A 115,343-nucleotide genomic window follows, 5' to 3' on the forward strand; every position below is an offset into this window, starting at 1 on the left:
CGTGTAGGCGTGTGCTCCAGGCAAATCCGGTGCACTTTAACGCTGAGGCGTGATGACGAGCCACTACGGTGGTGAAGTAACTGATGCCCTGCTTCCAGGAAAAGCCTCTAAGCTCCAGGTAACACGAAATCGTACCCCAAACCGACACAGGTGGTCAGGTAGAGAATACCAAGGCGCTTGAGAGAACTCGGGTGAAGGAACTAGGCAAAATGGTGCCGTAACTTCGGGAGAAGGCACGCTGGCGCGTAGGTGAAGGGACTTGCTCCCGGAGCTGAAGCCAGTCGAAGATACCAGCTGGCTGCAACTGTTTATTAAAAACACAGCACTGTGCAAACACGAAAGTGGACGTATACGGTGTGACGCCTGCCCGGTGCCGGAAGGTTAATTGATGGGGTTATCCGTAAGGAGAAGCTCTTGATCGAAGCCCCGGTAAACGGCGGCCGTAACTATAACGGTCCTAAGGTAGCGAAATTCCTTGTCGGGTAAGTTCCGACCTGCACGAATGGCGTAATGATGGCCAGGCTGTCTCCACCCGAGACTCAGTGAAATTGAAATCGCTGTGAAGATGCAGTGTACCCGCGGCAAGACGGAAAGACCCCGTGAACCTTTACTATAGCTTGACACTGAACATTGAGCCTTGATGTGTAGGATAGGTGGGAGGCTTTGAAGCGTGGACGCCAGTCTGCGTGGAGCCAACCTTGAAATACCACCCTTTAATGTTTGATGTTCTAACGTAGGCCCGTAATCCGGGCTGCGGACAGTGTCTGGTGGGTAGTTTGACTGGGGCGGTCTCCTCCCAAAGCGTAACGGAGGAGCACGAAGGTTGGCTAATCCTGGTCGGACATCAGGAGGTTAGTGCAATGGCATAAGCCAGCTTGACTGCGAGAGTGACGGCTCGAGCAGGTGCGAAAGCAGGTCATAGTGATCCGGTGGTTCTGAATGGAAGGGCCATCGCTCAACGGATAAAAGGTACTCCGGGGATAACAGGCTGATACCGCCCAAGAGTTCATATCGACGGCGGTGTTTGGCACCTCGATGTCGGCTCATCACATCCTGGGGCTGAAGTAGGTCCCAAGGGTACGGCTGTTCGCCGTTTAAAGTGGTACGCGAGCTGGGTTTAGAACGTCGTGAGACAGTTCGGTCCCTATCTGCCGTGGGCGCTGGAGAATTGAGGGGGGTTGCTCCTAGTACGAGAGGACCGGAGTGAACGCACCACTGGTGTTCGGGTTGTCATGCCAATGGCATTGCCCGGTAGCTAAGTGCGGAAGAGATAAGTGCTGAAAGCATCTAAGCACGAAACTTGCCCCGAGATGAGTTCTCCCTGACTCCTTGAGAGTCCTGAAGGGACGTTGAAGACGACGACGTTGATAGGCCGGATGTGTAAGTGCAGCGATGCATTGAGCTAACCGGTACTAATGACCCGTGAGGCTTAACCTTACAACGCCAGAGGCGTTTTGGTTGAGAGACCAGAGAATTTTCAGCTTAGTTCAAACGGATTGGTTCGCATGGCCTGAGAGGGCGGTGCGGATAAACAGAATTTGCCTGGCGGCTGTAGCGCGGTGGTCCCACCTGACCCCATGCCGAACTCAGAAGTGAAACGCCGTAGCGCCGATGGTAGTGTGGGGTCTCCCCATGCGAGAGTAGGGAACTGCCAGGCATCAATTAAGTGAAAAAGCCCTGAACGAAAGTTCAGGGCTTTTTTACGTCCGCAGATCGGCAAATGTACAAAAAAACCGCCCCATTTTTATATCGGGACGGTTTCGATCGTATCTGAAAACAATAAGTTAGAACGTCAGGCTCGCTGTAATCCCGGCAACGAAAGCATTTTTCACTTCGCTGTAGGCGCCAGGGGCGACAACATATTGCAGATTAGGACGCAGTGAGAGCCACTGGCTAACGTTGTAAGCATAGTAAAGCTCATAATCATACTCTGAGCCTCGGATGACCGGCAGGTAAGTCTCATCATCCTCACTTGTTGCTCCATTCTCATCATTCTGCTGTTCCAGCATACGACTATAGGCTGAATTCACATGCAGACGCGCCATACCCAGGCCGATCTCATCCTGAGTTCGTGCGTCAAAAGGCCCTTTCCAGGCCAGCGCAACGGTCTGGGTATAATCGAGTTTTGACGTGCGTTTATCGTGCATTACCTGGCTAAGCGTCAGAGAGAGTCCACGATGATTATCATGCTGCTGCGCGAATAACTGCTGCTGAACAATAGCGTAAGCACCATAGCCATGAGCCGTATCGCCGTAAGAGCCGTGTTGCCAGGTATGATAAACATCCCCCTGAGCCGACGAATAATAAGCGCCTAAACGATAATTCCCGGCTAAGCCATCTGCGCCCAGATGCGGTTGCCAGCCAATCTCTACCGGCACCAGATTGCCGTCGGAGTGATTAACGGAGAAGTGGAAACCGCTGCCACGATTATCGTTATCCTCGTTTTGGTTATAAAAACCAACCTTAACATACACTTCCGGCGTCAGATTCAGTTGCAGGCGTCCCATCCACTGGGAAACTGGCCAGTTCATCCAGCGATCGCTGCGTGATTTGCCGGGAATGCCCGGCCCCAATGCCAGGTTCTGAAAGTGCGACTCGATGGTGCCAAAGTCCTCACCTACCGTCGCGCGGCCCAGCTTGAGGTTGAGGCGGTCATCGCTAAAACCGGTACGTAACCAAAACTGGGTCAGACGCCATGTTTGCCCGCGGCCATATACCTCCTGCACGGATGAAAGCATAGGCGCTTTAGGATGAGCTATCTGCTCAGAAAGGTTTTGCCCGTCACGATTAGTCACCGTCGCCTGAAAATCGGTATCCTGCCAGCCGAGCAGTTTTTGCAGATCGAGATGGCTGCTGAACAGCCATTGATCGGTATAACGCGCTGTCGTGGCAGTGTGATAGCCCCCGTCTAAATTCGTCGCGCTCTCCATGACATAATTGACATTAAAATCAACGCCTTGATTTTTTAGTGCCGTACGCTGCCCACCCCAGTCACCCAGCATCCACGGTGAGTCGAGAGTAAAAGGGGCTGCGTCAGCGAGTGCGTTCGGCGCTGCCATCGCCAGCAGGATGCCTGGTAAAATCAGACGGGTGATTTTTAGTTGATACATAGTAAAAACCCTTACAGATATAAATCCTGTGCCAAAAAATAAATGAAACAACCTTCCCTCTGGAGGTTGATTTTTTTGTCTTTCTTTATGACGAGTGACTTATACCGCAGGGAGGAATTTAATATTAGAAATATATATTTTCCTTATTTGATTGAAAGCAATAAAGTTTTTAACTAAATGAATCTTATGGTTTTATTTATTGTTTTTATGTTTAATTATTAATAATCCTCTGAAATTAAATTAAATATTTAATAACCGAAATGGTTTGGCTTTCAAACCAAATAAATATAGGTTGTCGATTATTTATCGGTCACAGGCGTTCAGGTGCAATAATTAAATACGCCGCCACAATCTGCTATGCAGCTACATTCACCCTTATGACGATTAAGCTGAAACATTTTCATAAACCGTATGAAGACTCGACATTGACGGTGTGCCAGGCTAACCTCAGGCATCTGGATGTCTAAACGTTTATACGGTTGTAAGAGGTAAGCAGGCTATGCCAATCAGGGTTCCCGACGAATTACCGGCAGTCAATTTTCTGCGTAATGAGAATGTGTTTGTCATGACCTCATCGCGCGCCAGTGTTCAGGAGATCCGTCCGTTGAAAGTGCTGGTGCTCAATCTGATGCCGAAAAAAATTGAGACCGAAAACCAGTTCCTGCGCCTGCTATCCAACTCGCCGTTGCAGATTGATATTCAGCTGCTGCGCATTGATAGCCGTGAATCGCGCAATACGCCGACTGAGCACCTGAACAATTTCTACTGTAATTTCGATGATATTCAACATGATAACTATGACGGCCTGATCGTTACCGGTGCGCCGCTGGGTCTGGTGGATTTCAACGATGTGGCTTACTGGCCGCAGATCCAGCGCGTGCTGCACTGGGCGAAAGAGCACGTTACCTCAACGCTGTTTGTCTGCTGGGCGGTACAGGCCGCGCTGAATATTCTGTACGGCATTCCCAAACAGACGCGTCAGAACAAGCTGTCAGGCGTCTATGAACATCAGATCCTGCATCCACATGCCTTACTGACGCGCGGTTTTGATGACAACTTCCTCGCGCCGCACTCGCGCTATGCCGATTTCCCCAGCCAGCTGATTCGTGACTACACCGATCTTGAGCTGTTTGCCGAATCGGAAGCCACCGGCGCTTACCTGATGGCGAGCAAAGACAAACGGCTGGCGTTTGTGACCGGCCACCCGGAGTACGATGCACTCACTCTGTCGGGTGAATACCATCGTGATTACGATGCCGGGCTGCATCCCGAAGTGCCGTATAACTACTTCCCGCAGGACAACCCGGAGTTGCCCCCGCGCGCCACCTGGCGCAGCCATGGCAACCTGTTGTTCTCCAACTGGCTGAACTACTACGTGTATCAGATCACGCCGTTTGATCTGCGCCGGATGAATCCTACCCTCGAATAATACATCTATCTCGCTTGAACTTGCCGTGGCAGCTGCGTGTTGCCACGGCATTTTTTTATCTGTCTCTTTCTGTGGAAGTTATTGCCTTTATTTCGTGACTTTAAATTACATATAAATCAATGCAATAAATCGATTTAAAACTAAAAATGGAAATAGTTTTTGAAAATAAGATAAAAATCATTATGCTCTGATCTTGCAGGTCAAAAAACACCCTACAGCCGGATCCCGCCAGAGAACGCGGGATCAACACAGGAGGCAGCCCGCATGACAGACTCGGTTATCAGCAGTACGTTATTCTTTAGCCAGCCCTTTACCCACGCGGAAAAGCAGCTGCTTACCCCGGAAGCGATCGACTTCCTGCATACGTTGGTGGTGCGTTTTGCCCCCGAGCGCGAGCGCCTGTTAAAAGCGCGTCAGCAACGGCAGCAACGTTACGATCAGGGCGCATTGCCCGGCTTTGATTCGGAAACGGCTTCCATTCGGGAAAATGCGTGGCAGGTACGGCCGATTCCGCCCCTGTTGCAGGATCGTCGCGTGGAGATCACCGGCCCACCAGATCGCAAAATGGTGATCAACGCCCTGAATGCGAACGTTAAAGTTTTCATGGCGGATTTTGAGGACTCGCTGGCACCGACCTGGCAAAAACTGATCGATGGCCAGCTGGCGCTGCGCGATGCGGTCAATGGCACGCTGAGCTTCACCAGCGAAACCGGCAAAATCTACCAGTTACGATCCGATCCGGCGCTGCTGATGTGCCGGGTGCGCGGTCTGCATCTGGATGAGAAACATGTGGAATGGCGCGATCGTGCCATCCCCGGCGGGCTGTTCGATTTCGCGTTGTATCTGTTCCACAACGCCGACGCGTTGCTGGAGAAGGGCCACGGGCCGTGGTTCTATCTGCCGAAAACCGAACATGCGTCGGAAGTGGCGTGGTGGCGTGAGATCTTCCGCTTCAGCGAAGATCGCTTCGGATTGCCGCGTGGCACCATCAAAGCCACGGTACTGATCGAAACCTTACCGGCGGTATTCCAGATGGATGAGATCCTGTGGGAGCTGCGCGATCACGTAGTGGGTCTTAACTGTGGTCGCTGGGATTACATCTTTAGCTATATCAAAACGCTGGGCCAGCATGGCGAGCGCATCCTGCCGGATCGGCAGCAGATCAGCATGGATCAGCCATTCCTGGATGCCTATTCGCGCCTGCTGATTAAGACCTGCCACCGCCGTGGCGCACTGGCGATGGGCGGAATGTCGGCGCTGATCCCGAGCAAGGATCAGGAACGCAACGCCTGGGTCACGCAGAAGGTGCGGGAAGACAAAGCGCGCGAAGCCGCGAATGGTCACGACGGCACCTGGGTGGCGCATCCCGGCCTGGCCGATATCGCGATGGCGGAGTTTGATTGTCAGCTGGGCGATCGCCCCAATCAGCTGCATGTCAGTCGCGAGCAGGATTCACCGGTCACCGCCGAACGCCTGCTGCTGCCTTGTCGCGGCAAGCGTACCGAAGTGGGGATGCGCGCCAACATTCGCGTGGCGCTGCAATACCTTGAATCCTGGATCAGCGGCAACGGCTGCGTACCGATTGATGGCCTGATGGAAGATGCCGCCACGGCGGAAATTGCCCGCACCTCAATCTGGCAATGGATTCACCACAAGCAAATTCTTAGCGATGGCCGGCTGGTAACGGCGGACCTGTTCGAACGCCTGCTGGCGGAAGAGTTAGCGGCGCTGCGGCACAGCCTTGGCGAAGAACGCTTCCGCAGTGGACGTTTTGACACTGCCGCCGCGCTAATGGCGCAAATCACCACCGATGATGAACTGGTTCCTTTCCTCACTCTGCCAGGCTATCGCCTGCTGCCCTGACCCTGGAGAAATTGCTATGTCCACTCGTAAGCAACAGATCGAACAACTGGAAACTACCTGGCGCGCTGCCCGCTGGCAGGGGATTACCCGTCCATATAGCGCACAGGATGTGGTGAACTTACGTGGTTCAGTCAATCCGGCCTGCACGCTGGCGGAACGGGGCGCGCACAAGCTGTGGTCGCTGCTGAACGGTGAATCGCAGAAAGGCTATATCAACAGCCTCGGCGCATTAACCGGCGGCCAGGCGCTGCAACAGGCGAAAGCCGGTATCGAAGCCATTTATCTCTCCGGCTGGCAGGTGGCGGCGGACGCCAACCTCGCCGGGCAGATGTACCCGGATCAGTCGCTGTACCCGGTGAACTCGGTCCCGGAGGTGGTGGAGCGGATTAACCAGAGTTTCCAGCGCGCCGATCAGATCCAGTGGGCCAGCGGGTTGTCACCGCAGGATGAAGGCTTTATCGATTACTTCCTGCCAATTGTGGCGGATGCCGAAGCGGGCTTTGGTGGCGTGCTCAATGCCTTCGAGCTGATGAAGTCGATGATTCAGGCCGGTGCGGCCGCGGTGCACTTTGAGGATCAGCTGGCAGCGGTGAAGAAATGTGGCCATATGGGCGGCAAAGTGCTGGTGCCAACCCAGGAAGCGATTCAGAAACTGGTGGCCGCGCGTCTGGCGGCAGACGTCCTGGGCGTGCCGACGGTGCTGCTGGCGCGTACCGATGCGGATGCCGCCGATCTCATCACCTCGGATTGCGATGAATACGATCGTGCCTTTATCACCGGCGAGCGGACCGCAGAAGGCTTCTTCCGGACTCACGCCGGGATTGAGCAGGCGATCAGCCGTGGTCTGGCCTACGCGCCCTATGCCGATGTGTTGTGGTGCGAAACCTCGACGCCGGATCTGGCGCTGGCGCAGCGCTTTGCCGATGCCATTCATGCGAAGTATCCGGGCAAACTGCTGGCCTACAACTGTTCGCCATCCTTCAACTGGAAGAAAAACCTCGACGATCGCACCATCGCCCGTTTCCAGCAGGCGCTGAGCGAGATGGGCTACCGCTTCCAGTTCATCACGCTGGCGGGGATCCACAGCATGTGGTTCAACATGTTCGACCTGGCGCACGCCTATGCGCAGGGCGAGGGGATGCGCCACTACGTGGAGAAAGTGCAGCAGCCGGAGTTCGCCGCGCGTGAGAAAGGCTACACCTTCTCGTCGCATCAGCAGGAGGTTGGCACCGGCTATTTCGACCGCGTTACCACGGTGATCCAGGGGGGGAAATCGTCAGTCACCGCGCTGACCGGTTCCACGGAAGCTGAGCAGTTCTGAGTTGAGACGCTGGCCCACGGAGGGGCCATATTGCCGGGAGAGATGCCGATGCCGCCCAGAGAATCCCTCATTGCTCATACCATCCTGCAAGGTTTTGACGCGCAGTATGGCCGCTTTCTTGATATCACCGCCGGGGCGCAACAGCGCTTTGAGCAGGCCGAATGGCATGCGGTGCAGCAGGCGATGAAAGCGCGTATCCACCTTTATGATCATCATGTGGGGCTGGTGGCGAATCAGCTGCGCATCCTCAACAGCGCCTCCGACTGGGACGAAGCCTTCTGGCTGCGGGTGAAAAGCCACTACGAAACCTTGTTGCCGGGCTATCCGCGTCATGAGATTGCCGAGAGTTTCTTTAACTCGGTCTATTGCCGCTTGCAGGGCCACAGCCACCTGTCGCCCGATCGCTTATTTATCTTCCCTTCACAGCCGTTTGCCCCGGCGCCGGTGTCACCGCGCCCGCTGTCCCGCCTGTATCGGCCGCAGCAGAGCTGGCAGGAGACGCTGCGCCAGCTGCTCAACGATATCCCGCTGCGCCTGCCGTGGCAGGACCAGGCACGGGATATCAACTGGATCGTGCGCCATCTGCACGAACAATTCAGCCCGACGCAGCTCGCCCATGCCACGCTGGATGTGGCCAGCGAGCTGTTTTACCGCAACAAAACAGCGTGGGTGGTGGCGCGTTTGCAACTGGAGGATGACACGCTGCCGTGCCTGTTACCGATTCAGCGTGATGAGGCGGGGCGTCTGTGGATCGACACCTGCCTGACCGACCGCAACGACGCCAGCGTGGTGTTCGGTTTCGCCCGTGCCTACTTTATGGTTTATGCGCCGGTGCCTGCGGCGCTGGTGGCCTGGCTGCAACCGATTTTGCCGGGAAAAACCACGGCCGAACGTTATATGGCGATTGGCTGTCAGAAGCACGGCAAAACCGAGTGCTACCGCGAATATCTTCACTATCTGGCGCACAGCAAGGAGGCGTTCGCCATTGCTCCCGGCGTGCGCGGCATGGTGATGCTGGTGTTCACGCTGCCGGGATTTGATCGGGTATTTAAGGTCATCAAAGACCGTTTCGCGCCGCAGAAAGAGGTGACCGAGGCGCAGGTACGTGATTGCTATCAGCTGGTGAAGGAGCACGATCGCGTCGGCCGTATGGCCGATACCCAGGAGTTCGAACATTTCTCACTGCCGCGGGCGCGCATTCCGGCGGCGCTGCTGGCTGAGTTCGAACGCGATATCCCGGAAAAGCTGCGCATTGAAGAGGATGTGGTGATCATCCGTCATCTGTGGCTGGAGCGGCGTATGCAGCCGCTCAATCTGTGGCTGGCGCAGGCAGATCCGTCTCAGCGCCGCCACGCCGTGGAGGAGTACGGCGACGCCATCCGCCAGCTGGCGGCGGCCAATATCTTCCCTGGCGACATGCTATTCAAAAACTTCGGCATGACGCGCCACGGTCGGGTTGTGTTTTATGATTACGATGAAATCCGCCCGATGACCGAGTTGCAGTTCCGCGATGTCCCGGCGGCGCGTTACGAAGAGGATGAACTTCAGGCCGAGCCGTGGTACAGCGTCGGGCCGGACGATGTGTTCCCGGAAACCTTCCGCTACGCGCTGTGCAGCGAACCGGCCACCGGGAAATTGCTGCTGGCCCTGCACCCGGAATTGTTCGATGCCAGCTGGTGGCGCGCGCAGCAGACGCGCATTCGTCAGGGCCACATTGAAGAAGTGATGGCCTGGCGGACGGCACAGCGCTTTAGCGTGCGCTATGCCACGGTGGCGGCTTAACGTCCGGCGTACGCCTGGGTCACCTGTTTCGCCGCGCGGATCACCAGCGCGCCGAGTTCGGTGACGCGGTCGTCCGTCATACGCGCAATCGGGCCGGAAATGGAGATCGCGGCGAAAGGGTCGCCGTGTTCGTCGTAAATCGGTGCGGCGACGCAGCGCAGGCCCAGCGCGTGTTCTTCGTCATCATGCGAGAAGCCCACTTTACGAATCAGCGCCAGATTCTCTTTCAGGCTGTGCGGCGACATCAGCGTTTTCGGCGTGTAGTAATGCAACCCTTTCTGATGCAGCAGCGCGGTAACCTGCTCGTCGTTCAGATGCGCCAGAAAGGCTTTGCCTGCCCCGGAAGCGTGCATCGGCAGCTTGCCGCCAATCGGCGCGGACATACGCATCAGCTGGGTGCACTGCACCTGGTCGATAATCACCGCCTGGTAATCGCTGAGATCCAGCACCGCGAGGTTGACGGTTTCCCCGGCATCTTCCATCAGCGTGCGCAGAATTGGATGCACAATCGCCAGCAGGTTGCGGCTTTGCAGGAAGCTGCTGCCGACCACAAAGGCATGAGAACCAATCGCCCAGAAGCCGAGATCGCCCACCTGATGGACAAAGCCCTGCTGCTGCATGGTGGTCAGCAGACGATGGGTGGTGGAGTTGGGCAGGCCAGCCTGCTGGGCCAGCTCGGTCAGCGCTACGCTGCCGTTCGATTCTGCAATCAGTTCCAGCAAACGCAGGCCGCGCGTCAGGGATTGTACCTGGCCGCCAGCAGGCGCGGCGCTGGCCACAGTGGCACGAGGTTTTTTGCCGCGTTTCGCGGGCGCAGGGGTAGCCATGACTTCTCCAGGATTGCTTCAGATATGGAAACCATTTTCGTTTTTCACCTGCTGAATGCAAACGATGGCTTACTGGTCGGATCTGTATCGGTTACACCCTGAAAATGTCTCAACTGTCATAACTTTTACCCTCTTTAAAGTTGTGCCAGTATGTCAGGCTGGCATTTCAGCCAACGTAATGACGTGGACGGGGCAAGAGTGAGCAACAGAATAGCAGCACTGCATCAGCAGCTGGCACAACGCATCATGATTCTGGACGGTGGTATGGGTACCATGATCCAGAGTTACAAACTGGATGAGCAGGATTTCCGTGGCAGCCGCTTTGCCGACTGGCCGTGCGATCTGAAGGGCAACAACGACCTGCTGGTGCTATCCAAACCTGAAGTTATCCGTGAGATCCATAACGCTTATCTCGCGGCGGGTGCCGATATTCTGGAAACCAACACCTTCAACGCCACCACCATTGCGATGGCGGATTACGAGATGGAAGCGCTGTCGGCAGAAATTAACCTTGAGGCTGCCAGACTGGCGCGCGCCTGCGCCGACGAATGGAGTGCGAAAACGCCCGATCGTCCGCGCTACGTCGCCGGGGTGCTTGGCCCGACCAACCGCACCTGCTCCATCTCACCGGACGTCAACGATCCGGCTTACCGTAACGTCACTTTTAATCAGCTGGTGGCAGCCTACCGTGAATCGACCCATGCGCTGATCGCGGGCGGCTCCGACCTGATCATGATCGAAACGGTGTTCGATACCCTGAACGCCAAAGCCGCCATTTACGCGGTGCAGGTTGAGATGGAGGCGATGGGCGTGAAGCTGCCGCTGATGATCTCCGGCACCATCACCGATGCCTCAGGCCGTACTCTCTCCGGCCAGACCACGGAAGCCTTTTATAACTCGCTGCGCCATGCCGAACCGCTGTCGTTTGGCCTGAACTGCGCCCTTGGCCCGGATGAACTGCGTCAATACGTCGCCGAGCTGTCGCGCATTGCCGAAGGCTACGTGACCGCGCACCCGAACGCCGGGCTGCCGAATGCCTTTGGCGAGTACGATCTCGATGCTGCCACCATGGCGGAGCAGATTGGCGAATGGGCGCGCTCGGGCTTTCTGAATATTATCGGTGGCTGCTGCGGCACCACGCCGGAACATATCGCGGCGATGGCGGCGGCGGTGAACGGCGTTGCGCCGCGCACGCTGCCGCAGCTGCCCGTCGCCTGTCGTTTGTCCGGGCTGGAACCGCTGACAATCAGCGCCGAATCGCTGTTTGTTAACGTCGGGGAACGTACCAACGTCACCGGCTCGGCGAAATTTAAGCGTCTGATCAAAGAAGAGAAATACAACGAAGCGCTGGATGTGGCGCGTCAGCAGGTGGAAAGCGGCGCGCAGATTATCGATATCAACATGGATGAAGGGATGCTGGATGCGGAAGCGGCGATGGTGCGCTTCCTCAACCTGATTGCCGGGGAGCCGGATATCGCGCGCGTGCCGATCATGATCGACTCCTCAAAATGGGAGGTGATCGAGAAAGGGCTGCAATGCATCCAGGGCAAAGGCATCGTCAACTCGATCTCGATGAAAGAGGGTATTGAACCCTTTATCGATCACGCACGTAAAGTGCGTCGTTACGGTGCGGCGATGGTGGTGATGGCGTTTGATGAAGTCGGTCAGGCGGATACCCGCGCACGCAAAATCGAGATCTGCCGCCGCGCCTACCAGATCCTCACCGAAGAGGTGGGCTTCCCGCCGGAAGACATCATTTTTGACCCGAACATTTTTGCCGTCGCCACCGGTATTGAAGAACACAACAACTACGCGATGGACTTTATCGGCGCCTGTGAAGACATCAAGCGCGAGCTGCCACATGCAATGATCTCCGGCGGCGTGTCCAACGTATCCTTCTCGTTCCGGGGTAACGAACCGGTGCGTGAAGCGATTCACGCGGTGTTCCTCTACTACGCGATCCGCAACGGCATGGATATGGGTATCGTCAACGCCGGTCAGCTGGCGATTTATGACGACCTGCCGGCGGAACTGCGTGATGCGGTGGAAGATGTGATCCTCAACCGCCGCGATGATGGCACCGAGCGTCTGCTGGAGCTGGCGGAGAAGTATCGCGGCGCCAAAGGCGATGGCGAGCAGGAAAAACAGCAGGCGGAATGGCGCAGCTGGGATGTGGTCAAGCGCCTCGAATATTCGCTGGTGAAAGGCATCACCGAATTTATCGAGCTGGACACCGAAGAGGCGCGCCAGGCGTCAGCCCGTCCCATCGAGGTGATTGAAGGGCCGCTGATGTCGGGCATGAACGTGGTGGGCGACCTGTTTGGCGAAGGGAAGATGTTCCTGCCGCAGGTGGTGAAATCCGCGCGCGTCATGAAACAGGCGGTGGCCTACCTCGAACCTTACATCCAGGCCAGCAAAGAAGCGGGGCGCAGCAACGGCAAAATCGTGCTGGCAACGGTGAAGGGCGACGTCCACGACATCGGTAAAAATATCGTGGGCGTGGTGCTGCAATGTAACAACTACGAAATTATCGACCTTGGCGTTATGGTGCCGAGCGACAAAATCCTGAAAACGGCGATTGAGCAGAAGGCGGACATTATCGGTCTGTCCGGGCTGATTACGCCGTCGCTGGATGAGATGGTCAACGTGGCGAAAGAGATGGAGCGTCAGGGCTTCAGCATCCCGCTGCTGATTGGCGGCGCCACCACGTCAAAAGCGCACACCGCCGTGAAAATCGAGCAGAACTACAGCGGCCCGACGGTTTACGTGCAAAACGCCTCCCGTACCGTTGGCGTGGTGTCATCGCTGCTGTCGGACACGCTGAAAGAAGACTTTGTGGCGCGCACGCGCAAAGAATACGACACGGTGCGCATTCAGCACGCGCGCAAAAAGCCGCGCACGCCGCCGGTCAGCCTGCAAACCGCGCGTGACAACGATTTCTCTTTCGACTGGGCAAGCTACACGCCGCCGGTGGCGCATCGCCTCGGCGTCAGCCCGGTGGAGGCCAGCATCGAAACGCTGCGCAACTACATCGACTGGACGCCATTCTTTATGACCTGGTCGCTGGCGGGGAAATATCCGCGCATTTTGCAGGATGAGGTGGTGGGCGAAGAGGCGCAGCGCCTGTTCCATGACGCCAACGCCTTGCTGGATATGCTGAGCCAGACCGGTACGCTCAATCCGCGTGGCGTGGTGGGGATTTTCCCTGCCAACCGCGTCGGAGACGACATCGAAATCTATAGCGATGAAAAGCGCGACCGGGTGTTGTGCGTCAGCCATCACTTACGCCAGCAGACGGAGAAAACCGATTTCGCCAACTACTGTCTGGCGGATTTTGTGGCGCCGAAGTCGAGCGGCAAAGCGGACTATCTCGGTGCCTTCGCGGTGACCGGCGGGCTGGAAGAGGATGCGCTGGCCGAGGCTTATGATCAGCAGCACGATGATTACAACAAAATCATGGTCAAAGCGGTGGCGGATCGTCTGGCGGAAGCCTTCGCCGAGTATCTGCACGAACGGGTGCGTAAGGTGATCTGGGGCTTTGGTGCCAATGAGAACCTCAGCAATGAAGAGCTGATCCGTGAGAATTATCAGGGCATCCGCCCGGCGCCGGGTTATCCGGCCTGCCCGGAACATACCGAAAAAGCGCAGATCTGGCAGCTGCTGGATGTAGAAACCCACACCGGCATGAAGCTGACCGAATCCTTCGCCATGTGGCCGGGAGCGGCGGTTTCCGGCTGGTACTTCAGCCATCCCGACAGCCGCTATTTTGCCGTGGCGCAGATTCAGCGCGATCAGGTGGAAGATTACGCGGCACGTAAAGGGATGAGTATCAGTGACGTCGAGCGCTGGCTGGCGCCGAACCTGGGTTATGACGCCGACTGATTCAGGTTAAGGTGCGCATCAATGCGCACCCTACGGGAAGCGTGTGGGGTGGCCATTAATGGCCACCCTATTTATTAACGCGGGATATCAATTAAACCGCGCATCGCGATCTGACGTCAGATCATACAGCTGGTATTTACGGCCCAGCATCTGACCACCATCACGCGTCAACGGCACCCAGTTCACCTGCGCACGGCCACGGGTCGGCGTGACGGTGAACAGATCCATCGGAATCGAAATGTAGAAGCCTTTGGTAAAGCTGCCTTCGCCATACTCCTGCGCCGAAACGTTGGTTTTGGTGGCGTAGAAGCCAACGATGACGCCGCTGTCGAACTGCTTCGACATATCCAGCGTCACACCCTTATCCTTCGCCAGATACTGACCGACGCTGGCTTTCACCAGCACATTGTCCATAAACCACGGACGCCAGTAAGCCGTCAGGTTGCCGGTTGGCGCTTTGTAGTCGGTGAACCGCATCATGTCGTCCCAGTCACGCTGCTTGACGTAGTTGGCATCGACGCCAAACGCCCAGTTGCTGTCGACCGGACGATACAACACTTCGCCGCCCACGCCGCCGTACATGGTTTCCAGATAACCGCCATACACCTGACCATAGAAGCCATTGCCAAGGTAATCCATGTAGTTAGCTTGCAGGTCGTTAATGTAGACGTTGTTTTCTACGTACTGACGAATATGGGTACGGACGCGTGGCAGGCCGTTGCTGGCGGATAAGCCATTGTAATTAAACTTATCGTAGTTGTTGGCGATGTTGCCAAACAGGCTGCCGCCAACCAGCAGATGATCCGTCAGCCAGTAATCGACGTTACCCATCACGCCAACCTGGTACATATAGAAACTTTCCGGTCCGCCGACGGACTGGTTAAGCACCGGAGACAGGCTGTAGTTCAGGCGTTCTTTACGGATGAAATAGCCCTGCTCGGTGTCACCCGGATCGACCGGATTTTCACGCGTCTGTTGCAGCGGTTGCTCATGACCCAGCGGATATCCGGCGAGATCGTTATGCAGACTGGCGACGTCGGTGCGGGTGGTGACCTGCGGCATATTGAAGCGCGACTCCGTCACGTCAATGGTATCAATGCCGTCCGGCAGGTTATTCATGATGATGCGGTTGGCGCGATCCACGCCTTCACGCGTGTCACGGTATTTGGTCTGCTCGCCTGAGACATACAGCGTGCTGCCTTTGGTCTGAATACGCGGACCATTCAGGCCGGCGTTGTATTTCAGGTCGGTCAGCTGGTTCGCCACCACCGTTGGCTGCAACAAATTACCCTGCGGTTGCGGATTGTAAGCCGGTTTGGCGCTGTCGATATGCGACTGGTGCAGATCGTTAAAGTTGGTGCGCAGGGTGAAGCCAAACATAAAGGTATTGCCGCGTTCATAGCTGGCGTTGATATCCGCCCAGTCGGTGACGCGATAAATGGCGCCGACGTTAACCTTGCTGTTCTGCTCAAGGCGACCGGCGAAATCATCCTGATAGTTGTTGCCTTCATATTCGACTTTCAGGCGCAGCGGCTGCCACGGCGTCTGATATTCGATACCGCCAAACAGCGCGGCCGGGCCGTGGAACATCTGCGAACCGTTAATCGAACCGGTTTCGCCGCCGCCGCTGCGGGTACAGAAACTTTCGCTGTAGGAACAGAACGGGTTTTTGATGGTGCCGCTATTGCCGAGATAACCCCAGCCAATACCAAAGGTGAAATCAAACGGTCCCCAGGCTTTGGTGCCCACCAGATATTCGCTGTCGAACAGCCCGGTGCCGCCTAAGTCGCGCGTGCCGAATGACACTTCCGGCAGCCAGTAGCTCTCCTGCCACAGGCGCAGCTTCAGGTCGAAGGCTTTGTCTTTGTAGCTCTGGGTGCCGCTGAACGCATCAACGGCGCTGTAGCGGCGGGTACGCACGTCGGTATAACGCACGGTACTTTCCAGCCACGGGAACAGCTGCAACGAGGCGGAATAGTAGCGGTACTGATTGTTATTACGATAGTTAAGGCTGAACTCGCCATCACGCGACATACGCGCAGTGGGCACCTGTAGCAGGCCAACGCCGCCAAAGTCAGATTGTGACGGGCCAACCGGATCTTCATAGCTTGCCGCCTGCGCATTACAGGCAGCGGAAACAGCAACAGCCAGCAGGCTGAGAAGTAATTGTTTTTTCATCAGTCTGGGATCCGGTGAGTCAGAACAGAAATCATGCGGTCATTGAGGTCGCTTTGACCCCACGGCAGGCTCCATGACGAGAAACCGAGCCAGATAATGCTGCCGGGTTCCACTTCTATGTGGCGATGATTCCAGTACGCAATCGGTACCTGTTGAGTCTGGCCGGAGGGGGCAATCACCGTGGCGACACTGCGTTCGGCACCGGAAAGGCGATCGTATTCGGCAAGGTAGCTGCGCACGCTGCGGCCCGGCTGCCAGCTGGCTTTGCCGGGATGCGCCAGCACGCCAAGGATCAGCACCTGCGACGGCTCTGCCAGGGTGTAGAGGTCATAGTTGCCTTGCAAGGTGCGATTGGCTTCCGCGTGCAGACGCACCCAGTCGGGATCGAGCGGCGTGAACTGGCGGCCGGTAACCTGGATTGCGCTGAGCTGGTGGATAACCGCGCCAATGGCGGCCGCACGGTCACCGCTGTTATCCGCCTGCCAGGCACGTAAATCGGCCAGCAGTTGTTGCTGCTGCTGTTGCGCCACGGCGGTGGCACCGCGTTCCGCGATGACCGTACCGGGCCACCAGCTGTGAAGCGCCGGGTTGGTGACCAGCTGACTCAGTTTCTGTGCATGGTCGATTTGTAATGTTGCGCGATTCTGCCCATCGTGAACGATGACCTGGCTATCGGCCAGCGCGTTGCCCGCAGTGAACAGCGCCAGTCCGGCCAGCAAAGACGTTATTTTTTTCATGATTTCGCCGGTTTCAGAATGGTGGTATCAATCGGGAACTCGCCAGCGCCCAGCATCTGGCGGGCCTGCATGACCGTGCCGTCGCTGTTGGCAATCCAGAAGGTGTTCTGCCATGTGCGACCGAGGCTATCGATGCGAACGGTCTCGTGCCAGACGCGGCAGGGCACGCGTTCACCGGCAATATTCAGCACCTCATCATCGCCGCGCTGGAACTGCGATACCGCAGTAGCGGCACGCACCTTCGCCTGCTCGCGCCACTGCACCACGCGTGTCCAGCTGGCGCCGTTGTGCAGATGCAGCGCATCGGCCAGCGGGTCCTGTGCCAGATTGCTTACCTGATCGAGGTTATCGGGCAGGCCCAGGGTCTTCACCAGACGGCCATGCTGGGTGACCAGCATCGCTTTATCCTGGGTTATCCATTTCTGCTGACCGTTTTCGTTGTAACCCAGCACCACAAAGATGCGCGGGCCATCGTTAACGCGGGCATAGAGGCTGGCATAAGGCAGGTCGGCCACCTGCGTATCCGTCACCGTGACATCATCCGGTCCGCTGATGGCGAGCATGACGGTTTGTTCCAGCCCTTTTTGCGTTTGTGTGCAGGCCTGCAGCAGCAGGCAGAGAAGCAGCAAAGGAAGTCGGCGCACTGTGTGTCCCTGATAAATCGAATCAAAGCAAAAAATAACCACACGGGTGTGTGGTTATGTTTAAAGGTGCTACATCAACGGGTGGTGCCCGTTGTGGTCGTGGTTGTTGTACCGGTATTTGCACCGTCACCACCGCCAGAAGCGGCAATGCCGAGACCTACCAACGCACCGAGCGCGCCGATACCAACAGCGGTTGACGCACCGGCGGACATTGCTCCCGCCTGCGCGCCTGCTGCTGCACCAGCTTCTTCCGGAGCGGCAAACGCAGAGGAAGAGACGGCAACGTAAAGTAAGGCTGCACCGGCAACCATGAGTTTTTTCATAACAACAGGTCCTGCATTATTTAAATGAATGAAGGATGTACCCGAAACGGGCGGGTTCAGTATAGGGCAACAAATTACCAGAGTTCAGCGCGAGAAAAAGAGAGCGGAAAGGCGACAGTATTCTGGTGATAAATAAGGCGATTCAGCCGTAGCTGCTTTTTTTAATTGCGCTTTTTATTTGTTCTGGAATAACTGCATGGCTTCGCTTTCTGCGGCAGGATTTTTCACTTTTGCATTAAAAATTGGTACGGAATCGGAATATTCAGAATTTCCTGAAGATGCATAAACAAAAAGAATTGATTATTCATGAGGATAGATGGCTTTCTGGTGATAAATAGATCCATTTATAACCCGACTGCTCTGTGTGGGATCGTTAAAACTTCCGATTTTCCTTAGACCATTTTAAGAATTTTCTAACCGGCCTCCGCCCGTTAAATAACAAAGCTGCGGCGTTTATTGCATATTTGACATAAAAAAGGCGGCAATATTGCCGCCTTATTACTGCACCCGGAGAGATTAACGCCAGGATTTGTAGCGATTAATTAAGCCATTGGTGGAGCTGTCATGGCTGGCAATTTTCGCGTCATTTTCCAGTTCCGGCAGAATACGGTTCGCCAGCTGTTTGCCCAGTTCAACGCCCCACTGGTCAAAGGTGAAGATGTTGAGGATGGCGCCCTGGGTGAAGATTTTGTGTTCATACAGCGCAATCAGCGAGCCGAGGCTGAACGGGGTGATCTCACGCAGCAGGATCGAGTTGGTCGGGCGGTTGCCTTCGAACACCTTGAACGGCACGATATGCGCCACTGACTCTGCGGATTTACCGGCATCGGTAAACTCTTTCTCCACCACGTCGCGGGATTTACCAAACGCCAGCGCTTCAGTCTGCGCGAAGAAGTTCGACAGCAGTTTCTGATGATGATCGGCAAGGGCGTTGTGCGTCTGCGCCGGGGCGATAAAGTCGCACGGGATCAGTTTGGTGCCCTGGTGAATCAGCTGATAGAACGCGTGCTGGCCGTTGGTGCCCGGCTCGCCCCAGATGATGGGGCCAGTCTGGTAATCCACGGCGTGGCCGTCGCGATCGACATACTTGCCGTTGGATTCCATGTTGCCCTGCTGGAAGTAGGCAGCAAAGCGATGCATGTACTGATCGTACGGCAGAATCGCTTCGGTTTCGGCACCGAAGAAGTTGTTGTACCAGATACCGATCAGCGCCAGCAGCACCGGCAGGTTCTGCTCGGCAGGCGTGGTGGAGAAGTGTTTGTCCATCGCGTGCGCGCCGCTCAGCAGCTGCTCGAAGTTTTCGAAGCCGATAGACAGGATGATTGACAGGCCAATCGCCGACCACAGGGAATAACGTCCGCCGACCCAGTCCCAGAACTCAAACATGTTGGCGGTATCAATACCGAACTCGCCTACCGCTTTGCCGTTAGTCGAGAGCGCAGCAAAGTGTTTTGCCACATGTTGCTGGTCGCCAGCGGTTTTCAGGAACCAGTCGCGCGCGCTGTGGGCGTTGGTCATGGTTTCCTGGGTGGTGAAGGTTTTCGAGGCCACGAGGAACAGCGTGGTTTCCGGGCTGAGATCCTTCAGCGTTTCGGCGATATGCGTGCCATCCACGTTGGAGACGAAGTGCATATTCAGATGGTTTTTGTACGGACGCAGCGCTTCGGTGACCATAAACGGACCGAGGTCAGAACCGCCGATGCCGATGTTGACCACGTCGGTGATGGCTTTGCCGGTATAGCCTTTCCACTCACCGCTGATGATGCGCTCTGAGAAGCCTTTCATCTTCGCCAGCACCGCGTTCACTTCCGGCATCACATCTTTGCCATCCACCACAATCGGGGTGTTGCTGCGGTTACGCAGTGCGACGTGCAGCACGGCACGATCTTCCGTGCGGTTGATCTTCTCACCGGAGAACATCGATGTGATCGCGCCTGACAGATCGGTCTCTTTTGCCAGCGCCTGAAGTTTGTCGAGGGTTTCCTGGGTAATACGGTTTTTTGAGAAATCCACCAGCATCTGATCGTCAAAGGTGGCAGAGAATTTCGCAAAACGATCGGCATCCTGAGCGAACAGGTCGGCGATCTGCACCGATTTCATCTGGTCAAAATGCTGCTGCAGCGCTTTCCAGGCTGCGGTTTGTGTCGGATTGATATTTTTCATGGCAACACTCTTGTTGATATAAGAACCGTCATTCCATCCGGGCGCATCCAGCTGGCCCGGCTTGCTTAGCATTCTGGCGGTGTAGAGCTACCGCGACGCGTTTCAGTATGACCACAGTTGCTACGTAAAGGAAAAAAATTGTGACCCTGCTCGCTGCTTTTCAGCCAGCCGCAGCGGTCAGCACGGCGCAGGCTTTCGCGCATTTTCAGTAAAATCCGCCGCTGATTGTCAGCGGATGCGCAGCAAAATTCCCTGTGCCGCATCAGAAAAAGGCTGGGTTTGTTGCAACCAGAGACTACTTTAGGCGGGAGTTCGGCGCGTCGTTTGTTCTGCGATGCGCACGTCAGACGGCGAAAGTGAAAAATCCTCAAACATCAGGCGTTGACAGCGACACAATTACCCGATATTTATGTGCGCGCTACTTGCACCTCCGGGTGCAAGCCAGAAGAGGCGCGTCGCCCAGGCAGTGTGTTGGAGGAACCGTATCCGGGGAAAACACATCATGGGGTGCGACGCCGAGATGGAGCAACACGCGGTGTGTTGGTCTGTCGGCTGCAGGGGCTGAATCCTCTGGGTTGTCACCAGAAACGTCCACAGTCGGACATTTCGCAAGGTGAAGTGCTTCTGGGTGACTCGTCTCCTGATCTTGTCTGCCCAATTCTGCTCTTCTCTTGTGCCAAGGCTGATAGAATGTCTTCCGTCCCAATAAAGCGGGAGAAAGATAACCTGACACGAGGTTCGTTACATGTCTCAAACTCTGATCGTGGCGAAATTTGGCGGCACCAGCGTTGCCGATTTTGATGCCATGAACCGCAGCGCCAACGTGGTGCTGTCCGATGCCAATACCCGTCTGGTGGTCCTTTCCGCCTCTGCCGGTGTCACCAATTTGCTGGTATCCCTTGCTGAAGGCAAAGAAGCGGCGCAACGTGCGCAGCTGCTGGATGATATCCGTCGTATTCAATATGCCATCATCGATCGTCTGCAATCGCCGGATGTGATCCGCGAAGAGATTGATCGGATGCTGGAAAACATCACCATGCTGTCAGAAGCGGCGGAACTGGCGACGTCCAATGCGCTGACCGACGAGCTGGTGAGCCACGGTGAACTGATGTCGACGCTGCTGTTCGTCGAAATCCTGCGCGAGCGTCAGGTCAATGCCGAGTGGTTTGATGTGCGTAAAGTGATGCGCACCAGCGATCGCTTTGGCCGTGCTGAGCCCGATCTGGCGGTACTGAAAGAACAATCGGCTGCGCTGCTGCAACCGCGTATCGCACAGGCGCTGGTGGTCACTCAGGGCTTTATCGGTAGCGAAAGCAAAGGCCGCACCACCACGCTGGGTCGTGGCGGCAGCGACTATACCGCTGCGCTGCTGGGCGAAGCTTTGCTGGCGTCGCGTGTGGATATCTGGACCGATGTGCCCGGAATCTACACCACCGACCCGCGCGTCGTGCCTGCCGCGAAGCGCATTGATGAAATCACCTTTGAAGAAGCGGCTGAAATGGCCACCTTCGGGGCCAAAGTGCTGCATCCGGCCACGCTGCTGCCCGCAGTGCGCTGCGATATTCCGGTGTTCGTCGGCTCCAGTAAAGACCCGGCCGCCGGTGGTACGCGCGTCTGCAACGAAACCCAAAATCCGCCGCTGTTCCGGGCGCTGGCACTGCGCCGCAAGCAAACGCTGCTGACGCTGCACAGCCTTAACATGCTGCACGCGCGTGGTTTCCTTGCCGAGGTGTTCAACATTCTGGCGCGCCACAGTATCTCCGTCGATTTGATCACCACCTCCGAAGTGAGCGTGGCGCTGACGCTGGATACCACTGGCTCCACCTCCACCGGCGACAGCCTGCTGACCCAGGCGCTGCTGACGGAACTCTCTTCCCTGTGCCGGGTTGAAGTAGAGGAGAACCTCGCGCTGGTGGCGATTATCGGCAACAACCTGTCGAAAGCCTGCGGTGTCGGCAAAGAGGTGTTTGGCGCTCTGGAGCCATTCAATCTGCGCATGATTTGCTACGGCGCCAGCAGCTACAACCTGTGCTTCCTGGTTCCGGGCGGCGATGCGGAAGAAGTGGTGCGCGCGCTGCATAAAAATCTTTTTGGCTCGTAAGGCACACCAGGTAGCGGCGCGACAAATTGCGCCGCTACCAACCCTCGCGCGACAAATCCGTGGTGTGATCCACCGTCTTTTAGCGGAAAACGCAGAGTAATTTCTGCTACTTCCCCCGGTTCAGTAGCAGCCGATAGGCATTTTCCCCGCATCCTCACTTCGCGCCTTACGTCACGATAACGAAATGTTATGATCCCGCGTCCGTCGTGGCAGTCGTTCCCTGCACGGCATTTCATCTGTGGCAACACTACGTAATGACATAATAAAACCTGCATAAGGAAGTTCGTCCATGCTCGGCAAAATTACCCGCCTGTTCCCGCTGTGGGCCGTGTTGCTCTCGGTCGCTGCCTATTATTCTCCGTCCACCTTCCTCGGCATTGGCCCGTGGGTGACGTATCTGCTGATGCTGATTATGTTTGGCATGGGCGTGACGCTCAATATTGATGATTTCAAACGCGTGCTGGTGCGTCCGGCTCCGGTTATTGCCGGTACTTTTCTGCATTATCTGGTGATGCCGCTGGCGGCATGGGGCCTGGCGAAGCTGTTCCAGATGCCGCCGGACCTGGCGGCAGGCATGATTCTGGTGGGCAGCGTGGCAAGCGGCACCGCCTCAAACGTGATGATCTATCTGGCGAAGGGCGATGTGGCGCTGTCTGTCACCATCTCCTCGGTTTCGGCGCTGGTGGGCGTGTTTGCCACACCGCTGCTGACGCGCTTCTATGTCGATACCCATATCCAGGTTGATGTGGTCGGGATGCTGCTCAGCATCATCAAAATCGTGTTGATCCCGATTGGTGTTGGCCTGATTGTCCACCATTCAATGAACAGCGTGGTCCGTCGCGTGGAGCCATATCTGCCAGCGTTTTCCATGGTGTGTATTCTGCTGATCATCAGCGCGGTGGTGGCGGGCAGCCAGGGCTTTATCGGCTCGGTGGGGCTGGTGGTGATTGCGGCGGTGATCCTGCACAACGCCATTGGTCTGCTCGGCGGTTACTGGGGTGGCAAGCTGTTTGGCTTCGATGAATCCACCTGCCGTACTCTGGCGCTGGAAGTGGGAATGCAGAACTCCGGTCTGGCGGCAACGCTGGGCAAACTCTACTTCTCGCCGCTGGCGGCACTGCCCGGCGCGCTGTTCTCGGTGTGGCACAACCTGTCAGGTTCGCTGCTGGCGGGTTACTGGTCAGGCAAACCGATCAAGAAGAAGTAAGGTTGCAACGGTGCGAATGAATTCGCACCCTACATGGCCCGGTCGGTATTTATGCCGACCAGGCCATGAACCCTGCGGCGCTACAGCTTAAGGTAGGCGCGGATCCCATCAAGAAACATCTGCGTTGCCAGCATAATCAAAATCAATCCCATCAGGCGCTCCAGCGCGTTCACGCCTTTATCTCCCAGCAGACGTAAAAACAGCCCGGACAGCAGCAAAATCACCACCGTCACGCCCCAGGCGATCAGCAGCGCGCCCACCAGATGCGTCATCTGCTGCGGATACTGATGCGACAACAGCATCAACGTCGCCAGCAATGAAGGGCCAGCCACCAGTGGAATCGCCAGCGGCACCAGAAACGGCTCCTCGCCAGCCGGCAGACCGGTGCTGCTGGTTTCCGCCGAAGGAAAAATCATGCGAATGGCGATCAGGAACAAAATGATGCCGCCGGAGATCGACACCGTTTCGGTGCGCAGATTAAGAAACGCCAGAATGCGCTCACCGGCAAATAAAAACAGCAGCATCAATGCCAGTGCAATCAGCATTTCGCGGATCAGCACCACGCGGCGACGCTTCGGCTCCAGATGCTTCAATACCGACATAAATATCGGCAGGTTGCCCAGCGGGTCCATAATCAGCAGCAATAATATGGTGGCGGAGATCATTTCAGTCATTTGTGTTTACTTATCCCTTTGCCGCGCGCAGCGTCGTTATTAGTTGCGCTGCTGAAAAAGTTAGCGCAATCGAATTAATTCACTTGCCAGAAGTGCAGCATTTTGTAGAGTTGAGGGTCATAGGTAAACCTGATTATTACGCAGACCGGCAGGATAATCCGGCCGGTTTTTCTCTCGCATCAAACCGGGCCTCCTTGTGAGCACCCGAGACGGACAGAAGAATGAAGAATGTAGGTTTTATTGGTTGGCGTGGGATGGTCGGCTCCGTGCTGATGTCCCGCATGAGCGAAGAACGTGATTTTGATGTGATCAATCCGGTCTTCTTCTCCACTTCGCAACTCGGTCAGGCGGCACCGGCATTCGGCAGCAAGTCGACCGGCGCGTTGCAGGATGCTTTTGATATCGATGCGCTGAAGGCGCTCGACATCATCATCACCTGCCAGGGCGGCGATTACACCAGTGAAGTCTACCCGAAGCTGCGCGCCAGCGGCTGGCAGGGTTACTGGATTGACGCGGCCTCAACGCTGCGCATGAAAGATGACGCCATCATTATTCTCGACCCGGTTAACCATCAGGTGATTCGTCAGGGCCTCGACAGCGGCATCAAAACCTTTGTCGGCGGCAACTGCACCGTCAGCCTGATGTTGATGTCACTCGGCGGCCTGTTCGCGAACGATCTGGTGGAGTGGGCGTCCGTTGCCACTTACCAGGCGGCATCCGGCGGCGGTGCGCGTCATATGCGCGAGCTGCTGACCCAGATGGGAATGCTGCACGACCACGTAGCGAAATCGCTGCAAAACCCGGCTTCGGCAATCCTCGACATCGAGCGCAGCGTTACCGATTTCACCCGTTCCGGCACGCTGCCGACCGACAACTTTGGCGTTCCGCTGGCGGGCAGCCTGATTCCGTGGATCGACAAACAGCTGGAAAACGGCCAGAGCCGCGAAGAGTGGAAAGGCCAGGCTGAGACCAACAAAATTCTCAGCACCCGCAACGTGATCCCGGTTGATGGTCTGTGCGTGCGCGTCGGCGCGCTGCGCTGCCACAGCCAGGCGTTTACCCTGAAGCTGAAAAAAGATGTGCCGCTGGCAGAGATCGAACAACTGCTGGCTGCGCACAACGCGTGGGTCAAAGTGGTGCCGAACGATCGCGAGATCACCATGCGTGAACTGACGCCAGCGGCGGTCACCGGTACGCTGACCACCCCGGTGGGACGTCTGCGCAAACTGAATATGGGGCCGGAGTATCTCTCGGCCTTCACCGTGGGCGACCAGCTGCTGTGGGGTGCGGCAGAGCCGCTGCGCCGTATGCTGCGCCTGCTGGTGGACTAAGCGTAACGAGAAAATACAGGCCGGGATTTCCCGGCCTTTTTTGCATTTCAGGCTGCAACTCTTAACCCAAATTTCGCCTGACCAGTGATCGGCTTCCCCTTTTTGCTCTCCCGAAAATAATTTTTTGCGATCCTCCCTGGCTTCTGCCAGCCCCAAGCTATGATTTAACAATGATGTGCCGGTAGTTGACTGTTTTGCTTTTCGAACTGAATGGTTGTTGTACACGGCAAAGATTTTTAGCCACGGACGGTGGCCTTCCTTGCCGTGTACTCATGGCTCAATGAAGAGCAGCGCATCTGACCAGGTTTTCACACCTGACGCAGTTCGCCTGCCAAATGTCACAGGAAGAAATCATGTCAGAGCTTCCCGATCGCCATGCGATCAATGCCCTGTTTGCGGGTAATTATTCCGATCCCTTTTCCCTGCTGGGGATGCACCAGACCGTTGACGGTCTGGAGGTGCGAGCCTTGTTGCCCGATGCGTCAGAGGTGTGGGTGATTGAAACCAGCACCGGGCGTAAATGCGCGCAGCTCAAATGCCTCGACTCGCGTGGTTTCTTCAGTGGCGTGATCCCGCGTCGTAAAAACCTGTTCCGCTACCAGCTGGCGGTGAACTGGCACGGGCAGCAAAACCTGATTGATGATGCCTACCGCTTTGGCCCGTTGCTGGCCGAGATGGATGCCTGGCTGCTGGCCGAAGGCACCCATCTGCGTCCGTACGAAACCCTCGGCGCGCACGGCACCACCATTGATAGCGTCAGCGGGACGCGCTTTGCCGTCTGGGCGCCGAATGCCCGGCGGGTATCGGTGGTGGGCGAATTTAACTTCTGGGATGGCCGTCGCCATCCGATGCGTTTTCGCCGCGAACTCGGCATCTGGGAGCTGTTTGTTCCCGGCGCGGTAAACGGTCAGCTGTATAAATTCGAGATTATTGATGCCAGCGGGACGATGCGTATCAAAGCCGATCCGTTCGCCTTTGAGGCGCAGATGCGTCCGCAAACCGCGTCGATGATCTGCGGTCTGCCGCCGAAAACAGAGATGAGCCAGCAGCGCAAAGCGGCCAATGCCTTTGACGCGCCCATCTCGATTTACGAAGTCCACCTCGGCTCCTGGCGGCGCCACACCGAAAACAACTTCTGGCTCAGCTACAAGGAGTTGTCGGAGCAGCTAATTCCCTACGTGAAAGAGATGGGGTTTACCCATATCGAGCTGATGCCGATCAATGAGCATCCGTTTGACGGCAGCTGGGGTTATCAGCCGCTCGGCATGTACGCGCCGACGCGCCGTTTTGGTACCCGCGACGAATTCCGCCAGTTTATCGCCAGCGCCCATGCCGCCGGGATTAGCGTGCTGCTGGACTGGGTGCCGGGCCATTTCCCCAGCGATGATTTCGGTCTGGCGAAGTTTGATGGCACTGAACTGTACGAACACAGCGATCCGCGCGAGGGCTACCATCAGGACTGGAATACGCTGATCTACAACTTTGGCCGGCGCGAGGTGAGCAACTATCTCTCCGGTAACGCGCTCTACTGGCTGGAGCGTTTCGGCATTGACGGGCTGCGTGTCGATGCGGTGGCGTCGATGATTTATCGCGACTACAGCCGCGCCGAAGGTGAATGGATCCCCAACCATTATGGCGGGCGCGAAAACCTCGAAGCCATCGCCTTCCTGCGCTACACCAACCGTACGCTGGGCCGCGCCGCGCCCGGCAGCGTCACCGTGGCGGAAGAGTCCACCGATTATCCCGGCGTTTCGCGGCCGCCTGAAGCTGGCGGTCTCGGCTTCTGGTTCAAGTGGAACCTTGGCTGGATGCACGACACGCTGGATTACATGAAACACGACCCGGTGCATCGCCGCTACCATCACGACCTGATGACCTTCGGGATGCTTTACAACTACACCGAGAACTTTGTGCTGCCGCTGTCCCATGACGAAGTGGTGCACGGCAAGCGTTCGATTCTCGATCGTATGCCGGGCGATCCCTGGCAGAAGTTTGCCAACCTGCGCGCCTACTACGGCTGGATGTGGGCGTTCCCTGGCAAGAAACTGCTGTTTATGGGCGGAGAATTTGCTCAGGGCAAAGAGTGGAACCACGATGTCAGCCTCGACTGGCATCTGCTGGAAGGGGCGGATAACTGGCATCACGGCGTGCAGCGCCTGGTACGCGATCTTAACCACAGCTATCGCCACTACACCCCGCTGCACCAGCTTGATTTCGATCCCAACGGTTTTGAGTGGCTGGTGGTGGACGATCACGAGAACTCGGTATTTGCCTTCGCGCGCCGCGACCGCGACGGCAACGAAGTGATTGTCATCAGCAATTTCACCCCGGTGCCGCGTCACCACTATCGCTTCGGCGTGAATCAGGCCGGTAGCTGGCGTGAGGTGCTGAATACCGACCAGCATGACTACCACGGCAGCGATGTGCGTAACCATCTGGTGCATACCGACGACATCCAGAGCCACGGTCGGCCGCAATCCCTCAGTTTGTCCGTGCCGCCGCTGGCGACGGTCTGGCTGGTGCGGGAGGCTGAATAATGCTGGAGAGCGGGCAACCGTCACCGTTGGGCGCGCATTACGATGGTCGCGGCGTCAACTTCACGCTGTTTTCCCGCCATGCGGAAAAAGTCGAGTTGTGCCTGTTTGATCACCACGGTGTCGAGCGCCGCTTTCCGCTGCCGCAACGCAGTGGCGATATCTGGCATGGCTACTTTCCGGCGCTGGAGCCGGGCCAGCGCTACGGCTATCGGGTTTACGGTCCGTGGGCGCCCGCGCAGGGCCATCGGTTTAATCCGGCGAAACTGTTGATCGACCCCTGCGCCAAAGCGGTGGTGGGCGATGTGCCGGACGATCCGCGTTTTTTCAGCGGCGAGACGCTGCCCGATAGCCAGGATAACGCTGCCATCGCGCCGAAATCGCTGGTGGTGGCCGAGGGTTTTGACTGGGAAGAGGACCGGCCGCTGCGTACGCCCTGGGGCAAAACGGTGATTTATGAAGCGCATGTGCGTGGGCTGACAAAGCAACATCCGGAAATTCCGGAAAGGCTGCGCGGGACTTATGCGGCGCTGGGCCATCCTGTTATGGTGAAGTATCTGCGCCATCTTGGCATCACCGCGCTGGAGCTGCTGCCGATTGCCCACTTTGCCAGCGAGCCGCGCCTGCTGCGGCTTGGGCTGAGTAATTACTGGGGCTACAACCCGTTTGCGCTGTGGGCGGTCGATCCGCGCTACGCCTCGGGAGAACATGGCCTGACGCCCTTGCAGGAGTTCCAGCAGGCGGTGAAGGCGCTGCACGCGGCGGGCATCGAGGTGATTCTCGATGTGGTGTTTAACCACACCGCCGAGCTGGAGGAGATCGGTCCGGTGATCTCGCTGCGCGGCGTGGATAACGCCAGCTATTACTGGCTGGACGAGCAGGGCGAGTATCAAAACTGGACCGGTTGCGGCAATACGCTGAACCTCAACCAGCCTCAGGTGATGGCCTGGGCGCTGGAAGCGCTGCGCTACTGGGTGCGCGACTGCCATATCGACGGCTTCCGCTTTGACCTGGCATCAGTGCTTGGCCGCACGCCCGATTTTCATCAGGATGCGCCGCTGTTTGCCGCTATCAAAGCGTGCCCGCTGCTGTCCAAAGTGAAACTTATCGCCGAACCCTGGGATATCGGTCCCGGCGGCTATCAGGTTGGTAACTTTCCACCGCCGTTTGCCGAGTGGAACGATCATTTCCGCGATGCGGCCCGGCGTTACTGGCTGCATGGCGAGTTAAACAACGGTGCGTTTGCCCGTCGTTTTGCCGCCTCCAGCGACGTGTTCCAGCATGAGGCGCGTCTGCCGCACGCCAGTATCAATCTTATCACCGCGCACGACGGCTTTACGCTGCGGGATGTGGTGAGCTTCAACCATAAACACAATCAGGCTAACGGCGAAGACAATCGCGACGGCAGCAACGGCAACTTCAGCCATAACCACGGCAAAGAGGGGCTGTACGTCAATTTCGATATTGTCGAGCGGCGACGACGCAGCGTGCACGCCTTGCTCACCACGCTGCTGCTGGCACAGGGCACGCCGATGCTGCTGGCCGGTGACGAACGGGGTCACAGCCAGCATGGCAACAATAATGCCTACTGTCAGGATAACCCGCTGGCCTGGCTGAACTGGCAACAGGATGATTTTGGACTGGTCGACTTCACTGCCGCGTTAATCCATCTGCGTCAGCGCATTCCCGCGCTCACCGCAGATCGCTGGTGGCAGGAGGGCGATGGCAATGTGCAGTGGTTCAATGCCAGCGGCAAACCACTGGAGAAGGAGGGGTGGGAACAGGAGGTGCATAGAATGCAAATCCTGCTCTCCGGCCGCTGGTTAATAACAATCAACGCCACGGAATCGGTGAGTGACCTCGCCTTACCAGACGGAGAGTGGCGTGCCATTCCTCCTTTCGCCGGGGAAGATAACCCCATTTTGACAACTGTCTGGCACGGTCCCGCACACGGTGTGTGTGTGTTCCAAAAGCAATCATAAGGAGTCAGACATGGTGAAATTAGATAGAACAGATGATCTGATGCTGGCGCGCCAGCTCCCTACACAAACGGTCGCCCTGATCCTCGCCGGAGGACGCGGCACGCGCCTGAAAGATCTCACCGCCAAGCGCGCCAAACCGGCGGTGCACTTCGGCGGTAAGTTCCGCATCATCGACTTTGCGCTCTCCAACTGTCTCAATTCGGGCATTCGGCGCATTGGCGTGATTACGCAATATCAGTCACATACGCTGGTGCAGCATATCCAGCGTGGCTGGTCGTTTTTCAACGAAGAGATGAATGAGTTTGTTGATCTGCTGCCTGCGCAACAGCGCTTCTCTACCGAGCACTGGTATCGCGGCACGGCGGATGCGGTGACGCAAAACCTCGACATCATTCGCCGTTACAACGCCCAGTACGTGGTGATCCTCGCCGGGGATCACATCTATAAAATGGATTACTCGCGGATGCTGCTGGACCACGTCGGACGTGGCGCCAAATGCACTATCGCCTGTCTGCCGGTCCCGCTGGAGGAAGCCACTGCCTTTGGCGTGATGGCGGTGGATGCCGATAACAACGTGATCGATTTTGTGGAAAAACCGCCGAAACCCCCCTCAATGCCGGGCGATGACAGCCGGGCGCTGGCCAGTATGGGGATCTATGTGTTTAACGCGGATTATCTCTACCAGCTGCTGGAAGAAGACCTGCAATTACCAGAGTCCAATCACGATTTCGGCAAAGATCTGTTGCCGAAAATTGTGGCCAGCGGCGACGCCTACGCGCACTCCTTTACGCTCTCCTGCGTGCAGAGCGACGATAGTGCCGAGCCATACTGGCGCGACGTCGGGACGCTTGAAGCCTACTGGCGCGCCAACCTTGATTTGGCTTCCGTCACCCCGGAACTGGACATGTATGACCATACCTGGCCGATCCGCACCCATATGGAGCCGCTTCCTCCGGCGAAATTTGTGCAGGATCGATCCGGCAGCCACGGCATGACGATGAACTCGCTGGTCTCCGGCGGCTGCATTATCTCCGGCTCGGTGGTGGTGAATTCGGTACTTTTCCCGCGCGTACGTGTGAACTCCTTTTGCAACATCGATTCTTCGGTACTGCTGCCCGATGTGGTGGTTGGCCGATCCTGCCGTCTGCGCCGCTGCGTGATCGATCGCGCCTGCGTGTTGCCTGAAGGCATGGTGATTGGCGAAAACCCCGATGAAGACAGCCGTCGATTCTACCGTTCAGAAGAGGGCATCGTGCTGGTGACCCGCGCCATGTTGGGCAAACTTGCTGGCGCCGATCGCTGAGTGACGAACAAGCACACAGGCATTCGCCGCGTGGAGCGCGGGCGATAACACTAAAGGGGTCCAGGATGCAGGTTTTACATGTCTGTTCAGAACTTTTCCCGCTGTTGAAAACTGGCGGGTTGGCTGATGTTGTCGGCGCTTTACCGCAGGCACAAATTGCCGGTGGTACGGATACGCGGGTGCTGCTGCCCGCGTTTCCTGATCTGCGTAAAGGGATTCCGGATACGGAAATTGTGGCGGAGTTGCCAACCTTTGCCGGTTTTGTTCGTTTACTTTTTGGACATTTCAACGGGGTTGGCATTTATTTAATTGATGCGCCGGGATTGTACGATCGCCCCGGCAGTCCGTACCACGATGAGTCACAGTTCGCCTATGTCGATAACTATCTGCGCTTTGCGCTGCTCAGCTGGATGGGCTGCGAAATTGCCTGCGGGCTGGATACCTACTGGCGGCCGGATATCGTCCACGCCCATGACTGGCACGCCGGGCTGACCTGTGCCTATCTGGAAGCGCGCGGCCGACCGGCAAAGTCGGTGTTTACCGTGCACAACCTGGCGTATCAGGGGCTGTTCGCTGCGCAGCATATGGCGCAGATCCAGCTGCCCGCGTCTTTTTTCAATATGCATGGGCTGGAGTTCTACGGTCAGATTTCTTATCTAAAGGCCGGCCTGTTTTATGCCGATCATATAACCGCAGTCAGTCCGACCTATGCTTTGGAGATCACCCGCCCGGAGTTTGGCTACGGCATGGAGTCGCTGCTGGCCCAGCGCCTGCGTGAAGGGCGGCTGAGTGGGGTACTGAATGGCGTCGATCCCGGTATCTGGGACCCGGCGCATGACCTGCTGCTGACCGCGCGTTACAACCGTGACACGCTGGAAAGCAAAGCCGAGAACAAACGTCAGCTGCAAATCGCCATGGGGTTGAAAGTTGATGACAAAGTGCCGGTTTTTGCTGTGATCAGTCGCTTAACGCGGCAAAAAGGTTTAGATCTGGTACTGGAAGCGCTGCCCGGTTTGCTGGCGCAGGGCGGCCAGCTGGTGCTGCTGGGGCAGGGGGATGCCGAGTTGCAGCAGGGCTTTCTGGCGGCAGCGGCGGAACATCCTGGCAGCGTCGGCGTGCAGATTGGCTATCACGAAGCCTTTTCGCACCGCATTGTCGGCGGGGCGGATGTGATTCTGGTGCCGAGCCGCTTCGAGCCGTGCGGCTTAACCCAGCTGTATGGTCTGAAATACGGCACCTTGCCGCTGGTGCGCCGGACCGGCGGGCTGGCGGATACGGTGAGCGATAGCTCGCTGGAAAACCTGGCGGATGGTATCGCCAGCGGCTTTAGCTTCGAAGACAGTAATGCCTGGTCGTTGCTCAGAGCGATAAGGCGCGCTTTTGTTCTGTGGTCACGTCCTTCACTCTGGCGTTATGTTCAGCGTCAGGCGATGGGGATGGATTTTAGTTGGCAGGTGGCTGCACAAGCCTACCGCGATCTTTATCAACGTTTGCTGTAATGATATTGGGATACCGGATATGAACGCACCTTTCACCTATGCCTCACCCACACTGACGGTTGAAGCGCTGAAGCACTCGATAGCCTATAAGCTGATGTTCACCATCGGCAAAGATCCCTCCATCGCCAATAAGCATGAGTGGCTCAACGCCTCGCTGCTGGCGGTCCGCGACCGCATGGTAGAGCGCTGGCTGCGTTCCAGCCGTGCGCAGTTGTCGCAGGATGTGCGCCAGGTTTATTACCTGTCGATGGAGTTCCTGATGGGCCGCACGCTGGGTAACGCGCTGCTGGCGATGGGGATTTATGACGACCTCAATCAGGCGCTGGATGAGATGGGGCTTGATCTCAGCGAACTGATGGAAGAAGAGAACGATCCCGGTCTCGGCAACGGCGGTCTCGGACGCCTTGCCGCCTGCTTCCTCGATTCGCTGGCGACGCTCGGCCTGCCGGGTCGCGGCTACGGTATCCGTTACGATTACGGCATGTTTAAGCAGAATATTGTCGACGGCCAGCAGCGCGAATCGCCGGATTACTGGCTGGAATATGGTAACCCGTGGGAGTTCCAGCGTTTTAACACCCGCTACAAAGTGCGTTTTGGCGGCCGTGTGCAGCATGAAGGCAGCCGACTGCGCTGGATCGAAACCGAAGAGATCCTCGCGATTGCCTATGATCAGATCGTTCCCGGTTTCGACACCGATGCCACCAACACGCTACGGCTGTGGGGCGCGCAGGCCAGTAACGAAATCAACCTCGGTAAATTCAATCAGGGCGACTACTTCGCGGCGGTGGAAGATAAAAACCACTCGGAAAACGTGTCGCGCGTGCTGTATCCCGACGACTCCACCTATTCCGGCCGCGAACTGCGCCTGCGTCAGGAGTATTTCCTTGTCTCCTCGACGGTGCAGGACATCCTCAACCGCCACTGGCAGATGCATCAGACGTGGGACAATCTGGCGGATAAAATCGCCATCCATCTGAACGATACCCATCCGGTGCTGGCGATCCCGGAGCTGATGCGCCTGCTGATCGACGAGCAGAAATTTACCTGGGACGATGCGTTTGAAGTGACCTGCCAGGTGTTCTCCTACACCAACCACACGCTGATGACCGAAGCGCTGGAAACCTGGCCGGTAGATATGATCGGTAAGATCCTGCCGCGTCATCTCAGCATCATCTTTGAAATCAACGACTACTTCCTGAAAACCATTCAGGAATATTACCCGGATGACTGGGATCTGATGTCGCGTATCTCGATCATTGATGAGAACAATGGCCGTCAGGTACGAATGGCGTGGCTGGCGGTGGTGGTGAGCCATAAGGTGAACGGTGTCTCTGAGCTGCACTCCAACCTGATGGTGCAGTCGCTGTTTGCCGATTTCGCCCGATTATTCCCTGGCCGTTTCTGCAATAAAACCAATGGCGTGACGCCGCGCCGCTGGCTGGCGCTGGCCAACCCGGCCCTGTCTGAGGTGCTGGATGAAGCCATTGGCCGCACCTGGCGTACCGATCTCAGCCAGCTCAGCGACTTAACGCCGCAGATTGATTACCCGGCCTTTATCGAACAGATTGCCGATGCCAAATTTGCCAACAAAAAACGCCTCGCGGATTGGGTGGCGAAGAACCTCGACATCGTGCTCGATCCTCACGCGTTGTTTGATGTGCAAATCAAACGTATCCATGAATACAAACGTCAGCTGCTGAACGTGCTGCATGTGATCACCCGCTACAACCGCATCAAGGCCGATCCGAATGCCGATTGGGTGCCGCGCGTGAATATCTTCGCCGGGAAAGCGGCGTCGGCATATTACGTGGCTAAGCACATCATCCATCTGATCAACGATGTGGCGAAGGTGATCAACAACGATCCTGATGTGAAGAACAAACTGAAGGTGGTGTTTATTCCCAACTACGGGGTCAGCCTGGCGCAGATCATTATCCCGGCGGCAGATCTCTCCGAGCAGATCTCCACCGCAGGCACCGAGGCGTCCGGCACCAGTAACATGAAATTCGGTCTGAACGGCGCGTTAACCATTGGTACGCTGGATGGCGCCAACGTAGAAATGCGCGAGCACGTCGGCGCAGAAAATATCTTTATCTTCGGCAACACCACGCCGCAGGTGGAGAAACTGCGTAAGGATGGCTACAACCCACGTAAATACTACGAGGAAGATGCCGAGCTGCATCAGGCGCTGACGCAAATCGCCAGCGGACTGTTCAGCCCACAGGAGCCAGGACGCTACCGCAACCTGTTCGATGCGCTGGTCAACTTTGGCGATCACTACCAGCTGCTGGCGGATTACCGCAGCTACGTTAATACCCAGGACAAAGTGGATAAGCTGTATCGACAGCCGGATGAGTGGCAACGGCGTGCGGCGCTTAATATCGCCAATATGGGGTATTTCTCGGCGGACCGTACCATTCAGGAGTATGCCGATGAGATCTGGCATATTTCGCCGGTGAGGTTGTGACGGCGCGATAAATCGCGCCTGGGATTTGGCGGGTCGGCATGAATGCCTCCCTACAGGACAACGTAGGGTGCGCATTCATACGCATCACTATTTCAGCGTGATGCTTTTAACGATATTGTCTGCATCGCTTTGCGCCTGCTGCTGATTGTCAGCGGGCAGGGTGATTTGCAGGGTCAGCAGTTTGCCGTCCACTTTCGCCAGAATGACGGACGACCAGGAGGTCTGGTGGTTAGCGGAGATCACCGTATCCAGCTGCTGAGCAGGCTGACCATTAAGCGTCACCGCTTTGTTCGCCACGACCTGCAACTGCGGATCGCGGTTGCGCTGCTGCTGCTCCAGACGCTGTGACAGTGAATCCAGCGCTTCATTGGTCGGATCGCCGGCAATCACGATAATCGCGCGCGCGCCGGTCTGATCGGCGTATACGTGCATATTGGTTGATTCTGAACCGAGTTTGCCGCTTTTGTCAGACATACCCGCAGGCAGGGTGAAGCTCAGTTTACCGTCCATCAGATTAATCGTCTGGCTTGACTGGCTGGCGCTGGCGCCATTGTCAGCCGCTGGCGCGTCATCTTTCTTCTGGTCACAAGCCGCGAGGCCAAATACCAACAGGCCAATGCCCGCATATTTCACTAAATTTCGCATTCTTATCCCTTTCACAAGATTCCAGTCAGGCGTTATCAAATCGAAATCGGCGGTCAAAAGCAACCGCCGGTTTGTCAGGAAATCTTAGCGTGCGTGGGACGGATGCTCTACGTGCAATTAGCCGAAATTCATTTGACGCTGGGCGCTACGCTCCGCCATACGCTTCAGCGCAGCGTTGAGCAGCACACCATAGGCTGGCAGGAAGAAAATCATGCAGATCAGCACCTTGAAGCTGTAATCCACCAGCGCGATCTCCACCCAGTGCTGGGCCATAAACGGGTCGGGGCTTTTGTAGAAGGCGATAAAGAAGAAGGCCAGCGTATCGCTGATATTGCCAAGGAACATCGCGGCGGCCGGTGCAATCCACCACTGCGGCAAACGGCGCAGACGGTTAAATACGTGCACATCCAGAATCTGCCCCAGCGCATAGGCCATAAAGCTGGCGCTGGCGATACGTGCGACAAACAGATTCACCTGCTCCAGCGACGCCCAGCCCTGCCATTCGCCCTGATAAAACACGCAGGAGACGATGTAAGAGATAAACAGCGCCGGGATCATCACGGCCAGGATAATGCGGCGTGCCAGCGGCGCGCCAAAAATGCGCACGGTGAGATCGGTAGCGAGGAAAATAAACGGAAAGCTGAACGCGCCCCAGGTGGTGTGGAAGCCAAAAATGGCCACCGGCAACTGCACCAGATAGTTACTGGAGGTGATCACCAGCAGGTGAAAAAGCGACAGCCAAAACAGCGCATACATGCGCTGACGCGGAGAAAAAGCGATCATATTGAGCCTTTTTAATGATGGGGTGAGGGAACCCAGGGCCGCGGTTGGTTGCGACGGTAAACGAAAAATCGGCGGCATATTATCGCGTTGTGCGATTTATGCAATGGTTAATTTTAACGCAATCGTTATCGCCTTGCGCTGGTGAATGAGCGCGCTAGAATGAGCGCCCTCCCTTGTAAAACAGACAGAGAATCATGAGCGATCCCTTTTCCGCGCCGGACCACACCCTCGATGCCCTTGGCTTACGTTGCCCGGAGCCGGTGATGATGGTGCGTAAAACCGTGCGCCAGATGCAGGCCGGTGAAACCCTGCTGATTATCGCCGACGATCCGGCGACCACGCGTGATATTCCCGGCTTTTGCCGCTTTATGGAACATACGCTGCTGGCGCAGCAGACGGAAACCCTGCCGTACCACTATCTGATTCAGAAAGGAACGGATGCCTGAGAGCAGGCATCCGTTCATTCTTCCTTAGCGGGAACGCAGCAAGCGCAGCGCATTGGCGGTCACCAGCGCCGTGGCCCCGGAATCTGCCAGCACCGCCAGCCACAAACCGGTAAAACCAAGCAGGGTCGTCACCAGGAACAACGCCTTCAGCCCGAGCGCCAGCGCGATATTTTGCCGGATGATGCGGCGTGTACGGCGCGCCAGCGCCACGGTACGTGGCAGAATCGCCAGCCGGTTTTGCGTCAGCGCCGCATCGGCGGCCTCCAGCGCCACGTCGGTGCCGCTGCCCATGGCAATCCCCAGCGTGGCGGCCTTCATCGCCGGCGCATCGTTGATACCGTCGCCCACCATCGCCAGCGCCTGTCGGGCGTCAAGCGCGCGTACCGCCTCCACCTTGGCGGCGGGCAGCAGCCCAGCGCGGTAATCAATGTTGAGTTCAGCTGCAATCGCGGCGGCGGCGCGCGGGTTATCGCCGGTCAGCATCAGGCTGCCGATGCCGAGTTTTTGCAGCTCCGCCAGCGCGCTGACGGCCTCGGCACGTAGCCGATCCTGCAACGCCAGCAGGCCGAGCGGGCGACCATCCTGCAATAGCACCACCACGGTTTTGCCCTGCGCTTCATGCTGCGCGATGGCCTGCTGCTGCGCATCGATCAGGTTTTTCACTTCACGCGGGGCCAGCAGCTGATAGCTGACGCCGTCAATCTGCGCCTGGATACCGCTGCCTGCCAGCGTGTGCTGGTTGCTGGCCGCGGGCAGGGCAAGCTGACGGCGGGCGGCTTCCGCCACAATCGCCAGCGCCAGCGGATGGCTGGAACCCTGCTCAACGGCGGCGCTCAGCGCCAGCAGCTGATTTTGCGCGGTGCTGCTGAAGGTCAGCACATCGGTTACCTGCGGCTTGCCCTCGGTCAGCGTGCCGGTTTTATCGAACGCCATCATGCTGACGCGGCTGAGGCGTTCCAGCGCGGCGCCGCCTTTGATCAGCGCGCCCTGGCGTGCGGCCGCGGCCAGCCCGGAGGTGATGGCGGCTGGGGTGGAGATCACCAGCGCACAGGGGCAGCCAATCAGCAGCAGCGTCAGCCCTTTGTAAATCCACGGCAGCCAGTCACCGCCGCCCAGCAGCGGCGGCAGCGTCATTACCAGCAGCGCCAGCAGCATAATGGCCGGGGTGTAGACGCGGCTGAAGCGATCGATAAAGCGTTCGACCGGCGCGCGATGACTTTCGGCTTCCTCAATCAGTTGCAGAATACGGTCAATGGCGCTGTGGCCCGGTTCGGAGATCACCTTCAGGGTGACCAGACGATCAACGCTGGTGGCGCCGGCCATCACCGTATCGCCAGACTGATGCGCCACCGGCACCGATTCACCGGTCAGGGCGCTTTCGTCAAAGCTGGCGGCGGCGGTAAGCAACGCGCCATCGGCGGGCAGACGCCCTCCCGCAGCCACTTCAATCACATCACCGGGCTGCAACGCCGTCAGCGCGACCTGTTCACGCAGCGCGCCACGCAGCCGCGTGGCGTTGTCCGGGCGTAGCGCCATCAGCGCGGTCACGCCACGGCGGGCGCGGGCGGCGGCATAGGCTTCCAGCCGTTCGCCCAGCTGAAACAGCAGCAGCACCATCGCGGCTTCGGCATGTGCGCCAATCACCAGCGCGCCAGCGGCAGCCAGCGTCATCAGGGTTTCGATACTAAAGGGGGAGCCGCTACGCAGCAGACGCCACGCACTCCGCGCGATCGGCAGCAGGCCAATCAGGGTGGTAGCAATAAACAGGCGATCGCCCCAGACCGGAGCAAACTGGCTCAGCAGCCAGCTGGCGAGCATCAGCAGGGTTAGCAGCAGCAAACCGGCGTTTTCTTTCAGCCGTGACGGTGGTGTCTGAGGATCGGTGGAGATCAGGCTGAACCCGGCGTTTTTTACCGCCTGTTCAATGGCCGGACGAATATCTTTTTCAGCGTCAACCACCAGCTTTTCACTGGCAAAGATGACGCGCGCGGTGCGCACCTGCGGCAGCTTTTGTACCGCGTTTTCGATTTTGCGCGCGCAGCTCGGGCAATCCATACCGGCAATTTGCCAGCGGAATTGCTGTGCGCTGGGGCTGGGCCTGTCGCTCTCTTCGTCGGCGTCGCCGCCCGGACTGCCGCTGTCACAGCAGCTGCAACTGCTTTCGGGCGTCACCGGCTGCGCGGCGGAAATCTGTAGCGTCACCGGACGTGCGCTGCTGATGGCGCACAGCGGCTGCGGTTTGCCGTGGCTTTTGCCACAGCGGCAGGCATGAGAATGTTGATGCATGTAACCTCCGGATTCAGGGGCGGGGGAATGACCCGCACCCTGATGCTACACTCTGGAGTGCACTCCAGAGTCAAGCGTTAAGGTTACTTTTTCTTCAGTAGAGCCACAGGGAACGCACGATCATAAAGTGACCGGCGAAGTAGCAGGCAGCCACGATGGCGCTATCGGCGCTGAAACGGCGGCGATAATGCGAGATAAACCAGACGATATTCGCCAGCAACAACAACCCGGCTCCCACCAGCAGCGAGAAGCTGAAATCGGTAGGGCGGAAGAAGTAGTTCTCGGCTGCCATCCAGTTCATCACCAGCGTCATACCGATAAAGGTACAAACCGGCCAGCGCAGCTCCTCCAGCTTCGTCCAGATGATGCCAATCAACAGCAGGCCAATCACCAGCAGCGTCAGCGGAATCGGCCAGAAGAACGACATGGTCATATGCGCGGCGAAGCTGATGGTGTAGAGCAGGTGGGATAAAAAGAACGCTCCCAGCGCGTACAGCATCTGCTGGCGCGGCAACAGCGTCAGCGCATCGCCAACCAGCGTCGCCACCAGACCCGCCAGAATCAGATAGTCGGTGGTGTTGAACGTGGGCGCTTGCCAGGCCCAGGCGACCAGCAGCAATAAGGTGACGGGTTTAAACAGCCAGCGCTGCCATTGCGGGCCGCGGTATGACGCATCGACATAGAGCCAACCGGAAAAAAGTACGGCAAGGAAAGACCAAAGCATGTTTTCTCCCTTTTCTGGACGTTTTGTCCGCCAGTCTGATGAATTTTCCCAAAATCGCGATCCCAGTGTAAGTTACCGGCGGTGAATGTGACAATCGGGCAACTCTGGTTGTATCCTTTATCCTCTTTACCCTTCCGACATTAGCGCAAAGCACGAGAGAAAACATGAGCAAACCACCGCTACTCTTTTTTATCGTTCTGGCGATTATTGCCGTTTTGGCGACCCGTCAGTTTATTAAGCAACGCCGTGAGACCGCGGTGAACGATGCTTCCCCGATCCGCACCCTGAGTGTTGAAGTGAAAACCAAGCGCGAATATCCGTCACCGAATCGCCGCTCGCGTCAGCGGGAAGTGATTGCCGGGGAAGATATGAAGTATGAAGCCTGGTTCCATCCGCTGAATGGGGCGGGAGATTTCAAGCTCATCGTTGATGCGGGCGATTATCACCAGATGGATAAAGGCGTGAAGGGTGAGCTGAAGCTGAAGGGCACGCGGTTTGTGAGTTTTACGCCGGCGCAATAACGTGGCCAGGTCGGCATGAATGCCGACCCTGCGCCGTAGGGTGCGCATTTATGTGCACCCGGCAATTTATCCTTTCGGATAATGTTTCTTCTGCCACGCCAGCAGCTCAAACACACCGAAAAAGAAAATCTTCCATTGGGTGGCGCCCCCCAGTTTCGGCGCGTCCTTAGGCTGAGTGGCGCGCAGCAGCACCAGCTGCAATCCGTGCATAATCACCATAAAGAACAACGCCACGTTCACGAAATAGCGCAGCGGCGCAGGGAACGGGTGGACCAGATTTAACAGCAAAAATGCCCAGACGCAGATCATCAATAAACGTCCCAGATTAAGCCACATTACACATCTCCTTGTTGGCGCTGATATAAACGATAAGCCACTTGTCCGGCAATTTTTTCGCGGTGCAAATCCCAGTTGGCCGGGACCGGCAGCGCGCCATGTTCCACTTCGCTTTCGACGTAAATCAACGCCTCATCCGCCAGCCAGCCATTCTGTTCCAGCAGCGTCAGCGTCTCCTGCAACAATCCCTTACGAAACGGCGGATCGACAAACACCACGTCAAAGGCCTCGCCTGGCTGACTCAGCCATTGCAGCGTATTGGTCTGCACCACCTTGCCGTTGCTGGCGCGCAGCGTTTGCAGGTTTTGCATCAATTGCTGCGCCACCGGGCGTTCCAGCTCCAGCAGCGTGGCGGAGGCGGCAAAACGCGACAGCGCTTCCAGCCCGAGCGCGCCACTGCCCGCAAAGCAATCGAGGCAGCGCGCCTGCTGAATATCTGGCGCCAGCCAGTTAAACAGCGTTTCACGTACGCGATCGGTGGTCGGGCGCAGGCCTGCGCTATCGGGCACCGGTAATTTACGGCCGCGCCATTGTCCGCCAATGATGCGGATCTGACCAGCAGCGCCGCTGCTGCGGGGGGATTTACTCATTTCACTCACAACTCGTCATAATTTGTTGCGTAGTTTAACGGGCGTAGCAGGCAGAAGAAACGTTAAAAAAGGGTGCTGTGGTGCGCTGGCTGGAAAGTGTTAGACTACTGAGTTGGTATAGCGTGCGTAATTCACTGATTTTTACGCGGCTGAAGCCTTCAAATTGAATTTTTTATCCCCTGGGAACAGCGTGCTACCGGGAATAAGCCATCGAGGAGTGTAGTCACACAATGGCAAAAGAGAAAAAACGCGGCTTTTTTTCCTGGCTAGGCTTTGGCAAAGAAGAAGAGACGCAACAGCCTGCGGATGAGCAGCAGCAACCTGCCGACGTGGCGCAGGAGCCAGCCGTTGAAGAGAGCGCGTTAGATCGCGCCGAAGCGCAGGCGGAAGCAACCGTAGCCGTCACCGAACAGGTGGCAGAGCAGCAGGCGGAAGCCGAACCGATCGCCGAAGCTGAACCGATCGCCGAAGTAGAACCGATCGCCGAAGCCGCGCCGGTCACGGCGATTGCTGAAGAGGTGCTGCCGGAAGAGATCGCCCATCCTGAGGTTGCGCCGATTGAAGAAACGCCGCAGCTGGAAGAGCTGGCGCAGGAAGAAGACGATGCCGCGCTGAGCGATGAAGAACTCGAAGCGCTGGCACTGGCGGAAAGCGAGCCGGAAGCGGAGGCTGAAGAGGTGCAGGACACCGTCAGCGATCTGCCGCTGGCAGCCGCACCGATTGTTGCGCAGGAGCAGGAGCGTCCCACCAAAGAGGGCTTCTTTGCCCGTCTGAAACGCAGCCTGGTAAAAACCCGTGAAAATCTCGGTTCCGGATTTATCGGTCTGTTCCGCGGCAAGAAAATCGATGACGATCTGTTCGAGGAGCTTGAGGAGCAGCTGCTGATTGCTGACGTGGGCGTCGAAACGACCCGTCGCATCATCACCAATCTGACTCAGCAGGCGAACCGTAAGCAGCTGCGTGATGCAGAAGCGCTCTACGGCCTGCTGAAAGCCGAAATGGCCGGCATTCTGGAGAAAGTGGATGCACCGCTGAATGTCGCAGGCAAAACGCCGTTCGTCATTCTGATGGTTGGCGTCAACGGCGTGGGTAAAACCACCACCATCGGCAAGCTGGCGCGTCAGTACCAGGCCGAGGGGAAATCGGTGATGCTGGCGGCGGGCGATACCTTCCGCGCCGCGGCGGTTGAACAGCTCCAGGTGTGGGGCCAGCGCAACAACATTCCGGTGGTGGCGCAGCATACCGGCGCGGATTCCGCATCGGTGATTTTTGATGCCATCCAGGCCGCGAAAGCGCGTCAGGTTGATGTACTGATCGCCGATACTGCCGGGCGTTTGCAGAACAAATCGCACCTGATGGAAGAACTGAAAAAGATTACCCGCGTGATGAAGAAGCTGGATGAGGAAGCGCCGCATGAAGTGATGCTGACCCTCGACGCCAGCACCGGGCAGAACGCCATCAGCCAGGCCAAACTGTTCCACGAAGCGGTGGGTCTGACCGGTATCACGCTGACAAAACTGGATGGCACCGCAAAAGGCGGTGTGATCTTCTCGGTTGCCGATCAGTTTGGCATTCCGATTCGTTATATCGGTGTTGGGGAAGGCATCGAGGATTTACGGCCGTTTAAGGCCGCAGACTTTATTGAGGCACTGTTTGCCCGAGAGGACTAATTGGGATGATTCGCTTTGAAGAGGTCAGTAAGGCATATCTGGGCGGACGTCAGGCGCTCCAGGGCGTGGATTTTCATCTGCGCCCCGGCGAAATGGCGTTTCTGACCGGCCATTCTGGCGCGGGGAAAAGTACCTTACTGAAGCTGATTTGTGGCATTGAGCGCCCGAGCGCCGGGCAGATCTGGTTCAGCGGACACGACATCACCCGGCTGCGGAACAGCGAAGTGCCCTTTTTACGTCGTCAGATTGGCATGATCTTCCAGGATCACCATCTGCTGATGGATCGTTCGGTGTATGACAACGTGGCAATCCCGCTGATTATTTCGGGTGCCAGCGGGGAAGATATCCGTCGTCGCGTGTCGGCGGCGCTGGATAAAGTCGGTCTGCTCGACAAAGCGAAAAGTTTCCCGATTCAGCTCTCTGGCGGTGAACAACAACGTGTCGGGATCGCGCGTGCGGTGGTGAATAAACCTGCGGTGCTGCTGGCGGATGAACCTACCGGTAACCTCGACGATGCGCTGTCAGAAGACATTCTGCGGCTGTTTGAAGAGTTCAACCGCGTTGGCGTCACGGTGCTGATGGCAACACATGACATGGGACTGATTTCCCGTCGCAATTACCGCATGATGACGCTCAATCAGGGACGCCTGCACGGAGGCCACGATGGTCAATAAACGCAATAAGCGCGCACCTGCGCCGAAAGCGAAACAGCCTTCGAAAAGCAAAGCGCTGAAGGGCGGCTGGCAGGAACAGTGGCGCTACGCGCTGCGCGGCACCCTTTCCGATATGTGGCGTCAGCCGCTGGCGACGCTGCTGACGGTGATGGTGATTGCTATCTCGCTGACGCTGCCGAGCGTCTGCTACATGGTATGGAAAAACGTCAGCCAGGCGGCGACCCAGTGGTATCCGGCGCCGCAGCTGACGGTGTATCTCTCTAAAACGCTGGATGACAGCGCCGCAGAGAACGTCACCGCGCAGCTCAAGCAGCTCGATGGCGTGGATAACGTCAATTATCTGACGCGCGAAGAGGCGCTCAACGAGTTCCGCAACTGGTCTGGTTTCGGCGGCGCGATGGATATGCTGGAGCAGAATCCGTTGCCGGCGGTGGCGATCATCACACCGAAGCTGAATTTCCAGAACTCCAACACCATGGCGGATCTGCGCGATCGCGTGGCGAAGGTGCAGGGCGTCGATGAAGTGCGGATGGATGACAGCTGGTTTGCCCGCCTGGCGGCGCTGACCGGGTTAGTCGGACAGATTGCTTCGATGATTGGCCTGCTGATGGTGATTGCGGTGTTCCTGGTGATTGGCAACAGCGTGCGCCTCAGCATCTTTGCCCGACGCGATACCATCAATGTGCAGAAACTGATTGGCGCGACCGACGGTTTTATCCTGCGGCCGTTCCTGTATGGTGGGGCATTGCTGGGCTTTAGCGGCGCGGTGCTGTCGCTGCTGCTGTCCGAAGTGCTGGTGCTGCGCCTGCAATCGGTGGTGGCAAATGTGGCATCGGTATTCGGTACGACCTTTGTTCTGGAAGGCTTTTCCTGGGACGAAGGGCTGCTGTTGCTGCTGATTGCCGCCATCATCGGCTGGATTGCCGCCTGGCTGGCGACGGTACAACATTTACGTCGATTTACGCCGCAGTAAACGCCTGCAACATTTTTTTGGTATAATGATCCTCTGCTGCCGACATTCGGGCGCAGAGGATTTTTTCTCCGCTTCCCTTCCTGTCATCTGTGTGTAAAATATTCACTGCTATGATTGAACTTGTGGATAACTTTAATCTCTAAGTTCGGTAGCACAGATTGCTTTCGGATTTCCAGCGACGTTGACATACTGTATCGTCTGCTCAGGGAAAGATACGTGCAGCAATTCCACTGATTTTGTGAGGGTTTGAATGACCAAAGAAATGCAAACTTTAGCTATTGCTCCTCTTGGCAACCTGGAATCTTATATTCGGGCTGCTAACGTCTGGCCGATGCTGTCGGCGGAAGAGGAAAAAGCGCTGGCTGAACGGCTGCATTACCAGGGCGATCTGGATGCGGCTAAGACGCTGATCCTGTCTCATCTGCGCTTTGTAGTTCATATCGCTCGTAACTATTCCGGTTACGGCTTGCCACAGGCAGACCTGATTCAGGAAGGTAACATCGGCCTGATGAAGGCGGTGCGTCGCTTCAATCCTGAAGTGGGTGTGCGCCTGGTGTCCTTTGCCGTGCACTGGATTAAAGCTGAGATTCACGAATACGTGCTGCGTAACTGGCGTATCGTGAAGGTCGCCACCACCAAAGCACAGCGTAAGCTGTTCTTTAACCTGCGTAAATCTAAGCAGCGTCTGGGTTGGTTCAACCAGGACGAAGTTGAAATGGTGGCGCGTGAGCTGGGCGTGAGCAGCAAAGACGTGCGTGAAATGGAATCCCGCATGGCGGCACAGGACATGACTTTTGACATGTCGTCTGACGACGAAAATGGCGAAAGCAAAACCATGGCCCCGGTGCTGTATCTGCAGGATAAAACCTCCGACTTTGCCGATGGCATCGAAGAGGACAACTGGGATGCACACGCTGCTGATAAACTCAGTGATGCGATGCAGGGCCTGGACGAGCGTAGCCAGCATATCATCCGCGCACGCTGGTTGGATGAAGAGAACAAAACCACCTTGCAGGAACTGGCCGATCAATACGGCGTTTCCGCAGAGCGTGTACGCCAGCTGGAAAAGAACGCCATGAAGAAACTGCGTATGGCGATTGAAGCCTGATAATCAACGGGCAAAAAAAGGGCGACTTTTACAGTCGCCTTTTTTTATGTCTGTCGTTCAGCGCGTCCAGCCATCGGCCTGCGCGCGAAAGCCGCAGGCCTGCATAAACGCGGCGCGCACGGCCTGATCGTCCGTTCCCTCATCGGCAATCCACCACTCCGCCAGCGCGCTGTTCTGCGCCAGCGTCTCCTCAAGTAGATATTTCCCCACCCCGCGGCGACGGGTGACTTCACGCACCTTGAGATGGGTGATTTTCCCCTGAGTGCCGCTGATGGTCAGCCGCAGGGCCGCCAGCAGACGTTGATTAAAACGCGCGGCATAGACACGCTGCGTTTCACTCAGCTGGGCTTCCAGCTGCGCAATATCCATCTCCGGCCAGACTTTGGTCAGATCGATACGATCCTGCGTCGTCAACGATGTTAAGCGCTGAATAGTGAGCTTCATTACTCCTGCCTGTACTAGTGCAAAGGGCATAGTGTAGCGAATTTAGACAGTCAGAGCGCTGTCACTTTTTTTTGATAAAAATAGGTCAAACGCCAGCCAGTTTGCCAGAATGATGGTGGAACAGGCAGATGGTTGAATAAATAGCCAGCATAATTCGCTGGAAAGTTGGCGAAAATGCGGCCATAACAACCAGATGATTGTGCTGTTTCATCCGGCCATTTCTGAATATGTCAGTTGATTTACAGAAGAAAGTTCCTGTTTAATAACCTGAAAAATAAAGCCTTATTACCAATAAATGCCAGAAAAGTGCGCTAACTCCTTATTCCTGAATCAGTTTTCCTCTTTTACTGGCAGAAAATAAACAAACTCACAACAGACACGACACAACAGATGGGGAAGTTCGTATGAAAATGAGTAAAGGACGCGCATTACTGGCGGGTTGCGTGGCGCTGGCGATGAGCCACGCGGTGCTGGCAAAAGACATCAAAATTGCCATCGTGGGTGCGGCAACCGGCCCGGTCGCCCAGTACGGTGATATGCAATTTACCGGTGCGGCGCAGGCAATTAAGGACATCAATGCGAAAGGCGGTGTCAACGGCGACAAGCTGGTGGGCGTGGAATATGACGACGCCTGCGACCCGAAACAGGCGGTAGCGGTTGCCAACAAGGTGGTGAACGACGGCATCAAATACGTTATCGGCCACCTCTGCTCCTCTTCAACGCAACCGGCTTCTGACATTTATAATGATGAAGGCGTGCTGATGATCACCCCGGCGGCGACCGCACCGGAGCTGACCGCACGCGGTTATGCTGATGTGCTGCGCACCACTGGCCTCGATTCCGACCAGGGTCCGACCGCGGCCAACTACATTCTCAACGAAATCAAACCGAAACGTATCGCTGTGGTGCATGACAAGCAGCAGTACGGTCAGGGTCTGGCGGAATCCGTACAGAAAACCCTGAAAGCGAAGGGCGGCAACGTGGTGCTGTTCGAAGGTATCACCGCCGGTGATAAAGATTTCTCAACCCTGATTGCACGCCTGAAGAAAGAGAACGTCGATTTCGTTTACTACGGTGGCTACTACCCGGAAATGGGTCAGATTCTGCGCCAGGCGAAAGCGGCAGGCCTGAAAGCGGGCTTTATGGGGCCGGAAGGCGTGGGCAACGCCTCACTGTCTAACATCGCCGGTGATGCTTCTGAAGGTATCTACGTGACGCTGCCGAAGCGTTATGACCAGCTGCCGGACAACAAAGCGATTGTCGAGGCGATCAAAGCTAACACCGCGCCAAACCGCAAAGATCCGACCGGTCCGTTCGTCTGGACAACTTACGCGGCGATTCAGTCGCTGGTGGCGGGTATCGAGCGCAGCAAGAGCGACGAGCCAGATGCCATTGCGAAGAACCTGAAAGAGGGCGCGCCAGTGCCGACCGTGATGGGCAACCTGAGCTGGGACCAAAAAGGTGACCTGAAAGGCTTCGAATTCGGCATCTTCAAATGGCATAAAGACGGTTCATCTACCGCCATTAAGTAATTTAACAAACTGTCCCCCTTCCATTTGTGGAAGGGGGGAGGGGGAGGGACAGCGCGCACGGACTCCCGCGCCGCTTCCCCCTCTCCCTGGCCCGCTCCCACCCGTGGGAGCGGGAATTCATGGTATCTGAGTAGGTCCTCATTATGTCCGAGCAGTTCCTCTATTTCCTCCAGCAGATGTTCAACGGTGTGACCCTGGGCAGCACCTATGCGCTGATCGCCATTGGTTACACCATGGTTTACGGCATCATCGGCATGATCAACTTCGCTCACGGCGAGGTGTACATGATCGGTAGCTATGTCTCCTTTATCGTGATTGCCGCGCTGATGATGATGGGCATCGACACCACTTGGCTGATGATTGCCGCCGGGTTTGTCATGGCGATCATTATCTCCAGCGCCTACGGCTGGAGCATTGAGCGCGTGGCGTATAAGCCGGTGCGATCCTCTAAGCGTCTGATCGCGCTGATCTCCGCCATCGGGATGTCGATCTTCCTGCAAAACTACGTCAGCCTGACACAAGGCTCGCGCGATCTCGCGCTGCCGAGCCTGATCACCGGCCAGTGGACGCTGGGCGAAAGCAACGGCTTTGCCGCCACGCTCTCGACCATGCAGCTGATGATCTGGGTAGTGACCTTTATCGCCATGCTGGCGCTGACGCTGTTCATTCGCTATTCGCGCATGGGCCGCGCCTGCCGCGCCTGTGCTGAAGACCTGAAAATGGCCAGCCTGCTGGGCATCAACACCGACCGCGTGATTTCGCTGACTTTCGTCATCGGCGCAGCCATGGCGGCGGTAGCGGGCGTGCTGCTGGGCCAGTTCTACGGCTCCATCAACCCGTTTATCGGTTTTATGGCGGGCATGAAAGCCTTTACCGCCGCGGTGCTGGGTGGCATCGGCAGCATTCCGGGTGCGATGATTGGGGGACTGGTGCTGGGCATTGCCGAAGCTCTGACCTCAGCCTATCTCTCCACCGAATATAAAGACGTGGTCTCGTTTGCCCTGCTGATCGTGGTGTTGCTGGTGATGCCGACCGGTATCCTTGGCCGTCCGGAGGTGGAGAAAGTATGAAGCGCCTCGGTCTGGTTAACGCCGTGATCTCCACGGTGATGTTGCTGGTGCTTGCCACCTTCTTTATGGGGATGCGACTCGATCTCGATGGCACCAAACTGGTGGTGTCGAATGCCGGTACGGTGCGCTGGAACTGGATTTTTGTCGGTTGCGGCGTGGTGTTTTTGTTCCAGCTGCTGCGTCCGCTGTTGCACGGCAAGCTGAAGTTCGGCAGTAGTGGTCTGGTGCTGCCAGGTTTTGATGGTTCCACACCGAAGCAGAAGCTGGTGATGGTGCTGATGATCGTCGCTGCGGTGATCTGGCCGTTCCTGGTATCACGCGGCAGCGTCGATATCGCCACCCTGACGCTGATTTACGTCATGCTCGGCCTCGGCCTGAATGTGGTGGTAGGCCTGTCGGGTCTGCTGGTGCTGGGTTATGGCGGCTTCTACGCCATTGGCGCCTATACCTTTGCCTTGCTCAACCATTATTACGGCTTCGGCTTCTGGCAGAGCCTGCCGCTGGCGGGGCTGGTGGCGGCAGCGTTTGGTCTGCTGCTTGGTTTCCCGGTGCTGCGTCTGCGCGGCGATTACCTGGCGATTGTCACCCTTGGCTTTGGCGAGATTGTGCGCATCCTGCTGCTCAACAACACCGCCATTACCGGGGGGCCGAACGGCATCTCGCAAATCCCTAAACCAACGCTGTTCGGCATGGAATTTGGCCGCAGTGTCAGCGAGGGCGGCTGGGGCACCTTCCATCAGGTGTTTGGCCTGAAATACGATCCCAATGACCGTGTCATTTTCCTCTATCTGGTGGCGCTGCTGCTGGTGGTGCTGACGCTGATCATCATCAACCGTCTGCTGCGTATGCCGCTGGGACGCGCCTGGGAAGCGCTGCGCGAAGATGAAATCGCCTGCCGTTCCCTCGGCCTCAGCCCGACACGTATCAAGCTGACGGCGTTCACCATCAGCGCCGCCTTTGCGGGCTTTGCCGGTACGCTGTTTGCTGCGCGCCAGGGCTTTGTCAGCCCGGAATCCTTCACCTTTGTCGAGTCGGCGTTTGTGCTGGCGATTGTGGTGCTGGGCGGGATGGGGTCGCAGTTTGCGGTGATCCTCGCCGCCGTGCTGCTGGTGGTGTCGCGCGAGCTGATGCGTGATCTGAATGAATACAGTATGTTGGTGCTGGGTGGCTTAATGGTGCTGATGATGATTTGGCGACCGCAGGGTCTGCTGCCAATGAAACGTCCGCATCTGAAACTGAAACAGGGTAAATCGGGAGAGCAGGCATGAGTCAGCCTTTATTAGCCGTCGAAGGCCTGATGATGCGTTTTGGTGGCCTGCTGGCGGTCAACAACGTGGCGCTGGAACTGCGCGAGCAGGAAATTGTGTCGCTGATCGGTCCGAATGGCGCAGGCAAAACCACGGTGTTCAACTGCCTGACGGGTTTCTATAAGCCAACCGGCGGCAGCATCAGGCTGCGCGATCAGCATCTGGCAGGGTTGCCGGGGCAGAAAATTGCGCGCATGGGCATTGTGCGTACCTTCCAGCACGTGCGCCTGTTCCGCGAGATGACGGTGATTGAAAACCTGCTGGTGGCGCAACATCAGCATCTGAAAAGCGGCGTGTTCTCCGGGCTGTTCAAAACCCCGGCGTTCCGCAAAGGGGAGAGCGAAGCGCTGGACCGTGCCGCCACCTGGCTGGAGCGCATCGGGCTGCTGGAGCTGGCTAACCGCCAGGCGGGCAACCTCGCCTATGGTCAGCAGCGTCGGCTGGAGATTGCGCGCTGCATGGTGACGCGCCCGGAGATCCTGATGCTGGACGAACCGGCCGCCGGTCTCAACCCGAAAGAGACTCATGAACTGGACGAGTTGATCGCCGAACTGCGCGGTACGCACAAGGTGTCGGTGCTGTTGATTGAGCATGATATGAAGCTGGTGATGGGCATTTCTGACCGCATCTACGTGGTCAATCAGGGAACGCCGCTGGCCAATGGCACGCCGGAAGAGATTCGTAATAACCCGGATGTGATCCGTGCCTATTTAGGAGAGGCGTAAGATGGCCAACCCGATGTTAACCATTGAAAACGTCAGCGCCCATTACGGCAAAATCCAGGCGCTGCATAACGTCAGCCTGTATATCAATCAGGGCGAAATCGTCACGCTGATTGGCGCTAACGGCGCGGGCAAAACCACGCTGCTCGGCACGCTGTGCGGTGAACCGCGCGCCACTCAGGGCACCATCAGCTTTGATGGCAAGATCATCACCGACTGGCAAACCGCACGCATCATGCGTGAGGCGATCGCCATTGTGCCGGAAGGACGTCGGGTATTTTCGCGCATGACGGTGGAAGAGAACCTGGCGATGGGCGGTTTCTTTGCCAGCCGTTCGCAGTATCAGGAACGCATTGAGCGCGTTTATGAACTGTTCCCGCGTCTCGCCGAGCGTAAAGTGCAGCGTGCCGGCACCATGTCGGGCGGCGAGCAGCAGATGCTGGCGATTGGCCGTGCGCTGATGAGCCAGCCGCGCCTGCTGCTGCTGGATGAGCCGTCGCTCGGTCTGGCGCCGATTATTATTCAGCAGATTTTCGACACCATTGAGCAGCTGCGTAGCGAAGGGATGACCATCTTCCTCGTGGAGCAGAACGCCAATCAGGCGCTGAAACTGGCCGATCGCGGCTACGTGCTGGAGAACGGTCACGTAGTGCTGGAGGACTCGGGCGAAGCGTTGCTGTCCAACGAAGCGGTGCGTAGCGCCTATTTAGGTGCCTGACCCCGTCGCGGCGCGATAAATCGCGCCGCGACGTAATGTGCGGTTGGCAAGACCGCACCAATCTAAACCAGACTCTCCTGTCACACTCCCGTCATTAACCTGTTATTTTTCCGTCATTTTCCCGTGTCATGTTACTTCGCGAACAAAAAAATGCGCGATTTCGCGCGTACCTACCCGCACAGGAAAACATTATGTCCGCTTTTACGCTTCGTCCCCGCCTGATGAGTGCACTGCTTGGTCTGGCGCTCAGCGGTAATGCGCTGGCTGCTACCGAGATCCCTTTCTGGCACTCAATGGAAGGCGAGTTAGGCAAAGAAGTCGATTCTCTGGCACAACGTTTTAACCAGGCTCATCCGGATTACAAAATCGTCCCGGTCTACAAAGGCAACTATGAACAGAGCCTGGCAGCGGGGATTGCCGCGGTCCGTACCGGCAAAGCGCCCGCCATTTTGCAGGTGTATGAAGTCGGCACGGCCACCATGATGGCCTCCAAAGCCATCGTGCCGGTACATCAGGTATTCCAGGACGCGGGTATCGCGTTTGATGAAAAACAGTTCGTCCCCACCGTGGCGGGCTACTACAGCGACTCCAGCGGCCATCTGATTTCCCAGCCGTTCAACAGCTCCACGCCGGTGCTGTACTACAACAAAGACGCCTTCAAAAAAGCCGGTCTGAACCCGGACCAGCCACCGAAAACCTGGCAGGAACTGGCAAAAGACGCCGATGCGCTGCGTAAAGCGGGCCTGACCTGCGGTTACGCCAGCGGCTGGCAGGGCTGGATCCAGATCGAAAACTTCAGCGCCTGGCACGCACTGCCGGTGGCAACCAAAAACAACGGCTTTGACGGCACTGACGCGGTGCTGGAGTTCAACAAGCCGATCCAGGTTCGCCATATCCAGATGCTGGAAGACATGAACAAGAAGGGTGATTTCACCTACTTCGGCCGTAAAGATGAATCCACCGCCAAGTTCTATAACGGCGATTGCGGTATCACCACCGCCTCTTCCGGTTCGCTGGCGGATATCAAACACTACGCCAAATTCAACTTTGGCGTCGGCATGATGCCGTATGACTCCACGGTGCCGAACGCTCCGCAGAATGCCATCATCGGTGGCGCCAGCCTGTGGGTGATGAAAGGCAAAGATGCCAGCACCTACAAAGGCGTTGCCGAGTTTATGCAGTTCCTGGCACAGCCGGAAATCGCCGCGGAATGGCATCAGAAAACCGGCTATCTGCCGATCACCACCGCCGCATATGAGCTGACTAAGCAGCAGGGCTTCTATGACAAGAACCCAGGCGCCGACATCGCTACGCGTCAGATGCTGAACAAAGATCCACTGCCGTTCACCAAAGGGATGCGTCTGGGCAACATGCCGCAGATCCGTACCATCGTGGACGAGGAGCTGGAAGGCGTGTGGACGGGCAAACAGTCACCACAGGCCGCGCTGGATAACTCAGTGAAACGCGGAAACGAACTGCTGCGCCGTTTTCAACAGCAGGTGAAGTAACCGTCACTCCGGGGCTGGCCTCATCGCCAGCCCCGATCTTTTTGTCTGGCCGAGTCTGCTATGTCCTCATCATCACGCCCCGTTTTTCGTTCCCGTTTGCTGCCTTATCTGCTGGTACTGCCACAGCTGGTGATCACCGCCATCTTCTTTCTGTGGCCGGCGGGTGAAGCGCTGTGGTATTCGCTGCAAAGCCTTGATCCGTTTGGTCTCTCCAGCACCTTTGTTGGACTGGATAACTTCAGACGACTGTTCAGCGATGAGTATTACCTGGCGTCCTTCTGGACCACCATTGAGTTCAGCACGCTGGTGACGGTGTGCGGCATGTTGTTTTCGCTGCTGCTGGCCGCGCTGGTGGATTACGTGGTGCGGCTGAAAAAGCTGTATCAGACCCTGCTGCTGCTGCCCTATGCGGTGGCGCCGGTGGTGGCGGCGGTGCTGTGGATGTTTCTGTTTAACCCAGGTCTCGGCCTGTTCAGCCATCTGCTCAATCAGATCGGTTACGACTGGAACTACGCGCAAAACAGCGGTCAGGCGATGTTCCTGATTGTACTGGCGTCGATCTGGCAGCAGATGAGCTACAACTTCCTGTTTTTCTTTGCGGCGCTGCAATCCATCCCCAAATCGCTGGTGGAAGCGGCGGCGATTGACGGTGCCGGACCGGTGCGCCGTTTCTTTAACCTGAGTCTGCCGTTGATCACCCCGGTGAGTTTTTTCCTGCTGGTGGTCAACCTGGTGTATGCCTTCTTCGACACCTTCCCGGTGATCGATGCGGCGACCGGCGGCGGTCCGGTGCAGGCCACCACCACGCTGATCTACAAAATTTATCGCGAAGGCTTTACCGGGCTGGACCTCTCCTCGTCGGCGGCGCAATCGGTGGTACTGATGTTGCTGGTGATTGGCCTGACTATCCTGCAATTCCGCTTTGTCGAGCGTAAGGTGCAATACCAATGATTGAGAACCGACGCGGGCTGGATATCTTCAGCCATACGCTGCTGGTACTGGGCGTGCTGACCATTCTGTTTCCGCTGTATGTCGCCTTCGTTGCCGCGACGCTGGATAACAACGCGGTGTATCAGGTGCCGATGACGCTGATCCCAGGCCACCATTTGTGGGACAACATTTCACGCATCTGGACCCAGGGCGTTAACGGCAGCGGTCCGGCTTTTGGCCTGATGCTGTTCAACAGCCTGGTGATGGCGCTTGGCATCACCGTGGGCAAAATTGCCGTCTCGATGCTGTCGGCGTTTGCGCTGGTGTGGTTCCGTTTTCCGCTGCGTACGCTGTTTTTCTGGCTGATCTTCATCACCCTGATGCTGCCGGTGGAAGTGCGTATTTTCCCGACGGTGGAGGTGATTTCGACGCTGCATATGCTGGACAGCTACAGTGGCCTGACGCTGCCGCTGATGGCATCGGCCACCGCGACCTTCCTGTTCCGTCAATTCTTTATGTCGCTGCCGGACGAGCTGATTGAAGCCGCGCGCATCGACGGTGCCAGCCCGATGCGTTTCTTCTGGGACATCGTGCTGCCGCTGTCGAAAACCAATCTGGCGGCGCTGTTCGTTATCACCTTTATCTACGGCTGGAACCAGTACCTGTGGCCGCTGCTGATTATCAATGATGCCAGCCTTGGCACCGCAGTGGCCGGGGTGAAAAGTATGATCAACACCAGCGGCGGGCCGACGCAGTGGAACGAAGTGATGGCGGCAATGTTATTAACCCTGATCCCACCGGTGGTGGTGGTTTTAGTCATGCAGCGTGCCTTTGTGCGTGGCCTGGTGGAGAGTGAGAAATAAAATGGCAGGCGTAACCCTTCAGACCGTCACCAAGTCCTATGACGGCAAAAATCAGATCATTCAGCCCCTGAACATCACCATCAACGAGGGTGAATTTATGGTGATGGTTGGTCCCTCCGGCTGCGGCAAATCTACGCTGTTGCGTATGGTGGCCGGGCTGGAGCGCGTCAGCTCCGGCGATATCTATATCGACGACAAACGCGTCACCGATCTGGAGCCGAAAGATCGCGGCATCGCTATGGTGTTCCAGAACTACGCGCTCTACCCGCATATGTCGGTGGAAGAGAACATGGCCTATGGCCTGAAAATCCGTGGCATGGGCAAAGAACAGATTCGCCAGCGCGTGCTGGAGGCGGCCCGCAGCCTGGAGCTGGATCATCTGCTGACGCGCCGCCCGCGCGAGCTGTCCGGCGGCCAGCGTCAGCGCGTGGCGATGGGGCGCGCCATCGTGCGTGAACCGGCGGTATTCCTGTTTGATGAACCGCTGTCGAATCTTGATGCGCGTCTGCGCGTGCAGATGCGCCTTGAACTGCAACAGCTGCACCGTCGTCTGCAAACCACCAGCCTGTACGTCACCCACGATCAGGTGGAAGCAATGACGCTGGCGCAGCGCGTGATGGTGATGAACAAAGGTATTGTGGAGCAGGTGGGAACGCCGGTTGAGGTGTACGAACGCCCGGCCAGCCAGTTTGTGGCGTCCTTTATCGGTGCGCCCGCCATGAACCTGCTGCCGGGGCAGATTAACGCCGATGGCACGCGTTTTACGCTGGATGCGTCACATGCGCTGCCGCTCGGCGACAGCAAAGCGAAGTGGGCCAATCGTCCGCTGACGCTCGGCATTCGCCCGGAGCATATCCAGCTTAGCAGCCGCGAGGCGGGCGGTATCCCGCTGCTGGTGGAAACCTTAGAGATGCTGGGTGCCGATAATCTGGCGCATGGTCGTATCGGTAATGCGCGATTGGTGGTACGTTTGCCGCACAGCGAACGCCCGCAGGCGGGCAGCACGCTGTGGCTCCATCTGCCGACGGATGCGTTACACTTTTTTGATTCTACCCATGGAAAGCGTCTGGAATGAGTAAGCACAACTGGCCTTATCCGCCCATCGTCGCCCATCGTGGCGGCGGTAAACTGGCCCCGGAAAACACCCTCGCCGCCATTGATATGGGCGCGCATTATCGCCATCAGATGATCGAGTTTGACGCCAAACTCTCCGACGATCGGCAGATTTTCCTGCTGCATGACGACACTCTCGACCGCACCAGCAACGGCTGGGGCATCGCGGGCGATCTGCCGTGGGACAAACTGGCGCAGCTCGACGCCGGTAGCTGGTTCAGCGGAGATTTTGCAGGCGAACCGCTGGCGCTGCTGAGCGATGTGGCGGCGCGCTGCCGTCAGCATCAGATGATGGCGAATATTGAAATCAAACCGACCACCGGCAAAGAGGTGGAAACCGGGCGCGATGTGGCATTAGCCGCGCGCGATCTGTGGCAGGGACAAACCGCGCCGCTGCTCTCCTCGTTTTCGTTCGAGGCGCTGGAAGCGGCGATGCGGGCCGTTCCAGAGCTGCCGCGTGGGTTGTTGCTCGATAGCTGGCATGAGGACTGGCAGGCGCTGACGTCGCAGCTGGATTGCGTCTCGATCCATCTCAATCACAAGTTGCTGGATGCGCAACGCACCGCGCTGCTGAAGGCGGCGGGGCTGCATATTCTGGTCTACACCGTGAATCAGCCCGCGCGGGCGCGCGAGCTGCTGAGCTGGGGCGTCGATGCCATCTGTACCGATCGCATCGATATCATCGGTCCTGACTTTCGTTAATTGGTGTTCTGCTGGCCCGGCTGCGTGGTGATGACGCGCTGCTGGGCGCTATCGCGATGTTCCTGCATTTTGCGCTGCAACTCCTGTTTCTGCTGCTGCTGATCCTGCTGCAACTTCAGTTTTTCCTGCTGCTGCTGGATTAGCATCTGCGTCTGCATCCGTTGCTGGCTCGGGTTATAGCCCGGCTGGTTCGGATTATTGGTGTTATTCAGCATGTTCGCCATGCCGCTTAGCGGCAGCAGCGCAGCGCAAACAATCAGCCATTTTTTCATGGTCATTCCTCCGTCAAAACCGCCGTGCTGTGTGTCAGTTGCGCCATGCGGGCGCGTAAGCGGCTGTCATAAGTTTATGCGATATTAAAAAGTGCCGTTCCAGGAGTGCGCCGAATTTAACGAAGCTGCTAATCTTTTTTCAGTGTTTGTAAACACTTGCATCAATGATAACAAATGTAAACAACTGAAAAGGATGGTAGCGGCATGAGGATACAAGGTTGTGTGCGCCAGTTGGGCTGGGCGTTGTTGATGAGTTTTACCGTGGTACAGGGCGCGCAGGCGGCGCCCAATAGCGCGCCACCGGTCTCTTACGGTGTGGATAGCGACACCTTCCACCCGGTGAAGGCGAAGCACGGCATGGTGGCATCGGTGGATGCGACGGCGACCGAAGTGGGTGTCGATATTCTGAAGCAGGGCGGCAATGCGGTGGACGCGGCGGTGGCAGTGGGCTTCGCGCTGGCCGTCACCCATCCGCAGGCTGGCAACCTTGGCGGCGGCGGTTTTATGCTGCTGCGCACCGCTTCCGGCCACACCACCGCCATCGACTTCCGCGAAATGGCCCCGGCACAGGCTTCGCGCGATATGTTCCTCGATAAGCAGGGCAATGCCGACAGTAAGTTATCACTCACTTCCCATCTGGCTTCCGGCACGCCGGGCACCGTGGCCGGGTTTGCGCTGGCCGCCCATCAATATGGCACGCTGCCGTTAAGTACCCTGCTGGCACCGGCGATCAAACTGGCGCGCAATGGCATCATCGTTAACGATGCGCTGGCGGACGATCTCGCCACCTACGGCAAAGAGACCCTGATCCACCATGACAATAGCCGCGCCATTTTCTACAAGGCGGATGGTCAGCCGTACCAGAAGGGCGATCGGCTGGTGCAGAAAAACCTCGCGCACAGCCTGCAACTGATTGCTCAACAGGGGCCGGATGCGTTCTATAAAGGCAAAATTGCCGATGAGATCGCGGGCGAGATGGCGCAGCACGGCGGCCTGATTGGCAAAGCGGATCTGGCTGCCTATCACGCCGTGGAGCGTAAACCGGTGAGCGGCACCTATCGTGGTTATGAAGTGTTCTCCATGCCGCCGCCGTCGTCAGGCGGGATCCATATCGTTGAGATCCTCAATATCCTGGAAAACTTCGACCTCGCGAAGATGGGTTTCGGCAGCGCCGATGCGATGCAGGTGATGGCCGAGGCGGAAAAATACGCCTATGCCGACCGTTCGGAATACCTGGGCGATCCGGATTTTATCAAGGTGCCGCAGCAGGCGCTGACCAGCAAAGCCTACGCGAAATCGCTGGCGCAGCAGATTGACGTCAACAAGGCGCGTCCATCGGCAGAGATCAAACCGGGCAAGCTGGCCCCTTACGAAAGCAATCAGACCACCCATTTCTCGGTGGTGGATAAAGACGGCAACGCGGTCGCCGTGACCTACACGCTGAACACCTATTTTGGCAGCGGTATCGTGGCGGGGCAGAGCGGCATCCTGATGAACAACGAGATGGATGACTTCTCCGCCAAGCCGGGTACGCCGAATGTGTACGGTTTAGTCGGCGGTGAGGCCAATGCGGTGCAACCGGCCAAACGCCCGCTGTCGTCCATGTCGCCGACCATTGTGGCGAAAGACGGCAAAACCTGGCTGGTGACCGGCAGCCCAGGCGGCAGCCGCATCATCACCACCGTGTTGCAAATGGTGGTAAACAGCATCGATTTCGGGATGAACGTGGCGGAAGCGACTAATGCGCCACGCTTCCATCATCAATGGCTGCCGGATCAGCTGCGCGTCGAGAAGGGCTTCAGCCCGGACACCCTGCGTTTGCTGGAGAGCAAAGGTCAGCATGTGAAGGTGCTGCCCGCGATGGGCAGCACCCAGAGCATTATGATTGGGCCGGATGGCACGCGTTACGGCGCGTCAGATCCGCGTTCAGTTGATGATTTGAGTGCAGGGTATTAACAGGCGGTTGCCATAAATTGTAGGGTGCGCATCTATGCGCACCTGGGGTTACCCTTTTAGCCGCGCCATATAATGGGTATCCACCATTGCACCGTTACGCATGGCATGGCGGCGTGCGGTGCCTTCGATTTCAAAACCAAAGCGCTGATACAGGCCAATTGCCGCGACATTATCGGTAAATACCGTCAGTTCAATGCGCGTCACCTGCAACCAGTTGTCGCACAGATCCACCATGGCCGCCATCAGCGCTGATCCCACGCCACGGCGATGAAAGGCCGGATCAACCCCCATACCCAGCGTCGCAGTATGACGCCGACGGGCGATCTCGATCACGCTTAGCGTGGCTTGCCCCACCACCTGTCCATCAATGCAGGCCACCAGCCGTTGCTCACCAGGACGCGTATTTTGCAGTCGTTCCTGCCACAGTGACGGTGACTGTAGCGGCAGATGCAGGGTATTTGCCTGGGTCTCTGCATGGCTATACAGCTGGAACAGCGCGGTGGCATCGGCGGGCGTGGTGTGACGGACAGCGATCTGACTCATGGTGCGGCTCCTTATGCAAAATAGAAAAATCCCCTTTAACATCAAGGAATTTAAGCAACAGATCAACAGAAAATAATTCTTAAAAGACCTTTACAGACGCGAATGATAATGATTATTATTGTCATGCGGTCCCGGGACGTCCTCCTGACAAACCGGGAAAGCACGACATTGCTCACATTGCTTCCAGTATTTCTTAGCCAGCTCGGGTGCTGGCTTTTTTTTTGCCCGTTTTTCGACCACGCTATCATCATCCCGCCACTCTACGCCTCGTTTACAATCCGATGACAATTTAATGTTAGACTCAGCGTATCTCTGACCTCAGGCGCTCACGATGAAGAAGAAAAGACCGGTATTACAGGACGTTGCCGATCGCGTCGGCATCACAAAAATGACCGTCAGCCGCTACCTGCGTAACCCTGGGCAGGTCTCCACCGCGCTGGGTGACAAAATCGCTATCGCGCTGGATGAGCTGGGTTACATCCCCAATCGCGCGCCGGACATGCTCTCCAACGCCACCAGCCGTGCCATCGGCGTGCTGCTCCCCTCCCTGACCAACCAGGTCTTTGCCGACGTGCTGCGCGGTATTGAAACCGTCACCGATGAGGCTGGCTATCAAACGCTGGTGGCGCACTTCGGCTACAACCCGCAGAAAGAAGAACTGCAACTGCGCTCGCTGCTGGGCTGGAACATTGATGGCGTGATCCTGACGGAACGCAGCCACACGCCGGGCACCCTGCGGATGCTGGAAGTGGCGGGCATTCCGGTGATTGAAATGATGGACTCGGTCTCGCCCTGCCTTGATATGGCCGTTGGCTTCGATAACGTCGAAGCGGCGCGTCAGATGACCCGTGCTATCCTGAAAAAAGGCCATCGCCACACCGTTTACCTGGGCGCACGCCTTGATGAACGTACTCTCCAGAAACAGCGCGGCTACGAACAGGCGATGCGTGAGGCGGGTTTAACGCCGCACAGCGTGATGATCGAAGATGCTTCGTCTTTCAGTGCCGGTGCGCTGCTGCTGCGTGAGGCGCAACAGCGCCATCCGCAAACCGACAGCCTGTTTTGTACCAACGATGACCTTGCGGTTGGCGCGATGTTTGAGTGCCAGCGTCAGGGATTGCGCGTACCGGAGCAGATGGCGATTGCCGGTTTTCACGGCCACGATATCACTCAGGTGGTGAATCCGCGTCTGGCGACGGTGCTGACCCCGCGTGAACGGATGGGGCGGGAATCGGCGGCGATGTTGCTGGCGCGGATTGGCGGCGATCACTCCGTCTCTCAGCCGCTGGATATCGGGTTTGAAATTGCCGAAGGTGGCAGCATCTGATTTTGGCGGTTTTTTGAGCCAGTTCACACTTTCGTGCTTTTCCTGGTAAAAAGGTTGCCAGCCCGTGAGCGGGTCCCGACAATGTCAATCGAATTTGTTATCGGTAACATTGGCAGGAATAACTGCCGGAGCGCAAAATAATGACAACGCCATCCCCGTCGCACCACGTTTTTATCCTGATGGGTGTGTCCGGCAGCGGAAAGTCTGCCGTCGCTAATCAGGTTTCACACCAACTCAACACCGCGTTTCTTGACGGTGATTTCCTGCATCCACGTAGCAACATCATGAAGATGGCTGATGGTCATCCGCTGGACGATAACGATCGTCAGCCGTGGCTCCAGGCGCTGAACGATGCCGCCTTTGCCATGCAGCGTACTCAGGAAATCTCCATCATCGTCTGCTCAGCGCTGAAGAAGTCCTATCGTGACATTCTGCGTAAGGGCAACCACAACCTGAAATTCATCTATCTGAAAGGCGATTTCGAGACCATCGAATCGCGTCTGAAAGCACGCAAAGGCCACTTCTTCAAACCACAGATGCTGGTGACGCAATTCGCCACGCTGGAAGAACCCGGCGCGAACGAACCCGATGTACTGGTGGTTGATATTAATCATTCACTGGATGAGGTAGTTGCGGCCACGGTTGCGACCATCAAGGGAGCAATCAACAAGGGTTAGTCATGAGTACCGCAACGCTAGTGTTAACCGCAGCAGGCTCTGTCCTGCTGCTGCTGTTTTTGGTGATGAAAGCGCGTATGCACGCCTTTGTCGCCCTGATGTTGGTGTCCATTGGCGCCGGTTTGTTCTCCGGTATGCCGCTCGACAAAATTGCCGACACCATGCAAAAAGGCATGGGTGGTACGCTCGGTTTCCTCGCTATCGTGGTGGCGCTGGGCGCGATGTTCGGCAAAATCCTGCATGAAACCGGCGCGGTCGATCAGATTGCAATCCGTATGCTGAAAACCTTTGGTGAAAGCCGCTCGCACTACGCGATGGGCATTGCCGGGTTGATCTGCGCGCTGCCGCTGTTCTTTGAAGTGGCGGTGGTGTTGTTGATCAGCATCGCCTTTGCCGTGGCGCGTCGTACCGGCGATAACCTGGTGAAGCTGGTGATCCCGCTGTTTGCCGGGGTAGCGGCCTCTGCGGCGTTCCTGCTGCCGGGACCGGCGCCGATGCTGCTGGCATCGCAGATGCACGCCGATTTCGGCTGGATGATCCTGCTGGGTCTTTGCGCGGCAATCCCCGGCATGATTATCGCCGGTCCGCTGTTCGGCAACCTGATCTCCCGGCATGTGACCTTCAGCGCGCCACCGGAAGATCATCAGCCGGATGTGGAAGAGAGCAAGCTGCCGTCGTTTGGCTTCAGTCTGGCGCTGATCCTGTTCCCGCTGCTGCTGGTGGGCCTGAAAACCATCGGCGCACGCTTCACCACGCCGGATACGCGTCTGTATGAGTGGCTGGAATTTATCGGCCATCCGTTCACCGCGATCCTGCTGGCCTGTCTGGTGGCGATTTATGGCCTGGCATACCGTCAGGGCATGGATAAAGAGAAGGTGATGCAGGTATGCGGCAGCGCACTGCAACCGGCGGGGATTATTCTGCTGGTGATCGGTGCGGGCGGCGTGTTCAAGCAGGTGCTGGTGGATTCCGGCGTCGGTCCGGTGCTGGGCCATGCGCTGATTGGCGCAGGTCTGCCGATTGCGCTGGCCTGTTTTATCCTCTCCGGCGCGGTGCGTGTGATTCAGGGTTCGGCGACCGTCGCCTGCCTGACCACTGTCGGGCTGGTGATGCCGGTGATCGAACCGCTGCATTACAGCGGCGCGCAGCTGGCGGCGCTTTCCATCTGTATCGGCGGTGGCTCCATCATTATCAGCCATGTGAATGACGCCGGTTTCTGGCTGTTTGGCCGCTTCACCGGCGCAAGTGAAGGTGAAACCCTGAAGACCTGGACGCTGATGGAAACCATTCTGGGCACCACCGGCGCGATTGTTGGCATGATCGCGTTTACGCTGCTGTCGTAACCACGGTGCGCATGAATGCGCACCCTACAAAACCGCAGGGTCGGCATTAATGCCGACCCGGTGAATAGTGCAGCGCAGGCGAAAAACCCCAGGGTCGGCATTAATGCCGACCTGGTCAATGCCCGCACTTATTTATTCATCATCCCGCTCGTCATCCGGCTGCTCCAGCACCGTATACGCCACGGCGCAGAACAGCGAATTCAGACGCTTCATATCCCCCAGCAGCCCCAGATGCAGCGAACTGGTTTCGATGCTTTGCACGTTGTTGCGGTGCAGACGTTCCACATGCGCGTGGGAAAAGCGGCGGATCAGAATGCGGAAGCGATGCTTGGAACGGCGCAGACGTTTGGCGCTGATAACATCCTGCGACAGAAATACCGACAGACTGAGACGCATATTATTCAGCACCTGTTCCTGCAAGGTATTCAGCTCCTCCAGTCCTTCCGGCGAGAAGGCGCGCCGCGCGGTCAGCGCTTTGTCGGCCACGTCGGCGCTCATCCTTTCGATAATATCGCCCGCCTGCTCCAGGTTCAGCGCCATCTCAATGATCTCGGCCCAGCGGCGTGAATCCGCTTCCGCCAAATCCTCGCGCGGCATCCGCGCCAGATAGAGTTTAATGGCGGTGTAGAGCACATCGACATCGTCATCGAGCCTGCGCACGGCACGCTCCTCGCGCAGTTCCCCGTGCACCACCTTGTTGAAGCCCTCCAGCATCTGCTCAACCACATCGCCGATACGTAGCGTTTCACGCGCAGCATTGGCCAGCGCCAGCGCGGGAGTGTCGAGCGCGCTGCTGTCGAGGTGCTTTGGTTTCAGGCGCGCGTCAATTTCAGCATCATCGCTGATCATCCGGCGGCACAGACGCGCCATCGGATCGGCGAAGGGCACCATCACCAGACAGCGAATCAGGTTGTAGAAAACGTGGAAGAAGATCACCATCTCTTCGTCATTAACCGGCAGCTTTTCCAGCAGATCGGCGACCAGATTGACCAGCGGCAGGATGGCGATACAGCCGATCAGTTTGAACAGCAGACTGCCGAGCGCCACGCGTTTCCCCGCGGCGTTCGATCCGCTGGCGTTGATCATCGCCAGCAGGCCACTGCCGAGGTTGGCGCCAATCACCAGACACAGCGCCACCTTGAAGGAGATCACCCCGGTGGCGGTGAGGGTGGCGGTAATCAGCACCGCCGCGAGGCTGGAGTAGCTGATGATGGCAAACACCGCCCCAATTAAGGCATCCAGCATGATATCGCCGGTCAGGGTGGAGAACAGCACCTGCACGCCAGCGGCCTGAGTGATGGGACGGGCGGCGGCGACAATCAGCTCCAGCGCCAGCAGGATCAGACCGAGGCCGATACTGGCGCGCCCCAGCTGACCGACGCGCGTCTGCTTGCGGCTCAGGAAAAACACCACGCCAAAGAAGATAAACAGCGGCGACAGCCAGGAGAGATCGAAGGTCAGGATACGCGCCATGATGGCGGTACCGACGTCAGCCCCCAGCACCACCACTAAGGCGGGCGTCAGGCTGACAAGGTTTTGCGCCACAAACGAAGTGACCAGCAGCGTGGTGGCGTTACTGCTCTGCACCAGCGCGGTAACGCCAATCCCGGCGAGAAACGCCATCGGTTTTTTTTCAACGCTGCGGCTGAGTACACGGCGTAAATCGGCCCCGTACACGCGCATGATCCCGGTACGAACGATATGGGTGCCCCACACCAGCAGGGCCACGGCAGACAGAAGATTTAGCAGGGTTAACACGTAAACAGGCTCCTCAACCGTCAGGCTTTAATCGCACAGAATGCCAGCCTGACGGAGAGCGCAACCTGTGAAGATTTCGCCGCGCTGCGTTGCCAATTTTTCCTGTAATTTAAGCTACCTGGCGCAGCGTCGACATCTCTAACTGTAGCCCAATCTGCATCCCGGCGGGATGCAAATCTGCCACGCTTCGGTTGAGAACATCGACCGAAAGCTCAACATTGTGCGCCAGCACACGATAGCGGATCACGTTGCCCAGCAGGCTATGGCTGAGGATGGTGGCCGCAATGCCCGCTGCGGGCGCGCAGATCAGAATCGATTCCGGGCGAATTGCCACCTGGCCGCTGAAGGCCTGGCCGGTCAGCTGGGTGGCCTGCTCGGCGCTCAGCAGATTGTAGTTGCCGATAAAGCCTGCGGCAAACAGGTCGGCGGGCTGGGTATATAGCGCCTCGGCATTGCCGTTCTGCACAATTTTTCCACGATTCATCAATACGATACGGTCCGACAGCGTCAGCGCTTCTTCCTGATCGTGGGTGACGAAAATGGTGGTGAGCTTTAGCTCCTGCTGGATATTGCGGATCTGCTCGCGCAGATGGCGACGAATGCGCGCATCGAGCGCCGACAGCGGTTCATCCAGCAGCAGCAGGCGCGGACGCGTCACCAGCGAACGGGCCAGCGCCACGCGCTGACACTGCCCGCCGGACAGCTGATGCGGATAGCGACGGGCGAAATCGGTCAGCTCCACCAGCGCCAATGCTTCCATCACCCGTTTCTGGATCTCGCTGGCAGCCAGCTTCTGCATCTTCAGGCCAAAGGCGACATTCTTCTCCACCGTCATATTCGGGAACAGCGCGTAGCTCTGGAACACCATGCCGATGGTGCGCTTCTGCGGCGGCAGCGGCACGATATCCTGGCCCTGCAACAGAATCTGCCCGCTATCGACCGAGGTCAGTCCGGCGATGCAGCGCAGCAGCGTCGATTTACCGCAGCCGCTCGGGCCGAGCAGGGTGACGAACTCGCCTTCGTCGGCGCTGAAATCAATATTTTCGAAGATGGCGGTCGGGCCATAGCTTTTGTTCAGCTGTTTGACGTTCAGGTAACTCATGATCAGCCTCGTTCAGGATTGAGGGCGTTCGCCAGCCAGGTGACCAGCAGGACGACAACAAAATAGGAGATCACCAGCGCGCTGGTGAAATGGCCGCTGCCGTTACGCATGTTGTAGAGGTAAACCTGCAAGGTTTCATAGCGGGTGCCGACCAGCAGGTTAGCGAATACAAACTCACCTATCAGGAAAGAGAAGGAGAGCAGCACAGCAATAAACACCCCTTTGCGCAGATTTGGCAGCACCACAAACAGTGCCGCCTGCCAGGTGCTGGCGCCGAGCAGGTGCGCGGCATCAATCAACTCTTTCAGGTTGATGGCCTGCATATTGTTGGCGATGGCGCGATAGATAAACGGCAGCGCGATGGTGAAGTAACAGCCCACCAGAATCCACGGCGTGCCGGTCAGCATCAGCGGTGACGAGGAGTAAAGCTGCAACAATCCCACCGACGATACCACCGGCGGCACGGCAAACGGCATCAGGATCAGCACGTTCATCACCGCATCCAGCTTCGGGAAATAGTAAGCGATCACAAACATCGCAGGCAGGACCAGCACTAAGGAGAACAGCAGCGCGCCGAAGCAAATCAGCAGCGAGTGGCCCAGCGCGGTCAGGAAGCGGCTGTCGCTCCACAGTTCAAAGAACCATTTCAGGGTGTAGCCCTGCGGCAGAATGGTGTCGCTCCACTCGGAGGAGAGCGCATATAACAGGGTCGCCAGCAGCGGGGCTGCCAGAATGATCAGCAGCAGCCAGACAATCAGGCGATGGTAGAGTTTTTCTACGCGAGACATGGGCAGCTCCTCAGGACGGTTTGGCGTTGAGATAACTGCGGCGCACCAGATACTGCTGCACCACGGTAATCAGCGCCATCAGCAGCACCAGCAACATCGCCAGCGCGCCGCCGGTGTTCGGATCGAGCGAGATATCGCCCGACACCAGCGCGGCAATACGCACCGGCACCACGTTAAAGTTACCGGTGGTGAGTGCATAAATGGTGGCGTAAGCGCCGAGGGCATTCGCCAGCAGAATCACAAAGGTGCCGAGCAGCGCCGGGAACAGAATCGGCAGCCCGATATGCCACCAGTAGCGCCAGCGGCTGGCGCCCAGCAGCGCGGCGGATTCCTGCCAGTCCTGACGCAGCCCGTCAAAGGCGGGATAGAGCAGCAGAATGCCAAGCGGGATCTGGAACCAGGTGTAAACCAGCACCATGCCGTCGCGTGAAAACAGTTTGAAGGTATCGAGCAGGGCATAATGGCGCAGCAGCAGCGTCAGACAGCCATTCAGGCCAAGCAGAATGACAAACGCAAACGCCAGCGGCACGCCGGCGAAGTTGCTGGTCATATTGGTAAACGACATCATAAAACGCTGAAAACGTCCGCTGCCGAGCTGATGCAGCGAATAACCGGCCACCAGCGCGATCAGCAGACCATAAATGCTCGACCAGATAGAGATATCCAGCGACAGGCGAAACGCCTGCAAATAGAACGGCGAGGTCAGGATATCGGTGTAATTATCCACTCCCCAGGCTTCATTGATGTCGCTCCAGAAGCTGTTGATGGCGATCCACAGTAAGGGGGCGAACTGAAACGCCACCCAGAACAGGGCAAACGGCAGCAACAGTAGCAGCGCGAGGCCTTTACCCTTCATGGACGCGGCTCCGCCAGCAGACCGCGGCACACCGGTTTATCATGCTCAACGCCCAGCAGGGTGCAGACAATGCCGCACAGCTCGGTCTGCTGTGGTTCCAGCTCCGGCTGTTTTGAGAAGCCTTCACCAAACACAAACAGCGGCACCTGGGTCTCTTCCGGCAGAATTCCGCCGTGCGAGCGGTCATCGTTCATACCGTGGTCGGCGGTGACAATCACCTGATAACCCGCGGCCAGCCAGCCCGGCATCCAGTGCGACAGATAGCCATCGGCCATGCGCGCCCGGTTGCGGTACTGCGGCGATGACAGGCTGTGTTTGTGTCCGGCATCATCGATATTCATCGGATGAATTAGCAGAAAATCAGGATCGTGGCGTAAACGCAGGCTTTCCGCGTCTTCAAACAGGTGGGAATCCGGGTAGCCGTCGTCCCAGTAAAAGTGCCCGTACTGAATGGGCAGGTCAGGCGCGACCGTATGCCGGTCGCGCGCTGCGTTGAAGGGGGTCTGATTGTACAGCTCACTCACCCAGTGGTAGGCCGCGGCAGCGGTGGTTAAACCGGCGGCGCGCGCATAGTGGAAAATGCTGCGTTCTTTACTCAAACGGCTGACGCCGTTGTGAATAATGCCGCTGCGCACCGGCGGGATGCCGGTGAGAATGCATTCATACAGCGGGCGCGACAGCGACGGTAGCTCGCAGGTCAGGGTGTAATATTGGCCGTTGCCCTGTGCGCATTCGGCAAACAGATAACCCATCGCATGTTGCGCCACCTGATTGCTTAACCCATCCAGTACCACCAGGATTGTTTTCATCCCCTTCTCCTTACTGCTGCATATTGATGATCACGTTCTCCTGCCACAGACGCGGCAGCATTTTTGAGGTTTTGTCCCAGGCGGCCTGGTCTTTGATCGGACGGGCATGTTTGTACTCAGATTCCGGCAGCAGTTTGGCCTGCACGTCAGCTGGCAGCGTTAGATATTTGGCGCGAATCGGACGCGCATAGCCTTTCGCCAGGTTAGTCTGACCGGCATCAGAGAAGATGTATTCACGCGCCAGTTTGGCGGCGTTCGGGTGTTTGGCGTATTTGTTGATGATGGTGCTGTAGCCCGAGGTCACGGAGCCATCAGACGGGATCACCACTTCATAGCGGCTTTTGTCGATCTGGTCGCGATAGTTCAGACCGTTGAAGTCCCACACTACGGCAACCTGGATTTCGCCTTTTTCGATGTTGGCAATTACCGGATCGGTCACGCCCAGACGACCCTGTTTCGCCAGGTCGGCAAAGAAGCTCAGCGCCGGTTTCATGTTCTTCTCATCACCGCCCATGGCATAGTTGGCGGCCAGCACGCCGTTGGCAGCCTGAGCAGCCACGCCGACGTCACCGATAGTGACCACATACTTACCTTTCTTCAGATCGGCCCAGCTGTGCGGGATATCTTTCACCTGCTGTTTGTCGACCAGGAAGGCGATGGTGCCGGTATAGGCCAGCATCCAGTTACCTTCTTTATCTTTCGCCCAATCCGGAACCTGATCCCAGTGGGTGGGTTTGTACGGCTGTGCCAGACCTTTCGCCACGGCAACCGGGCCAAAAGCGGCGCCCACATCACCGATATCGGCGCTGGCGTTCTCTTTCTCCGCTGCAAACTTCGCCAGCTCCTGCGCCGAGGACATATCGGTATCGCTGTGCTTCAGGCCATATTTGCTGCTGATATCGTTCCAGGTATCTTTCCAGTTAGCCCAGCTATCTGGCATACCGACGCTGTTGATTTGACCTTCGCTGCGCGCGGCTTTTTCCAGCGCGGCGAGATCGTTGTCGGCAGCCTGCGCGGCGGGCAGCGCAAGCAAAACGGCACTGGCTACTACAGAGGCGATTAACGCTTTCATCTCAGTTGCTCCCGGTGTAAGTTGAGGGACATCTTGGTCTAGTCCAGCAAGAACCGAGCCAATGTAGCCTTTGCATATGAAGGTTTTATGACTGCGGCGGGAAAATGTGGAGTGACAAGCAGATCCACATGGGATGCAGCGACGCGGTAATGCCAGGCATAGCTTGTCACCTGACTGTCATCGAACTGTCATAGTGCAGCTTCGCCCCAAAATGAGGCTTTAAAGATGTTGTCGAAAACGGCGGACGTAATCGCAGCCGCGCTGCACAGTCGTATTGATGCAGGGGAGTTCGCCAGCGGGCGCTTACCGGCTGAACGTAGCCTGAGCGAACAATATTCCACCACGCGCATTACCCTGCGTGAAGCGCTGGGATTACTGGAGGCGCAGGGGGTTATCTACCGTGAACTGCGGCGCGGCTGGTTTGTGGCACCGCCACGGCTGGTGTATAACCCGCTGCATCACAGCCATTTCCACGCCATGGCGGCGCAGCAGGGCCGCGTTGCCAGCACCGAGGTGATTGAAGCGCGCAAGGTGCCGGTGCAGCAGTCGGTGGCGCAGCAGCTCCAGCTGGCCGAAGGGGATGATGTCTATTTGATTCGCCGTTTGCGCCGCATTGATGGTCGCGCGGTGTTATATGTGGAGCACTACCTGAATCCCCATTATTTTCCCGGCCTGCTCGAAGAGGATCTCACCCGTTCTCTGACCGATCTCTACGACCAGCGCTACGGCATTCGTTACGGCGGCGCACGTTTTACCATTCTGCCCGCCCCCTTACCGGCGGTGGCGGCACCGGCGCTCAACGTTGCCAGCGGAACGCCAGGGCTGCTGATCACCCGTACCAATCGGGATCAACACAAACGGGTCATCGACTGCGACTGTGAATACTGGCGCTACGACGCGCTGTGCGTGGATGTTGATGTTTGAGCATATTGTGATTTCGATCACACTATCGCATGATAGCGCCAGAGATAACTCGTTTTAACAGGCGCAAAAAATGACAACAAAATCAGCGGCCGGGCAACTGATTGCCAGGGTTCTGCAATGGGTACTGAATATTGGATTGGTGACCCTGGCGATCATTCTGGTGGTGTTTCTGGGTAAAGAAACTATCCATCTGGCCAATGTGCTGTTCAGCACCGGCGAACAGGCATCGTCATATCTGCTGATCGAAGGGATTGTGATCTACTTTCTCTATTTCGAATTTATCGCGCTGATCGTGAAGTATTTCCAGTCGGGCTATCACTTTCCGCTGCGCTATTTCGTCTACATCGGCATTACCGCGATTATCCGCCTGATTATCGTCGATCATAAAAACCCGTTCGATACGCTGTGCTACTCGGCGGCGATCCTGATTCTGGTGGTGACGCTGTGGCTGGCGAACAGCAACCGGCTGAAGCGTGAATAAAACCAATGCGTAGCGGCGCAAGTTATCGCGCCGCTACAAACTTCATTTAGCCCGCAACGTCTGCCACAAAAACTCCTCTACCATCGCGGCATAAAACGCGGTCTGACGATGCTCCGGCGCGCTGCCATGACCGGCTTCGGTCTCTTCATACAACCAGACGTTTTCATGCCCCTGCTGCTGCATCCGCGCCATCATTTTGCGCGCGTGCGCCGGGCTGACGCGATCGTCCTGGGTGCCGGTGGTGAACAGGGTCGGCGGGTAGGTTTTGTCTGCCTGTACCTTGTCGAGCGGCGAATAGTTTTTAAGCCACTGCCACTCTTCGGCATCCTCGGGATCGCCATATTCAGCCATCCAGGACGCGCCAGCCAGCCAGCGATGATAGTTCGCCATATCCAGCAGCGGCACTTCACACACCAGCGCGCCGAAGTGGTCGGGATAGTCAGTCAGCATATTGCCAATCAATAATCCCCCGTTGCTGCCGCCGCGGGCCGCCAGACGAGCCGGGCAGGTGACGTTACGCGTGACGAGGTCAGCCGCCACGGCGGCAAAATCTTCATAGGCACGATGGCGATGCTCTTTTAACGCCGCCTGATGCCACGCCGGACCATACTCGCCGCCGCCGCGAATGTTAGCCAGCACGTAGACCCCGCCTTTTTGCAGCCAGGTGACGCCTTTCGCGCCGAGATAGGAGGGCGTCAGCGATACTTCAAATCCGCCGTAACCATACAGCAGGGTTGGGTGATCGCCGCTCAGCGTCAGCCCTTTGGCGGAGACCTGGAAGTAGGGGATGCGCGTGCCGTCCTTTGACAGCGCAAAATGCTGCGTCACCTCGAACCCACTGGCGTCGAAGCAGGAAGGGGCTTGTTTGGCGTCAACCCGCGTGTGCCGATCAAAGTCGCCATAGCTCAGACGTGAGGATTGCAGGAAGCCGTGGCTGACGACGCCATATCGGTTGGTCTCGTCATCCAGGCCGAAGACGGAAATGTTGGTGGCGTTGGGCAATGCCATCTCTTCCACCCGCTGCCACTCTCCCTCTGCCACTTTCAGGATTGCTACGGTCTCAACCACATCGTGAATCTGATTGAGGATCAGATAATCGCGCGTCGAGTCATAGCCCTGCAACGTGGTGTGCTTATCCGGCGTGAACAGGGTGGTGAAGTTGCGCTGGCCCTGCTGAAAATCGTCAAAATTGATGGCCAGCAACGCGCCGGAGGGATGGCGCTGATCCGCCACCTGCCACGGGCTGTTCAGGGTGACGAGCAGCCATTGCTGGAAAAAGCCCGGCGAGGCATCGTCCGGGATGGCAATCGCGGCGAGCTGGCCCTGTTCCGTCAACACCCAGGTGTGGCTGTGATAAAAATCCAGCGTGCGCTGCACCAGCTCCTTCTCAAAGCCGGGCGTAGTGTCGCGCCACGCTGAAACCGAAAGATCGCTGGCTTCACCGGCATAGATCAGGGTTGCGTCTTCGGGGGCGGTACCGCGCTGCCAGCGGCTGACGCAGCGGGGATAGCCGGAGGTGGTGAGCGTGTCACCGCCCGCATCGTGCGCCAGCAGCAGGGTATTTTCATCGGCCCAGCTGACCCGGCTTTTGCTTTCGGGCAGGAAAAAACCGTCGCGGATAAATGTTTTGCTGACCAGATCAAATTCGCGAATTTCGCAGGCATCGCCGCCGGTCGACAGGTACACGAGGGCGCGGGTATAGGAGGGATACAGCAGGCGCGCGCCGTGGTAGCTCCAGTTGGCGTCCTCCTCCTGATTCAGCTGATCCATATCCAGCACGGTTTCCCAGACAGGATGCGCCGTCAGGTATGAGGTTTCCGAGGTGCGCCGCCAGATGCCGCGCGGATGGTGTTCGTCCTGCCAGAAGTTATAAAGGGTATCGCGATAATGCGTCACCCACGGAATATTCGACTGGTCATTTAACGCCTGTAAAATCGTCTGCTGCGCCTGCTGAAAACGTGTTCCCTGGGCAAATTTTGCGGTGGTGCGGCTATTTTGTTGGGCGACCCACGCCAGCGCGCGATCACCCTGGGGCTGTTCCAGTTCGCTTAACAGGTCCTGATTGGGTGGTTGTGTCATGACGCATCCTTCTTTCATCCTCATCGTTCAGCCATAGTGGCGTGATCGGCAAAGCGAAGGAAAGCAGTTTTGCGCGGATTTCAGCGACAAATCATTTTCCGCATCGCGCGATGATTCGCGCAACGGCGAGGGTACGGTACACTGGGGCACTTTTTATTTGTGGAGGTTTTTATGTCTCAGGATGCGCTGGCGCAATTGCGCGCGCTACGCTGGCTGCCTGCCTCTTCCTCGCTGCTTTCCGCCCCCCTGCTGGACTGGCTGATGGAGGAAGACTCGATGACGCGGCGCTTTGAGCAGCATTGTCAGCAGGTCACCGTCCAGCCGCTACGCGAGGGTTTTATCGATGCCTGTGAGCTGACGGATGAAGGCGAATTGCTGCCCGCTGATGAGCGCTTCTGGCTACGGGAAATTGTTTTGTGCGGTGATGATGTGCCCTGGCTGGTGGGACGCACGCTGGTGCCGGAAAGCACCCTGAATGGCCCGGAGCTGATGCTCCAGCAGCTGGGCACCCGACCGCTCGGACGTTATCTGTTTGCCTCTTCGACCCTGAGCCGCGATTTTATCGACCCCGGTCAGGTGGATGATTTATGGGGGCGTCGCTCCCGCTTACGGCTCTCCGGCAAACCGCTGCTGTTAACGGAACTGTTTTTACCTGCATCACCGCTGTATCGTTCGCTGGATCAAGGATAAGGATTGTGCAAAAGACCCTACCAATGAATAAATTGCAGGCTTACAGCCGCCTGATGCGCATTGATAAGCCGATTGGCACGCTGCTGCTGCTGTGGCCCACCTTATGGGCGCTGTGGCTGTCTGGCATGACCATTCCGCCGCTGTCGGTGCTGCTGGTGTTTGTGCTGGGGGTGATTGTGATGCGCGCCGCAGGTTGCGTGATCAATGACTATGCCGACCGCAAAGTCGATGGGCATGTAAAACGCACGGCAGCCCGTCCGCTGGCCAGCGGGCTGGTGACGGAGAAAGAGGCGAAGCTGCTGTTTGTCGGTCTGGCTCTGCTGGCTTTCCTGCTGGTGCTGACCATGAATCGTATGACGATTATGCTGTCGGTGGTCGGTCTGGCGCTGGCCTGGGTTTATCCGTTTATGAAGCGCTACACCCATCTGCCGCAGGTGGTGCTGGGGGCCGCATTTGGCTGGGCGATTCCGATGGGTTGGGCGGCAGTTAGTGAGTCCTTACCTCTGGTTTGCTGGCTGGTGTTCTTCGCGAACCTGTGCTGGACCGTGGCCTACGATACCCAGTATGCAATGGTGGATCGTGATGATGATTTGCGGATTGGCGTGAAGTCGACGGCGATTCTGTTTGGTCGTTATGACAAGCTGATTATCGGTTTGCTGCAACTGGCCACGCTGGGGCTGATGGCGCTGGTGGGGATGATGCTGAATCTGAATGGCGCGTTTTACTGGTCGTTGCTGCTGGCGGCGGGACTGTTTGTACATCAGCAGAAACTGATTGCGCAGCGCGAGCGCGATGCCTGCTTCCGCGCGTTCCTCAACAACAACTACGTTGGGCTGGTGCTGTTTCTCGGCATCCTGCTGAATACGCTGCCGTTTATTGGGCTGATGTAGTCCACAGGCATACAGGCCGAACAGGAAACAAAAAAGCCGCCACCGGTTAACCGATGACGGCTTTTTTTATGGGGGCGCGTTAATCGTGTGCGACGGCGCTCTCAATGGTCAGACGCACATCGCTGGTGACCAGCTCCGCCAGCATCTGCCACATGATTTGCGTGCGTTCCACATCCGCATCGTCTCTGTCGCTGATGTAGCCTTCATCACGCAGCGTCAGCACCAGCGAAGTGAACACCGCCTTATCGAAGAACTCCGGGGCGTTGATGCCGTGCAACACCGACAGACGCTGCGCCAGCGTGCGGCTCTCTTTCTCCAGCGTGCCACGGTTGATGGTTGGCTTGGCACTGAGGATGGAGAAGGTAATGGCAAAACGCTGGAGCGTTTCACGGATACCTGCCGCCAGCAGTTGCAGCGTACGATAGCGGGCCGGACTCATCTTCAACTGACCATCCTGCATGGTAACCAGACCCTGACGCGCCATCTCGGCACACAACGCCTGCAACACCGCCGGTAGCTGATCGGTGCTCCAGCGCAGGAACAATTCGCTTTTCAGCATCGGGTAAACCAGGCTCACCTGGCGCAGCAACTCAGCCTCACTGATTTCACGGTGCTGCTGCACGATGGCGGCAATCAGCGACGGCATTACCAGCATATGCTGAATGTTGTTGCGGTAGTACGTCATCAGCACCGCCTGCTCGCGCGGCAGGATGATGATGTCGCCGATATTGTCCTGCTCGGTCTCAAACTTGTTCATGCCCATGGCGTGATCAAGCAGCGCCTCGGCGCTCATATTCGGCACTGTCGCTTCAGGAGAATAGGGCACATTACGCAGCAGCTGGGTGTAGCACTCCAATTGCTCAATCAGTTGTTCGCGGGTAAGCGAACGCTGACGGGAGGCCAGCAGGGCGGTCACGCACAGGTTCATGGCGTTCGCGGCACCGGCTTCGTTAATGCGTACCATCAGACGGCTGGCGATATCATTTACCGTCGGCGTCATCCACGCCGGACGCAGCGGTTCGATCGGATCGATCGCGTCACGCCATTCCGGTACGTGTTTGTTCAGGTAGTTCACCAGCGACAGCGGTTCGCCGAAGTTCACGTAACCCTGGCCCAGATTGCGCAGCTTACGCAGCCCCTGCACCATCTGCATGAAACTCTCTTTCTCTTTCGCCGCACCGCGCAGTTCTTTGGCGTAGGTACCCACTTCCATCACATGTTCGTAGCCAATGTAAATCGGTACGAAGGTGATTGGACGGGTACCGCCGCGTAGCATGGCCTGCAACGTCATCGACAGGGTGCCGGTTTTCGGGTCCAGCAAACGGCCGGTACGGGAACGTCCCCCTTCCACGAAGTACTCAACCGAGTAGCCACGCGTAAACAGCTCGCCCAGATATTCACGGAAAACCGTGGAGTAGAGCTTGTTGCCTTTGAAGGTACGGCGAATAAAGAAGGCACCCAGACGACGGAAAATCGGACCGGCAGGCCAGAAGTTCAGGTTGATACCAGCAGCAATGTGCGGCGGCACCAGTCCCTGATGGTAGAGCACGTAGGAGAGCAGCAGATAATCCATATGGCTGCGATGGCAGGGCACGTAGACAATCTCGTGACCATCCTGAGCCAGCTGGCGCACGCGTTCACCGCCATTGACGTTGATGCCCTGATAGAGGCGGCTCCACATCCAGCCCATGACGCGGTCGGTGACGCGGATGGCTTCATAGGAGAAGTCGGCCGCAATCTCTTCCATCATTTCAACGGCGTTCTGCTGTGCTTTCTCGTGCGAAATCTTTTTGCTGCGGGCTTCATCTTCCACAACTTTTTCAATCGCTTTGGATTGCAGCAGCTTGTTGAACAGATCCTGACGGGCTGGCAAACGTGGGCCGACCGCCGCCAGACGCTGACGCGCAAAGTGAATGCGTGCAACGCGTGCCAGTTTCTGAGCAATTGACTTATCGGTACCGTGCTCGGTGGCCATCTCGCGCAGCGAAACCGTTGGCGAGAAACGCACAAAGCTGTCGCGACCATGCCAGAGAATGGCGAAGAACTTCTGCACGCCATTGAGAATCCGCAGGTGAGGCGTTGATTCTCCCTGGATTTCTCGCCCTGGCGCACGGCCAAACATAATCGAGACCGGCAGCATCTGGACATCCAGCTCTGGATTGCTGCGATGCAGATCGAGGTAATCGTGAAAGAGCTTCACCGACTCCAGATTGGGCACGAAGTATGGGAAAACGCGCGGGCCATCATGGATAAACACATGGCGTGGCAGCAATGCCCCGTCAACTTCCAGCGGCGCGAGCGGATCGGGCAGATGCAGCTTCAGGCACTGCGTGCGCAGCGTGAGCAGATCGGCCTTGGAATCGTAAGGCAGCACATACATAATCGGCCGCGTCGAATCCAGCCCATGTTCGGACACCGGATCGGCGGGAATGACCTTACTCTTTACCAAAATGGAGAGTGGTAAATTCAATAATTTATAATAAAGTTTACGCCAACCTGACATAGACAACTTAAAGCCTCTTGTTAGCAAAGCGCGGCAAGCATACCAGAAAGTGCCGCGAAGATCTGTGGCTGTGCCATTACCGGCTGCCCAGACATTGACGTCAAAACGAGCAAAGGGTTCAACGACATGGCAAATAACGTCACCGGTATTCAAAGGATAGTGAAAGCTGCCGGTTATTCCTGGCAGGGATTACGTGCCGCCTGGCAACATGAGGCCGCATTTCGCCAGGAAGCGATCGCCGCACTGGTGGCGATTGTGGTGGCGTGTTGGCTGGATGTTGATGCCGTATCCCGCGTATTAATGATCGGTTCGGTTGTGCTGGTGATCATTATTGAGATCCTGAACAGCGCCATCGAAGCGGTGGTTGACCGCATTGGTCAGGAACGCCATCCGCTGGCCGGTCGTGCTAAGGATATGGGATCGGCCGCAGTGTTACTGGCTATCTTACTGGCTCTGTTTGTCTGGATCGCGCTGCTTTGGTCACATTTGCGATAAGGCTTCCGAATTCATCAACCCGCTGATTTTTCCCTCAGTTTTGGTTTCCATTTCGCCAATACCTGTATATACTCACAGCGACTGTATAAACAACCAGGGGGCGGGATGAAAGCGTTAACCAGCAGGCAGCAACAGGTCTATGACCTGATTCGCGACCATATCAACCAGACGGGCATGCCGCCAACGCGTGCGGAAATTGCTGCGCAACTGGGCTTCCGCTCACCTAATGCGGCCGAAGAACACCTGAAAGCGCTGGCGCGCAAAGGCGTTATCGAAATCGTCTCCGGTGCTTCGCGCGGTATTCGTTTATTAATGGAAGAGGAAGTCAGCGAAGGTTTGCCGCTGATCGGCCGTGTCGCCGCCGGTGAACCCCTGCTGGCGCAGGAACACATCGAAGCGCATTACCAGGTGGATGCCAACCTCTTCAAACCCACCGCAGATTTCCTGCTGCGCGTCAGCGGCATGTCGATGAAAGATATCGGCATCATGGATGGCGATCTGCTGGCGGTACACAAGACTCAGGAAGTGCGTAACGGCCAGGTTGTCGTGGCGCGCATCGATGACGAAGTGACGGTGAAACGCTGGAAAAAGCAGGGTGCTATCGTGCATCTGCTGCCGGAAAACAGCGACTTCCAGCCGATCGTTGTCGATACCCGTGAGCAGTCACTGACTGTTGAAGGTCTGGCCGTGGGCATCGTGCGCAACGGCGAGTGGCTCTGATCGTATCGATTCCCCCCGCTGCGGTAGCGCATCTGCGCTGCCGTAGTCTGATGTTCTTATCCTCTTCAATCTGACAGACGTATCACAGCAGAAACCGGGACGGGCTGATGCAGCTGTTTTCCTCCTCTGACAAAACACTCTGGCGGCTGGCGTTGCCGATGATCCTCTCCAATATCACGGTGCCGTTACTCGGCGTGGTGGATACGGCGGTGATTGGCCATCTCGACAGTCCTGTCTATCTCGGCGGCGTAGCGGTTGGCACCACGGCAACCAGCTTTATTTTTATGCTGCTGCTGTTTCTGCGCATGAGCACCACCGGTCTTACCGCCCAGGCGTTTGGCGCCAGTGATAAAACGGCGCTGGCGCGAGCGCTGACGCAGCCGTTATTAATTGCTCTGGTGGCGGGCGTGCTGTTCATCGCATTGCGTACGCCCGTCAGCAACCTGGCGGCGGCGCTGATGGGCGGCAGCGTTGCTGTCCAGCAGCAGGCGCAACTGTTTATTCAGATCCGCTGGCTTAGCGCGCCCGCCACGCTGGCAAACCTGGTGATTCTTGGCTGGTTGCTGGGCGTGCAGTATGCGCGCGCCCCTGTGGTGCTGCTGGTGGTGGGCAATCTGGTCAATATTCTGCTGGATCTGGCGTTTGTCCTCGGGCTGCACTGGGGCGTAGCTGGGGCGGCTGCCGCCACGGCGCTGGCTGAATACGTCTCCCTTGCTGTCGGGCTGTGGATGGTGGCGCGCGTATTGAAGCTGCGTGGCATCGATTTTTCCCTGCTGAGGAACAGCTGGCGCGGCGATGTGGCCCGCCTGTTCCGCCTGAACCGCGATATCATGCTGCGCTCATTTCTGCTGCAAATCTGTTTTGCTTCGCTGACGATACTCGGCGCGCGTATAGGACCGGATGTGGTGGCGGTTAACGCGGTGCTGCTGATGTTTCTTACCTTCACAGCCTACGCGCTGGATGGCTTCGCCTATGCGGTTGAAGCCTGTTCTGGTGAGGCGGTTGGCGCGCAGGATCGCAGCAGGCTGCTGCTAATCTGGCATGCCGCCTGCCGTCAGGCAGGGGTGGTGGCGCTGCTGTTCGCTTTAATTTATGCGCTGTTTGGCGCGCAAATCGTCGGGTTGCTGACCTCGCTGGAAGCGCTGCGCGAGATGGCCGATCGTTATCTGCTGTGGCAAGTGGTGATGCCGTTAATGGGCGTGTGGTGCTATTTGCTGGATGGCATGTTTATCGGTGCGACGCGCGGGCGGGAGATGCGTAACAGCATGGCGCTGGCGGCGCTGGGTTATGGCCTGTCGCTGCTGACGCTGCCATGGTTGGGAAATCATGGTTTGTGGCTGGCGGTGACGGTATTTCTCGCTTTACGTGGGCTAACGCTGTGGCTGGTGTGGCGCCGGCACTGGCGTCACGACAGCTGGTTTGCCTCCAGCCAACTCTGATGCTATGGATACAGAATAGTCTGTAAGATGCTACCAAACCTCCAATGACTACTATAATTATCCTTAACGGCGCAAATGAGTAGCGCGTTATATGGGTTTTTACCTGCAAGTATTGGGTATTACACCAATATCCCTCAGGATGACATGGAGAATGGTTATGAATAAAGACGAAACGAGCGGCAACTGGAAACAATTCAAAGGGAAAGTGAAGGAAAAATGGGGCAAGCTGACGGATGATGATATGACCGTCATCGAAGGTAAACGCGATCAGCTTGTCGGTAAAATTCAGGAACGCTATGGCTACGCAAAAGATCAGGCCGAGCGTGAAGTTAAAGACTGGGAAGGTCATAACAAGGATCACCGCTGGTAACGGACCCGTTTAAGGACGATGCTCCTACCCGCCGATCGTGATGATCGGGCTGGCACAGGGATGTGCCATCTATCCCTTCCTCACCCGCTTTTTATTCTCAACCTGATGATCGTGATCGCAGCTTTCGTGATGCGTGCAGGCTTCCACTTCTGAACAATTTTCACACAATCCATGCGCTTCAATCACGCTGTGGCGCAGGGTAAATCCCGCCTGTTCTGCCAGATCGGCAATAATCTTTTCGACGCCATGAGCGTGCTTTTCACTGACCGCCGCACAGTGATCACACACCAGCATGACCGAGGTGTGCGCTGGTTCATCAAAATGATGGCAAACCACATAACTGTTATTCGATTCAACGCGATGGATAAATCCCTGCTCCAGCAGAAAGTCCAGCGCGCGATAGATGGTCGGCGGTTTGGCCTGCGGTTCACTGACGCGCAACTGATCCAGCAAATCATAAGCGCTGATCGACCCATTCTGCTCGGCCATCAGGCGCAGCACTTCGGCACGTTGCGTGGTCAGACGCACGCCGCGTTGCAGGCACAGCGTTTCAGCCTGGGTGAGAAGTTGGTCGGGCGACAGATTTGACATAAGCGTTCTCCAGGTTGCGAGTGATGTTATTTTATCACACAAATTTTTACGCTGCTGTTATTGCTTTTTCTTGCTGCTTCCGCCCGGAAAAATTCTATTTATCAGGGTTTTAATAGTGCCATTCTTTCCCTGTCATCTTCCCTGCTGTCATCTGTGTTTCTTTTTGTTAGCGCACTATCAAATTGCTTTCCGGGTTTTGCTTTGCAACTCACCGACTTAGCGTCTAAGGTTCAAAAGGGCTTAAGTAATATCTGGCCTTAATTTAAACATCGTTTAATTTTTTGCATAAATACATGACAGATTGGCGCAATTGCAGCCAATTCTGCGAATAGCAGTGCTATTTCCTTTTAATTCACAGCAATAAATCGTTAGCCCAGGTTCACAATAAGGGCTGGAAAATTGTTACGTCGATGACGTGGTCACGACATTTAAAGGTGATGGCAGGCACATGGTGAAGACATTATTCAGACGCAAAAAGGTTGCTTATCTTGTTGTTTTGAATGCAGTATTTCTTTCCTCGTCCGCTCTGGCAGCTGGGACCTGGTACGACGCGCGTAATGATGCAATGGGAGGCACAGGCGTTGCTTCCTCCACCTGGAGTTCCGCCGTGCTGGCGAACCCGGCATTAATGACCAAAGCAAAACCCGACGATGATGTCAGCATCATTTTCCCTTCAGCGGGTGTGCAGATTACGGATAAAAACAATTTGCAGGACAAGGTTGATGACATCACCAACACGGTGGACCATTACCGCGATGTCATTGATAACTTAACCTTTCAGGATTATCTCAACGGCTATCCGCAGTTAAAGGCCGCCGCTGGTGATATGGCGGATAAGCTACGCGATCTGCGCGGCAATAAGGCCGACGGTAGCGCAGGTGTGGCGCTGGCGGTGACGGTGCCTAATGAAACCTTGCCATTTGCCTTTGTGACTAAAGCCTATGGCACTGCGCATGTGCGAGCCAATGTGGTAGATAGCGACATTACCTATCTGCAAGGCGTGGCGGACGGTACCATCATTCCTTCAGAGGGCGGCGCAGAAAGTTTGCGCTCCAGCGCCAATGGTCTGGCGGCGTTAGTCACCGACTACGGTGTGGCGCTGGCGCATGAGTTCACCATTGCCGGCCACCCGGTCTCTTTTGGTGTGACGCCGAAAGTGCAGAAAACCTGGCTGTATAACTACACCGCCAGCATCTATGAATATGACAAGAGCGACATAAACAACAGCCGCTATCGCAGTTCCGATACAGGCTTCAACATTGATGCCGGACTTGCCACGGACTTTGGTGAACACTGGACCTTCGGCCTCACCGGGCAGAACCTGATTTCGCGCGATATCGATACCAAAGTAGTCAATGACTATCGCGATACCTACCAAATCCGTCCGTTAGTGACCACCGGCCTGGCCTGGAACTACGGTCCGGTGACCCTGACTGGTGATGTCGATTTAACCCAGACCAAGCGCTTTAAATCGGAAGGGAGCAGCCAGTATATCGGCGTGGGCGGTGAGTATCGGGTGCTGGATTGGCTGCAACTGCGTGCCGGTTATCGTGCGGATATGAAGTCAACGGACACCAACGTATTTACCGCCGGTTTCGGTCTGTCGCCGTTTAACAATACGGTACATCTGGATCTGGCCGGTTCGGTCGGCGATGACAACACCTGGGGTGCCATGGTGCAGCTCGGATTTAACTTCTGATCGATCCCCTGCATACCGACGGGCGGCTGTGTCGCCCGTCAATCCTGTGATATCATTGCGCAGTATCTCATCACTTAACCCCGGATTTGCTGCGTTTCATGACCGATACCTTCTCTTCGCAACGTTTTTCTATTGCCCCGATGCTCGACTGGACCGACCGTCACTGTCGCTATTTTCACCGCAAGCTGAGCGGCGATACGCTGCTATACACCGAAATGGTGACGACCGGCGCGATCATTCATGGCAAGGGCGATTATCTGGCCTTCAGCGAGGATGAACATCCGGTGGCGCTGCAACTGGGTGGCAGCGATCCGGCGGCACTGGCGCAGTGCGCCCGGCTGGCGGAAGCGCGTGGCTACGATGAAATCAACCTTAATGTCGGTTGCCCGTCCGATCGCGTGCAGAATGGCCGCTTTGGCGCCTGTCTGATGGGCGAAGCGGCGCTGGTGGCGGATGGCATCAAAGCGATGCGTGATGTGGTCAGCATCCCGGTGACGGTGAAAACCCGTATCGGCATCGACGATCAGGACAGCTACGAATTTCTGTGCGATTTCGTCGGCACCGTGGCGCAGCAGGGCGGGTGCGACACCTTTATCATTCATGCGCGTAAAGCCTGGCTTTCGGGACTCAGCCCGAAAGAGAATCGTGAAATTCCGCCGCTCGACTACCCACGCGTCTATCAGCTGAAGCGTGATTTCCCGCAGCTGACCATGGCCATCAACGGCGGCGTGAAGACGCTGGAAGAGGCAAAAATCCATCTGCAACATATGGATGGCGTGATGATGGGGCGCGAAGCCTACCAGAATCCGGGCATCCTGGCGCAGGTGGATCGCGAGCTGTTTGGCCGCACAACCCCGGCGGCCGATCCGGTGGCGGTGGTGCGCAGCATGTACCCCTATATTGAAGCGGAACTGGCGAAAGGCACTTACCTCGGCCACGTAACACGCCATATGCTTGGCCTGTTCCAGGGCATTCCGGGTGCACGCCAGTGGCGTCGCTACCTGAGCGAGAACGCCCACAAGCCTGGCGCGGATGTCCGTGTGCTGGAAGCGGCGCTGGCGCTGGTGGCAGATAAGATCCCGCAGGAAGCCTGAAACGTTTTTCCCCGGTGCGGGTAAATCCGCACCTCTGGGCAGGGTCGGCATACATGCTGGCCAGGCCATCCCCGCACGGTTTTATTTACGCCACAAGTTAGTGAATCTCATCATTCTATCCACATGCATCTTAAATTCACTTCAATAATTTCAATGCGTTAGCATGAAAACCATTCTGGCACGCATCTTGTAATGTCCTCTCTGTAACCTACACAGGAGAGCCTTCGTGGAAATATTATTTGTTATCGGCTTTTTTCTCATGCTGCTGCTGACCGGCGTGTCGCTGCTGGGCGTGATTGCGGCGCTGATTGTTGCAACGGTGCTGATGTTCCTCGGCGGGCTGTTTGCACTTGTTATTAAATTGTTGCCGTGGCTGATGCTGGCGGTGGTGGCTGTCTGGTTGTATCGCGCCTTTACTACGCCGGAAGGCGATGTGAAGCTGAATCGACTGAAAAGAAAAATCAGTAAGTTAGAGAAAAATAGCTGGCGCTAAATGCGGGTGCGATCACAGAGTTAATCTTTACTTAGTACAAATCCGCAATTAAACATATTTTTTACTTATGTTTTCTGTCAGGATGGTCGGTGTTGAGTCGAAACGTATTCATCGCCGCTGTCCCTACACCAGCGCGAACTATAAAAAAGAAAAAGGGGCTTCCTACGGGAAGCCCCGTTTGCATTCTGGGGTCAGGGAATCAACAGACTCGACCCCTGGGTGGCGCGGCTCTCCAGTACCTGATGCGCGCGTGCCGCATCGCTTAGCGCAAATTTCTGCTGTTCCGGCACGTTGATCTTAATGGCGCGGCTGGCAATCAGTGAGAACAGCTCCGCACTGGCGCTGTCGAGTTCTTCACGATTGGTGATATAACCGAACAGGGAAGGGCGAGTAACAAACAGCGATCCTTTCTTATTCAGAATCCCCAGATCGATGCCGGTCACCGCGCCGGAAGCATTACCAAAGCTCACCATCAACCCGTGCCGGCGCAGGCTATCCAGCGACGCTTCCCAGGTATCCTTACCGACTGAGTCGTATACGACCGCCACTTTCTTTCCGTCCGTCAATTCACTGACGCGCTGAGCAATATTTTCATCGCGATAATTGATGGTGGCCCAGGCTCCGGCATCTTTGGCGATTTTGGCTTTTTCAGCCGAGCCAACGGTGCCAATCAGATGCGCGCCCAGCGCTTTGGCCCACTGACAGGCAATCAGGCCGACACCACCGGCGGCGGCGTGGAACAGGAAAATTTCGTCCGGCTTAACCTTGTAGGTCTGGCGCAGCAGATACTGCACCGTCAGACCTTTGAGAAAAGAGGCTGCGCCCTGCTCGAAACTGATGCTCTCCGGCAGAATCACCAGGCGATCTTCATGAACATTATGCGCCTCGCTGTAAGCTCCCAGCGATGCCTGGCAATACACCACCCGGTCACCCGCCTTAAAGCGCGTTACCGCAGAGCCGACTTTCTTTACCACGCCAGCGGCTTCAGTGCCCAAACCGGACGGCTTATCCGCAACCGGATACAATCCGCTGCGCACGTAAGTATCGATGTAGTTAATGCCGATCGCCCGGTTCTCCACCTGCACTTCATGTTCAGCGGGATCGGCCAGATCAAAATCCACCCATTGCAATACTTCAGGCCCGCCGTGTTCGTTAAACTGAATACGCTTTGCCATTCTGACTCCTGTGATTGTTCTGCCTGTGACGTTATACTTGCGCGTCACTCTAAAGATCGGTAACGCATTTACTATGGCAGGAAATAAACCCACCAACAAATCGAACGAACCCCGCGATCGCCAGCTGGAGGGCGTGAAAATGCCGCCGCATTCCATCGAGGCGGAGCAGTCGGTGCTCGGTGGGTTGATGCTGGATAACGAACGCTGGGACAACGTGTCCGAGCGCGTGGTTGCGGAAGATTTCTTCAACCGCTCGCACCGGCTAATCTTCTCCGAAATGCAGCGTCTGCTGGAAACCGGGCAGCCGATTGACCTGATTACCCTGTCGGAATCGCTGGAAACGCGGGGCGAGCTGGAGATGGCGGGCGGCTTTGCCTATCTCGCCGAATTGGCGAAAAACACCCCAAGTGCGGCGAACATCGGCGCCTATGCGGACATCGTGCGTGAACGTGCGGTGGTGCGCGAAATGATCTCGGTAGCGAATCAGATTGCCGATGCCGGTTACGATCCACAAGGACGCAGCAGCGAAGACCTGCTCGATTTCGCCGAATCCAACGTCTTTAAGATCGCTGAGCAACGCGCTAATAAAGAAGACGGCCCGAAAAATATCGAGCAGATCCTCGAAGCGACGGTATCGCGTATTGAATCGCTGGTCTCCACGCCGCACGATGGCGTCACCGGCGTCGATACCGGCTACCAGGATCTGAATAAAAAAACCGCCGGTTTACAGGGTTCGGACCTGATCATTGTGGCGGCGCGTCCGTCGATGGGTAAAACCACTTTCGCGATGAACCTGTGCGAAAACGCCGCCATGCTGCATGAAAAACCGGTGCTGATTTTCAGTCTCGAAATGCCCAGCGAACAGATCATGATGCGTATGCTGGCCTCGCTGTCGCGCGTTGATCAGACACGCATTCGTACCGGTCAGCTGGAAGATGAGGATTGGGCGCGTATTTCCGCCAGCATGGGCATTCTGCTGGAGAAGAAGAATATGTATATCGATGATTCTTCTGGCCTGACGCCGACCGAAGTACGCTCACGCGCGCGCCGTATCTATCGTGAAAACGATGGCCTGAGCATGATTATGATCGACTACCTGCAATTGATGCGGGTGCCGGCGCTGTCAGATAACCGTACGCTGGAGATCGCCGAGATCTCGCGCTCGCTGAAAGCGCTGGCCAAAGAGCTGAATGTGCCGGTGGTGGCGCTGTCGCAGCTGAACCGCTCGCTGGAGCAGCGTGCCGATAAACGCCCGGTGAACTCGGATCTGCGTGAATCCGGCTCGATCGAACAGGATGCCGACCTGATCATGTTTATCTATCGCGATGAGGTTTATCACGAAAACAGCGATCTGAAAGGCATTGCCGAGATCATCATCGGTAAGCAGCGTAACGGGCCGATCGGCACAGTACGTCTGACTTTTAACGGCCAGTGGTCCCGTTTTGATAACTACGCTGGCCCGCAATACGACGACGAATAACCCTCTTTTCCCCGATGCATGCACGATCTGTGCATGCATTTCACGTCATCAGAAAATAGTGTTGGACAACCCCGCCTTTAATCAGGTTATCTGTAGCTAAGCGCACCCTTTTACGCTGTGGAAGCAGAATGACTCAGGTAGACGATTACGACCTTAAGATACTGACATTATTACAATCTAATGGCCGCCTCACCAATCAGGAACTCAGTGATTTAGTTGGCCTTTCGGCGTCCCAATGTTCACGCCGCCGCATCAATCTGGAGCAGGCAAACCTCATTCTCGGCTATCACGCCCGGCTGTCGCCCGATGCAATCGGCCTTGGCATGGTGGGATTAATTGAGGTTCGGCTGATCAACCATACGCCTGATTATGAAGAGAGTTTTCACCGCATGGTGGAGCAGGAAACGGCCATCGTCGATGCGTTTAAAACCACCGGTGATGCCGATTATTTGCTGAAAGTGGCGGTCGCGGATCTGGCCTCGCTCAGCGCGCTGATCAGCCAGCTGGTGTCGGGTCATCAAAGCGTGGCCCATGTGAAAACCTCCGTGGTATTGAGCCGTTTAAAAGAGAACGGCGTAATGATTTTTCCCGAGCACAAAACGCGCCAAAAAAGTGCGTGATGTGCTAGTCTGGTGCAATTAATGCCATTCAAATGCAAAAAACGCGCACCAGATTCCAGATTTGTGCATAGGTTGCCGGGTTAATTAGCAACTCATGTACAAAAACCTGCAATAAAGCGCCTTAGTTATCAATTGGATAATCACTGGCACCCATCGGCGGCGACAAGACGTCGCCGATGTGGTGCGTTTTTTGCATTTGAACCGCATCAATTGCAATGAGAAAAATCCATGGATAACGTTGTTCAACCTGCCAAAGTCCCCCATTCCCGTATTGAAGATGCCCTGGCGATTGTGCTCGGCACGCTGATGGTCTCCTTTGGCGTGATTATGCTGAAGCAGGCGGGGGCGCTGACCGGCAGCTCTGCCGGGATTGCCTTCTTAATCAGCTATCTGACGCCGCTTTCGTTTGGCAGCGCCTTTTTCCTGATTAACCTGCCGTTTTACTGGCTGGCGGTGCGCCGTATGGGCTGGGAATTTACCCTGAAAACCTTCTGCGCGGTGGGCCTGGTGTCGCTGTTTACCCATCTGCACCCCCTGTTCGTGCATTTTTCCGCATTAAATCCGTTTTATGCGACATTGTTCGGTAACGTGGTGATGGGGATTGGGTTTATAGTGTTGTTTCGTCACAAGGCCAGCCTTGGCGGAGTCAATATTCTGGCGCTCTGGTTACAGGACCGTATTGGCCTGCGCGCCGGGAAACTGCAAATGGCAGTCGATACCTGCGTGGTGCTGGCATCGCTGTTTGTCGTCTCCCGGACCATGCTGCTTGCCTCGATAGCGGGCGCGGTGGTCCTCAACCTAATCATCGCGATGAATCACCGTCCCGGCCGCTATATGGTTTGACGACGCATCATTACCTGACTTTTTTGACCAATCATGGAGATCTGCACCGTGTTTCAAAACGTTGATGCCTATGCTGGCGATCCGATTCTGTCGCTGATGGAAACCTTCAAGCAGGATCCACGCGACAATAAAGTGAATCTGAGCATCGGCCTCTATTACAACGAGCAGGGCATCATTCCTCAGCTGCAGGCCGTTGCCGCAGCGGAAGAACGCCTCCAGGCGGCACCGCATCAGGCTTCGCTCTACCTGCCGATGGAAGGTCTGGGTCCGTATCGTAACGCCATTGCACCGCTGCTGTTTGGGCGCGATCATCCGATGTTGCAGGCGGGCCGCATTGCGTCCATTCAGACGCTGGGCGGTTCTGGCGCGCTGAAAGTGGGTGCGGATTTCCTTAAACGTTACTTCCCGCATTCCAACGTCTGGGTCAGCGATCCGACCTGGGAAAACCACATTGCCATCTTTAACGGTGCTGGCTTTGAGGTGAACACCTATCCCTGGTATGACGACGCAACCAATGGCGTGAAGTTCGATGCCTTTATCGCAGCGCTGAAAACCCTGCCGAAGCAAAGCATCGTGCTGCTGCACCCGTGCTGCCATAACCCGACCGGTGCTGACCTGACTAACGCGCAGTGGGATCAGACTGTTGAGGTGCTGAAAGCGCAGGAGCTGATTCCGTTCCTCGATATCGCTTATCAGGGCTTTGGTGCCGGCATGACGGAAGATGCCTATGCGATCCGCGCCGTTGCCGCTGCGGGTCTGCCTGCACTGGTCAGCAACTCGTTCTCAAAAATCTTCTCGCTGTATGGTGAGCGCGTTGGCGGTCTGTCCATCGTGTGCGACAGCGCGGAAGAGAGCGCGCGCGTACTGGGTCAGCTGAAAGCGACCGTACGTCGTAACTACTCCAGCCCGCCGAACTTCGGTGCTCAGGTAGTTTCCTGCGTACTGAACGATGAAGCGCTGCTGAATAACTGGCTGGCGGAAGTGGAAGCGATGCGTCTGCGTATTATCGAGATGCGTCAGGCGCTGGTGACGGTGCTGAGTGAGAAGCTGCCGGGCAAAAACTTCGATTACCTGCTGAAGCAGCGGGGCATGTTCAGCTACACCGGTCTCAGCGCGCAGCAGGTTGATCGTCTGCGTGACGAGTTCGGCGTGTATCTGATTGCCAGCGGCCGTATGTGCGTAGCCGGCCTGAACAGCCGCAACGTCCATCAGGTAGCTGAAGCCTTTGCTGCCGTGATGTAATCAGCGCCTCAGGCTGAGAGAAAACCGCCATGCCCTCAGGCTGGCGGTTTTTTTATGGTAAATATCAGACCGTTTTTTCCTTTACCTTTCGCCGACATGCTGCACACTTAAACGGTGTGTTTAATTCAGGATTCAGGCATGTGGCATCAACAAACCTTAACGCTTAGCGCCAGACCGCGTGGTTTTCATCTGGTCACCGACGAGATTGTCGGACAACTACGCACGTTGTCGGATGTGCGTATTGGTCAGCTGCACCTGCTGCTTCAGCACACCTCAGCCTCGCTCACCCTCAATGAAAATTGCGATCCCACGGTACGCAGCGACATGGAGCAACATTTCCTGCGCCATGTCCCGGAAAATGCCCCCTATCAACACGATTATGAAGGTGCAGATGATATGCCCGCGCACATTAAGTCATCGCTGCTCGGCGTATCCTTGTTACTTCCGGTCAGCCGGGGACGACTATTGCTGGGTACCTGGCAGGGGATTTATCTCGGCGAGCATCGGGTACATGGCGGTGCAAGGCGGATTGTCGCCACCATACAAGGGGAGTAACCATGAACACTTCGGATTTACTGACTTACTGCATGAACAAGCCGGGCGCGGAGCAGAGCGTGCATAGCGACTGGAAAGCGACGCAGATTAAGAGCGATGGCGTATTGTTTGCCATGGTGCAGGAGATCAAAGGACGCCCGGCGGTATCGCTCAAGGCGACGCCAGCGCTGGCGGATTTAATACGTGAGGAACATAGCGATGTGTTCCCGAGTGAGCATCTGAACAAATCCCACTGGAGTACGCTGTGGCTGGATGGTTCGCTAAAAGATTCGCAGATTTACTATCTGGTGGATGCGTCCTGGCAACAGGCTGACGCCACGCGCGCGGCGGGCGTCAGCCATAACGAGGATTAAGCCGCAGCTTCCTCGCGCAGGGTGTTGATATCAATGACAAAACGGTACTTCACGTCACTTTTCAGCATACGCTCGTAGGCTTCGTTGATTTGATTCATGGCGATCAGCTCGATATCTGACGTGATACCGTGCTTGCCGCAGAAATCCAGCATTTCCTGCGTTTCCGCGATGCCGCCAATCAGCGAGCCAGCGATGCTGCGACGCTTGAAGATCAGGTTAAATACCTGCGGTGCCGGGTGATCGTGCTCCGGCGCGCCCACCAGCGTCATGTTTCCATCGCGTTTCAGCAGGGCAATAAACGGGTTGAGATCGTGCTGTGCCGCCACGGTATTCAGGATGAAGTCAAAGCTGTTCAGGTGTTGTGACATCTGGTCGGCATCTTTCGAAATCACCACTTCGTCAGCGCCCAGGCGTTTGCCATCCTCAATTTTGGACGGAGAGGTGGTGAACAGCACCACATGCGCGCCCATGGCATGGGCCAGTTTCACGCCCATATGACCCAGACCACCCAGACCGACGATACCCACTTTCTGGCCCGGACCGACCTTCCAGTGACGCAGCGGTGAGTAAGTGGTGATACCGGCGCACAGCAGCGGCGCCACGCCAGCCAGGTCGAGGTTTTCCGGCACGCGCAGCACAAAGCTTTCATCCACAACCATGCTGGTGGAGTAGCCGCCAAAGGTGATGGCTTTGGTTTCGCGATCTTCGCCGTTATAGGTGCCGACAAAGCCGTTTTCGCAATACTGTTCCAGCCCTTCCTGGCAGCTCGGACAGCTGCGGCACGAGTCAACCATACAGCCAACTCCCACCAGATCGCCCACTTTGTATTTGTGGGTGTGTGCGCCAACCGCTGTCACGCGGCCAACGATTTCATGGCCCGGCACCACCGGGAAAATGGTGTTTTTCCATTCGTTGCGCGCGGTATGAAGGTCTGAGTGGCAGACGCCGCAGAACAACACTTCAATCTGCACATCATGAGCGCGCAGCTCGCGCGGCTTATAGTCGAACGGGGCGAGTTTGGATTTCGCGTCCTGTGCGGCATAGGCATGCGTAATATTCATGGTGTCTCCAGTTAAGATGTGTCGTGAGTTTTTTTGCGGGATCCCATCCGCGTTGCGGTAGGGACAAAGGCGCGTTGAGTACGCCAAAAAGGAACTGTGTAAGGATAGTCAGCCTGGTGGAAAGCGTATATGCCTGAAGTTGTCTGATTCTTGCCTGTTTCTGCATTTCTCTGCGGAATCTGGCAGTTAAAATCAGGCCCGCAATCGCGGGCCTGAGAGGGAAATTACTTCTTTAACATCGGCTTAAGGAAGCGGGCCGTATGTGATTTTTCACACTGCGCCACGGTCTCTGGCGTACCGGCCACCAGGATTTCGCCGCCGCCGCTGCCGCCTTCCGGGCCGAGATCGACAATCCAGTCCGCCGTTTTGATCACATCGAGGTTGTGTTCAATCACCACAATGGTGTTGCCCTGGTCGCGCAACTGATGCAGTACTTCCAGCAGCTGCTGGATATCGGCAAAGTGCAGGCCGGTGGTCGGTTCGTCGAGAATGTAGAGCGTCTGGCCGGTGCCGCGTTTCGACAGTTCGCGCGCCAGCTTGACGCGCTGCGCCTCACCACCGGACAGCGTGGTGGCGGACTGACCGAGGCGGATATACGACAGGCCTACATCTATCAACGTCTGCAACTTACGCGCCAGCGCAGGCACCGCATCAAAGAAGTCACGCGCTTCTTCGATGGTCATCTCCAGCACTTCATGGATGCTCTTGCCTTTGTATTTGATCTCCAGCGTTTCGCGGTTATAGCGTTTGCCTTTGCACTGATCGCAGGGGACGTAGATATCCGGCAGGAAGTGCATCTCCACCTTGATCACACCGTCGCCCTGGCAGGCTTCACAGCGCCCGCCGCGCACGTTAAAGCTGAAGCGCCCCGGATTGTAACCACGCGAACGCGCTTCCGGCACACCGGCAAACAGCTCGCGCACCGGGGTGAAAATGCCGGTATAGGTCGCCGGGTTGGAACGCGGCGTTCGGCCAATCGGGCTTTGATCGATATCGATGACTTTGTCGAAATGCTCCAGACCGGCAATCTCGCGATACGGCGCCGGTTCACCGCTGGTAGCGCCGTTTAACTGGCGCTGGGCAATCGGGAACAGCGTATCGTTGATCAGCGTAGATTTGCCGGAGCCGGAGACGCCGGTGATACAGGTAAACAGGCCAACCGGCACCGTCAGCGTGACGTCTTTCAGGTTGTTGCCGCGTGCGCCGGTCAGCTTCAGCACTTTGGCCGGATCGCCTTTTACGCGCTCTTTCGGTATGGCGATCTCACGTTTGCCGCTCAGGTACTGGCCGGTTAGTGAATCTTCATGCGCCATGATGGCATTGACGTCACCTTCCGCCACCACCTGACCGCCGTGCACCCCGGCACCCGGACCGATATCGATAATATGGTCGGCGGCACGGATCGCATCTTCATCGTGCTCCACCACAATCACCGTGTTGCCGAGATCGCGCAGATGAATCAGCGTGCTCAGCAGACGTTCGTTATCGCGCTGGTGCAGACCAATCGACGGTTCATCCAGTACGTACATCACGCCCACCAGGCCAGCGCCAATCTGGCTCGCCAGACGGATACGTTGCGCTTCACCGCCGGACAGCGTCTCAGCGGAGCGTGACATGGAGAGATAATTCAACCCGACGTTGACCAGGAAGCTCAGACGATCGCCGATCTCCTTCAGCACTTTCTCGGCGATTTTGGCGCGCTGGCCGCTCAGCTTGAGATCGCGGAAGAAGTCCATGGCGTGGCCGATGCTCATGTCGGAGATGGTCGGCAGATTGGTGTTTTCCACAAACACATGACGCGCTTCGCGACGCAGACGGGTGCCGTCACAGCTGGCGCAGGCGCGGTTGCTGATAAATTTCGCCAGCTCCTCGCGCACCGCGTTGGATTCCGTCTCTTTATAACGGCGCTCCATATTGTGCAGCACGCCTTCAAACGGATGGCGACGCACCGAGGTATCGCCACGATCGTTGATGTATTTGAATTCGATGCTCTCTTTGCCGGAGCCGTAGAGAATCACCTGACGTGCGGTATCGCTCAGGCTGTTGAACGGGGCCTCAACATCAAAATCGAGGTGTTCCGCCAGCGAACGCAGCATCTGGAAATAGTAGAAATTACGGCGATCCCAGCCGCGAATCGCGCCACCGGCCAGCGACAGCTCCGGGTTTTGCACCACGCGGTCGGGATCGAAATATTGTTGCACGCCGAGGCCGTCACAGGTCGGACATGCGCCTGCCGGGTTGTTGAACGAGAACAGACGCGGCTCCAGCTCGCGCATACTGTAACCGCAGATCGGGCAGGCAAAGTTGGCGGAGAACAGCATCTCTTCGGCGCTGCTGTCGTCCATATCGGCGACGATCGCCGTGCCGCCGCTCAGCTCCAGCGCGGTTTCGAACGATTCCGCCAGACGTGTGGCGAGATCTTCGCGCACGCGGAAACGGTCAATGACCACTTCAATGGTGTGCTTCTTCTGCAATTCCAGCTTCGGCGGATCGGAGAGATCGCAGACTTCGCCATCGATACGCGCACGGATATAACCCTGGGTTGCGAGGTTCTCCAGCGTTTTGGTGTGCTCGCCTTTGCGATCTTTCACCACCGGGGCCAGCAGCATCAGACGACGACCTTCTTCCTGCGACAGCACCTGATCCACCATCTGGCTGACGGTCTGCGCCGCCAGCGTGACATCGTGGTCCGGGCAGCGCGGTTCGCCGACACGGGCAAACAGCAGACGCAGGTAATCGTGGATCTCGGTGATGGTACCTACCGTTGAACGCGGGTTATGGGAAGTGGATTTTTGCTCAATGGAGATGGCGGGCGAGAGACCTTCAATATGGTCAACGTCCGGTTTCTCCATCAGAGAAAGAAACTGGCGCGCATAGGCAGAGAGCGACTCCACGTAGCGACGCTGACCTTCCGCGTACAGCGTATCAAACGCCAGTGAGGATTTACCGGAGCCTGACAGGCCGGTAACCACAATGAGTTTGTCGCGAGGGATGATCAGGTTGATGTTTTTCAAATTATGGGTGCGGGCACCACGAACTTCGATCTTATCCATTCACCTTTCCCGGATTAGAAGCACTCACCGCGCCTTGCCGACAGCGGCCAGAAGAAACGCGTATTATGGCACAAAAAATAGACTGAATAAATATCCAGTGTTTTGCTCTTTTTTTGTGTATTCTGGAAGGCAGCTCGAAAGTGGGAACCGCGATCAGGACGTGCTAGAATTGATCGTTTAGAATTGACGCATCAACTCATCGGGAGACAGCAACATGGCCAGTCGTGGCGTTAACAAAGTGATTCTTGTCGGGAATCTGGGTCAGGATCCGGAAGTACGTTATATGCCAAATGGTGGCGCGGTTGCCAACATCACGCTGGCTACGTCAGAAAGCTGGCGCGACAAGCAAACCGGTGAAAACAAAGAGATCACTGAATGGCACCGCGTTGTGCTGTTCGGCAAACTGGCGGAAGTGGCCGGTGAATATCTGCGTAAAGGTTCGCAGGTTTATATCGAAGGCCAGCTGCGTACCCGTAAATGGCAGGATCAGGGCGGCCAGGATCGTTACACCACCGAAATCGTGGTGAACGTGGGTGGCACCATGCAGATGCTGGGTGGACGTCAGCAGGGCGGCGCAAGCGCCGGTGGCGCGCCGATGGGCGGCCAGAGCGGCGGCAACAACAACGGCTGGGGCCAGCCGCAGCAGCCGCAGCCGCAGGGCGGAAACCAGTTCAGCGGCGGCGCACAGCAGCGTCCGCAGCAGCAGAGCGCACCGGCGAACAACGAACCGCCGATGGACTTCGACGACGATATTCCGTTCTAAGCCGTATCCGAACGCCTGTTTGCGAAAACCCCGACTCGTCGGGGTTTTTTGTTTTTAGCGGCGGGAAAACGCGCAACGCTTAACCTTTTGATGCATTGCCCCCTGAGGTGGCACAAAAAGCCGTTCATGCGTCGGGCGGCTTCGCCATGCTGTCAGGCCATATTTATTCGCTAACCGGGGAGCGTGAGTGAACCTCAACCGCCGTACTTTTCTGCTGGCCCTGAGTGCGCTGGGTGTGACGCGCAACGTTCAGGCCTTCACCGCAGAAGATCCTCTGCCGCTGGAGCTGGTGCTCATCTCGCCGTGGATGGCTAATCAGGTGGCACTGACGCGCAACAATTTGTTATTCCTCGGCCTGCCGCGTTATGCCAAAGATAAACCCACCCCGTCGCTGGCGCGGCGTGCCGCCGATGGCAGCCTGCACGCATTTCCGGGCAACAGCTGGAATACATGGCAGCCAGGCCAGGATGGACGCAATGCCTTCGTCTACCTTAACTCGGTGCATATCTTTGCCGACGATACGGTGTGGTGCGTTGATCAGGGCGCGCTCAGCGCAGGCGTATTCTCTGCGCAGGATGCGGTGCCACAACCGGGAGCGCAAAAGCTGGTGCAGCTGGATGCGCACAGCGGTGAAATCCTGCAAATCCTGCGTTTTGACGAGCAGGTCCTGCCGCCGGGCGCGCAAATGAACGACCTGCGTTTCCATGGCAACACGCTGTATATTTCGGATTCCGGTCTGGGCGGCATCATCGTGCACGACATGGTGAGCGGGACTACGCTGCGTCGGCTGTCCGGTACGCGGGTGGTGAAAGCCTCGGACAAAACGCCGCCGACGCTGCTGGCAGGCATTAAAGGCGGCACCACCTTCCATCCGCCCAACAGCGATTTGATCGAAATTACCGCCGACGGCAAATGGCTGTATTGGGCTGCGCCGACCGGGCCGCTGTATCGCCTTGAGACACGCTGGCTGCAACAGGCTGCGTTAAGCGATGATGAACTGATCGCCCACGTTGAGCAGGTGTACGACAACAATTTTTCCGGTGGCTGCTGTATGGATTCGGCGGGAAATGTCTATTTTTCCGAGACGGTGACGCACAACCTGCGGGTGCTGGCCCCTTCCGGCGCAACGCGGGTGATTGCCACCGATACGCGGCTGGTGCGGCCTGACGGCACCTTTATCAGTGCCGACCGGCAACTCTACATTCCGGTTAAACAGCCGCTGGCGACACAACCGGGTGCCGCCGCGCGCTTCGCCATCTATAAGCTGGCGCTGCCGGATCAGTTCCAGGGCATCAGCCTTGGCGGACCGATTACAGGCTAACCGTTTCCGCCTGCCAGGCGCGGAGCAATTCAGCCGTCGGGCGAACCTGTACCGGGTTGCCCGGCAGAATCAGGTCTGCCCAGACTTCGTTATGCTGATTGATTTGTTGTTCGGCCGACGCATAGGTGCGATCGGCGGTGGTGTGCGCATCGGCCGCCACGGTGATGCGATAACCCAGGCTGGCGCCCACCTTGATGGTGGTATCCACGCAATAATCGGTGGCGCAGCCGCACACCACAAACGACGTAATGCCGTGCTGCTCCAGCTGTGCCGCCAGCGTAGTTTGCCAGAAGCTGTCGCAGGCAGTTTTGTTAACGTAGAGGGCGCTGGCGGGTTGTTGCAGCTCAGGCACGATCTGCCAGTCTGCGCTGTTCTGCTCCAGGCCAGGCCCGACGTGCTGGATAAAAATCACCTGGTCGGCGGCGGCAATTAATTGATTGATGCGCGCGCAGCGTCCGGCGCGATCGAAACGCGGCGTTGCCAGCACGCCGTTCTGCATGTCCACCACCATCACCACATTGTTGCTCATCGATGCCTCCTTTATATGCCTGTGCGCCAGTGTGGCGCGGAAACACTTCACGGGCAAAGCAAATCTGTTTTGCATTTCGCCCGCCACACGGGGCATCCTAGTCATCTTCTTCACTCTGGAGGTGTGCCGTGTCTGTGGTTCCTGCAATCTTCCCCTGCGAGCGCGATCGGGCGCAGTTTCAGCAATTCGCGGAACTGCCCGGTATTGAGCTGTACCAGGCGCACATCTCCCGTTATGCCTTTGAACCCCATACCCACGAAGCCTTTGGTATCGGCACCATTGAATCCGGCGCTCAGCGTTTCCGCTATCGCGGCACCCACTACACCGCCCCGGCGCATTCGCTGGTGATGATGAATCCTGATGAACTGCATACCGGTGAATCGGCCTGCGAAGAGGGCTGGCGTTACCGCATGATCTATATCCCGCCGGATGAGATGGATCGGCTGACGGGCGATCGCAACTGGTGGTTCAGCGAGGCACTGCGCACTGACGCGCGTCTGGCGCAGCCCTTTTCGCAACGGCTGGCGGCCTTATGGCAGGCAGAAACCGCGCTGGAGCGGGAAGGGTTGCTGATTGAGCTGCTGGAATTGATGCGTCCGCTGGCGCAGCGCGGGCAGTCACGGCCGGTTGAAGGCACGCATCGGTTTGATCGGGTGAGGGCGTATCTGCGGGAAAATCTCGCGGAGCCTGTCCGGCTGGATGAACTGGCTTCGCTGGCGGCGCTGTCGCCGTGGCATTTTCTGCGCAGCTTCAGGCAGCAATTCCACGTCACGCCGCATCAGATGTTGATGGCATTTCGTCTTTATGACGCCAAGCTGCGGCTGGCGCGCGGTGAAAGCGCGGCATCGGTAGCAGCGGCGGTGGGCTTAACCGACCAGGCACATCTGACCCGCGCCTTCGCGCATCGCTACGGCATCACGCCCGGCCGCTACCAGAAACAGGTGTTCCAGGCGCGCTAACAGCAATCTGCTACAAGCCTTTGCTGCCGCGTTGCGTCACACTGCGGCGGAATGGCTATAAAGGAAGAGATTATGTTAGCTGGAGTTTTATGCGCGCTGGCGGCGGGCTTGATGTGGGGGCTGATCTTCGTCGGGCCGCTACTGGTGCCGGATTACCCCGGTACGCTGCAATCCGCCGGGCGCTATGTCGCCTTTGGTTTGATCGCCTTACCCCTCGCCTGGCTGGATCGCCGCCGTCTGCGTCTATTGGTTCGTAGCGACTGGATCGAAGCATTGAAATTGTCGCTGGTGGGTAATCTGCTGTATTACGCCTGTCTTGCCAGCGCCATCCAGCGCACTGGCGCGCCGGTTGCGACCATGATTATCGGCACCTTACCCGTGGTGATGTCGGTGACTGCCAACCTGTGTTATGGGCACCTTGAGGGGCGTTTACCCTGGCGGCGGCTGACACCGGCGTTGCTGATCATTGGCGTGGGGCTGGTGTGCGTGAATGCCGCCGAATTGCAGGCGCAGGGGGCGACGCTGGACTGGCCGCGCTACCTCACCGGCCTGCTGCTGGCGGTGCTGGCCGTGGGCTGCTGGACCTGGTATCCGTTACGTAATGGACGCTGGCTGCGCAGCCATCCCCAGCATAAACCTGGAACCTGGGCGACGGCGCAGGGACTGGTCACTTTACCCCTGGCGCTGGTGTTTTATCTGCTGGTTTGTGGGCAGATCCACTGGCAGCGGCCAGACTTTGCCTTGCCGTTTGGCCCCCATCCGCAGCGTTTCCTGTGGCTGATGCTGGCGATTGGCCTGTTCTGTTCATGGCTCGGCACGCTGTGCTGGAACGCTGCCAGCCAGCGCCTGCCGACGGTGATCATGGGTCCGCTGATTGTGTTCGAAACTTTATCCGGGCTGTTCTGGACTTTCCTGTGGCGACAGAGCTGGCCGCCGCTGTTAACGGCAGCCGGTATTTGCTGTCTGATTATTGGCGTCATCGCGGCGATGCGTATCAAACCACAGCCCGTGGTCACTGCGCTGAAGATTTAAGCCTAAAACGATGCCAGCGATCTCTGCTGGCATCCTGTGTTACCCGTACTTTTAAGATTATGACCAACCCGAAATCCCCGCTCTTTTGCCCTTTTTGTGACTGGCCCGCACCGCTTTATAACCATTTGTCCTGATATAACTCATGTTTTCATCACGAAATGTCATATGCCGAGACAGGCGATCGCGATGGAGCGGATAAATTTTATGCAGCCGCTGGCCGTTATCAGACCTTCGTCCCCGGCCGGTACGTTGATTCGCCTGAGAAAGCAGGGCGCAGAGGGAGGGAATGGCTGAAGAATATGCACAAAACTGCCTGCCTTAGCCGCTTTGTATTGCAACCTGGCACTGATATTCCCCCGTCGGGAACCATCTTTTCCTTAAGGTGTTGCAAACTTGTTGAGAATCTTCCGTCAGCACTGCGCTGAAAAATGATTAACCATAACGATGAATCGTGACGCGTTATTAACCCTGGCGGCGCAGCAAATTACGTTATTGTTTAGCGATCATAACGTTTTTGTTCAGGATGATTCCTGGTGCTGAATGCGCGAATAGCGTCTATGTCCGGGCTGTAATGAGATCGATAAATGTAAAGACAGGTCCAGATAAAAGAAGAGTATCTGTGAGGGTGGCTGTGGTGCGTTGTTCATCAATGCTAAACAGAATTTTCTGTATTCAGACCAGAAGATTAATATTGATAAAGTAATAATGAAAGCCCCAATCTCATCGAAATGAGATTGGGCAGGGGGTAAATGGCTTGAATAGCGAGACTTTTGCTGATGCGAATCAATTTTACCGCAAAAAAAGAAGCAATTCCGCGATGATATTCATCAGGAAAAAATGGTTCGAATTGTAATGTCCGAAACGCTGAATTAAATGATCTTCATCTCTTCTGGTAAGAACAAATCTCAGCTTTAAGTCAAATAATAACGGCCTTAATGGTGTCAGCGATTTTCGGTACCGGATGGATAGTGATAAACGCTACGGCTAATATCCAGCAAGCGACAGCTGCGACGTGTACCAATGTCGAAGGTGGTTTGCAGGAAGTTAACGGCCTGGCGCTTTTCATTGGTGGTGAAGAAATTTTTCAACACGCTTTGCAGCATCTCCTTATCAGAGCTGAGAGCCTGCAGTTCGCGAGTGAGTGTCAGAAGTTTGTCCTCCAACTCTTTGATTTTGCGTCCCTCTTCAGATGAAAGACCAGAAAACTTTTTCTTCCAGCTATAGAAGGTGGCCTCGGAGATGCCCAGCTCCTCACAAATCTCCCTGACTTTCACTCCTGTTTCAGAAGCTTTAATGGCATTTGTGATTTGCTCTTCGCTATATCGTGACTTTCTCATAAATGCTCTTACCTTTCTTATCAATTAGTGGATGAGAATTACTGTATTAATATCTGGTACTGCAAAAACACTATTAATGCAGTATTAAAGTGCGCGATTAGAATTGCGAGGGTTAAATTAAGTTATTTAGAATAAATATCATCATGGGATAAATCTTATTTTATTCTGAATGCCATTCAACGCCTTCCTGGTGTTAGATTTTTGATATAGATTCATTCCATCCCAAATGCAGAAAAATACTACATTCATTGGAAAAACGGCATAACCTGCTTGCAAAAATCACAGGATATGCCCGTGATTTTTTGCCCGTAATTTAGGCTGAAATCGTTTACATCCACTGAGCTTCGCACCAGATTTAATCGGAATTATCCTGAATTCATTCTCTGAATCCTGATGTGCGTCTCATTTTTCGGACCAGTATGGTTTGAAGTTATTAATTTAAGTCAGGCCCACTGAGCGCTTGTTTAATTCATTCAAGGACGTTGTACCGAAAGCAGTTGCTGTAAGTAATACTAAGGACGAGTCGATGAAATTAAGCGTAATGTCAAATGCCGCCTGGATGATGTCTGAGAAGATCGTCTCGGTGTTCGGCGTCATATTTGTGACCTCCTACGTGGCAAAATCCTTTGGCCCAACGGTGTTTGGTCAAATGGCGTTTTCTACCTCACTTTTCTCCATGGTTCAGGCCGTGGCCATTTTCGGCACTGAGACCATCCTGTTTAAGCACATCAGCAAGAGCGTGCCGAAAGGCGTGCGCCTGATGAACGTGGCGCGCACCCTGCGCCTGGTGTTGCTGTTGCTGACATCGGTGCCGGTGTTGATTTGGGTCTGGTACAACATGCAGCAGAACTTCCTTGCGTTCGCGCTGGCCTCGTTTATCGCTTCGGTGTTTGTTACTCAGGATACCTTCAGCGTTTATAACAACGCGCGCCTTGCCTCGCGGCTGAATACCATTGCCAACTCCATCGGCTTGCTGCTCGGCTTTGCCATGAGTTTTGCCATTGCCTGGTTCCGCCTGAATCCGCTATGGCTGACGCTGTCGATCGTGGCGGTTACGCTGATCCCGTATGCCATCAAGCGTTACAACTTTCACCGTGAAAATCAGCATTTCGCCGCGCCACAGGAGAAGCGGGGCACCTATCTGCGTTATCTGCTGTATGCCGGATTGCCGCTGGCTGTCTCCAGCATCTTTATTCAAATTCAGGTGAAAGCCGCGCAGATGTTCCTGGTCGGCATCGCTTCGGCACGCGATCTCGGGTTGTTCGCGGCCGCCAACACCATTGCGGCCTCGTGGATGTTTATCCCGGTGGCCATCATCACTTCCTGCTTCTCTGAAATTTTCCGGGAACGCGGCGAAACCGCCATGAAGCTTACGGCGCGGCTGAATGGTTATGTCATGGGTGTTTCATTGTTGCTATTGATGGTGATCGCGGCGTTTGGCGAAAAGATCATCATCGTTTTGTATGGTCACGAATACACACAGTCAGGAAGTCTCATTACGTTACTGTCGATAGCAACCTGCTTTTCGGCGATGGGGACCGTAGCGTATCGCTACATGGTCAAGGAAGGGGGATTTGACTATCTGCTGCGGAAGATTGTCTGCCAGATGGTTATCAGCCTGCCGCTTTGCTGGTGGCTGATTCAGGGGTACGGCATCATGGGTGCCGCCTGGAGCGTTTTCCTTTCAGAACTTCTGTCCCTGACCGTAATGAATTACTTCTTTAAAAACGGCGTCATCCAAAAGATTCAGTTTTCCTCACTCAACTACAAAACCTACAAATGAGGTCAGATATGATCAGGTTGAAAGATGAACTCAGAAGAAGTGTGCAATATTTCATCAAAAAAATGCCCTGGGCTTACCAGGACCGGATTTACTACTTCCATAAATTCCGTCGGCTGCCCAATCTGCGTCAGCCCAAAGTGTTTAATGAGAAGGTGTTGTACCGCAAGTTTGTCTTTGGCGACTATCAGAACTATGGTCGCCTGTCGGACAAATTTTCAGTACGCGATTACATCGCCGAGAAGGTCGGCAGCGAATATCTGATTCCGCTGGTGTATGAGACCAGCGATCCTTGTTCGCTGCATACCCTGCCGCGCTGGAAGAACACGGTGATCAAGCCCAATCACGGTTCCAATATGGTGGAGATCCTGCTGGAAGAACCGGATGCGCTGAAGAAGCAACAGATTATCAGCAACTGTCAGCGCTGGCTGAAAACCGACTTTGCCAATGAGGCGCGCGAGATTCACTATCGTTACATCAAACCGCGCATTCTGGTGGAGCAGTACATTGGCGACGGTAAAACCGCGCCGATTGACTACAAGTTCCATATGTTCAACAAGCGCGATGGCAGCTTTGAGTATGTCCTGCAGGTGATCTACAACCGCAGCAACCCCCTGTTGTCGATGAACTTTTATGTGAACAATTTGAATGAGGCGTACCACAAGATTCGTGATACCGGGCTGGATATTTCGCCGCAGATGGCATCATTGCAACACGCGCTCGCCCTGAGCAAAAAACTGGCCAGTGATTTCGATTATGTACGCGTTGACTGGTATATCCACGAGCAGCAGATCTACTTTGGCGAGCTGACATTTACGCCGGGTGCCGGGCTGGTAACCGGACTGGATCGTGGGTTAAATCAGATGATGGGTGATATGTGGATTCAGGACCGTCTCGGTGCGCAGACGCCGGGCGTCACGGTAACGGATGTCAACATCCCGGCCGTATTGAAGAAAATTTGAAATCACACAGCAAAATAAAAAACCCCGCAATGCGGGGTTTTTTATTGGGAAAAAATCAGGGCATTGGCCAGTCAGCAGGGGTCTGGCTCATCACCTGTACAAAGGCGTTTTTGCTGATTTCCATGAAGTTGTTCAGATTTTCCATACTCAGCGTGATGCCCATCAGGCCGGTGACAAACCAGCAGGACATACCCAGGCCGATTCCGCCGCACATCAGCGCCATCACATGGTGGCTGTTCTGACGTAAACGAATTTTCAGGGTGCTGGCGAAAAACATCATTACCGCGCTCAGCAATTCCCAGCGCATCACGATAAGACTGGTGGTTAAAGTAGCCATCTGCAACAAACCTCTATGAATCAGTAACATCCCTGACACTCATCGGACATCACTGGCGGCAGTGAAGGAAGGTCAGGGAGGCCCTTCAGCCGTCGTATAACGCATTATTCTGTGACTTGGGTCACATTATATCATTCGATTTGAAAGTTTGAACAAAATTTATACCTGGTATGGTAGAAAAAAATTTATCGTCAGGATTGTACGATTTTTAATCGCGGCACAGATAACGCGCAAAAGAAGACAGCGACACGAATTATCGCGCGCATGGGGGCAGGGTACGGAAAAGGTGCGCCCGCAGGGGGCGCGCTGAAAAGGTTAGCGGACCGGGCAGCACTCGCCGGTGGTGCGCTGGGTAAAGCTGGCCATATTCTCGCTGCAATCAAAGCTCACCAGACGCGGACGCTGAATCATCGCCTGGCGGCGCATGGTGTGGCGATAAGCCGTCGGGGTTTGCGAGAACTGACGACGAAACACACGCGAGAATGTCTGCTGAGAGTCGTAACCGTATTGCATAGCGATATCAAATACCGGTCGCTGCGTCTGACGCAACGCTTCTGCGGCCAGCGTCAGGCGGCGTTCGCGGATATAACCACCCAACGTCTGTTTCGTCACGGTACGGAACATACGTTGCAGGTGCCATTTTGAATAACCTGATTTGGCCGCCACTTCATCAATCGACAGGGTCTTATCCAGATTCTGATCGATCCAGTTAGTCAGTGAATGAATGATTTCCTCTTGCATCATAACCACCTCCCTCTGAGTAGAGATTCGAAGTTTCAATGGGGAGCGAGTATAATTCCTCAAGTTAACTTGAGGTAAAGGGCCAAATGAAAAAAGAACGCAACTATCCCAAACCGGTGCTGACGCCGGGTGAAGTGGCAAAGCGCAGCGGCGTGGCGGTCTCGGCGCTGCACTTCTACGAGACCAAAGGATTGATCTCCAGCACCCGCAACACCGGCAATCAACGCCGTTACAGCCGTGACGTGCTGCGGCGTGTCGCCATCATCAAAATCGCGCAGCGCATCGGAATTCCGCTTGCCACGGTGAGCGACAGCCTGATGCACATGCCGGCTAACAAACGTATGTCGACGCAGGCGTGGGATGCGCTGACGCAGCACTGGCGCGAGGAGCTGGATAAACGCATCGAAACGCTGACGCGTCTGCGCAACGATCTTGATGGCTGTATCGGCTGTGGCTGTCTGTCGATGCGCGATTGCCCGCTGCGCAACCCCGGCGACCGGTTGGCCGAGCAGGGTTCAGGCGCGGTATTGCTGGATCCGGAACAGGACGAGCAGAAACGCTGACAGGCCTTCATCTATACTTGGCGGGTCAATCCACTGGTCGGGAAGCCATGATGATCACTGTTCACCATCTTGAAAATTCGCGTTCGCATCGGGTGCTGTGGCTGCTGGAAGAGCTGCCGGTGCCTTACCAAATCAAGCGCTATCAGCGGGAAAACACGCTGCTGGCGCCAGACTCATTGAAGAAAGTCCATCCGCTGGGCAAATCCCCGGTGATCACCGATGGCAATCGCGTGGTGGCAGAATCCGGCGCGATCCTCGAATACCTCGAAGCGAAATATGACACCGAATATCGGCTGAAACTGTCGGACGAAGAGGCGCAGATTCAGGCACGTTACTGGCTGCATTACGCCGAGGGTTCGCTGATGCCGCTGCTGGTGATGAAGCTGGTATTCAGCCAGCTGGGGAAAAAGCCGGTGCCCTGGCTGCTGCGTCCGGCCGGTCGGGCGCTGAGCGCCGGGATTCAGAAAGCCTGGCTGAACAAACAGCTGGCGCTGCACGGCAGCGTTATCGAGCAGCATCTTAGTCAGCATCCCTATTTTGCCGGTAATCGCTTCAGCATTGCCGATATCCAGATGAGTTTTCCGCTGCTGGCGATGCAGGCGCGTAGCGGCCTGCGCGAGATGCCTGCCAGCCTGCGCTGGCTGAGTGAAATGCAGCAGCGTGCTGCCTGGCAACGGGCGATTGAGCAGGGTGGGCCAATTAATTTCAGCGGCTAAATCAGCCGGTCAGGTTGCGCAACAGCGGTTTCATCTGGTTGCGCAACGAAAACGGCATCAGAAATGTCTAATCTTTCCAGTCAGTTCCGTCTCATCATCTTCTTCGGTCGGGCAGAGTAACTACGTTGCATTTCTGTTATGCGATGAGGAATATCCTGTGTCTGTGCGGATTAGCAGTTGAAAATCTCAGGACAAAGGCCGGATAATCGTTTGCCTTTTTTCTGCGTCCCCCTTTATGACCAGAGATACGCGGCCACGTAAACGTTTGCTTTTCCTCTCCCTCAGAGAGGTGCGCACCAGGATGGCGGGCAAACGACGGCCGTGCGGCCACTCACAACACAAAAATGCAGAGGATTACTTATGTCTGGCGAATCTCGCCCGGCCAGTGGAAAACTGGACGCCTGGTTCAATATTTCAGCACGCGGCAGCAGCGTGCGTCAGGAAGTGCTGGCGGGGCTAACCACCTTCCTGGCGATGGTTTATTCCGTCATCGTGGTACCGGGGATGCTCGGCAAAGCGGGCTTCTCCCCAACGGCGGTGTTCGTCGCCACCTGCCTGGTGGCAAGTTTCGGTTCGATCATCATGGGCCTGTGGGCCAACCTGCCGATGGCGATTGGTTGTGCGATTTCGCTGACCGCGTTCACGGCATTCAGCCTGGTGCTGGGTCAGCACATCAGCGTCCCGGTGGCGCTGGGTGCGGTGTTCCTGATGGGCCTGCTGTTTTCGTTTATCTCCGTCACCGGCATTCGTGCGTGGATCCTGCGTAACCTGCCGATGGGCGTGGCGCACGGCACCGGTATCGGTATCGGCCTGTTCCTGCTGCTGATTGCGGCCGATGGCATTGGTCTGGTGGTGAAAAACCCGGCTGCCGGTCTGCCGGTGGAACTCGGCCACTTTGCCTCCTTCCCGGTGATCATGTCGCTGGTCGGCCTGGCGGCGATCTTTGGGCTGGAGAAACGCCGCGTGCCGGGTGGCATCCTGCTGACCATTGTGGCGATCTCCATCATCGGCCTGATTTTCGATCCGGCGGTGAGCTACCAGGGGTTGTTTGCCATGCCGAGCCTGAAAGATAGCAGCGGACAGTCGCTGGTGTTCAGCCTCGATATCATGGGGGCGCTGAAACCGGCCGTGCTGCCGAGCGTGCTGGCATTGGTGATGACGGCGGTATTTGACGCCACCGGCACCATCCGCGCGGTGGCCGGTCAGGCCAATCTGCTGGATAAAGACGGCCAGATTATTAACGGCGGTCGCGCGCTGACCACGGATTCGGTGAGCAGCCTGTTTGCGGGTCTGGTCGGTGCTTCACCGGCGGCGGTCTATATCGAATCCGCAGCGGGCACGGCGGCAGGCGGCAAAACCGGTCTGACGGCGATTGTGGTCGGTCTGCTGTTCCTGGTGATCCTGTTTATGTCACCGCTGGCATATCTGGTGCCGACCTACGCGACCGCGCCAGCGCTGATGTACGTCGGTCTGCTGATGCTGAGCAACGTGGCGAAAATCGATTTTAATGATTTTGTTGATGCCATGTCTGGCCTGCTGACCGCGGTATTTATCGTGCTGACCTGCAACATCGTCACCGGCATTATGCTCGGTTTTGCCGCGCTGGTGATTGGTCGCGTGTTCGCCGGTGAATGGCGCAGACTGAACCTGGGCACGGTGGTGATTGCTGTGGCGCTGGTGGCGTTTTACGCCGGTGGCTGGGCCATCTGACCTGAAATTATCCTGAAGTCCGAATTTTTCGCTTTCCTTGCTCTGCCGCACGACGGGCTTTCCCGCCGTGCGGCATTTTGTTTTACACTTTCCAGCGCAACAACATCGCTTTAACGATAACGATTCGCCTAAGGAAAGCATGGAAATCTTCTTTACCATTCTCATTATGACGCTGGTGGTTTCTCTCTCCGGTGTCGCGGCGCGTATTCTGCCGTTTCAGATCCCGCTGCCGCTGGTGCAGATTGCGGCCGGTGCAATGCTCGCTGTGCCAACATTTGGTCTGCATGTTGATTTTGACCCCGAACTGTTTCTGGTGCTGTTCATTCCGCCGCTGCTGTTTGCCGACGGCTGGAAAACACCCATCAACGAATTCCTCCATCACGGGCGCGAGATTATCGGCCTGGCGCTGGTGCTGGTGCTGATCACCGTTGTCGGCATTGGCTATCTGATTTACTGGCTGGTGCCGGGCATTCCGCTGATCCCGGCCTTTGCGCTGGCGGCGGTGCTGTCGCCGACCGATGCGGTGGCGCTCTCCGGCATCGTCGGGGAAGGGCGCATCCCGAAAAAAATCATGTCGATTGTGCAGGGCGAAGCCCTGATGAACGACGCCTCCGGCCTGGTATCGCTGAAATTTGCCGTCGCCGTGGCGATGGGCACCATGGTGTTCAGCTGGGGCGGCGCCAGCGTCGAGTTTCTTAAAGTGGCGATTGGCGGCCTGGTGGCCGGTGTCGCGGTATGCTGGCTGTATGGCCGCTCGCTGCGCCTGCTCAGCCGCTGGAGCGGTGACGATCCGGCAACGCAGACGGTGCTGCTGCTGCTGCTGCCGTTTGCCTCCTATCTGATTGCCGAACACCTCGGCGTCTCCGGCATCCTCGCGGCGGTGGCGGCGGGGATGACCATCACCCGTTCCGGCATTATCCGCCAGGCGCCGCTGGCGATGCGTCTGCGCGCCAACAGTGTCTGGCAGATGCTGGAGTTCGTGTTCAACGGCATGGTGTTCCTGATGCTCGGCCTGCAACTGCCGGATATCCTCGAAACCTCAGTCGCGCAGGCCAATGCCGATCCGAATGTGGAGCTGTGGATGCTGTTCACCGACATCGTGCTGGTGTACGGCGCGCTGATGGTGCTGCGTTTTTGCTGGTTGTGGGTAATGAAACGCATCAGCCAGCGTTTCCTGAAGAAAAAGCCGATGGAATTCTCCAGCTACTCGCTGCGTGAGCTGCTGATTGCCTCCTTCGCCGGGGTGCGCGGCGCGATTACGCTGGCCGGTGTGCTGTCGATCCCGCTGTTCCTCAGCAACGGGGAGCCGTTCCCGGCGCGTTATGAGCTGGTCTTTATCTCCACCGGGGTGATTCTGTTCTCGCTGCTGGTGGGCGTGGTGCTGCTGCCGATGCTGCTGCGCGGCATGGAAAGCACCGAAAAATCCAGCCATCGTCGCGAGTTGCAAAGCGCGCGTGCCGCGATGGCCGGGGTGGCGATCGAGAGCCTGCATAAGATGGAGCAGCGGCTGGAAAATGACAGCGAAGAGAACATCGATCCCGAGCTGTTGAAGGAAGTCAGCCTGCGGGTCATTGGCAACCTGCGTCGCCGCGCCGAGGGGAAAAACGATCTGGAGCACGCGCTGTTTGCGGAAAACCTGGAGCGCCGCTTCCGTCTCACGGCGCTGCGTGCCGAACGCGCCGAGGTTTACCATCTGCGCGCCACCCAGCAAATCTCCAACGAAAGTATGCAGAAACTGCTGCGCGATCTCGACCTGCTGGAAGCGCTGCTGATCGAGAAAGAGGAGTAACCGGCGCGCCGCGGCTTATACCGACAGCCGCGGCGCGTTGTCCGGCCAGTGCTCACGGCAGCAGGCAATCCACGCCTGGGCGCTGCGCGACAAATAGCTGCCTTCACGCCAGATCAAACCCAGGCTCCACTTCAGTTCCGACTCCAGCGGCAGCCACAGCAGCGATTGCTTATCCAGCCGCTGACAAATCGGCTCCGGCAGGATCGCCAGCCCCATCTCCGCCTGCACCATCGCCGCCAGAAAATCCCACTGCCCACTGCGTACCGCGATATTCGGGGTTAAGCCGAGGCGGTGAAACGCCTTCATCAGCTGGCGATTGAGGGAAAACTCTTCGTTGAAAATCAGCAGCGGATGTTCCGCCAGCTCGGCCAGCGCCAGATGGGTACGATTCAGCCACGGTGCGGTGCGCGGCAGCAGCACGCAGAGCGGGTGATGCATCAGTTCCAGCGTGTTGAGGGGCAAATCGGGATCGACCGGCAGCGCGGTCAGCGCGATATCGAGGCTGCCCGCCAGCACCGCCTGCTGCACCGTCAGACCGCCGAACTCGGCAATTTTCAGCTCAACACCGGGATAGCGGCGACGGAACGCGGAAATCGATCCGGCAATCTGCATCCCCACCATCGGCGGAATACCGAGCCGCAGCTCGCCGGTCTTCAGTTGGTTGATATCGCCGATCTCGGCTTCCAGCTGGTGAAACTCCTGCAAAATCGCCAGCCCGCGCTGATACACCGCCTGCCCGCTGTCGGTGAGATGCAGCTTGCGCCCATCGCGCAGCAGCAGGGTACAGCCCAGCTCCTCTTCCAGCTGGCGCAGCATTTTGCTGATGGTGGGCTGGGTGACATAGAGCTTCTGCGCGGCGCGGGTGAAGCTTTGCTGGCGCACCACTTCGGTAAAGTAGCGCAGGGCGCGGACGTCCATAAAAGTATTCCTGATTGGCATAGATTGAATAATATTAATTCATTTTTTTCACACTCTGCCTGCGTTTTATACTGTGCACCTGATTTAATGACGGGGGAGAGGGGAAAATGGCGTTAGCACTGAGTCCGCGCAGAACGGACATCCTGCAACGTGTTTTCGTCCCGCTGCAGCTGGTGCTGTATGTGGGATTGTTTATGGCCTGCGACAAACTGGTGGGCTGGCTGCATTTGCCGCTGCCTGCCAACGTCGTCGGCATGATTTTGTTGTTGCTGCTGATTATGACGCGTGTGATACCGCTGCGCTGGGTCAAAGCGGGCGCCAATTGGCTGCTGGCGGAGATGCTGCTGTTCTTTATCCCGGCCGTGGTGGCGGTGGTGAACTACAGTGATTTGCTGCGCAGCGAAGGCTGGCGTATCTGCGTGGTGATTGCGCTGAGCACCCTGCTGGTGCTGGCTTCCACCGCGCTGGTGGTGGAGCGGGTTTATCGTTTTGAAGTGGCGCGGGCCGCGCGTAAGCAGGCGCAGCATGACTGACCTGATTATCAGCCTGATTTGTCTGGCGCTGACGCTGCTGGTCTATTACCTCAACAAACGCCTCTATCGCCGCTGGCGCACACTGCTGCTGATGCCGCTGGTGATGACGCCGCTGGTGCTGGTGGTGCTGCTGCTTATCACCCATGTGACCTGGCAGGACTACATCGCCGAAAGCCACTGGCTGCTGTGGCTGCTCGGCCCGGCCACCTTAGCCTTTGCGGTGCCGGTGTATGAAAACATTGAGATCATCAAACGTCACTGGTTATCTCTGAGCGCCGGGGTGCTGACGGCTACGCTGGTGTCGGTGTGCAGCTCGGTGTGGCTGGCGCGATTGCTAACCCTGCCGGAATCGATCCAGCGCAGCCTGGCGGTACGCTCCATCACCACGCCGTTTGCTATGGCAGCGGCGAAACCGATTGGGGGACAACCGGATCTGGTGGCGCTGTTTGTGGTGATCACCGGCGTGTTTGGTATGGCGGTGGGGGATGTGCTGTTTCTGCGTCTGTCGATCAAGCAAAGCGTGGCGAAAGGGGCCGGATTTGGCGCCGCGTCTCACGGCGCAGGCACCGCGCGCGCCTATCAGATTGGTCAGCAGGAGGGCGTGGTCTCCAGCCTGGTGATGATGCTGGCTGGGGTGGTCACCGTCATCCTTGCGCCCTTTATTGGTCACCTGATGTGGCAGGCGTAATGGCAAGAAATAACGGCCCGCAAGGGCCGTTTTGCTGTCTGCCGTAACCCATTTTTACGTAAAGCCTGTCAAATAAAGTTGTGTCCTGCCGCCTGGCTGTTTACCCTTTCCGCCGAATTAATTGTCCTTCATGGAGTGGAATTACATGTTAAAGCAACTTGTTACAGGAAGCGTACTGGGTCTGGCCCTGCTGAGCAGCGGCGCACAGGCGATTGAGGGCAGTGTTGACGTGGGTGAACACAGCACCAACCTCAACCTTGGCCTCGGTACCACCTCACCAGGTCTGTTCCTCAACGGCAACTGGCTGCGCAGCGATCACGACGGCAGCACCTACGGCCTGGGTCTGGGTTACAACGTTGATTTCGGCAACCTGCGCCTGGCACCGACCGCGAAAGCGCTGTTTACCCACCCGGAAGATGGTAAAGACGGTTTTGCTGTGGCATTGGGCGCGGGCGCGCAATACAACTTCAACAGCATGTGGGGCCTGTACGGCGGTTACTACTACGCGCCGGAAGCCTTCTCTGATCACCTCGACAACTACCAGGAAATTTCAGGCGGCCTGAGCTTCACGCCGATCTCCCTGCTGAACGTACGCGTGGGTTATCAGCACATCGAGCTGAACAACAAAGGCAGCCGTAAAGACAACGTGCTGGCCGATGGCCCGTACGTGGGCGCGTCTCTGCGTTTCTGATTATCTGCGGTCTGAACCCTCTCCCGCTTGCGGGAGAGGGTTAGGGTATCAGTGCGATTTCCCCTGCTGAATCCCCACGCCGGTCTGTGAACGAATAAACTGCCCACGGAAGCGGCTCCGCTCAATCGCCCCCTGTTCCGAACTGTCGGTGATAGAAAACAGCCAGGTACCGATAAACGCCGCCAGCATCGAGAACAGCGCCGGATACTCATACGGATACACCGGCGTAGCATGTCCCAGCACCTGTACCCAAATGGTCGGGCCGAGGATCATCAGCACCACCGCCGTCAGCAGCCCCAGCCAGCCACCAATCATCGCGCCGCGCGTGGTCAGTTTTGACCAGTACATCGACAGCAAAATAATCGGGAAGTTACAGCTGGCGGCAATCGAGAACGCCAGGCCGACCATAAAGGCGATGTTCTGCTTCTCAAACAAAATCCCCAGTGCGATCGCCACCACACCAAGCACCAGCACGGTGATCTTTGATACGCGCAACTCTTCACGCTCGGTTGCCTGCCCTTTGCGGATCACACTGGCATACAGGTCATGGGATACCGCCGACGCACCGGCCAGCGTCAGGCCCGCCACCACCGCCAGAATGGTGGCGAACGCCACCGCGGAGATAAAGCCCAGGAACAAGCTGCCACCCACCGCATCCGCCAGATGCACCGCCGCCATATTGGTGCCGCCAATCAGCGCGCCGCTGGCATCTTTAAACGCCGGATTGGCCCCCACCAGCAGGATCGCGCCGAAGCCGATAATAAAGGTAAGGAAGTAGAAATAGCCCATAAAACCGGTGGCCCAGAACACGCTTTTACGCGCTTCGCGGGCATCCGCGACGGTGAAGAAGCGCATCAGGATATGCGGCAGGCCCGCCGTGCCAAACATCAGCCCCAGCCCCAGCGACAGCGCCGAGATCGGATCTTTCACCAGTCCGCCGGGCTGCATAATCGCCGCGCCTTTCGGGTGCACCGCCATCGCCTCGGTGAATAGCGTGTTGAAGCTAAAGCCGGTGGCCTTCATCACCATAATCGCCATAAAGCTGGCCCCGAACAGCAACAGCACCGCTTTGATGATTTGCACCCAGGTAGTGGCCAACATGCCGCCAAACAGCACGTACATCACCATCAGGATACCCACCAGCACCACGGCGATATGGTAGTTGAGGCCAAACAGCAGCTGAATCAGCTTACCGGCGCCGACCATCTGCGCAATCAGGTACAGCGCCACCACCACCAGCGAACCGCAGGCGGAGAGGGTGCGAATCGGCTTTTGTTGCAGACGATAGGAGGCGACATCGGCAAAGGTATAGCGGCCAAGATTGCGCAGGCGCTCGGCAATCAAAAACAGAATCATCGGCCAGCCGACGAGGAAGCCGAGTGAGTAAATCAGGCCGTCGTAGCCGGAGGTATACACCAGCGCCGAAATCCCGAGGAACGAGGCGGCGGACATAAAATCGCCCGCCATCGCCAGCCCGTTCTGGAAGCCGGTGATATTGCCGCCTGCGGTGTAGTAATCGCTGCGCGAGCGGGTCCGTTTCGATGCCCAGTAAGTGATGCCCAGCGTAAACGCGACAAACACCACGAACATGATGATGGCTTCATAGTTGGTGGGCTGCTTCTGCACCGCGCCGGTAATGGCATCGGCGGCGAGCGCGCTGAGCGGGGCCGCCGAGAGCAGCAGAGGGAGCAGGCGTTTCATGATTTCACCTCGCTCAGAATCTGTCTGGTCAGGCGGTCAAACTCGCCGTTGGCGCGCCAGACGTAGATACCGGTCAGCAGAAAGGAAATCACGATCAGGCCAACGCCGATGGGAATGCCGCGCGTGACATTGGTGCCCGCATGTAACGGTGTGCCGAGCCAGGCGGGGGCGAAGGCGATCAGCAGGATAAAGCCGACGTACAGTACCAGCATGATCAGGCTGAGCAGCAGCGCAAAGGCCTGGCGTTTATGCACCAGCTCCTGAAAACGCGGATTGCTCTCGATTTGCTGCCAGACAGCTTCCTGTTGGGTAAGGGCTTCGTTCATCACAATATCTCCAGAGGTAAGGCAGGCAGAAATCTCACGGTAAAGTGATTTAACTGCATGAATATTCTAGTTATTTAATAAGTGCGATGTTGAAAAGAGAACGGCGTAGGGAAGGGGCGGCGGTGAGGAGCCTGCACGGACAGGCTGACACTCACCGCCGGGGTGATCGCCATCACGGCATGGTGATGGATTGTTTCTCTTCCAGCAGTTTTTCCACTACGCCAGGATCGGCCAGCGTGGAGGTATCGCCCAGATTGCTGGTATCGCCCGCGGCGATCTTGCGCAGAATGCGGCGCATGATTTTGCCGGAGCGGGTTTTCGGCAGCGAATCGGTCCAGTGCAGCACATCCGGCGTGGCAATCGGGCCAATCTCTTTACGTACCCAGTTGCGCACTTCGGTATACAGCTCTGGCGACGGCTCCTCGCCATGGTTCAGCGTAATGTAAGCATAGATCGCCTGGCCTTTAATGCTGTGAGGAATACCCACCACCGCGGCCTCGGCAATCTTCGGATGCGATACCAGCGCCGATTCAATCTCAGCGGTGCCGAGACGATGGCCGGAGACGTTCAGCACGTCATCGACGCGGCCGGTGATCCAGTAATAACCATCTTCATCACGACGCGCGCCGTCACCGCTGAAGTAGCGATTTTTGAAGGTGGAGAAGTAGGTTTGTTCGAAACGCTCATGGTCGCCAAACAGCGTACGCGCCTGGCCCGGCCACGAATCGACGATCACCAGGTTGCCTTCAGCAGCCCCTTCCTGCGGATTGCCTTCGTTATCGACCAGCGCCGGCTGCACGCCGAAGAAGGGTTTGGTGGCGGAACCGGCTTTCAGCTCGGTAGCGCCCGGCAGCGGGGTGATCATAAAACCACCGGTTTCGGTCTGCCACCAGGTATCGACAATCGGACAGCGGCCATCGCCAATCTTGTTGTAGTACCACTCCCAGGCTTCCGGGTTGATCGGCTCACCCACCGAACCCATGATGCGCAGGCTGCTGCGGTCGGTGCCGGCGATGGCTTTGTCGCCTTCGGCCATCAGCGCACGGATCGCGGTAGGCGCGGTGTACAGCAGCGTCACTTTGTGTTTATCGACCACTTCCGCCATGCGGCTCGGTTTTGGCCAGTTCGGCACGCCTTCAAACATCAGCGTGGTGGCACCACAGGCCAGTGGGCCGTAAAGCAGGTAGCTGTGACCGGTGATCCAGCCGACATCGGCGGTGCACCAGTAGACATCATCCGGGTGATAATCAAAAACATACTTAAAGGTGGTGGCGGCATACACCAGATAACCACCGGTGGTATGCAGCACGCCTTTCGGCTTACCGGTGGAACCGGAGGTGTAGAGAATAAACAGCGGATCTTCCGCGTTGACCGCCACCGGCTGATGTTGATCGCTGGCCTGCGCCATCAGATCGTGCCACCACAGGTCACGGCCCTCGCGCCAGCCGGTATCTTTACCGGTGCGCTTAAACACCACCACGTTCTTCACGCTGGTGACGTTCGGGTTGTTCAGGGCGTCATCGACGTTTTTCTTCAGCGGAATGCCGCGTCCGGCGCGCACGCCTTCATCGG

101 protein-coding genes, 2 rRNA genes and 1 riboswitch (2 of these 104 cut by a window edge) are annotated in these 115,343 nt (G+C 56.9%); of the genes, 65 read left to right on the top strand and 38 right to left on the bottom strand.

The window, feature by feature from the left end; all coding sequences use genetic code 11:
- Both AC6I8V_RS01265 and rrf read left to right on the top strand, forming a co-directional pair.
- Positions 1-1,437 (top strand): 23S ribosomal RNA (locus AC6I8V_RS01265) (it extends 1,468 nt beyond the left edge of the window).
- A gap of 104 nt (positions 1,438-1,541) precedes the next feature.
- Positions 1,542-1,657 (top strand): 5S ribosomal RNA (rrf, locus tag AC6I8V_RS01270).
- A 127-nt stretch (positions 1,658-1,784) separates the two neighbouring features.
- On the opposite strand, the gene AC6I8V_RS01275 is transcribed toward rrf, so the two are convergent.
- Positions 1,785-3,110, bottom strand: a complete 1,326-nt coding sequence (locus AC6I8V_RS01275) for a carbohydrate porin (RefSeq protein WP_497844135.1) — start codon at positions 3,108-3,110, stop codon at positions 1,785-1,787.
- 499 nt (positions 3,111-3,609) lie between these two features.
- On the opposite strand from AC6I8V_RS01275, the gene metA reads away from it, so the two are divergent.
- The 4 genes from metA (at position 3,610) to aceK (ending at position 9,505) form a co-directional block, all read left to right on the top strand.
- Complete coding sequence (gene metA / locus AC6I8V_RS01280; protein WP_497844136.1) at positions 3,610-4,539, top strand: homoserine O-succinyltransferase MetA; 930 nt, start codon at positions 3,610-3,612, stop codon at positions 4,537-4,539.
- 264 nt (positions 4,540-4,803) lie between these two features.
- Complete coding sequence (aceB, locus tag AC6I8V_RS01285) at positions 4,804-6,402, top strand: malate synthase A (protein WP_497844137.1); 1,599 nt, start codon at positions 4,804-4,806, stop codon at positions 6,400-6,402.
- A 16-nt stretch (positions 6,403-6,418) separates the two neighbouring features.
- Entirely contained in the window at positions 6,419-7,723 is a 1,305-nt protein-coding gene (gene aceA / locus AC6I8V_RS01290; RefSeq protein ID WP_497844138.1) for an isocitrate lyase, read from the top strand.
- 48 nt (positions 7,724-7,771) lie between these two features.
- Positions 7,772-9,505, top strand: a complete 1,734-nt coding sequence (gene aceK, locus AC6I8V_RS01295) for a bifunctional isocitrate dehydrogenase kinase/phosphatase (RefSeq protein WP_497844139.1) — start codon at positions 7,772-7,774, stop codon at positions 9,503-9,505.
- Here the strand turns inward: aceK and iclR are convergent.
- The gene (iclR, locus tag AC6I8V_RS01300) at positions 9,502-10,332 is read right to left on the bottom strand and encodes a glyoxylate bypass operon transcriptional repressor IclR (RefSeq protein WP_497844140.1); all 831 of its coding nucleotides are present in this window, start codon (positions 10,330-10,332) and stop codon (positions 9,502-9,504) included. The genes aceK and iclR overlap by 4 nt on opposite strands.
- Before the next feature lie 198 nt (positions 10,333-10,530).
- Here iclR and metH point away from each other — a divergent pair, with 198 nt between their 5' ends.
- Entirely contained in the window at positions 10,531-14,214 is a 3,684-nt protein-coding gene (gene metH, locus AC6I8V_RS01305) for a methionine synthase (RefSeq protein ID WP_497844141.1), read from the top strand.
- Between the two features lie 87 nt (positions 14,215-14,301).
- Here metH and AC6I8V_RS01310 read toward each other — a convergent pair whose 3' ends face one another.
- The 5 genes from AC6I8V_RS01310 to pgi all read right to left on the bottom strand — a co-directional run bounded on the left by AC6I8V_RS01310 (position 14,302) and on the right by pgi (position 20,259).
- Positions 14,302-16,392, bottom strand: coding sequence for a YjbH domain-containing protein (locus AC6I8V_RS01310; RefSeq protein WP_497844142.1), 2,091 nt, complete (start codon positions 16,390-16,392; stop codon positions 14,302-14,304).
- Positions 16,392-17,129 (bottom strand): capsule biosynthesis GfcC D2 domain-containing protein, encoded by a 738-nt coding sequence (locus AC6I8V_RS01315; protein ID WP_497844143.1) that lies wholly within the window; start codon positions 17,127-17,129, stop codon positions 16,392-16,394. The genes AC6I8V_RS01310 and AC6I8V_RS01315 overlap by 1 nt, the downstream gene beginning before the upstream one ends.
- Positions 17,126-17,773, bottom strand: coding sequence for a YjbF family lipoprotein (locus AC6I8V_RS01320; protein ID WP_497844144.1), 648 nt, complete (start codon positions 17,771-17,773; stop codon positions 17,126-17,128). The genes AC6I8V_RS01315 and AC6I8V_RS01320 overlap by 4 nt, the downstream gene beginning before the upstream one ends.
- A 74-nt stretch (positions 17,774-17,847) precedes the next feature.
- A complete protein-coding gene (gene yjbE, locus AC6I8V_RS01325; protein WP_497844145.1) occupies positions 17,848-18,096 on the bottom strand; it encodes an exopolysaccharide production protein YjbE in 249 nt (82 codons plus the stop codon).
- 516 nt (positions 18,097-18,612) lie between these two features.
- Positions 18,613-20,259 carry a glucose-6-phosphate isomerase gene (pgi, locus tag AC6I8V_RS01330; RefSeq protein ID WP_497844146.1) on the bottom strand — a complete coding sequence of 549 codons (1,647 nt, stop codon included), beginning with the start codon at positions 20,257-20,259 and terminating at the stop codon, positions 18,613-18,615.
- 437 nt (positions 20,260-20,696) lie between these two features.
- Positions 20,697-20,891: riboswitch (Lysine riboswitch) on the top strand.
- 113 nt (positions 20,892-21,004) lie between these two features.
- Between pgi and lysC the strand changes: the two genes are divergently transcribed.
- Together lysC and panS are read left to right on the top strand one after the other, a co-directional pair.
- Positions 21,005-22,360 carry a lysine-sensitive aspartokinase 3 gene (lysC, locus tag AC6I8V_RS01335; RefSeq protein ID WP_497844147.1) on the top strand — a complete coding sequence of 452 codons (1,356 nt, stop codon included), beginning with the start codon at positions 21,005-21,007 and terminating at the stop codon, positions 22,358-22,360.
- Between the two features lie 289 nt (positions 22,361-22,649).
- Positions 22,650-23,567, top strand: coding sequence for a ketopantoate/pantoate/pantothenate transporter PanS (gene panS, locus AC6I8V_RS01340; protein ID WP_497844148.1), 918 nt, complete (start codon positions 22,650-22,652; stop codon positions 23,565-23,567).
- Positions 23,568-23,647: 80 nt separating this feature from the next.
- Here the strand turns inward: panS and AC6I8V_RS01345 are convergent, their stop codons facing one another.
- On the bottom strand, positions 23,648-24,241 hold the full coding sequence (locus AC6I8V_RS01345; RefSeq protein WP_497844149.1) for a YhgN family NAAT transporter: 594 nt from the start codon (positions 24,239-24,241) through the stop codon (positions 23,648-23,650).
- A 221-nt stretch (positions 24,242-24,462) separates the two neighbouring features.
- On the opposite strand from AC6I8V_RS01345, the gene asd reads away from it, so the two are divergent.
- From asd to glgP, 6 genes are all read left to right on the top strand, one after another.
- Entirely contained in the window at positions 24,463-25,572 is a 1,110-nt protein-coding gene (gene asd / locus AC6I8V_RS01350) for an aspartate-semialdehyde dehydrogenase (RefSeq protein WP_497844150.1), read from the top strand.
- Positions 25,573-25,925: 353 nt separating this feature from the next.
- Entirely contained in the window at positions 25,926-28,109 is a 2,184-nt protein-coding gene (gene glgB, locus AC6I8V_RS01355) for a 1,4-alpha-glucan branching enzyme (RefSeq protein ID WP_497844151.1), read from the top strand.
- Positions 28,109-30,088: a glycogen debranching protein GlgX gene (glgX, locus tag AC6I8V_RS01360; RefSeq protein WP_497844152.1), complete on the top strand. Its 1,980-nt coding sequence runs from the start codon at positions 28,109-28,111 to the stop codon at positions 30,086-30,088. Before glgB ends, glgX begins: the two co-directional genes overlap by 1 nt.
- A gap of 10 nt (positions 30,089-30,098) precedes the next feature.
- Positions 30,099-31,391 carry a glucose-1-phosphate adenylyltransferase gene (gene glgC, locus AC6I8V_RS01365; protein ID WP_497844153.1) on the top strand — a complete coding sequence of 431 codons (1,293 nt, stop codon included), beginning with the start codon at positions 30,099-30,101 and terminating at the stop codon, positions 31,389-31,391.
- Positions 31,392-31,456: 65 nt separating this feature from the next.
- Positions 31,457-32,890 carry a glycogen synthase GlgA gene (glgA, locus tag AC6I8V_RS01370; RefSeq protein ID WP_497844154.1) on the top strand — a complete coding sequence of 478 codons (1,434 nt, stop codon included), beginning with the start codon at positions 31,457-31,459 and terminating at the stop codon, positions 32,888-32,890.
- A gap of 19 nt (positions 32,891-32,909) precedes the next feature.
- Positions 32,910-35,357, top strand: coding sequence for a glycogen phosphorylase (gene glgP / locus AC6I8V_RS01375; protein WP_497844155.1), 2,448 nt, complete (start codon positions 32,910-32,912; stop codon positions 35,355-35,357).
- Positions 35,358-35,444: 87 nt separating this feature from the next.
- Here the strand turns inward: glgP and AC6I8V_RS01380 are convergent, their stop codons facing one another.
- Positions 35,445-36,002 carry a DcrB family lipoprotein gene (locus AC6I8V_RS01380; RefSeq protein ID WP_497844156.1) on the bottom strand — a complete coding sequence of 186 codons (558 nt, stop codon included), beginning with the start codon at positions 36,000-36,002 and terminating at the stop codon, positions 35,445-35,447.
- Positions 36,003-36,119: 117 nt separating this feature from the next.
- Positions 36,120-36,785, bottom strand: a complete 666-nt coding sequence (locus tag AC6I8V_RS01385; protein WP_497844157.1) for a 7-cyano-7-deazaguanine/7-aminomethyl-7-deazaguanine transporter — start codon at positions 36,783-36,785, stop codon at positions 36,120-36,122.
- A gap of 194 nt (positions 36,786-36,979) precedes the next feature.
- On the opposite strand from AC6I8V_RS01385, the gene tusA reads away from it, so the two are divergent.
- Entirely contained in the window at positions 36,980-37,231 is a 252-nt protein-coding gene (gene tusA / locus AC6I8V_RS01390) for a sulfurtransferase TusA (protein WP_497844158.1), read from the top strand.
- A 24-nt stretch (positions 37,232-37,255) separates the two neighbouring features.
- Here the strand turns inward: tusA and AC6I8V_RS01395 are convergent, their stop codons facing one another.
- Together AC6I8V_RS01395 and AC6I8V_RS01400 are read right to left on the bottom strand one after the other, a co-directional pair.
- The gene (locus AC6I8V_RS01395) at positions 37,256-39,517 is read right to left on the bottom strand and encodes a zinc/cadmium/mercury/lead-transporting ATPase (RefSeq protein WP_497844159.1); all 2,262 of its coding nucleotides are present in this window, start codon (positions 39,515-39,517) and stop codon (positions 37,256-37,258) included.
- A 94-nt stretch (positions 39,518-39,611) separates the two neighbouring features.
- A complete protein-coding gene (locus AC6I8V_RS01400) occupies positions 39,612-40,241 on the bottom strand; it encodes a lysoplasmalogenase (protein WP_497844160.1) in 630 nt (209 codons plus the stop codon).
- 164 nt (positions 40,242-40,405) lie between these two features.
- On the opposite strand from AC6I8V_RS01400, the gene AC6I8V_RS01405 reads away from it, so the two are divergent.
- The gene (locus AC6I8V_RS01405) at positions 40,406-40,762 is read left to right on the top strand and encodes a DUF2500 domain-containing protein (protein ID WP_497844161.1); all 357 of its coding nucleotides are present in this window, start codon (positions 40,406-40,408) and stop codon (positions 40,760-40,762) included.
- Between the two features lie 66 nt (positions 40,763-40,828).
- Here the strand turns inward: AC6I8V_RS01405 and AC6I8V_RS01410 are convergent, their stop codons facing one another.
- Both AC6I8V_RS01410 and rsmD read right to left on the bottom strand, forming a co-directional pair.
- Positions 40,829-41,098, bottom strand: a complete 270-nt coding sequence (locus AC6I8V_RS01410; RefSeq protein WP_497844162.1) for a DUF1145 family protein — start codon at positions 41,096-41,098, stop codon at positions 40,829-40,831.
- Positions 41,098-41,688: a 16S rRNA (guanine(966)-N(2))-methyltransferase gene (gene rsmD, locus AC6I8V_RS01415; RefSeq protein ID WP_497844163.1), complete on the bottom strand. Its 591-nt coding sequence runs from the start codon at positions 41,686-41,688 to the stop codon at positions 41,098-41,100. The genes AC6I8V_RS01410 and rsmD overlap by 1 nt, the downstream gene beginning before the upstream one ends.
- Before the next feature lie 230 nt (positions 41,689-41,918).
- Here rsmD and ftsY point away from each other — a divergent pair, with 230 nt between their 5' ends.
- From ftsY to rpoH, 4 genes are all read left to right on the top strand, one after another.
- On the top strand, positions 41,919-43,358 hold the full coding sequence (ftsY, locus tag AC6I8V_RS01420) for a signal recognition particle-docking protein FtsY (RefSeq protein WP_497844164.1): 1,440 nt from the start codon (positions 41,919-41,921) through the stop codon (positions 43,356-43,358).
- A 5-nt stretch (positions 43,359-43,363) separates the two neighbouring features.
- Positions 43,364-44,032, top strand: a complete 669-nt coding sequence (gene ftsE, locus AC6I8V_RS01425) for a cell division ATP-binding protein FtsE (protein ID WP_497844165.1) — start codon at positions 43,364-43,366, stop codon at positions 44,030-44,032.
- Positions 44,022-45,005 (top strand): permease-like cell division protein FtsX, encoded by a 984-nt coding sequence (ftsX, locus tag AC6I8V_RS01430; RefSeq protein WP_497844166.1) that lies wholly within the window; start codon positions 44,022-44,024, stop codon positions 45,003-45,005. The genes ftsE and ftsX overlap by 11 nt, the downstream gene beginning before the upstream one ends.
- Positions 45,006-45,255: 250 nt before the next feature.
- Positions 45,256-46,113: an RNA polymerase sigma factor RpoH gene (gene rpoH, locus AC6I8V_RS01435; RefSeq protein WP_497844167.1), complete on the top strand. Its 858-nt coding sequence runs from the start codon at positions 45,256-45,258 to the stop codon at positions 46,111-46,113.
- A gap of 57 nt (positions 46,114-46,170) precedes the next feature.
- Here rpoH and panM read toward each other — a convergent pair whose 3' ends face one another.
- Both panM and AC6I8V_RS01445 read right to left on the bottom strand, forming a co-directional pair.
- The gene (gene panM, locus AC6I8V_RS01440) at positions 46,171-46,557 is read right to left on the bottom strand and encodes an aspartate 1-decarboxylase autocleavage activator PanM (RefSeq protein ID WP_497844168.1); all 387 of its coding nucleotides are present in this window, start codon (positions 46,555-46,557) and stop codon (positions 46,171-46,173) included.
- An 85-nt stretch (positions 46,558-46,642) separates the two neighbouring features.
- Positions 46,643-46,768, bottom strand: a complete 126-nt coding sequence (locus tag AC6I8V_RS01445) for a hypothetical protein (protein ID WP_497844169.1) — start codon at positions 46,766-46,768, stop codon at positions 46,643-46,645.
- A gap of 193 nt (positions 46,769-46,961) precedes the next feature.
- Here AC6I8V_RS01445 and AC6I8V_RS01450 point away from each other — a divergent pair, with 193 nt between their 5' ends.
- The 10 genes from AC6I8V_RS01450 to ugpQ all read left to right on the top strand — a co-directional run bounded on the left by AC6I8V_RS01450 (position 46,962) and on the right by ugpQ (position 57,022).
- On the top strand, positions 46,962-48,089 hold the full coding sequence (locus AC6I8V_RS01450) for a branched-chain amino acid ABC transporter substrate-binding protein (protein WP_497844170.1): 1,128 nt from the start codon (positions 46,962-46,964) through the stop codon (positions 48,087-48,089).
- Between the two features lie 143 nt (positions 48,090-48,232).
- Positions 48,233-49,159: a high-affinity branched-chain amino acid ABC transporter permease LivH gene (gene livH / locus AC6I8V_RS01455; RefSeq protein WP_497844171.1), complete on the top strand. Its 927-nt coding sequence runs from the start codon at positions 48,233-48,235 to the stop codon at positions 49,157-49,159.
- A complete protein-coding gene (locus AC6I8V_RS01460; RefSeq protein WP_497844172.1) occupies positions 49,156-50,427 on the top strand; it encodes a high-affinity branched-chain amino acid ABC transporter permease LivM in 1,272 nt (423 codons plus the stop codon). The genes livH and AC6I8V_RS01460 overlap by 4 nt, the downstream gene beginning before the upstream one ends.
- Entirely contained in the window at positions 50,424-51,191 is a 768-nt protein-coding gene (gene livG / locus AC6I8V_RS01465) for a high-affinity branched-chain amino acid ABC transporter ATP-binding protein LivG (protein ID WP_497844173.1), read from the top strand. Before AC6I8V_RS01460 ends, livG begins: the two co-directional genes overlap by 4 nt.
- A 1-nt stretch (position 51,192) precedes the next feature.
- Positions 51,193-51,906: a high-affinity branched-chain amino acid ABC transporter ATP-binding protein LivF gene (gene livF / locus AC6I8V_RS01470; protein WP_497844174.1), complete on the top strand. Its 714-nt coding sequence runs from the start codon at positions 51,193-51,195 to the stop codon at positions 51,904-51,906.
- 191 nt (positions 51,907-52,097) lie between these two features.
- A complete protein-coding gene (gene ugpB, locus AC6I8V_RS01475) occupies positions 52,098-53,414 on the top strand; it encodes a sn-glycerol-3-phosphate ABC transporter substrate-binding protein UgpB (RefSeq protein ID WP_497844175.1) in 1,317 nt (438 codons plus the stop codon).
- Between the two features lie 60 nt (positions 53,415-53,474).
- Positions 53,475-54,365 (top strand): sn-glycerol-3-phosphate ABC transporter permease UgpA, encoded by an 891-nt coding sequence (gene ugpA, locus AC6I8V_RS01480; protein WP_497844176.1) that lies wholly within the window; start codon positions 53,475-53,477, stop codon positions 54,363-54,365.
- The gene (gene ugpE / locus AC6I8V_RS01485; protein WP_497844177.1) at positions 54,362-55,207 is read left to right on the top strand and encodes a sn-glycerol-3-phosphate ABC transporter permease UgpE; all 846 of its coding nucleotides are present in this window, start codon (positions 54,362-54,364) and stop codon (positions 55,205-55,207) included. Before ugpA ends, ugpE begins: the two co-directional genes overlap by 4 nt.
- A 1-nt stretch (position 55,208) precedes the next feature.
- Positions 55,209-56,282, top strand: a complete 1,074-nt coding sequence (locus tag AC6I8V_RS01490) for a sn-glycerol-3-phosphate import ATP-binding protein UgpC (RefSeq protein ID WP_497844178.1) — start codon at positions 55,209-55,211, stop codon at positions 56,280-56,282.
- Positions 56,279-57,022 (top strand): glycerophosphodiester phosphodiesterase, encoded by a 744-nt coding sequence (ugpQ, locus tag AC6I8V_RS01495; protein WP_497844179.1) that lies wholly within the window; start codon positions 56,279-56,281, stop codon positions 57,020-57,022. Before AC6I8V_RS01490 ends, ugpQ begins: the two co-directional genes overlap by 4 nt.
- Here the strand turns inward: ugpQ and AC6I8V_RS01500 are convergent.
- Positions 57,019-57,294, bottom strand: a complete 276-nt coding sequence (locus AC6I8V_RS01500) for a DUF2756 domain-containing protein (RefSeq protein WP_497844180.1) — start codon at positions 57,292-57,294, stop codon at positions 57,019-57,021. The two genes, ugpQ and AC6I8V_RS01500, sit on opposite strands and share 4 nt — an antisense overlap.
- A gap of 204 nt (positions 57,295-57,498) precedes the next feature.
- Here AC6I8V_RS01500 and ggt point away from each other — a divergent pair, with 204 nt between their 5' ends.
- Positions 57,499-59,250, top strand: a complete 1,752-nt coding sequence (ggt, locus tag AC6I8V_RS01505; RefSeq protein WP_497844181.1) for a gamma-glutamyltransferase — start codon at positions 57,499-57,501, stop codon at positions 59,248-59,250.
- A gap of 48 nt (positions 59,251-59,298) precedes the next feature.
- Here the strand turns inward: ggt and AC6I8V_RS01510 are convergent, their stop codons facing one another.
- Positions 59,299-59,793 carry a GNAT family N-acetyltransferase gene (locus tag AC6I8V_RS01510; RefSeq protein ID WP_497844182.1) on the bottom strand — a complete coding sequence of 165 codons (495 nt, stop codon included), beginning with the start codon at positions 59,791-59,793 and terminating at the stop codon, positions 59,299-59,301.
- A 331-nt stretch (positions 59,794-60,124) separates the two neighbouring features.
- Here AC6I8V_RS01510 and gntR point away from each other — a divergent pair, with 331 nt between their 5' ends.
- The 3 genes from gntR (at position 60,125) to gntU (ending at position 63,140) form a co-directional block, all read left to right on the top strand.
- Positions 60,125-61,120 carry a gluconate operon transcriptional repressor GntR gene (gene gntR, locus AC6I8V_RS01515; protein ID WP_497844183.1) on the top strand — a complete coding sequence of 332 codons (996 nt, stop codon included), beginning with the start codon at positions 60,125-60,127 and terminating at the stop codon, positions 61,118-61,120.
- A gap of 140 nt (positions 61,121-61,260) precedes the next feature.
- Entirely contained in the window at positions 61,261-61,797 is a 537-nt protein-coding gene (gene gntK / locus AC6I8V_RS01520; RefSeq protein ID WP_497844184.1) for a gluconokinase, read from the top strand.
- A 2-nt stretch (positions 61,798-61,799) separates the two neighbouring features.
- Positions 61,800-63,140 carry a gluconate transporter gene (gene gntU, locus AC6I8V_RS01525; RefSeq protein ID WP_497844185.1) on the top strand — a complete coding sequence of 447 codons (1,341 nt, stop codon included), beginning with the start codon at positions 61,800-61,802 and terminating at the stop codon, positions 63,138-63,140.
- Positions 63,141-63,272: 132 nt separating this feature from the next.
- Here gntU and AC6I8V_RS01530 read toward each other — a convergent pair whose 3' ends face one another.
- The 6 genes from AC6I8V_RS01530 to AC6I8V_RS01555 form a co-directional block, all read right to left on the bottom strand.
- Entirely contained in the window at positions 63,273-64,898 is a 1,626-nt protein-coding gene (locus AC6I8V_RS01530) for a Na/Pi cotransporter family protein (RefSeq protein WP_497844186.1), read from the bottom strand.
- 109 nt (positions 64,899-65,007) lie between these two features.
- Positions 65,008-66,000: an ABC transporter ATP-binding protein gene (locus tag AC6I8V_RS01535; protein WP_497844187.1), complete on the bottom strand. Its 993-nt coding sequence runs from the start codon at positions 65,998-66,000 to the stop codon at positions 65,008-65,010.
- A gap of 2 nt (positions 66,001-66,002) precedes the next feature.
- Positions 66,003-66,788, bottom strand: coding sequence for an ABC transporter permease (locus tag AC6I8V_RS01540; RefSeq protein ID WP_497844188.1), 786 nt, complete (start codon positions 66,786-66,788; stop codon positions 66,003-66,005).
- 10 nt (positions 66,789-66,798) lie between these two features.
- Positions 66,799-67,644: an ABC transporter permease gene (locus tag AC6I8V_RS01545; RefSeq protein ID WP_497844189.1), complete on the bottom strand. Its 846-nt coding sequence runs from the start codon at positions 67,642-67,644 to the stop codon at positions 66,799-66,801.
- On the bottom strand, positions 67,641-68,453 hold the full coding sequence (locus AC6I8V_RS01550) for an alkaline phosphatase family protein (RefSeq protein WP_497844190.1): 813 nt from the start codon (positions 68,451-68,453) through the stop codon (positions 67,641-67,643). The genes AC6I8V_RS01545 and AC6I8V_RS01550 overlap by 4 nt, the downstream gene beginning before the upstream one ends.
- 10 nt (positions 68,454-68,463) lie before the next feature.
- Positions 68,464-69,525 carry an ABC transporter substrate-binding protein gene (locus AC6I8V_RS01555; RefSeq protein ID WP_497844191.1) on the bottom strand — a complete coding sequence of 354 codons (1,062 nt, stop codon included), beginning with the start codon at positions 69,523-69,525 and terminating at the stop codon, positions 68,464-68,466.
- Between the two features lie 225 nt (positions 69,526-69,750).
- Here AC6I8V_RS01555 and AC6I8V_RS01560 point away from each other — a divergent pair, with 225 nt between their 5' ends.
- Complete coding sequence (locus tag AC6I8V_RS01560; RefSeq protein WP_497844192.1) at positions 69,751-70,449, top strand: UTRA domain-containing protein; 699 nt, start codon at positions 69,751-69,753, stop codon at positions 70,447-70,449.
- Positions 70,450-70,519: 70 nt separating this feature from the next.
- Positions 70,520-70,930 (top strand): phosphate-starvation-inducible protein PsiE, encoded by a 411-nt coding sequence (gene psiE, locus AC6I8V_RS01565; protein WP_497844193.1) that lies wholly within the window; start codon positions 70,520-70,522, stop codon positions 70,928-70,930.
- A 42-nt stretch (positions 70,931-70,972) separates the two neighbouring features.
- Here the strand turns inward: psiE and AC6I8V_RS01570 are convergent, their stop codons facing one another.
- Positions 70,973-73,009, bottom strand: a complete 2,037-nt coding sequence (locus AC6I8V_RS01570) for a prolyl oligopeptidase family serine peptidase (protein ID WP_497844194.1) — start codon at positions 73,007-73,009, stop codon at positions 70,973-70,975.
- Positions 73,010-73,180: 171 nt separating this feature from the next.
- Between AC6I8V_RS01570 and ubiC the strand changes: the two genes are divergently transcribed.
- Entirely contained in the window at positions 73,181-73,699 is a 519-nt protein-coding gene (gene ubiC, locus AC6I8V_RS01575; protein WP_497844195.1) for a chorismate lyase, read from the top strand.
- 23 nt (positions 73,700-73,722) lie between these two features.
- The gene (ubiA, locus tag AC6I8V_RS01580; protein ID WP_497845740.1) at positions 73,723-74,589 is read left to right on the top strand and encodes a 4-hydroxybenzoate octaprenyltransferase; all 867 of its coding nucleotides are present in this window, start codon (positions 73,723-73,725) and stop codon (positions 74,587-74,589) included.
- A gap of 79 nt (positions 74,590-74,668) precedes the next feature.
- Here the strand turns inward: ubiA and plsB are convergent, their stop codons facing one another.
- Entirely contained in the window at positions 74,669-77,092 is a 2,424-nt protein-coding gene (gene plsB / locus AC6I8V_RS01585; RefSeq protein ID WP_497844196.1) for a glycerol-3-phosphate 1-O-acyltransferase PlsB, read from the bottom strand.
- Positions 77,093-77,218: 126 nt separating this feature from the next.
- Here plsB and AC6I8V_RS01590 point away from each other — a divergent pair, with 126 nt between their 5' ends.
- From AC6I8V_RS01590 to AC6I8V_RS01605, 4 genes are all read left to right on the top strand, one after another.
- The gene (locus AC6I8V_RS01590) at positions 77,219-77,587 is read left to right on the top strand and encodes a diacylglycerol kinase (RefSeq protein WP_497844197.1); all 369 of its coding nucleotides are present in this window, start codon (positions 77,219-77,221) and stop codon (positions 77,585-77,587) included.
- A 105-nt stretch (positions 77,588-77,692) separates the two neighbouring features.
- Positions 77,693-78,307 (top strand): transcriptional repressor LexA, encoded by a 615-nt coding sequence (lexA, locus tag AC6I8V_RS01595; RefSeq protein ID WP_497844198.1) that lies wholly within the window; start codon positions 77,693-77,695, stop codon positions 78,305-78,307.
- A 107-nt stretch (positions 78,308-78,414) separates the two neighbouring features.
- Positions 78,415-79,746 (top strand): MATE family efflux transporter DinF, encoded by a 1,332-nt coding sequence (gene dinF / locus AC6I8V_RS01600; protein WP_497844199.1) that lies wholly within the window; start codon positions 78,415-78,417, stop codon positions 79,744-79,746.
- 157 nt (positions 79,747-79,903) lie between these two features.
- Positions 79,904-80,116: a CsbD family protein gene (locus tag AC6I8V_RS01605; protein ID WP_497844200.1), complete on the top strand. Its 213-nt coding sequence runs from the start codon at positions 79,904-79,906 to the stop codon at positions 80,114-80,116.
- Positions 80,117-80,185: 69 nt separating this feature from the next.
- Here the strand turns inward: AC6I8V_RS01605 and zur are convergent, their stop codons facing one another.
- Positions 80,186-80,707 carry a zinc uptake transcriptional repressor Zur gene (zur, locus tag AC6I8V_RS01610; RefSeq protein ID WP_497844201.1) on the bottom strand — a complete coding sequence of 174 codons (522 nt, stop codon included), beginning with the start codon at positions 80,705-80,707 and terminating at the stop codon, positions 80,186-80,188.
- Between the two features lie 448 nt (positions 80,708-81,155).
- Here zur and AC6I8V_RS01615 point away from each other — a divergent pair, with 448 nt between their 5' ends.
- From AC6I8V_RS01615 to pspG, 3 genes are all read left to right on the top strand, one after another.
- Positions 81,156-82,406 carry a conjugal transfer protein TraF gene (locus tag AC6I8V_RS01615; RefSeq protein WP_497844202.1) on the top strand — a complete coding sequence of 417 codons (1,251 nt, stop codon included), beginning with the start codon at positions 81,156-81,158 and terminating at the stop codon, positions 82,404-82,406.
- 98 nt (positions 82,407-82,504) lie between these two features.
- The gene (gene dusA / locus AC6I8V_RS01620; RefSeq protein WP_497844203.1) at positions 82,505-83,500 is read left to right on the top strand and encodes a tRNA dihydrouridine(20/20a) synthase DusA; all 996 of its coding nucleotides are present in this window, start codon (positions 82,505-82,507) and stop codon (positions 83,498-83,500) included.
- Between the two features lie 226 nt (positions 83,501-83,726).
- Positions 83,727-83,993, top strand: coding sequence for an envelope stress response protein PspG (pspG, locus tag AC6I8V_RS01625; RefSeq protein ID WP_497844204.1), 267 nt, complete (start codon positions 83,727-83,729; stop codon positions 83,991-83,993).
- A 191-nt stretch (positions 83,994-84,184) separates the two neighbouring features.
- Here pspG and AC6I8V_RS01630 read toward each other — a convergent pair whose 3' ends face one another.
- Complete coding sequence (locus tag AC6I8V_RS01630) at positions 84,185-85,168, bottom strand: quinone oxidoreductase (RefSeq protein WP_497844205.1); 984 nt, start codon at positions 85,166-85,168, stop codon at positions 84,185-84,187.
- A gap of 73 nt (positions 85,169-85,241) precedes the next feature.
- On the opposite strand from AC6I8V_RS01630, the gene dnaB reads away from it, so the two are divergent.
- From dnaB to AC6I8V_RS01660, 6 genes are all read left to right on the top strand, one after another.
- Positions 85,242-86,648 carry a replicative DNA helicase gene (dnaB, locus tag AC6I8V_RS01635; protein ID WP_497844206.1) on the top strand — a complete coding sequence of 469 codons (1,407 nt, stop codon included), beginning with the start codon at positions 85,242-85,244 and terminating at the stop codon, positions 86,646-86,648.
- Between the two features lie 128 nt (positions 86,649-86,776).
- The gene (locus AC6I8V_RS01640) at positions 86,777-87,268 is read left to right on the top strand and encodes an Lrp/AsnC family transcriptional regulator (protein ID WP_497844207.1); all 492 of its coding nucleotides are present in this window, start codon (positions 86,777-86,779) and stop codon (positions 87,266-87,268) included.
- 228 nt (positions 87,269-87,496) lie between these two features.
- Positions 87,497-88,111 carry a YitT family protein gene (locus AC6I8V_RS01645; protein WP_497844208.1) on the top strand — a complete coding sequence of 205 codons (615 nt, stop codon included), beginning with the start codon at positions 87,497-87,499 and terminating at the stop codon, positions 88,109-88,111.
- A gap of 48 nt (positions 88,112-88,159) precedes the next feature.
- The gene (locus AC6I8V_RS01650; RefSeq protein WP_497844209.1) at positions 88,160-89,353 is read left to right on the top strand and encodes an amino acid aminotransferase; all 1,194 of its coding nucleotides are present in this window, start codon (positions 88,160-88,162) and stop codon (positions 89,351-89,353) included.
- 138 nt (positions 89,354-89,491) lie between these two features.
- Positions 89,492-89,908 (top strand): secondary thiamine-phosphate synthase enzyme YjbQ, encoded by a 417-nt coding sequence (locus AC6I8V_RS01655; RefSeq protein ID WP_497844210.1) that lies wholly within the window; start codon positions 89,492-89,494, stop codon positions 89,906-89,908.
- 2 nt (positions 89,909-89,910) lie between these two features.
- Positions 89,911-90,261: an MmcQ/YjbR family DNA-binding protein gene (locus AC6I8V_RS01660; RefSeq protein WP_497844211.1), complete on the top strand. Its 351-nt coding sequence runs from the start codon at positions 89,911-89,913 to the stop codon at positions 90,259-90,261.
- Here AC6I8V_RS01660 and AC6I8V_RS01665 read toward each other — a convergent pair.
- Positions 90,258-91,322, bottom strand: a complete 1,065-nt coding sequence (locus tag AC6I8V_RS01665; RefSeq protein ID WP_497844212.1) for an NAD(P)-dependent alcohol dehydrogenase — start codon at positions 91,320-91,322, stop codon at positions 90,258-90,260. The two genes, AC6I8V_RS01660 and AC6I8V_RS01665, sit on opposite strands and share 4 nt — an antisense overlap.
- 224 nt (positions 91,323-91,546) lie before the next feature.
- Positions 91,547-94,375, bottom strand: a complete 2,829-nt coding sequence (gene uvrA / locus AC6I8V_RS01670) for an excinuclease ABC subunit UvrA (RefSeq protein ID WP_497844213.1) — start codon at positions 94,373-94,375, stop codon at positions 91,547-91,549.
- Between the two features lie 214 nt (positions 94,376-94,589).
- On the opposite strand from uvrA, the gene ssb1 reads away from it, so the two are divergent.
- The gene (ssb1, locus tag AC6I8V_RS01675; RefSeq protein WP_497844214.1) at positions 94,590-95,138 is read left to right on the top strand and encodes a single-stranded DNA-binding protein SSB1; all 549 of its coding nucleotides are present in this window, start codon (positions 94,590-94,592) and stop codon (positions 95,136-95,138) included.
- Between the two features lie 187 nt (positions 95,139-95,325).
- A complete protein-coding gene (locus tag AC6I8V_RS01680) occupies positions 95,326-96,459 on the top strand; it encodes an L-dopachrome tautomerase-related protein (RefSeq protein ID WP_497844215.1) in 1,134 nt (377 codons plus the stop codon).
- Here the strand turns inward: AC6I8V_RS01680 and AC6I8V_RS01685 are convergent.
- On the bottom strand, positions 96,449-96,988 hold the full coding sequence (locus AC6I8V_RS01685; protein ID WP_497844216.1) for an isochorismatase family protein: 540 nt from the start codon (positions 96,986-96,988) through the stop codon (positions 96,449-96,451). The two genes, AC6I8V_RS01680 and AC6I8V_RS01685, sit on opposite strands and share 11 nt — an antisense overlap.
- 128 nt (positions 96,989-97,116) lie before the next feature.
- Between AC6I8V_RS01685 and AC6I8V_RS01690 the strand changes: the two genes are divergently transcribed.
- On the top strand, positions 97,117-97,947 hold the full coding sequence (locus tag AC6I8V_RS01690) for an AraC family transcriptional regulator (RefSeq protein ID WP_497844217.1): 831 nt from the start codon (positions 97,117-97,119) through the stop codon (positions 97,945-97,947).
- A 72-nt stretch (positions 97,948-98,019) separates the two neighbouring features.
- Positions 98,020-98,979 (top strand): DMT family transporter, encoded by a 960-nt coding sequence (locus tag AC6I8V_RS01695; protein ID WP_497844218.1) that lies wholly within the window; start codon positions 98,020-98,022, stop codon positions 98,977-98,979.
- Between the two features lie 941 nt (positions 98,980-99,920).
- Here AC6I8V_RS01695 and AC6I8V_RS01700 read toward each other — a convergent pair.
- A complete protein-coding gene (locus AC6I8V_RS01700; RefSeq protein ID WP_497844219.1) occupies positions 99,921-100,316 on the bottom strand; it encodes a transposase in 396 nt (131 codons plus the stop codon).
- Between the two features lie 526 nt (positions 100,317-100,842).
- On the opposite strand from AC6I8V_RS01700, the gene AC6I8V_RS01705 reads away from it, so the two are divergent.
- Entirely contained in the window at positions 100,843-102,099 is a 1,257-nt protein-coding gene (locus tag AC6I8V_RS01705) for an MATE family efflux transporter (protein WP_497844220.1), read from the top strand.
- Positions 102,100-102,107: 8 nt separating this feature from the next.
- Entirely contained in the window at positions 102,108-103,058 is a 951-nt protein-coding gene (locus tag AC6I8V_RS01710; RefSeq protein WP_497844221.1) for an ATP-grasp fold amidoligase family protein, read from the top strand.
- Positions 103,059-103,113: 55 nt separating this feature from the next.
- Here AC6I8V_RS01710 and AC6I8V_RS01715 read toward each other — a convergent pair whose 3' ends face one another.
- Positions 103,114-103,395 carry a YjcB family protein gene (locus AC6I8V_RS01715; RefSeq protein ID WP_497844222.1) on the bottom strand — a complete coding sequence of 94 codons (282 nt, stop codon included), beginning with the start codon at positions 103,393-103,395 and terminating at the stop codon, positions 103,114-103,116.
- Between the two features lie 315 nt (positions 103,396-103,710).
- A complete protein-coding gene (soxS, locus tag AC6I8V_RS01720; RefSeq protein ID WP_480367450.1) occupies positions 103,711-104,139 on the bottom strand; it encodes a superoxide response transcriptional regulator SoxS in 429 nt (142 codons plus the stop codon).
- 83 nt (positions 104,140-104,222) lie between these two features.
- On the opposite strand from soxS, the gene soxR reads away from it, so the two are divergent.
- From soxR to AC6I8V_RS01740, 4 genes are all read left to right on the top strand, one after another.
- The gene (gene soxR / locus AC6I8V_RS01725) at positions 104,223-104,699 is read left to right on the top strand and encodes a redox-sensitive transcriptional activator SoxR (protein WP_497844223.1); all 477 of its coding nucleotides are present in this window, start codon (positions 104,223-104,225) and stop codon (positions 104,697-104,699) included.
- Positions 104,700-104,749: 50 nt separating this feature from the next.
- On the top strand, positions 104,750-105,415 hold the full coding sequence (locus AC6I8V_RS01730) for a glutathione S-transferase family protein (protein ID WP_497845741.1): 666 nt from the start codon (positions 104,750-104,752) through the stop codon (positions 105,413-105,415).
- 360 nt (positions 105,416-105,775) lie between these two features.
- Positions 105,776-107,125 (top strand): NCS2 family permease, encoded by a 1,350-nt coding sequence (locus tag AC6I8V_RS01735; protein WP_497844224.1) that lies wholly within the window; start codon positions 105,776-105,778, stop codon positions 107,123-107,125.
- A 139-nt stretch (positions 107,126-107,264) separates the two neighbouring features.
- Positions 107,265-108,914 (top strand): Na+/H+ antiporter, encoded by a 1,650-nt coding sequence (locus tag AC6I8V_RS01740; protein ID WP_497844225.1) that lies wholly within the window; start codon positions 107,265-107,267, stop codon positions 108,912-108,914.
- 15 nt (positions 108,915-108,929) lie between these two features.
- Here AC6I8V_RS01740 and AC6I8V_RS01745 read toward each other — a convergent pair whose 3' ends face one another.
- Positions 108,930-109,832: a LysR family transcriptional regulator gene (locus AC6I8V_RS01745; RefSeq protein ID WP_497844226.1), complete on the bottom strand. Its 903-nt coding sequence runs from the start codon at positions 109,830-109,832 to the stop codon at positions 108,930-108,932.
- A gap of 107 nt (positions 109,833-109,939) precedes the next feature.
- Here AC6I8V_RS01745 and AC6I8V_RS01750 point away from each other — a divergent pair, with 107 nt between their 5' ends.
- The 3 genes from AC6I8V_RS01750 (at position 109,940) to AC6I8V_RS01760 (ending at position 111,744) form a co-directional block, all read left to right on the top strand.
- Positions 109,940-110,365 carry a CidA/LrgA family protein gene (locus AC6I8V_RS01750; RefSeq protein ID WP_497844227.1) on the top strand — a complete coding sequence of 142 codons (426 nt, stop codon included), beginning with the start codon at positions 109,940-109,942 and terminating at the stop codon, positions 110,363-110,365.
- On the top strand, positions 110,358-111,053 hold the full coding sequence (locus tag AC6I8V_RS01755) for an LrgB family protein (protein WP_497844228.1): 696 nt from the start codon (positions 110,358-110,360) through the stop codon (positions 111,051-111,053). Before AC6I8V_RS01750 ends, AC6I8V_RS01755 begins: the two co-directional genes overlap by 8 nt.
- 145 nt (positions 111,054-111,198) lie before the next feature.
- A complete protein-coding gene (locus AC6I8V_RS01760; RefSeq protein WP_497844229.1) occupies positions 111,199-111,744 on the top strand; it encodes a YfaZ family outer membrane protein in 546 nt (181 codons plus the stop codon).
- 48 nt (positions 111,745-111,792) lie between these two features.
- On the opposite strand, the gene actP is transcribed toward AC6I8V_RS01760, so the two are convergent.
- The 3 genes from actP to acs form a co-directional block, all read right to left on the bottom strand.
- Entirely contained in the window at positions 111,793-113,445 is a 1,653-nt protein-coding gene (gene actP, locus AC6I8V_RS01765) for a cation/acetate symporter ActP (protein WP_497844230.1), read from the bottom strand.
- Entirely contained in the window at positions 113,442-113,771 is a 330-nt protein-coding gene (locus AC6I8V_RS01770; protein ID WP_497844231.1) for a DUF485 domain-containing protein, read from the bottom strand. Before AC6I8V_RS01770 ends, actP begins: the two co-directional genes overlap by 4 nt.
- 172 nt (positions 113,772-113,943) lie before the next feature.
- On the bottom strand, positions 113,944-115,343 hold the 3' portion of the coding sequence (gene acs, locus AC6I8V_RS01775) for an acetate--CoA ligase (protein WP_497844232.1). It continues 556 nt past the right edge of the window; only the last 1,400 of its 1,956 coding nucleotides appear in the window; the start codon falls outside the window, past its right edge; the stop codon is at positions 113,944-113,946.

Source organism: Pantoea sp. X-Soil-TKNS-1207, from assembly GCF_059730485.1.

What these genes read in the sequence shown, in the direction of transcription:
- ftsY (WP_497844164.1), top strand. Translation starts at nt 41,919, where the DNA reads ATGGCAAAAGAGAAAAAACGCGGCTTTTTTTCCTGGCTAGGCTTTGGC.
- yjbE (WP_497844145.1), bottom strand. Translation starts at nt 18,096, where the DNA reads ATGAAAAAACTCATGGTTGCCGGTGCAGCCTTACTTTACGTTGCCGTC.
- AC6I8V_RS01630 (WP_497844205.1), bottom strand. Translation starts at nt 85,168, where the DNA reads ATGGCAAAGCGTATTCAGTTTAACGAACACGGCGGGCCTGAAGTATTG.
- AC6I8V_RS01405 (WP_497844161.1), top strand. Translation starts at nt 40,406, where the DNA reads ATGAGCAAACCACCGCTACTCTTTTTTATCGTTCTGGCGATTATTGCC.
- panM (WP_497844168.1), bottom strand. Translation starts at nt 46,557, where the DNA reads ATGAAGCTCACTATTCAGCGCTTAACATCGTTGACGACGCAGGATCGT.
- rsmD (WP_497844163.1), bottom strand. Translation starts at nt 41,688, where the DNA reads ATGAGTAAATCCCCCCGCAGCAGCGGCGCTGCTGGTCAGATCCGCATC.
- AC6I8V_RS01740 (WP_497844225.1), top strand. Translation starts at nt 107,265, where the DNA reads ATGGAAATCTTCTTTACCATTCTCATTATGACGCTGGTGGTTTCTCTC.
- AC6I8V_RS01315 (WP_497844143.1), bottom strand. Translation starts at nt 17,129, where the DNA reads ATGAAAAAAATAACGTCTTTGCTGGCCGGACTGGCGCTGTTCACTGCG.
- metA (WP_497844136.1), top strand. Translation starts at nt 3,610, where the DNA reads ATGCCAATCAGGGTTCCCGACGAATTACCGGCAGTCAATTTTCTGCGT.
- aceK (WP_497844139.1), top strand. Translation starts at nt 7,772, where the DNA reads ATGCCGCCCAGAGAATCCCTCATTGCTCATACCATCCTGCAAGGTTTT.
- AC6I8V_RS01590 (WP_497844197.1), top strand. Translation starts at nt 77,219, where the DNA reads ATGGCAAATAACGTCACCGGTATTCAAAGGATAGTGAAAGCTGCCGGT.
- AC6I8V_RS01545 (WP_497844189.1), bottom strand. Translation starts at nt 67,644, where the DNA reads ATGAAGGGTAAAGGCCTCGCGCTGCTACTGTTGCTGCCGTTTGCCCTG.
- actP (WP_497844230.1), bottom strand. Translation starts at nt 113,445, where the DNA reads ATGAAACGCCTGCTCCCTCTGCTGCTCTCGGCGGCCCCGCTCAGCGCG.
- AC6I8V_RS01500 (WP_497844180.1), bottom strand. Translation starts at nt 57,294, where the DNA reads ATGAAAAAATGGCTGATTGTTTGCGCTGCGCTGCTGCCGCTAAGCGGC.
- dusA (WP_497844203.1), top strand. Translation starts at nt 82,505, where the DNA reads ATGACCGATACCTTCTCTTCGCAACGTTTTTCTATTGCCCCGATGCTC.
- psiE (WP_497844193.1), top strand. Translation starts at nt 70,520, where the DNA reads ATGACAACAAAATCAGCGGCCGGGCAACTGATTGCCAGGGTTCTGCAA.
- AC6I8V_RS01710 (WP_497844221.1), top strand. Translation starts at nt 102,108, where the DNA reads ATGATCAGGTTGAAAGATGAACTCAGAAGAAGTGTGCAATATTTCATC.
- gntR (WP_497844183.1), top strand. Translation starts at nt 60,125, where the DNA reads ATGAAGAAGAAAAGACCGGTATTACAGGACGTTGCCGATCGCGTCGGC.
- ubiA (WP_497845740.1), top strand. Translation starts at nt 73,723, where the DNA reads ATGAATAAATTGCAGGCTTACAGCCGCCTGATGCGCATTGATAAGCCG.
- AC6I8V_RS01450 (WP_497844170.1), top strand. Translation starts at nt 46,962, where the DNA reads ATGAAAATGAGTAAAGGACGCGCATTACTGGCGGGTTGCGTGGCGCTG.
- livH (WP_497844171.1), top strand. Translation starts at nt 48,233, where the DNA reads ATGTCCGAGCAGTTCCTCTATTTCCTCCAGCAGATGTTCAACGGTGTG.
- AC6I8V_RS01275 (WP_497844135.1), bottom strand. Translation starts at nt 3,110, where the DNA reads ATGTATCAACTAAAAATCACCCGTCTGATTTTACCAGGCATCCTGCTG.
- ssb1 (WP_497844214.1), top strand. Translation starts at nt 94,590, where the DNA reads ATGGCCAGTCGTGGCGTTAACAAAGTGATTCTTGTCGGGAATCTGGGT.
- aceA (WP_497844138.1), top strand. Translation starts at nt 6,419, where the DNA reads ATGTCCACTCGTAAGCAACAGATCGAACAACTGGAAACTACCTGGCGC.
- AC6I8V_RS01645 (WP_497844208.1), top strand. Translation starts at nt 87,497, where the DNA reads ATGGATAACGTTGTTCAACCTGCCAAAGTCCCCCATTCCCGTATTGAA.
- AC6I8V_RS01755 (WP_497844228.1), top strand. Translation starts at nt 110,358, where the DNA reads ATGACTGACCTGATTATCAGCCTGATTTGTCTGGCGCTGACGCTGCTG.
- ugpE (WP_497844177.1), top strand. Translation starts at nt 54,362, where the DNA reads ATGATTGAGAACCGACGCGGGCTGGATATCTTCAGCCATACGCTGCTG.
- AC6I8V_RS01570 (WP_497844194.1), bottom strand. Translation starts at nt 73,009, where the DNA reads ATGACACAACCACCCAATCAGGACCTGTTAAGCGAACTGGAACAGCCC.
- AC6I8V_RS01535 (WP_497844187.1), bottom strand. Translation starts at nt 66,000, where the DNA reads ATGAGTTACCTGAACGTCAAACAGCTGAACAAAAGCTATGGCCCGACC.
- rpoH (WP_497844167.1), top strand. Translation starts at nt 45,256, where the DNA reads ATGACCAAAGAAATGCAAACTTTAGCTATTGCTCCTCTTGGCAACCTG.
- tusA (WP_497844158.1), top strand. Translation starts at nt 36,980, where the DNA reads ATGAGCGATCCCTTTTCCGCGCCGGACCACACCCTCGATGCCCTTGGC.
- uvrA (WP_497844213.1), bottom strand. Translation starts at nt 94,375, where the DNA reads ATGGATAAGATCGAAGTTCGTGGTGCCCGCACCCATAATTTGAAAAAC.
- soxR (WP_497844223.1), top strand. Translation starts at nt 104,223, where the DNA reads ATGAAAAAAGAACGCAACTATCCCAAACCGGTGCTGACGCCGGGTGAA.
- panS (WP_497844148.1), top strand. Translation starts at nt 22,650, where the DNA reads ATGCTCGGCAAAATTACCCGCCTGTTCCCGCTGTGGGCCGTGTTGCTC.
- AC6I8V_RS01695 (WP_497844218.1), top strand. Translation starts at nt 98,020, where the DNA reads ATGTTAGCTGGAGTTTTATGCGCGCTGGCGGCGGGCTTGATGTGGGGG.
- AC6I8V_RS01665 (WP_497844212.1), bottom strand. Translation starts at nt 91,322, where the DNA reads ATGAATATTACGCATGCCTATGCCGCACAGGACGCGAAATCCAAACTC.
- dinF (WP_497844199.1), top strand. Translation starts at nt 78,415, where the DNA reads ATGCAGCTGTTTTCCTCCTCTGACAAAACACTCTGGCGGCTGGCGTTG.
- plsB (WP_497844196.1), bottom strand. Translation starts at nt 77,092, where the DNA reads ATGTCAGGTTGGCGTAAACTTTATTATAAATTATTGAATTTACCACTC.
- soxS (WP_480367450.1), bottom strand. Translation starts at nt 104,139, where the DNA reads ATGATGCAAGAGGAAATCATTCATTCACTGACTAACTGGATCGATCAG.
- lexA (WP_497844198.1), top strand. Translation starts at nt 77,693, where the DNA reads ATGAAAGCGTTAACCAGCAGGCAGCAACAGGTCTATGACCTGATTCGC.
- AC6I8V_RS01380 (WP_497844156.1), bottom strand. Translation starts at nt 36,002, where the DNA reads ATGCGAAATTTAGTGAAATATGCGGGCATTGGCCTGTTGGTATTTGGC.
- AC6I8V_RS01660 (WP_497844211.1), top strand. Translation starts at nt 89,911, where the DNA reads ATGAACACTTCGGATTTACTGACTTACTGCATGAACAAGCCGGGCGCG.
- AC6I8V_RS01490 (WP_497844178.1), top strand. Translation starts at nt 55,209, where the DNA reads ATGGCAGGCGTAACCCTTCAGACCGTCACCAAGTCCTATGACGGCAAA.
- ftsX (WP_497844166.1), top strand. Translation starts at nt 44,022, where the DNA reads ATGGTCAATAAACGCAATAAGCGCGCACCTGCGCCGAAAGCGAAACAG.
- AC6I8V_RS01770 (WP_497844231.1), bottom strand. Translation starts at nt 113,771, where the DNA reads ATGAACGAAGCCCTTACCCAACAGGAAGCTGTCTGGCAGCAAATCGAG.
- zur (WP_497844201.1), bottom strand. Translation starts at nt 80,707, where the DNA reads ATGTCAAATCTGTCGCCCGACCAACTTCTCACCCAGGCTGAAACGCTG.
- AC6I8V_RS01750 (WP_497844227.1), top strand. Translation starts at nt 109,940, where the DNA reads ATGGCGTTAGCACTGAGTCCGCGCAGAACGGACATCCTGCAACGTGTT.
- glgC (WP_497844153.1), top strand. Translation starts at nt 30,099, where the DNA reads ATGGTGAAATTAGATAGAACAGATGATCTGATGCTGGCGCGCCAGCTC.
- ugpQ (WP_497844179.1), top strand. Translation starts at nt 56,279, where the DNA reads ATGAGTAAGCACAACTGGCCTTATCCGCCCATCGTCGCCCATCGTGGC.
- ftsE (WP_497844165.1), top strand. Translation starts at nt 43,364, where the DNA reads ATGATTCGCTTTGAAGAGGTCAGTAAGGCATATCTGGGCGGACGTCAG.
- AC6I8V_RS01655 (WP_497844210.1), top strand. Translation starts at nt 89,492, where the DNA reads ATGTGGCATCAACAAACCTTAACGCTTAGCGCCAGACCGCGTGGTTTT.
- glgP (WP_497844155.1), top strand. Translation starts at nt 32,910, where the DNA reads ATGAACGCACCTTTCACCTATGCCTCACCCACACTGACGGTTGAAGCG.
- AC6I8V_RS01730 (WP_497845741.1), top strand. Translation starts at nt 104,750, where the DNA reads ATGATCACTGTTCACCATCTTGAAAATTCGCGTTCGCATCGGGTGCTG.
- AC6I8V_RS01395 (WP_497844159.1), bottom strand. Translation starts at nt 39,517, where the DNA reads ATGCATCAACATTCTCATGCCTGCCGCTGTGGCAAAAGCCACGGCAAA.
- ugpB (WP_497844175.1), top strand. Translation starts at nt 52,098, where the DNA reads ATGTCCGCTTTTACGCTTCGTCCCCGCCTGATGAGTGCACTGCTTGGT.
- AC6I8V_RS01400 (WP_497844160.1), bottom strand. Translation starts at nt 40,241, where the DNA reads ATGCTTTGGTCTTTCCTTGCCGTACTTTTTTCCGGTTGGCTCTATGTC.
- ggt (WP_497844181.1), top strand. Translation starts at nt 57,499, where the DNA reads ATGAGGATACAAGGTTGTGTGCGCCAGTTGGGCTGGGCGTTGTTGATG.
- glgB (WP_497844151.1), top strand. Translation starts at nt 25,926, where the DNA reads ATGTCAGAGCTTCCCGATCGCCATGCGATCAATGCCCTGTTTGCGGGT.
- AC6I8V_RS01605 (WP_497844200.1), top strand. Translation starts at nt 79,904, where the DNA reads ATGAATAAAGACGAAACGAGCGGCAACTGGAAACAATTCAAAGGGAAA.
- AC6I8V_RS01715 (WP_497844222.1), bottom strand. Translation starts at nt 103,395, where the DNA reads ATGGCTACTTTAACCACCAGTCTTATCGTGATGCGCTGGGAATTGCTG.
- lysC (WP_497844147.1), top strand. Translation starts at nt 21,005, where the DNA reads ATGTCTCAAACTCTGATCGTGGCGAAATTTGGCGGCACCAGCGTTGCC.
- AC6I8V_RS01345 (WP_497844149.1), bottom strand. Translation starts at nt 24,241, where the DNA reads ATGACTGAAATGATCTCCGCCACCATATTATTGCTGCTGATTATGGAC.
- glgA (WP_497844154.1), top strand. Translation starts at nt 31,457, where the DNA reads ATGCAGGTTTTACATGTCTGTTCAGAACTTTTCCCGCTGTTGAAAACT.
- AC6I8V_RS01760 (WP_497844229.1), top strand. Translation starts at nt 111,199, where the DNA reads ATGTTAAAGCAACTTGTTACAGGAAGCGTACTGGGTCTGGCCCTGCTG.
- AC6I8V_RS01685 (WP_497844216.1), bottom strand. Translation starts at nt 96,988, where the DNA reads ATGAGCAACAATGTGGTGATGGTGGTGGACATGCAGAACGGCGTGCTG.
- ugpA (WP_497844176.1), top strand. Translation starts at nt 53,475, where the DNA reads ATGTCCTCATCATCACGCCCCGTTTTTCGTTCCCGTTTGCTGCCTTAT.
- AC6I8V_RS01640 (WP_497844207.1), top strand. Translation starts at nt 86,777, where the DNA reads ATGACTCAGGTAGACGATTACGACCTTAAGATACTGACATTATTACAA.
- livG (WP_497844173.1), top strand. Translation starts at nt 50,424, where the DNA reads ATGAGTCAGCCTTTATTAGCCGTCGAAGGCCTGATGATGCGTTTTGGT.
- aceB (WP_497844137.1), top strand. Translation starts at nt 4,804, where the DNA reads ATGACAGACTCGGTTATCAGCAGTACGTTATTCTTTAGCCAGCCCTTT.
- AC6I8V_RS01550 (WP_497844190.1), bottom strand. Translation starts at nt 68,453, where the DNA reads ATGAAAACAATCCTGGTGGTACTGGATGGGTTAAGCAATCAGGTGGCG.
- AC6I8V_RS01735 (WP_497844224.1), top strand. Translation starts at nt 105,776, where the DNA reads ATGTCTGGCGAATCTCGCCCGGCCAGTGGAAAACTGGACGCCTGGTTC.
- iclR (WP_497844140.1), bottom strand. Translation starts at nt 10,332, where the DNA reads ATGGCTACCCCTGCGCCCGCGAAACGCGGCAAAAAACCTCGTGCCACT.
- dnaB (WP_497844206.1), top strand. Translation starts at nt 85,242, where the DNA reads ATGGCAGGAAATAAACCCACCAACAAATCGAACGAACCCCGCGATCGC.
- ubiC (WP_497844195.1), top strand. Translation starts at nt 73,181, where the DNA reads ATGTCTCAGGATGCGCTGGCGCAATTGCGCGCGCTACGCTGGCTGCCT.
- livF (WP_497844174.1), top strand. Translation starts at nt 51,193, where the DNA reads ATGGCCAACCCGATGTTAACCATTGAAAACGTCAGCGCCCATTACGGC.
- AC6I8V_RS01700 (WP_497844219.1), bottom strand. Translation starts at nt 100,316, where the DNA reads ATGAGAAAGTCACGATATAGCGAAGAGCAAATCACAAATGCCATTAAA.
- AC6I8V_RS01615 (WP_497844202.1), top strand. Translation starts at nt 81,156, where the DNA reads ATGGTGAAGACATTATTCAGACGCAAAAAGGTTGCTTATCTTGTTGTT.
- gntK (WP_497844184.1), top strand. Translation starts at nt 61,261, where the DNA reads ATGACAACGCCATCCCCGTCGCACCACGTTTTTATCCTGATGGGTGTG.
- AC6I8V_RS01460 (WP_497844172.1), top strand. Translation starts at nt 49,156, where the DNA reads ATGAAGCGCCTCGGTCTGGTTAACGCCGTGATCTCCACGGTGATGTTG.
- AC6I8V_RS01445 (WP_497844169.1), bottom strand. Translation starts at nt 46,768, where the DNA reads ATGAAACAGCACAATCATCTGGTTGTTATGGCCGCATTTTCGCCAACT.
- AC6I8V_RS01410 (WP_497844162.1), bottom strand. Translation starts at nt 41,098, where the DNA reads ATGTGGCTTAATCTGGGACGTTTATTGATGATCTGCGTCTGGGCATTT.
- glgX (WP_497844152.1), top strand. Translation starts at nt 28,109, where the DNA reads ATGCTGGAGAGCGGGCAACCGTCACCGTTGGGCGCGCATTACGATGGT.
- asd (WP_497844150.1), top strand. Translation starts at nt 24,463, where the DNA reads ATGAAGAATGTAGGTTTTATTGGTTGGCGTGGGATGGTCGGCTCCGTG.
- gntU (WP_497844185.1), top strand. Translation starts at nt 61,800, where the DNA reads ATGAGTACCGCAACGCTAGTGTTAACCGCAGCAGGCTCTGTCCTGCTG.
- AC6I8V_RS01705 (WP_497844220.1), top strand. Translation starts at nt 100,843, where the DNA reads ATGAAATTAAGCGTAATGTCAAATGCCGCCTGGATGATGTCTGAGAAG.
- AC6I8V_RS01555 (WP_497844191.1), bottom strand. Translation starts at nt 69,525, where the DNA reads ATGAAAGCGTTAATCGCCTCTGTAGTAGCCAGTGCCGTTTTGCTTGCG.
- AC6I8V_RS01745 (WP_497844226.1), bottom strand. Translation starts at nt 109,832, where the DNA reads ATGGACGTCCGCGCCCTGCGCTACTTTACCGAAGTGGTGCGCCAGCAA.
- AC6I8V_RS01510 (WP_497844182.1), bottom strand. Translation starts at nt 59,793, where the DNA reads ATGAGTCAGATCGCTGTCCGTCACACCACGCCCGCCGATGCCACCGCG.
- AC6I8V_RS01310 (WP_497844142.1), bottom strand. Translation starts at nt 16,392, where the DNA reads ATGAAAAAACAATTACTTCTCAGCCTGCTGGCTGTTGCTGTTTCCGCT.
- AC6I8V_RS01385 (WP_497844157.1), bottom strand. Translation starts at nt 36,785, where the DNA reads ATGATCGCTTTTTCTCCGCGTCAGCGCATGTATGCGCTGTTTTGGCTG.
- pgi (WP_497844146.1), bottom strand. Translation starts at nt 20,259, where the DNA reads ATGAAAAATATCAATCCGACACAAACCGCAGCCTGGAAAGCGCTGCAG.
- AC6I8V_RS01560 (WP_497844192.1), top strand. Translation starts at nt 69,751, where the DNA reads ATGTTGTCGAAAACGGCGGACGTAATCGCAGCCGCGCTGCACAGTCGT.
- AC6I8V_RS01540 (WP_497844188.1), bottom strand. Translation starts at nt 66,788, where the DNA reads ATGTCTCGCGTAGAAAAACTCTACCATCGCCTGATTGTCTGGCTGCTG.